This window comes from Streptomyces sp. NPDC048257, assembly GCF_043201855.1.
GTDB lineage: Bacteria > Actinomycetota > Actinomycetes > Streptomycetales > Streptomycetaceae > Streptomyces.
In genome coordinates this window covers 185,385-267,496 of the sequence record NZ_JBICZI010000008.1, presented here as the reverse complement: position 1 = coordinate 267,496, position 82,112 = coordinate 185,385, and the positions used below count along the sequence as shown (strand labels likewise).

74 protein-coding genes, 1 other RNA gene and 1 pseudogene (1 of these 76 only partly in view) are annotated in these 82,112 nt (G+C 72.1%); 40 read left to right on the top strand and 36 right to left on the bottom strand.

Annotation, left to right across the window (positions count from 1 at the left end; translation table 11 throughout):
• Window positions 1-382: 382 nt before the first annotated feature.
• Genes ACGFZK_RS19330 through ACGFZK_RS19310 form a run of 5 tightly spaced genes read right to left on the bottom strand, consistent with a single transcriptional unit; the run spans window position 383 to window position 6,300 of the window.
• A complete protein-coding gene (locus tag ACGFZK_RS19330; RefSeq protein ID WP_393850071.1) occupies window positions 383-1,393 on the bottom strand; it encodes a LacI family DNA-binding transcriptional regulator in 1,011 nt (336 codons plus the stop codon).
• Window positions 1,381-2,970 carry a glycoside hydrolase family 13 protein gene (locus ACGFZK_RS19325; RefSeq protein ID WP_393850070.1) on the bottom strand — a complete coding sequence of 530 codons (1,590 nt, stop codon included), beginning with the start codon at window positions 2,968-2,970 and terminating at the stop codon, window positions 1,381-1,383. Before ACGFZK_RS19325 ends, ACGFZK_RS19330 begins: the two co-directional genes overlap by 13 nt.
• A 51-nt stretch (window positions 2,971-3,021) precedes the next feature.
• The gene (locus ACGFZK_RS19320; protein WP_393850069.1) at window positions 3,022-3,954 is read right to left on the bottom strand and encodes a sugar ABC transporter permease; all 933 of its coding nucleotides are present in this window, start codon (window positions 3,952-3,954) and stop codon (window positions 3,022-3,024) included.
• A gap of 2 nt (window positions 3,955-3,956) precedes the next feature.
• Window positions 3,957-5,018 (bottom strand): carbohydrate ABC transporter permease, encoded by a 1,062-nt coding sequence (locus ACGFZK_RS19315; protein ID WP_393850068.1) that lies wholly within the window; start codon window positions 5,016-5,018, stop codon window positions 3,957-3,959.
• Window positions 5,019-5,025: 7 nt separating this feature from the next.
• Window positions 5,026-6,300 carry an extracellular solute-binding protein gene (locus ACGFZK_RS19310; protein ID WP_393850067.1) on the bottom strand — a complete coding sequence of 425 codons (1,275 nt, stop codon included), beginning with the start codon at window positions 6,298-6,300 and terminating at the stop codon, window positions 5,026-5,028.
• A 222-nt stretch (window positions 6,301-6,522) separates the two neighbouring features.
• Here ACGFZK_RS19310 and ACGFZK_RS19305 point away from each other — a divergent pair, with 222 nt between their 5' ends.
• From ACGFZK_RS19305 to ACGFZK_RS19290, 4 genes are all read left to right on the top strand, one after another.
• A complete protein-coding gene (locus tag ACGFZK_RS19305; protein ID WP_393850066.1) occupies window positions 6,523-8,181 on the top strand; it encodes a glycoside hydrolase family 13 protein in 1,659 nt (552 codons plus the stop codon).
• Between the two features lie 26 nt (window positions 8,182-8,207).
• Window positions 8,208-9,242 (top strand): LacI family DNA-binding transcriptional regulator, encoded by a 1,035-nt coding sequence (locus tag ACGFZK_RS19300; RefSeq protein ID WP_393850065.1) that lies wholly within the window; start codon window positions 8,208-8,210, stop codon window positions 9,240-9,242.
• Between the two features lie 79 nt (window positions 9,243-9,321).
• The gene (locus tag ACGFZK_RS19295) at window positions 9,322-10,332 is read left to right on the top strand and encodes a DUF389 domain-containing protein (protein ID WP_393850064.1); all 1,011 of its coding nucleotides are present in this window, start codon (window positions 9,322-9,324) and stop codon (window positions 10,330-10,332) included.
• A 102-nt stretch (window positions 10,333-10,434) separates the two neighbouring features.
• Window positions 10,435-11,325 carry a phosphatase PAP2 family protein gene (locus tag ACGFZK_RS19290; protein ID WP_393850063.1) on the top strand — a complete coding sequence of 297 codons (891 nt, stop codon included), beginning with the start codon at window positions 10,435-10,437 and terminating at the stop codon, window positions 11,323-11,325.
• A gap of 22 nt (window positions 11,326-11,347) precedes the next feature.
• Here ACGFZK_RS19290 and ACGFZK_RS19285 read toward each other — a convergent pair whose 3' ends face one another.
• From ACGFZK_RS19285 to ACGFZK_RS19275, 3 genes are all read right to left on the bottom strand, one after another.
• The gene (locus ACGFZK_RS19285; protein WP_393850062.1) at window positions 11,348-11,779 is read right to left on the bottom strand and encodes a GNAT family N-acetyltransferase; all 432 of its coding nucleotides are present in this window, start codon (window positions 11,777-11,779) and stop codon (window positions 11,348-11,350) included.
• A 43-nt stretch (window positions 11,780-11,822) separates the two neighbouring features.
• Window positions 11,823-13,892 (bottom strand): phosphocholine-specific phospholipase C, encoded by a 2,070-nt coding sequence (locus ACGFZK_RS19280; protein ID WP_393850061.1) that lies wholly within the window; start codon window positions 13,890-13,892, stop codon window positions 11,823-11,825.
• 118 nt (window positions 13,893-14,010) lie between these two features.
• Complete coding sequence (locus ACGFZK_RS19275; RefSeq protein ID WP_393850060.1) at window positions 14,011-14,526, bottom strand: GNAT family N-acetyltransferase; 516 nt, start codon at window positions 14,524-14,526, stop codon at window positions 14,011-14,013.
• Between the two features lie 296 nt (window positions 14,527-14,822).
• On the opposite strand from ACGFZK_RS19275, the gene ACGFZK_RS19270 reads away from it, so the two are divergent.
• Both ACGFZK_RS19270 and ACGFZK_RS19265 read left to right on the top strand, forming a co-directional pair.
• Window positions 14,823-15,110 carry a hypothetical protein gene (locus tag ACGFZK_RS19270; protein ID WP_393850059.1) on the top strand — a complete coding sequence of 96 codons (288 nt, stop codon included), beginning with the start codon at window positions 14,823-14,825 and terminating at the stop codon, window positions 15,108-15,110.
• A gap of 461 nt (window positions 15,111-15,571) precedes the next feature.
• Complete coding sequence (locus ACGFZK_RS19265) at window positions 15,572-16,342, top strand: CAP domain-containing protein (RefSeq protein WP_393850058.1); 771 nt, start codon at window positions 15,572-15,574, stop codon at window positions 16,340-16,342.
• Window positions 16,343-16,367: 25 nt separating this feature from the next.
• On the opposite strand, the gene ACGFZK_RS19260 is transcribed toward ACGFZK_RS19265, so the two are convergent.
• The gene (locus ACGFZK_RS19260; protein WP_393850057.1) at window positions 16,368-19,355 is read right to left on the bottom strand and encodes a bifunctional [glutamine synthetase] adenylyltransferase/[glutamine synthetase]-adenylyl-L-tyrosine phosphorylase; all 2,988 of its coding nucleotides are present in this window, start codon (window positions 19,353-19,355) and stop codon (window positions 16,368-16,370) included.
• 236 nt (window positions 19,356-19,591) lie between these two features.
• Here ACGFZK_RS19260 and ACGFZK_RS19255 point away from each other — a divergent pair, with 236 nt between their 5' ends.
• From ACGFZK_RS19255 to ACGFZK_RS19245, 3 genes are all read left to right on the top strand, one after another.
• Window positions 19,592-22,219 carry a PIG-L family deacetylase gene (locus tag ACGFZK_RS19255; protein WP_393850056.1) on the top strand — a complete coding sequence of 876 codons (2,628 nt, stop codon included), beginning with the start codon at window positions 19,592-19,594 and terminating at the stop codon, window positions 22,217-22,219.
• 147 nt (window positions 22,220-22,366) lie between these two features.
• A complete protein-coding gene (locus ACGFZK_RS19250; protein WP_393850055.1) occupies window positions 22,367-24,433 on the top strand; it encodes a PIG-L family deacetylase in 2,067 nt (688 codons plus the stop codon).
• Between the two features lie 75 nt (window positions 24,434-24,508).
• On the top strand, window positions 24,509-24,718 hold the full coding sequence (locus tag ACGFZK_RS19245) for a hypothetical protein (protein ID WP_393850054.1): 210 nt from the start codon (window positions 24,509-24,511) through the stop codon (window positions 24,716-24,718).
• Window positions 24,719-24,780: 62 nt separating this feature from the next.
• On the opposite strand, the pseudogene ACGFZK_RS19240 reads toward ACGFZK_RS19245, so the two are convergent.
• Together ACGFZK_RS19240 and ACGFZK_RS19235 are read right to left on the bottom strand one after the other, a co-directional pair.
• Window positions 24,781-24,867 (bottom strand): annotated as a pseudogene (locus tag ACGFZK_RS19240) (glutamine synthetase); the annotation flags it as partial.
• A 427-nt stretch (window positions 24,868-25,294) separates the two neighbouring features.
• On the bottom strand, window positions 25,295-25,657 hold the full coding sequence (locus ACGFZK_RS19235) for a hypothetical protein (RefSeq protein WP_393850053.1): 363 nt from the start codon (window positions 25,655-25,657) through the stop codon (window positions 25,295-25,297).
• Window positions 25,658-26,648: 991 nt separating this feature from the next.
• On the opposite strand from ACGFZK_RS19235, the gene ACGFZK_RS19230 reads away from it, so the two are divergent.
• The 3 genes from ACGFZK_RS19230 to ACGFZK_RS19220 all read left to right on the top strand — a co-directional run bounded on the left by ACGFZK_RS19230 (window position 26,649) and on the right by ACGFZK_RS19220 (window position 29,184).
• A complete protein-coding gene (locus ACGFZK_RS19230) occupies window positions 26,649-27,335 on the top strand; it encodes a pentapeptide repeat-containing protein (protein WP_393850052.1) in 687 nt (228 codons plus the stop codon).
• A gap of 719 nt (window positions 27,336-28,054) precedes the next feature.
• On the top strand, window positions 28,055-28,612 hold the full coding sequence (locus ACGFZK_RS19225) for a GntR family transcriptional regulator (RefSeq protein ID WP_393850083.1): 558 nt from the start codon (window positions 28,055-28,057) through the stop codon (window positions 28,610-28,612).
• Window positions 28,510-29,184 carry a tyrosine-type recombinase/integrase gene (locus tag ACGFZK_RS19220; protein ID WP_393850051.1) on the top strand — a complete coding sequence of 225 codons (675 nt, stop codon included), beginning with the start codon at window positions 28,510-28,512 and terminating at the stop codon, window positions 29,182-29,184. Before ACGFZK_RS19225 ends, ACGFZK_RS19220 begins: the two co-directional genes overlap by 103 nt.
• Before the next feature lie 75 nt (window positions 29,185-29,259).
• Here ACGFZK_RS19220 and ACGFZK_RS19215 read toward each other — a convergent pair whose 3' ends face one another.
• Window positions 29,260-30,621 (bottom strand): glutamine synthetase family protein, encoded by a 1,362-nt coding sequence (locus ACGFZK_RS19215; protein ID WP_030012459.1) that lies wholly within the window; start codon window positions 30,619-30,621, stop codon window positions 29,260-29,262.
• Between the two features lie 232 nt (window positions 30,622-30,853).
• Between ACGFZK_RS19215 and ACGFZK_RS19210 the strand changes: the two genes are divergently transcribed.
• From ACGFZK_RS19210 to ACGFZK_RS19195, 4 genes are all read left to right on the top strand, one after another.
• Window positions 30,854-31,207 (top strand): hypothetical protein, encoded by a 354-nt coding sequence (locus ACGFZK_RS19210; RefSeq protein ID WP_393850050.1) that lies wholly within the window; start codon window positions 30,854-30,856, stop codon window positions 31,205-31,207.
• 57 nt (window positions 31,208-31,264) lie between these two features.
• Entirely contained in the window at window positions 31,265-31,966 is a 702-nt protein-coding gene (locus tag ACGFZK_RS19205; RefSeq protein ID WP_393850049.1) for a DUF3105 domain-containing protein, read from the top strand.
• Window positions 31,963-32,739, top strand: a complete 777-nt coding sequence (locus ACGFZK_RS19200; RefSeq protein WP_393850048.1) for a DUF305 domain-containing protein — start codon at window positions 31,963-31,965, stop codon at window positions 32,737-32,739. The genes ACGFZK_RS19205 and ACGFZK_RS19200 overlap by 4 nt, the downstream gene beginning before the upstream one ends.
• A 136-nt stretch (window positions 32,740-32,875) precedes the next feature.
• Window positions 32,876-33,295 (top strand): CBS domain-containing protein, encoded by a 420-nt coding sequence (locus tag ACGFZK_RS19195; RefSeq protein ID WP_393850047.1) that lies wholly within the window; start codon window positions 32,876-32,878, stop codon window positions 33,293-33,295.
• Here ACGFZK_RS19195 and ACGFZK_RS19190 read toward each other — a convergent pair.
• Together ACGFZK_RS19190 and ACGFZK_RS19185 are read right to left on the bottom strand one after the other, a co-directional pair.
• Window positions 33,280-34,188 (bottom strand): alpha/beta fold hydrolase, encoded by a 909-nt coding sequence (locus ACGFZK_RS19190; protein ID WP_393850046.1) that lies wholly within the window; start codon window positions 34,186-34,188, stop codon window positions 33,280-33,282. The two genes, ACGFZK_RS19195 and ACGFZK_RS19190, sit on opposite strands and share 16 nt — an antisense overlap.
• Complete coding sequence (locus ACGFZK_RS19185) at window positions 34,185-34,895, bottom strand: DUF998 domain-containing protein (protein ID WP_393850045.1); 711 nt, start codon at window positions 34,893-34,895, stop codon at window positions 34,185-34,187. Before ACGFZK_RS19185 ends, ACGFZK_RS19190 begins: the two co-directional genes overlap by 4 nt.
• Before the next feature lie 72 nt (window positions 34,896-34,967).
• Between ACGFZK_RS19185 and ACGFZK_RS19180 the strand changes: the two genes are divergently transcribed.
• From ACGFZK_RS19180 to ACGFZK_RS19165, 4 genes are all read left to right on the top strand, one after another.
• Window positions 34,968-35,429 carry a hypothetical protein gene (locus ACGFZK_RS19180; protein WP_393850044.1) on the top strand — a complete coding sequence of 154 codons (462 nt, stop codon included), beginning with the start codon at window positions 34,968-34,970 and terminating at the stop codon, window positions 35,427-35,429.
• A 99-nt stretch (window positions 35,430-35,528) separates the two neighbouring features.
• Window positions 35,529-37,151: a multicopper oxidase family protein gene (locus ACGFZK_RS19175; protein ID WP_393850043.1), complete on the top strand. Its 1,623-nt coding sequence runs from the start codon at window positions 35,529-35,531 to the stop codon at window positions 37,149-37,151.
• Between the two features lie 125 nt (window positions 37,152-37,276).
• The gene (locus tag ACGFZK_RS19170; protein WP_393850042.1) at window positions 37,277-38,404 is read left to right on the top strand and encodes a DUF4352 domain-containing protein; all 1,128 of its coding nucleotides are present in this window, start codon (window positions 37,277-37,279) and stop codon (window positions 38,402-38,404) included.
• A 231-nt stretch (window positions 38,405-38,635) separates the two neighbouring features.
• On the top strand, window positions 38,636-40,390 hold the full coding sequence (locus tag ACGFZK_RS19165) for an NAD+ synthase (protein WP_393850041.1): 1,755 nt from the start codon (window positions 38,636-38,638) through the stop codon (window positions 40,388-40,390).
• Window positions 40,391-40,439: 49 nt separating this feature from the next.
• On the opposite strand, the gene ACGFZK_RS19160 is transcribed toward ACGFZK_RS19165, so the two are convergent.
• Window positions 40,440-41,468 (bottom strand): endonuclease/exonuclease/phosphatase family protein, encoded by a 1,029-nt coding sequence (locus tag ACGFZK_RS19160; RefSeq protein ID WP_393850040.1) that lies wholly within the window; start codon window positions 41,466-41,468, stop codon window positions 40,440-40,442.
• 288 nt (window positions 41,469-41,756) lie between these two features.
• Between ACGFZK_RS19160 and panB the strand changes: the two genes are divergently transcribed.
• From panB to ACGFZK_RS19145, 3 genes are all read left to right on the top strand, one after another.
• Complete coding sequence (gene panB, locus ACGFZK_RS19155; RefSeq protein WP_393850039.1) at window positions 41,757-42,626, top strand: 3-methyl-2-oxobutanoate hydroxymethyltransferase; 870 nt, start codon at window positions 41,757-41,759, stop codon at window positions 42,624-42,626.
• 121 nt (window positions 42,627-42,747) lie between these two features.
• Window positions 42,748-43,761, top strand: a complete 1,014-nt coding sequence (locus ACGFZK_RS19150) for an ATP-binding cassette domain-containing protein (protein WP_393850038.1) — start codon at window positions 42,748-42,750, stop codon at window positions 43,759-43,761.
• Window positions 43,758-44,609: an ABC transporter permease gene (locus ACGFZK_RS19145; RefSeq protein WP_393850037.1), complete on the top strand. Its 852-nt coding sequence runs from the start codon at window positions 43,758-43,760 to the stop codon at window positions 44,607-44,609. Before ACGFZK_RS19150 ends, ACGFZK_RS19145 begins: the two co-directional genes overlap by 4 nt.
• Before the next feature lie 56 nt (window positions 44,610-44,665).
• Here the strand turns inward: ACGFZK_RS19145 and ACGFZK_RS19140 are convergent, their stop codons facing one another.
• On the bottom strand, window positions 44,666-47,968 hold the full coding sequence (locus ACGFZK_RS19140; protein WP_393850036.1) for a BTAD domain-containing putative transcriptional regulator: 3,303 nt from the start codon (window positions 47,966-47,968) through the stop codon (window positions 44,666-44,668).
• 72 nt (window positions 47,969-48,040) lie between these two features.
• On the opposite strand from ACGFZK_RS19140, the gene ACGFZK_RS19135 reads away from it, so the two are divergent.
• On the top strand, window positions 48,041-48,841 hold the full coding sequence (locus ACGFZK_RS19135; protein ID WP_393850035.1) for a site-2 protease family protein: 801 nt from the start codon (window positions 48,041-48,043) through the stop codon (window positions 48,839-48,841).
• A gap of 29 nt (window positions 48,842-48,870) precedes the next feature.
• Here the strand turns inward: ACGFZK_RS19135 and ACGFZK_RS19130 are convergent, their stop codons facing one another.
• Complete coding sequence (locus ACGFZK_RS19130) at window positions 48,871-49,065, bottom strand: hypothetical protein (protein WP_393850034.1); 195 nt, start codon at window positions 49,063-49,065, stop codon at window positions 48,871-48,873.
• 179 nt (window positions 49,066-49,244) lie between these two features.
• The gene (gene npdG / locus ACGFZK_RS19125; protein ID WP_393850033.1) at window positions 49,245-49,949 is read right to left on the bottom strand and encodes an NADPH-dependent F420 reductase; all 705 of its coding nucleotides are present in this window, start codon (window positions 49,947-49,949) and stop codon (window positions 49,245-49,247) included.
• Between the two features lie 84 nt (window positions 49,950-50,033).
• Between npdG and ACGFZK_RS19120 the strand changes: the two genes are divergently transcribed.
• Window positions 50,034-50,684 (top strand): hypothetical protein, encoded by a 651-nt coding sequence (locus ACGFZK_RS19120; protein WP_393850032.1) that lies wholly within the window; start codon window positions 50,034-50,036, stop codon window positions 50,682-50,684.
• Window positions 50,685-50,707: 23 nt separating this feature from the next.
• Here the strand turns inward: ACGFZK_RS19120 and ACGFZK_RS19115 are convergent, their stop codons facing one another.
• Complete coding sequence (locus ACGFZK_RS19115; RefSeq protein ID WP_393850031.1) at window positions 50,708-50,947, bottom strand: hypothetical protein; 240 nt, start codon at window positions 50,945-50,947, stop codon at window positions 50,708-50,710.
• 71 nt (window positions 50,948-51,018) lie between these two features.
• Between ACGFZK_RS19115 and map the strand changes: the two genes are divergently transcribed.
• The gene (gene map, locus ACGFZK_RS19110; RefSeq protein ID WP_393850030.1) at window positions 51,019-51,876 is read left to right on the top strand and encodes a type I methionyl aminopeptidase; all 858 of its coding nucleotides are present in this window, start codon (window positions 51,019-51,021) and stop codon (window positions 51,874-51,876) included.
• 255 nt (window positions 51,877-52,131) lie between these two features.
• On the opposite strand, the gene ACGFZK_RS19105 is transcribed toward map, so the two are convergent.
• The 5 genes from ACGFZK_RS19105 to ACGFZK_RS19085 all read right to left on the bottom strand — a co-directional run bounded on the left by ACGFZK_RS19105 (window position 52,132) and on the right by ACGFZK_RS19085 (window position 56,924).
• Window positions 52,132-52,809 carry a heme oxygenase (biliverdin-producing) gene (locus ACGFZK_RS19105; protein ID WP_393850029.1) on the bottom strand — a complete coding sequence of 226 codons (678 nt, stop codon included), beginning with the start codon at window positions 52,807-52,809 and terminating at the stop codon, window positions 52,132-52,134.
• A 99-nt stretch (window positions 52,810-52,908) separates the two neighbouring features.
• Window positions 52,909-53,226, bottom strand: a complete 318-nt coding sequence (locus ACGFZK_RS19100) for a hypothetical protein (RefSeq protein WP_393850028.1) — start codon at window positions 53,224-53,226, stop codon at window positions 52,909-52,911.
• A 71-nt stretch (window positions 53,227-53,297) separates the two neighbouring features.
• Entirely contained in the window at window positions 53,298-53,990 is a 693-nt protein-coding gene (locus ACGFZK_RS19095; protein ID WP_393850027.1) for a PhzF family phenazine biosynthesis protein, read from the bottom strand.
• Window positions 53,991-54,009: 19 nt separating this feature from the next.
• Window positions 54,010-55,434: an HtaA domain-containing protein gene (locus ACGFZK_RS19090; RefSeq protein ID WP_393850026.1), complete on the bottom strand. Its 1,425-nt coding sequence runs from the start codon at window positions 55,432-55,434 to the stop codon at window positions 54,010-54,012.
• Between the two features lie 50 nt (window positions 55,435-55,484).
• Entirely contained in the window at window positions 55,485-56,924 is a 1,440-nt protein-coding gene (locus ACGFZK_RS19085; protein WP_393850025.1) for an HtaA domain-containing protein, read from the bottom strand.
• Window positions 56,925-57,087: 163 nt separating this feature from the next.
• On the opposite strand from ACGFZK_RS19085, the gene ACGFZK_RS19080 reads away from it, so the two are divergent.
• The 6 genes from ACGFZK_RS19080 (at window position 57,088) to efeU (ending at window position 63,720) form a co-directional block, all read left to right on the top strand.
• Complete coding sequence (locus ACGFZK_RS19080) at window positions 57,088-58,056, top strand: hemin ABC transporter substrate-binding protein (protein WP_393850024.1); 969 nt, start codon at window positions 57,088-57,090, stop codon at window positions 58,054-58,056.
• 82 nt (window positions 58,057-58,138) lie between these two features.
• Window positions 58,139-59,332 (top strand): FecCD family ABC transporter permease, encoded by a 1,194-nt coding sequence (locus ACGFZK_RS19075; RefSeq protein WP_393850023.1) that lies wholly within the window; start codon window positions 58,139-58,141, stop codon window positions 59,330-59,332.
• Between the two features lie 17 nt (window positions 59,333-59,349).
• Window positions 59,350-60,180: a heme ABC transporter ATP-binding protein gene (locus tag ACGFZK_RS19070; protein WP_393850082.1), complete on the top strand. Its 831-nt coding sequence runs from the start codon at window positions 59,350-59,352 to the stop codon at window positions 60,178-60,180.
• Window positions 60,181-60,369: 189 nt separating this feature from the next.
• Window positions 60,370-61,521: an iron uptake system protein EfeO gene (gene efeO, locus ACGFZK_RS19065; RefSeq protein ID WP_393850022.1), complete on the top strand. Its 1,152-nt coding sequence runs from the start codon at window positions 60,370-60,372 to the stop codon at window positions 61,519-61,521.
• A gap of 35 nt (window positions 61,522-61,556) precedes the next feature.
• The gene (gene efeB / locus ACGFZK_RS19060) at window positions 61,557-62,837 is read left to right on the top strand and encodes an iron uptake transporter deferrochelatase/peroxidase subunit (protein ID WP_393850021.1); all 1,281 of its coding nucleotides are present in this window, start codon (window positions 61,557-61,559) and stop codon (window positions 62,835-62,837) included.
• Window positions 62,838-62,862: 25 nt separating this feature from the next.
• The gene (efeU, locus tag ACGFZK_RS19055; RefSeq protein ID WP_393850020.1) at window positions 62,863-63,720 is read left to right on the top strand and encodes an iron uptake transporter permease EfeU; all 858 of its coding nucleotides are present in this window, start codon (window positions 62,863-62,865) and stop codon (window positions 63,718-63,720) included.
• Window positions 63,721-63,769: 49 nt separating this feature from the next.
• On the opposite strand, the gene ACGFZK_RS19050 is transcribed toward efeU, so the two are convergent.
• Genes ACGFZK_RS19050 through ACGFZK_RS19040 form a run of 3 tightly spaced genes read right to left on the bottom strand, consistent with a single transcriptional unit; the run spans window position 63,770 to window position 66,006 of the window.
• Window positions 63,770-64,333, bottom strand: coding sequence for a GNAT family N-acetyltransferase (locus tag ACGFZK_RS19050; protein WP_393850019.1), 564 nt, complete (start codon window positions 64,331-64,333; stop codon window positions 63,770-63,772).
• A complete protein-coding gene (locus tag ACGFZK_RS19045; RefSeq protein WP_393850018.1) occupies window positions 64,330-65,190 on the bottom strand; it encodes a PhzF family phenazine biosynthesis protein in 861 nt (286 codons plus the stop codon). Before ACGFZK_RS19045 ends, ACGFZK_RS19050 begins: the two co-directional genes overlap by 4 nt.
• Window positions 65,191-65,244: 54 nt before the next feature.
• The gene (locus ACGFZK_RS19040; protein WP_393850017.1) at window positions 65,245-66,006 is read right to left on the bottom strand and encodes an SDR family oxidoreductase; all 762 of its coding nucleotides are present in this window, start codon (window positions 66,004-66,006) and stop codon (window positions 65,245-65,247) included.
• 108 nt (window positions 66,007-66,114) lie between these two features.
• Between ACGFZK_RS19040 and ACGFZK_RS19035 the strand changes: the two genes are divergently transcribed.
• Together ACGFZK_RS19035 and ACGFZK_RS19030 are read left to right on the top strand one after the other, a co-directional pair.
• Complete coding sequence (locus ACGFZK_RS19035) at window positions 66,115-67,434, top strand: Bcr/CflA family multidrug efflux MFS transporter (RefSeq protein WP_393850016.1); 1,320 nt, start codon at window positions 66,115-66,117, stop codon at window positions 67,432-67,434.
• 180 nt (window positions 67,435-67,614) lie between these two features.
• Window positions 67,615-68,610, top strand: a complete 996-nt coding sequence (locus tag ACGFZK_RS19030) for a small ribosomal subunit Rsm22 family protein (RefSeq protein ID WP_393850015.1) — start codon at window positions 67,615-67,617, stop codon at window positions 68,608-68,610.
• Here the strand turns inward: ACGFZK_RS19030 and ddaH are convergent.
• Window positions 68,607-69,434 (bottom strand): dimethylargininase, encoded by an 828-nt coding sequence (gene ddaH / locus ACGFZK_RS19025; RefSeq protein WP_393850014.1) that lies wholly within the window; start codon window positions 69,432-69,434, stop codon window positions 68,607-68,609. The two genes, ACGFZK_RS19030 and ddaH, sit on opposite strands and share 4 nt — an antisense overlap.
• 144 nt (window positions 69,435-69,578) lie before the next feature.
• Between ddaH and ACGFZK_RS19020 the strand changes: the two genes are divergently transcribed.
• Together ACGFZK_RS19020 and ACGFZK_RS19015 are read left to right on the top strand one after the other, a co-directional pair.
• Window positions 69,579-70,190, top strand: a complete 612-nt coding sequence (locus ACGFZK_RS19020) for a TetR/AcrR family transcriptional regulator (protein WP_393850013.1) — start codon at window positions 69,579-69,581, stop codon at window positions 70,188-70,190.
• Between the two features lie 170 nt (window positions 70,191-70,360).
• A complete protein-coding gene (locus ACGFZK_RS19015) occupies window positions 70,361-71,113 on the top strand; it encodes a bifunctional DNA primase/polymerase (RefSeq protein ID WP_393850012.1) in 753 nt (250 codons plus the stop codon).
• Between the two features lie 172 nt (window positions 71,114-71,285).
• Here the strand turns inward: ACGFZK_RS19015 and yaaA are convergent, their stop codons facing one another.
• A complete protein-coding gene (yaaA, locus tag ACGFZK_RS19010; RefSeq protein WP_393850011.1) occupies window positions 71,286-72,089 on the bottom strand; it encodes a peroxide stress protein YaaA in 804 nt (267 codons plus the stop codon).
• Window positions 72,090-72,237: 148 nt separating this feature from the next.
• Between yaaA and ACGFZK_RS19005 the strand changes: the two genes are divergently transcribed.
• Window positions 72,238-73,683: an RNB domain-containing ribonuclease gene (locus ACGFZK_RS19005; RefSeq protein WP_393850010.1), complete on the top strand. Its 1,446-nt coding sequence runs from the start codon at window positions 72,238-72,240 to the stop codon at window positions 73,681-73,683.
• On the opposite strand, the gene ACGFZK_RS19000 is transcribed toward ACGFZK_RS19005, so the two are convergent.
• Window positions 73,680-74,438 (bottom strand): hypothetical protein, encoded by a 759-nt coding sequence (locus ACGFZK_RS19000; protein WP_393850009.1) that lies wholly within the window; start codon window positions 74,436-74,438, stop codon window positions 73,680-73,682. The genes ACGFZK_RS19005 and ACGFZK_RS19000 overlap by 4 nt on opposite strands.
• A gap of 40 nt (window positions 74,439-74,478) precedes the next feature.
• Here ACGFZK_RS19000 and rnpB point away from each other — a divergent pair.
• Together rnpB and ACGFZK_RS18990 are read left to right on the top strand one after the other, a co-directional pair.
• Window positions 74,479-74,879, top strand: an RNA gene (rnpB, locus tag ACGFZK_RS18995) — RNase P RNA component class A.
• Window positions 74,880-74,990: 111 nt separating this feature from the next.
• Complete coding sequence (locus ACGFZK_RS18990) at window positions 74,991-75,347, top strand: hypothetical protein (protein ID WP_393850008.1); 357 nt, start codon at window positions 74,991-74,993, stop codon at window positions 75,345-75,347.
• An 11-nt stretch (window positions 75,348-75,358) separates the two neighbouring features.
• Here ACGFZK_RS18990 and ACGFZK_RS18985 read toward each other — a convergent pair whose 3' ends face one another.
• Genes ACGFZK_RS18985 through ACGFZK_RS18975 form a run of 3 tightly spaced genes read right to left on the bottom strand, consistent with a single transcriptional unit; the run spans window position 75,359 to window position 78,269 of the window.
• On the bottom strand, window positions 75,359-76,669 hold the full coding sequence (locus tag ACGFZK_RS18985) for a bifunctional RNase H/acid phosphatase (RefSeq protein ID WP_393850007.1): 1,311 nt from the start codon (window positions 76,667-76,669) through the stop codon (window positions 75,359-75,361).
• Window positions 76,669-77,412: a zinc ribbon domain-containing protein gene (locus ACGFZK_RS18980; protein ID WP_393850081.1), complete on the bottom strand. Its 744-nt coding sequence runs from the start codon at window positions 77,410-77,412 to the stop codon at window positions 76,669-76,671. The genes ACGFZK_RS18985 and ACGFZK_RS18980 overlap by 1 nt, the downstream gene beginning before the upstream one ends.
• A complete protein-coding gene (locus tag ACGFZK_RS18975) occupies window positions 77,409-78,269 on the bottom strand; it encodes a Nif3-like dinuclear metal center hexameric protein (RefSeq protein WP_393850006.1) in 861 nt (286 codons plus the stop codon). Before ACGFZK_RS18975 ends, ACGFZK_RS18980 begins: the two co-directional genes overlap by 4 nt.
• Before the next feature lie 228 nt (window positions 78,270-78,497).
• Between ACGFZK_RS18975 and ACGFZK_RS18970 the strand changes: the two genes are divergently transcribed.
• Window positions 78,498-79,574, top strand: coding sequence for a hypothetical protein (locus ACGFZK_RS18970; RefSeq protein ID WP_393850005.1), 1,077 nt, complete (start codon window positions 78,498-78,500; stop codon window positions 79,572-79,574).
• A gap of 15 nt (window positions 79,575-79,589) precedes the next feature.
• Here ACGFZK_RS18970 and ACGFZK_RS18965 read toward each other — a convergent pair whose 3' ends face one another.
• From ACGFZK_RS18965 to ACGFZK_RS18955, 3 genes are all read right to left on the bottom strand, one after another.
• On the bottom strand, window positions 79,590-80,531 hold the full coding sequence (locus ACGFZK_RS18965) for a 3-oxoacyl-ACP reductase (protein WP_393850004.1): 942 nt from the start codon (window positions 80,529-80,531) through the stop codon (window positions 79,590-79,592).
• Between the two features lie 38 nt (window positions 80,532-80,569).
• The gene (locus tag ACGFZK_RS18960; protein WP_393850003.1) at window positions 80,570-81,646 is read right to left on the bottom strand and encodes a Zn-dependent alcohol dehydrogenase; all 1,077 of its coding nucleotides are present in this window, start codon (window positions 81,644-81,646) and stop codon (window positions 80,570-80,572) included.
• Between the two features lie 63 nt (window positions 81,647-81,709).
• On the bottom strand, window positions 81,710-82,112 hold the 3' end of the coding sequence (locus tag ACGFZK_RS18955; RefSeq protein ID WP_393850002.1) for a MaoC/PaaZ C-terminal domain-containing protein. It continues 452 nt past the right edge of the window; the window shows 403 of its 855 coding nt (coding positions 453-855); the start codon falls outside the window, past its right edge; its stop codon occupies window positions 81,710-81,712.

Below are 82,112 nucleotides of genomic sequence, written 5' to 3'. Positions count from 1 at the left end.
GCCGAAGGCCATCGCGAAGCGACGCGACGAAGGAGCGCCCTTGAGGGACCGGCCCGAACCGGAGAGACGATGAGACTGACGGGAAACCCCCATACCCATCCCTGATGCCGATCAAGTGGCTCCCGCCCACCCGAAGCCCCCGCCCAGCATCACGCTCCCGGCCGCCCGGCTCCCGCCGCCCCGGACCCCGCCGCGCCGCCCGCCCCCGCCCCCGCAACTCCCGCCCACCCGAAGCCCCCGCCCAAGGCCCGGGCGGGTCAGGGCTCCAGCTCCGGACAAGGCTCTCGCCCAGCAGCCTCCCGGAACGCCACCGCCCAGGGCACGGGAAAGGCCCGCGCCCCACGGGGCGCGGGCCTCATCCACCGAACACCGCCCGGGAGGGCTACGGCACCTGGCCCGTCGAGCCGCGTACCACCAGTTCCGGCTGGAAGACGTACTCCGTGCGCTGGACCGGGGTGCCCGACACCGCCTCCAGGAGGGCGCCCACCGCCGCCGTCGCCATCGCGCGTACGGGCTGGCGCACCGTCGTCAGCGGCGGGTCCGTGAACGCGATCAGCGGGGAGTCGTCGAAGCCGACCACCGACACGTCCTGCGGCACCCGCAGCCCGCGCTCACGCGCCGCCCGGATGACGCCGAGCGCCATCGGGTCGCTGCCGCACACGATGCCCGTGCAGCCGCGGTCCAGCAGGGCCATGCCCGCCGCGTGTCCGCCCTCCACCGTGAAGAGCGTGCGCTGGATCAGCCCCTCCGCCTCCGCCGACGGCAGCGCCGCGAGGAACCCCTGCTCCTTGCGGGCCGACGGCACGTACCGCGTCGGCCCGATCGCGAGGCCGATCCGCCGGTGCCCCAGGTCCTGCAGGTGCCGTACGGCGATATCGGCCGCCGAGCGGTCGTCCGGGGAGATGAACGGGGCGTTCACCTGCTCGTTGAAGCCGTTGATCATCACGAACGGCAGGCCCCGGGCCGCCAGCCGCTGGTAGCGCGCCGGGTCCGCGTGGGAGTCCGCGTGCAGGCCCGACAGGAAGACGATCCCGGTGACCCCGCGCTCCTCCAGCTGTTCCACCAGCTCGTCCTCGGTGGCTCCGCCCGGCGTCTGCGTGCACAGCACCGGCGTGTACCCGTGCCCGGCCAGCGCCTGCTCTATGACCTGTGCGAACGCCGGGAAGATCGGGTTCGTCAGCTCCGGGATGAGCAGCCCGACCAGGCCGTTGCTACGCCGTTTCAGCCGTACGGGCCGCTCGTAGCCCAGCAGGTCGAGCGCGGCCAGCACCTTGTGCCGGGTGCCGGCCGCCACGCCCGGTTTGCCGTTGAGCACGCGGCTGACGGTCGCCTCGCTGACCTCGGCCTGCGCGGCGATGTCCGTCAGCCTCAGCGGGGAAGTCACCCCTGCCACCACACCGTGCAGTCCGCCGGAAGGACGTCGGGCTCACCGAGGTCGCCGCTCGCCAGCAGCGCCGTACCGGGCGCGGGCAGCCGTACCGGCTCGTCGGTGGTGTTCACGGTGCAGACGAAGTCTCCGCGCCGGAAGGCCAGTACGCCGGCCGGGGCGGGCAGCCACTCGACGGCGTCGCCCGCGCCCAGCGCCGGGTGCGCGCGCCGCACCCGCAGGGCGGAGCGGTACAGCTCCAGCGTGGACGCCGGGTCCCCGGTCTGCGCCTCCACGCTCAGCCCGGCCCATTCCGCGGGCTGCGGGAGCCAGCTGCCGCCCGTGCCGAAGCCGTACGGGGCCTGGTCGCCGCTCCACGGGATCGGTACGCGGCAGCCGTCACGGAGCCCGTCCTGGCCGTTCGCCTTGAAGAAGGAGGGGTCCTGGCGCACCTCGTCCGGGAGGTCCACCACCTCCGGGAGGCCGAGCTCCTCGCCCTGGTAGACGTACGCCGACCCGGGCAGCGCCAGCATCAGCAGCGCGGCGGCGCGCGCCCGCTCCAGGCTGCCGAAGCGGGTGCGGTGGCGGACCACGTCGTGGTTGGACAGCACCCAGGTGGTGGGGGCGCCGACGGGCCGCATCGAGTCGAGCGACTCGTCGATGGTGGCGCGCAGCGCCTCGGCGTCCCACCCGGTGCTCAGGTAGTGGAAGTTGAAGGCCTGGTGCAGCTCGTCGGGGCGCAGGTACAGGGCGGTGCGGTCGGCGCTGGGGGTCCAGGCCTCGGCGACGCCGATGCGGTCGCCCGCGTACTCGTCGAGGACCAGGCGCCAGGAGCGGTAGATCTCGTGGACGCCGTCCTGGTCGAAGAAGGGCAGGACCTGGTTGCCGAGCAGCTTGAGCTGTTCGTCGCGGCCGAGGTCGGGCAGGCCGGGGGCCTTGACGAGGCCGTGGGCGACGTCGATGCGGAAGCCGTCGGCGCCGAGGTCGAGCCAGAACCGCAGGATGGAGCGGAACTCGTCCTGTACGGCGGGGTGTTCCCAGTTGAAGTCCGGCTGCTCGGGGGCGAAGAGGTGCAGGTACCACTCGCCGTCGGCGACGCGGGTCCAGGCGGGGCCGCCGAAGATGGACTCCCAGTCGTTGGGCGGGAGCTCTCCGGACGCGCCCTGTCCCGGGCGGAAGTGGAAGCGGTCGCGCAGCGGGGTCCCGGGGCCTTCGCGCAGGGCCTGCTTGAACCATTCGTGCTGGTCGGAGCAGTGGTTCGGGACGAGGTCCACGATGATGCGCAGGCCCAGTTCGTGGGCTTCGCGGATCACGGCGTCGGCGTCGTGCAGGCTGCCGAACATCGGGTCGATGGCCCGGTAGTCGGCGACGTCGTAGCCGGCGTCGGCCTGCGGGGAGGCGTAGAAGGGGCTGAGCCAGACGGCGTCGACGCCCAGCTCCTTGAGGTAGGGCAGGCGGCTGCGGACGCCTTCGAGGTCCCCCATGCCGTCCCCGTTGGAGTCGGCGAAGCTGCGCGGATAGACCTGGTAGATCACCGCTTCTCTCCACCAGCCGGGCTGGGTGCCGGTGGAGGTGGGGAGTGCGTCGGCGAGGTGCTGGGTCATGGTGTCCTTGGAGAGATCGGGCCGGGGGTGAGAGGGGGCAGGCTCGGGTGGTCAGCCCTTGGTGGCGCCTGCCGTCATCCCGGCGACGAGGTGACGCTGGGCGAAGACGAAGAAGATCGCCGCGGGGATGGCGATGAGGACCGAAGCGGCGCTCATGGCTCCCCAGTTGGAGGTGTACTGCGTGACGAAGGTCTGCAGTCCGCCGGCCAGGGTGAGGTTCTCCTCGCCGACCATGAAGGCGGAGGCGTACGCGACCTCGCCCCAGGCGGTGATGAAGGCGTAGAAGCCGGTGACGGCCAGGCCGGGCTTGGCGAGCGGCAGGATGAGGCGCCAGAAGGTGCCGAAGGGGTTGAGCCCGTCGACGCGGCCGGATTCGTCGATCTCCACCGGGATGGTGTCGAAGAAGCCCTTCATCATCCAGGCGCAGAACGGCACGGCGATGGTGAGGTAGGTGATGATCAGGCCGAGGGGCTGGTTGAGCAGGCCCAGGTCGCCCATCAGGTTGTAGAGCGGGACGATGAGGATCGCCATCGGGAACATCTGCGTGATGAGCAGGGTCCACATCAGCGGCCGCATGCCGGGGAACTTGAAACGGCTGACCGCGTATCCGGTGGTGGCGGCGATGAAGACGCCGAGGACGGTGGTGACGCCGGCGACCAGGACGGAGTTGGCGAACCAGCTGAGGAAGTGGCTCTGCTCCAGCAGGTACGTGTAGTTGCTGAGGGTCGGTTCCTTGACGAAGTCGGTGGTGATCGCGTGCTTGGCCGGCTTGAGCGAGGTCAGCAGGATCCACAGCACCGGGAAGACGGCGATCACGGACGCCACGACGAGGGTGGCGTGCAGGCCGACGGAGGCGATCGGGGACCGGCTGCCCCGGGTCCGCACGGTCTTCGTGCCGGTGGTCTTCGTGCCGGCGGTGCTGGTGCGGGCGGTCTTCGTGTCGGCGGCGGTCGTGTCGGCGGTGGTCGTACGAGCGGTGGTCATGGTCACCACACCTCTCCCTGCTTGCGCAGCGAGCGCCGGTAGACCAGCGCGAAGATCATGAGCAGGGCGAGGATCAGGACGCCCCACGTGGCCGAGCCGGCGAAGTCGCGCGGGCTCGACACGAACGCCTCGCGGAAGGCCTGGGTCACCAGGATCTCGGTGGAGTCGCCGGGTCCGCCCCGGGTGAGCAGGAAGATCACCGGGAACATGTTGAAGGTCCAGATGGTGGAGAGCAGGATCACCGTCATGCTCACCGCGCGCAGCCCGGGCAGGGTGATGTGCCGGAACCGCTGCCAGGCGCTGGCGCCGTCCATCTCGGCGGCTTCGTAGAGCTCGCCGGGGATCGACTGCAGGCCGCCGAGCAGGGCGACCATCATGAAGGGGACGCCGAGCCAGACGTTGACGGCGACGACCGAGAACTTGGCCCAGGTCGGGTCGTCGAGCCACGGGATCGCGGCGATGCCGCCCCCGTCGAGGATCTTGTTGAGGATGCCGTTGTCGCGGTTGAAGAGGAACCGCCAGGCGAAGACGGAGACGAAGCCGGGAACGGCCCAGGGCAGGATGAGCGCCATCCGGTAGGCGGCGCGGCCCTTGAAGTCCCGGTTGAGCATGTTGGCCAGGGCCAGGCCGAGCGTGAAGGTGATGGACACGCACGCGACGGTCCACACCACCGTCCACACCAGCCGCTGCAGGAACACCGGGTCGCCGAGCACGGCCACGTAGTTGTCGAGTCCGACGAACTCGTACGTGGCCTCGATGTGCCGGACGCCGATGGTGCGCGAGACGTTGCGCTCGTTGGCGTCGGTCAGCGACAGGTAGACGCCCCGGACCAGCGGCCAGCCGATGATCACTCCGAGGACGAGCACCACCGGGGCGACCATGGCCCAGGCGTACCAGTGCGTGCCGAGGGCGCGCCGGAGGCCGGACGCGCCTTTTCCGCCGCGGTTACCACCACGGTTACCGCTGTCGCTGTCAGTCCTGCGGCTCCGGCCGCGGGCGGCGGCGTCGTTCTCGACGTCGTCGCCCGCGGCCTTCGCCACCGACTGGCTGGTGTGAGCAGCCATGGTTTCGTTACTTCCAGCCCTTGAGGATCTTGCGGAACTCGACGCCGGCCGCCTTGGCCGCGTCCTCCGGGCTCGATGCCCCGGTGATCGCCTTGGTGTATTCGACCTTCAGCGGCTCGAAGAGGGAGCCGTTCTCCGGGATCCAGGCGCGCTCGACGGCCTTGTCCACGGCCGGCTTGAAGAACTGGACCATCTCGCTGCTCTTGACGTCCGGCTGGTCGTAGGCGGCGGTACGGGTCGGGAGCAGGCTGAGCTCCTTGGCCGACTGCACCTGGACGTCCTGCGAGGTCATGTACTCGACGAAGGCGTGCGCCGCGGCGGTGTTCTTGGATCCGGCGTAGACGGCGAGGTCGTGGCCGCCCTGCGGGGCGCCCGCCTTGACGGAGCCGGCCGGGACCGCGGCGATGCCGAGGTTGGCCTTGTCCTTGAACTGGTCGCCGGCGAAGCTGTCGGCCACCGCCCAAGGACCGTTGATCATCATGGCCGCCTGGCCGGTCTTGAAGGCGGTCTGCATGTTGTTCCAGCCGTCGGTGGCGTTGGTGATCGCCGCGCCGGAGGTGACGAGGTCACGAGCGGTCTTGAAGGCCTTGACGCCCGCCTCGTTGTCGACGGTGACCGTCTTGTTCTTGGCGTCGACCAGGTCGCCGCCCTCGCCGTAGATGAGGGGGAGGAACCAGTAGGAGTCGTCGCCGCGGAGGTAGAGGCCGGCCTTGCCGGTCTTGTCCTTGATGGCGGCGGCGGCGGTCTTCAGCTCCTCCAGCGTCTTGGGGGGCTGGACGCCGGCGTCGGCGAGCATCTTCTTGTTGTAGAAGAGGCCGAGGGTGTCGATGACCTGCGGGACGGCGTAGGTCTTGCCCTCGTACTTACCGCTGGCCGCGGCCTGCGAGAGGAACTCGGCGTCGACCTTCTTCGCCGTCTCGGCCGGGACCTCGTCGAGGTAGCCGAGGGAGGCGAAGTCCGCGACCCAGCCGACGTCGGCGCGGATCACGTCAGGCGCGTCGGAGCCGCTGCTGAAGGCGTTCTTGACCTTGTTCTGCGCGTCGCCGTACGGGACGTTGACGTACTTGACGGTCACCTTCGGGTGCTTCGCGGTGAACGCCTCGGCGATCTTCTGGAAGCTGGCCTTCTCGGCGTCGTTCGAGGTGTCCCACCACGTGACCGTGCCGGAAAGCTCGCCGCCCGCCTGGGACCCGCCGGCTGCGTCCTTGTCGTCCCCACCGCAAGCCGTCGCCGCGAGCGCCAGGGTCGCGACCAGCGCGGTGGCCGCTATGCCACGCCGCATATGAACTCCTTCGATGATCCCGGCCGCGCCCTCGCGGTCCCGAGTTGCCAGGAACGTAACAAGACTGAAAGAGGACCGAAAGGCCTTGCGGCAATTTTCTGCAAGAGACGCTGATCGTTACATCCGTGTGTCCCTACGGTTGCCGCAGCTTGCTGTTAGTTCGAGTCACCTTCGACTGTCCGGGCCCGCAACCAGGGGGCGTGTAGCCGCGTTGACCCCGATATGACCCACGACTCGACGGCCGTCCAGCTTGCAAGCTCTTCCAGCAACGCGACCGCGAGCGATGGCGGCTGGTGGCGTGATGCCGTCATCTATCAGGTGTACGTACGTTCCTTCGCCGACAGCGACGGGGACGGTATCGGCGACCTCCGCGGGGTCCGCTCCCGCCTCCCCCACCTGGCCCGCCTCGGGGTCGACGCCGTGTGGCTCACCCCCTTCTACGTCTCCCCGCAGGCGGACGGCGGCTACGACGTCGCCGACTACCGGGCGGTCGACCCGCTCTTCGGGGACCTCTCCGACGCCGACGAGCTCGTGCGGGCCGCGCACGCGCTGGGGCTGCGGGTCATCGTGGACGTGGTGCCGAACCACACCTCCGAGCAGCACCCGTGGTTCCGCGCCGCCGTCGCCGGGGAGCCGGGCCCCCGCGAGCGCTACCACTTCCGCCCGGGGCGGGGTGCCTCCGGGGAGCTTCCGCCCAACGACTGGGAGTCGATCTTCGGCGGCCCGGCCTGGACCCGGGTCCCGGACGGGGCGTGGTACCTGCACCTCTTCGCCCCCGAGCAGCCGGACCTCGACTGGGACCACCCGGAGGTCGCCGCCGAATTCGCCTCCGTCCTGCGCTTCTGGCTCGACCTCGGCATCGACGGCTTCCGCATCGACGTCGCCCACGGCATGGTCAAGGCGACGGGTCTCCCGGACATCGGCCGCGGCGCGCAGGCCACCCTCATCGGCACCGAGCCGCTCCCCTTCTTCGACCAGGACGGGGTCCACGAGATCCACCGCTCCTGGCGCCGCCTCCTCGACTCCTACGGGGGCGGGCGCATCGGTGTCGCCGAGGCCTGGGCGCCGACCTCGGAGCGGCTCGCCCTGTACGTGCGCCCCGACGAGCTGCACCAGGCCTTCAACTTCCGCTTCCTGAACTGTCCCTGGGACCCGGCCGCGATGCGCACCGTCATCGACGAGTCCCTGGCCGCCACCACCGCCGTCGGCGCCCCGACCACCTGGGTGCTGTCCAACCACGACGTCGTGCGCCATGTGACCCGGTACGGGGGCGGGGCCCGCGGGCTGGCCCGGGCCCGGGCGGCCGCCCTGCTGATGCTGGCCCTGCCCGGCTCGGCGTACCTCTACCAGGGCGAGGAGCTCGGCCTCCCGGAGGTGGCGGACCTCCCGGACCGCGTCCGCCAGGACCCCGCCTTCCTGCGCACCGCCGGCCAGGACGGGCTGCGCGACGGGTGCCGTGTGCCGCTGCCCTGGTCGGGCGCGGAGCCCCCGTACGGCTTCGGGCCGGCCGGCAGCTGGCTGCCGCAGCCCGCCGGCTGGGGCGGCCTCAGCGTCGCCGCCCAGACCGGCGACCCGCACTCCACGCTGGAGCTCTACCGGGCCGCGCTGGAGCTGCGCCGGGCGATGCCCGGTCTGGGGGCGCCCGAGGCGGGGACCGGGGCCGGGGCCGACGACGCGTACCCCTGCGGGATGCACTGGGAGGCGGCCCCCGAGGGAGTGCTCCTCTTCACCCGCCCCGGCTTCGCCTGCACCCTCAACAGCCGCTCCGGCCCGGTCGAACTTCCCGCGCCCGGACGTCCCGTACTCTCCAGCGCCCCGGTGGATACGGACGGGCGGACCGTCCGGCTTCCCCCGGATTCGTGCACCTGGTGGTCATCGTGAACGTCCGACCGGTACAGTCCAATCCCGTGACCGCACGGCTAGCCGACATCGCAGCCCAGGCGGGGGTCAGCGAAGCCACAGTCAGCCGCGTGCTCAACGGCAAGCCCGGTGTGGCCGCAGGCACCCGTGAATCCGTACTGGCCGCCCTCGACGTACTCGGCTACGAGCGGCCCGTGAAGCTGCGCCAGCGCAGTGCGGGGCTCGTCGGTCTGATAACTCCGGAACTGGACAACCCGATCTTCCCGGCGCTCGCCCAGGTCATCGGCCAGGCCCTGACCCGGCAGGGGTACACGCCGGTGCTGGCCACGCAGACGCCCGGCGGGTCCACCGAGGACGAGCTGACCGAGATGCTGGTCGACCGCGGGGTCTCCGGGATCATCTTCGTCTCCGGCCTGCACGCCGACACCACGGCCGACATGGGCCGCTACGACCAACTCCGCGGGCAGGGCGTCCCGTACGTCCTCATCAACGGGTTCTCCGACAAGGTGCAGGCCCCCTTCGTCTCCCCCGACGACCGGGCCGCGATGCAGCTCGCCGTCACCCACCTGGCCGCGCTCGGGCACACCCGGATCGGGCTCGCGGTCGGGCCGAAGCGGTTCGTGCCGGTCCTGCGCAAGATCGAGGGCTTCCGGCTCGGCATGAAGGAGCGGCTCGGGCTCGGCGAGGCCGAGACCGAGGAGCTGATCCAGCACTCCCTCTACTCGCTGGAGGGCGGCCAGGCCGCCGCGGCCGCGCTGATCTCGCGGGGCTGCACGGCTGTGGTGTGCGCGAGCGACATGATGGCGCTCGGCGCGATCCGGGCGGCCCGGCAGCAGGGGCTGAAGGTGCCGCAGGACGTGTCGGTGGTCGGCTTCGACGACTCCCCCCTCATAGCGTTCACCGACCCGCCGCTGACCACCATCCGCCAGCCCGTGCAGGCGATGGGGCAGGCGGCCGTCCGCACCCTGCTGGAGGAGATCGGCGGTACGCCGGCCCCGCACAGCGAGTTCGTCTTCCTGCCCGAACTGGTGGTGCGCGGCTCGACGGCCTCGGGCCCCGGCCAGCGCCGCCGGGACCAGTAGCGCCGGAGCACGTGTCCCTTGGCGCCGGGAGAACGTGTCCCTGCGGCGGTGAGGCGACACCGGTCCCGATACTGGGCAGATGCCCATGCCCGGCCGCCTTCGCGACAGGATCCTGCCCGACCACAAGCGACGCTCCCTGGAGGACCTCCAGGAGGATCTCGATCTGTCGTCGGGGGACAGCCGGGCGAAGCAGTCGGCCTTCTGGACCATGCTCACGCTGTCCTCCGTGATCGCCGCGTGCGGGATCCTGACGGACTCCACCGCCACCGTCATCGGCGCGATGATCATCGCGCCGCTCTCCACGCCGATCATGGGCATCGCCCTCGGCGCCGTGCAGCGCCGCCGCTCCACGGCCCTCGCCTTCGTGGCGCTCGGCGGCCTGCTGGTGCTCCTGATCGGCGCGGTGGCCTCCCTGGTGGTGCCCGGCTCGTACGACCTGCTGACGGACAGCCAGATCTCCAGCCGGACCTCCCCCGGGCTCCTCGACCTGATCGCCGCTCTGGCCACGGGCTTCGCCGGCGCCGTGGCGCTGTCCCGCAAGGACGTCGCCGCGGTCCTGCCGGGGGTCGCGATCGCGATCTCCCTGGTACCGCCGCTCGTGGTGACGGGCGTGTGCGCCGGCCAGACGTCGTGGTGGCTCGCACTGGGCGCGCTGGTGCTCTTCGTGTCCAACCTCCTCGCCATGGTCTTCGCGGGCATGGTGGTCTTCGCCGCCCTCGGGTACACCCGGGCCGCCGGACACCCCGACCGGGCAGGGGCTTCCCGCCGGGCCTACGTGATGCTCGGGCTGCTGTTCACCGCGATCGTGCTCCCGCTGGGCGCCAACACGGTGACCACGGTCCTGCTGAACGCGTGGACCGCACGGACCTGGAGCGCCGCGGAGAGCTGGCTCTCGAAGAGTCCCGGCGCCGCCGTCACCGGCGTCGACGCACAGTCCAGGACCTTCTACGTCCACGTCCGCAGCCCCGGCGACCTCCCGCCGATCGAGGACCTGCTCGGTGACCTCGAAGGGCAGGTCCCCGACGGCGTCCCCATCGTCGTCGACGCCACCCGGGGTCAGCAGATCGTCGCCGGGAAGGTCGGGGACTGACCCGGCGCCCGGTCCGTGTCGTACTCAGGGGGGACGGGAGGCGGCGAAGACCGTCCCGAGGGATGATCGGAGGCGAGAACGCATCTGGCAGACTCTCTCCCCATGGGTGAATCGAGCGTGAAGACACTGGAAACCCGGACGGATGTCTCATCACCCACCGTGGCTGAGACCGAGACCCGGCCGGGGTCCGAGCGCACCCTGCTCTCCCGGTTGCGTGCCCCTCGCCGGCCGCGGATCTGGTTCGAGGTCCTGCTCATCGCGATCAGCTACTGGACGTACTCGCTGATCCGCAACGCGGTGCCCGAGCAGAAGGCGGCGGCCCTCGCCAACGCCGACTGGATCTGGGGCGTGGAGCGGACCCTCGGCATCGCCGTCGAGCAGTCGGTCAACCACACGGTCAACTCCGTGACGTGGCTGATCGTGGGCATGAACTACTACTACGCCACGCTCCACTTCGTCGTGACGATCGGCGTGCTGGTCTGGATCTATCGTTTCCATCCGGGGCGGTACGCCGCCACCCGCATGGTCCTCTTCGCCACGACGGGCGTGGCCCTCGTCGGCTACTACTGCTACCCGCTCGCCCCGCCCCGGCTGATGAACGGGCAGGACTTCATCGACACCGTGCTGGTGCACCACACGTGGGGCTCGATGGCCTCCGGCAACCTCAAGCAGATGTCGAACCAGTACGCAGCGATGCCGTCCATGCACATAGGGTGGTCGCTCTGGTGCGGCCTGACGATCTTCGCGGTCGCCTCGGCCCCCTGGGCCCGGATCCTGGGCCTGCTCTATCCGACGGCGACCCTCGTCGTCATCGTGGCCACCGCCAACCACTTCTGGCTCGACGCCGTGGGCGGCATGCTCTGCCTGGCCTTCGGCTACACGGTCTCGCGCTCCTGGTACGGCTCGTTCGCCCACCACCTGCCCCGCCACCCCGAGCACGCGGGCCCGCACCCGGCATCGGAACTGCTGAACCGCATCCGCACCCGCGCCTGAGGGCGGGCGCGGCGCCGGCCGGCTACTGCTCCCCGAGGGCCATCCACTTCTCCGGGGTGGCGAGGGGCTCGAAGCCGGCCCGGGCGTAGACGGCGTGCGCATCGGCGGTGGCGAGCATGACCCGGCGCAGTCCGTACGGCTCCAGCTGCTCGCACACCGCATCGACGAGCGCCCCGCCGAGCCCCTTGCCGCGGGCGCCCGGATCGACGTAGACGTCGCAGAGCCAGGCGAAGGTGGCCCGGTCGGTGACGACCCGGGCGTACGCGAGCTGGGCCCCGGAGGCCTGGTCGTAGAGGCCGAAGTTCAAGGAGCCCGCGATGGCGTCCTCCTGCTTCTGCCGACTGCGCCCGAGGGCCCAGTACGCATCCTCGGACAGCCACCGGTGGACCCGAGCGACGTCCAGTCGGGTGGCGTCGGTGGACATCTCGTATCCGTCGGGGAGGTCGTTGCTCATCCCGGCATCCAAGCAGCACCCGCTCGTCCCGTGCCAGCGGATATCAGGAGGACTGGTCCGTCAGGATCGCCGGGTCCGACAGGCCGGCCGCGCCGGTTTCCACCTTCCCGGCGAAGCGGCGGCCGAAGTCGGCGACCTCGGACGCGGTGACCTTCACGTCGTACCAGCGCCGCGTGTTCTTCAGCGAGACGCTGTACGTGACGGTGGCGCCCTTGGCGACGGTGAGGCGCTTCGGTCCGCCGCCGTAGGCGTTGGTGACCGTGAGGGTCACGGTCGACGCCCCGGCGTTGGTGAGGGTGAGGTCCAGATTGCCCGTGGTGGCGTTGTGGCGGGCGGTGACCTCGGGGCCGAGGGTGGTGCCGGGGTTGCGGAAGCCGCGCAGGAAGCCGTTGGGGCCGTGGACGGTCAGGTCGGTGACGCCCGCCGAGTAGCGGGTGTTCCAGGTGTCCGAGATCGACTTGCCGGCCTCGGTGGTGTACGTCCAGGGGGCGTCGGTCCGGTTGCCCGCGGTGACGTGGAACTGCGCGCCGAGGTCCGGGCCGCCGCTGAACGTCAGCCGGAACTTTGCCTCGGCGGTGAGCGCCGCGCCGTCCACGTACGGGGCGTACCGCAGCGGACGGGTGCGGCACAGGCCCTTCTCCTGGCGGGGCATGCTCGCGACGGCCGGCGGGGTGGCCCGGAAGTCGGGGTGGCGCTCGCGGTCCTGCGGCTCCCACGGGCCCGTGTCGGGCAGTGACACCGTGGCGGTGTCCTTGCGCGCGAAGTCGAAGGCCGAGGTCAGGTCACCGCAGACGGCCCGGCGCCAGGGAGAGATGTTGGGCTCGTGGACACCGAAGCGCTGCTCCATGAAGCGGATGACGGAGGTGTGGTCGAAGGTCTCGGAGCAGGAGTAGCCGCCGGTGCTCCAGGGCGAGACGACGAGCATCGGAACGCGCGGGCCCAGCCCGTACGGTCCGGCGACGTAGCCGGCCTTGCCGGGGAAGACGTCGAGTGCGGTGGGCGTGGTCGACAGGCCCTGGCCCGCGTTCGCGGGGGCGTACGGCGGGACGACGTGGTCGAAGAAGCCGTCGTTCTCGTCGTAGGTGATGAAGAGCGCGGTACGGGCCCACACGTCGGGGTTGGAGGTGAGCGCGTCCAGCACCTGCGCGATGTACCAGGCGCCGTAGTTCGAGGGCCAGTTGGAGTGTTCGCTGAATGCCTCGGGGGCGGCGATCCAGGAGACCTGGGGCAGGGTTGCGGCGGCGACGTCGGCGCGCAGCCGGTCGAAGTAGCCTTCGCCGGCCTTCGCGTCGGTGCCGGTGCGGGCCTTGTCGTGGAGCGGGCTGCCGGGCTGGGCGCTCCGGTAGTTGTTGAAGTAGAGGAGCGAGTTGTCCCCGTAGTTGCCGCGGTAGGCGTCGTCGATCCAGCCCCAGGATCCGGCGGCGTCGAGGCCGTTGCCGATGTCCTGGTAGACCTTCCAGGAGATGCCGGCCGCCTCCAGGCGCTCGGGGTAGGTGGTCCAGCCGTAACCGGCCTCGGCGTTGTTGAGGACCGGGCCGCCGCCCTGGCCGTCGTTGCCGGTGTGGCCCGACCAGAGGTAGTAGCGGTTGGGGTCGGTCGAGCCGATGAAGGAGCAGTGGTAGGCGTCGCAGAGGGTGAAGGCGTCGGCGAGGGCGTAGTGGAACGGGATGTCGTCGCGCGTCAGGTACGCCATGGTGGCCGGAGTCTTGGCGGGCACCCAGTTGTCGTACTTGCCCTTGTTGAAGGCGCTCTGGCCGCCCGCCCAGTCGTGGTTGAGGCCCTGGAGGAACTCCATGCCGAGGTCGTCGGAGGGCGGGCGGAAGGGCAGCGTCTCCTTGCCCGCGTTGTCGGCCTGGTGCCAGACGGACTTGCCGCTGGGCAGGGTCACGGGGCGCGGGTCGCCGAAGCCGCGGACGCCGCGCAGCGCACCGTAGTAGTGGTCGAAGGAACGGTTCTCCTGCATCAGGACCACGATGTGCTCGACGTCGGCGATGGTTCCGGTCGTCCCCTGCGCGGGGATGGCGGCGGCGCGCGCGATGCTCTCGTTGAGCAGGCTCAGGGCGGCGGCGCCGCCGGTGAGCTGGAGGAAACGGCGGCGGTTGAGTTCTGCCATGGCGGGAGAGACCTCTGCTTCGTTCGGGGGTGCGTGACCGCTCCCAAGAACAGCGTGCCCGGAGTACCGGAGAGGGAGCCGGATGTGACGGCGGCGGGTACGCCGGGCGAACGGCAGGCTATGGGGGTGTCAACGCGCGCTCGTACGCGACCTGGACGAGGGGCTTCCCGTCGCCGAAGTCGTAGGTGCGTGCGGCGGCGCACTCGGTGAAGCCGCACTTGGCGTAGAAGCGACGGGACTGCGGGGTGTCGCGCAGTGTCCACAGGTGTGCCCGGGCGAACCCGTCGTCGCGCAGGTGCTGCAGCGTCTCCGTCATCAGCGCGGCGGCGATACCGCTGCCCCAGCTGTCGGGGTGACTGTAGAAGGAGAGGATCTCGGCGAGACCCGGGCCGTCCTCGGCCGAGGACGGCCCGAAGGCCGACAGTGCCAGGGGACGACCGTCGTGTTCGGCCAGCAGGATCGTGGCGGCGGCTCCCTGCCCGACCCTTTCGTGCCATCGCGTTCGCCTGCTCCGGACGCCGTCCGCGGCGAACTCCGGATCGAAGAAGGGGGCGTAGGCCGCCTCCCAGGCTGCGGCGTGGATCTCGCCGAGGACGTCCCCGTCGTGCCGGCCGGCGCGGCGAACTGTGAACATCCGGTCACCCTAAGGCCTGTCCCGGGGCGCCGCCCCTACGCAAAGCGTACGGCCGCTCTGTCAGGACTTCCTTACAGCCGCGCACGCCCTCCCGCGATGTCGGACGCGGAGACGCCCGGTCGTGGGGAGGTGCGCCCGGTCGTACGGTGGAAGAAGGCGCGCGCCCCCGCAGCAGCCTGCGGCGGTGCCCGCTCCTCCCCAGGCCGCGCAGCACCCCGTGGCCGCCGCAGGGCGGCCGCCGTCGGAAGCCGGGTGGTGTGGGCGGCTCCCCCAGCCCTCACGAGGGAAAAATTCTGATGCGTACCAAGAAGAGCCGGATTCGCCGCGTGTGCGTCACTGCCTGTACCGTCCCGCTGCTCGTTCTCGGCGGCGCGGCCACCGCGATCGCCGCCCCCGCGGACATCCCTGCCTGCACGAACATGGCCGCGCAGGCAGGTACCGAGGTCACCGACGCCGTCACGGCGTCCTGTCGGCTTGGCGTGGTCGGCGATCTCCAGGGCTGCGTGAACGGCCTGACCGAGGCCGGAGTGCCGGGTGGCGCCGCGAACGGCGCCTGCCGGGTGGCGGCCCAGGAACCGCGGTAGATCGATCGCAGCGCCCGTTTCCCTCCGTACGTCGCCGGCGCAGAGCGAAGGCGACCCGAGCGAAACGGGCGCACCCGTGCGGGAAACAGTGACATGCGTCACGGTCGGCACGTCGGCGATGGGCTTTCTTGATGGAGCGTTAACCCGCCGACATTTCGATATTTGTCCCTTTTGGAATTGACATTCCCCTCTCCGCCGGAAACGGAATACCCGATACCGGCGAGCTCGCCCCCGACCGGCCAGGTCACAGCCAGTTCTGATCACTCATCAGATGGTTGCGGGAGTGACCAAATCGTGATGATGCACGATCACAGTCCCGTTTCAAGCCGCCTGCCGACCGCCCCGGGCTCGTGATCAGCGGAAACTTGCCAGGCCATTCAGAGGCTTTTAAGAATGGCGGCCTCTTCGGCGCCCTGCGATTCCGGCGCCGGAAGCTTCGCGATCACTGAATGAGGTCAGGCATGCAGAAGCATCGGAAGAAGTCGTCCTACAAGAAAATAGTCATCGGCGTCGGCGCGCTCGCCATCGTGGGTGTTCCCACCGCCGCCATGGCCTGCTTCGACACGCAGGACGACGGCAACAGCCGGACGCGGACCGTGAGCCACCAGCAGCAGCGTCCGTGGCAGTACGCGCCCTCGGCCACTCCGAGCACCTCGGCACCCGTGGACGTCCCGCTCCCGGCCACGTCGCCGAGCAGCCCCGCCGAGGCCTCCCCCAGCAGCCCCGCCGAGCCCTCGCAGCCCGTCGTGGAGACGACGCCGCCCACGCAGCAGCGGCCGGAGCCGGCGAAGCCGCCGGTCGCCACCAAGAAGCCGCAGGCGCCCCAGCCGTCGAAGCCGGCCGCCCCGCCGGCCTCCGGCGACGTCGCCGCGGTCCTCGCGCTCGTCAACCAGGAGCGCGCCGCCGCCGGATGCTCGGCCGTCTCCCTCAACGCGAAGCTCACGAAGGCCGCGCAGGACCACAGCGCGGACATGGCCTCCCACAGCAACATGTCCCACACCGGCTCCGACGGTTCGGACCCGGGCGCGCGCATCACCCGCGCCGGGTACACGTGGCGCACGTACGGCGAGAACGTCGCCTACGGCTACAGCTCTCCCGAGAAGGTCATGGAGGGCTGGATGAACAGCCAGGGCCACCGGGAGAACATCCTGAACTGCTCCTTCAAGGAGATCGGCATCGGCCTGGCGCAGCCCGGCAACTACTGGACGCAGGACTTCGGCACGGCGCGCTGACGCACCGGAGCCCCGGCCCGAGCGGTCAGCCTCCGTAGAACAGTTCCTCCACCACCGCCCGGGCACGGCGGGTGATGCGGCGGTAGTCGTCCAGCATCTCCCCGACCGTGCCCTCGGCGTATCCGAGGTAGCGGCCCACGGCAGCCAGTTCCCGGGCGTCGGTCGGGAAGGTGTCCCCGGCGCGGCCGCGCACCAGCATCACGGCGTTGCGGACCCGGGTCGCCAGCACCCAGGCCTCGTCCAGGATCTGCGCCTCTTCGGTCGGGATCAGCCCGGCCGCGTGGGCGGCCCCGAGGGCCTCCCGGGTACGGGTGGTGCGCAGGCCCGGTTCGGCCCAGGCGTGCCGCATCTGGATCAGCTGGACGGTCCACTCGACGTCGCTGAGGCCGCCGCGGCCGAGCTTGGTGTGCAGGGTGGGGTCGGCGCCGCGGGGCAGCCGCTCCGACTCCATCCGGGCCTTCAGGCGGCGGATTTCGCGGACCGCGTCCTCGCCGAGGCCCTCCATCGGGTAGCGCAGCGGATCGATCAGCTCGATGAAGCGGGCCCCGAGCTCGGCGTCGCCCGCCACCGGTTGGGCGCGCAGCAGGGCCTGGCTCTCCCAGGTCAGGGACCAGCGCCGGTAGTAGGCGGCGTAGGAGGAGATCGTGCGCACCAGCGGGCCGGAGCGGCCCTCGGGGCGCAGGTCGGCGTCGATGAGCAGCGGCGGGTCGGTGGTGGGCAGCTGGAGCAGCCTGCGCATTTCGGCGATGACGGTCTGGGCGGCCTTCGCGGCCTCCTGTTCGTCGACGCCCTCGCGGGGTTCGTGGACGAACAGGACGTCGGCGTCGGAGCCGTAACCCAGTTCGTGTCCGCCGAAGCGGCCGACGCCGATGACGGCGAAGCGGGTGGGCAGCGTGTCGCCGTAGTGACTGTGGACGGCGGCGCGCAGGGCCCCGGCGATCGTGGCGGCGGTGAGGTCGGAGACGGCCCCGCCGACCCGGTCGACGAGTGCCCCGTGGTCCTCCTCGGCCGGGCTGTCCTCCGTACCGTACGAGCCGATGATGTCGGCCGCGGTGGTGCGGAAGAGCTCGCGGCGGCGGACGCCGCGGGCGACGGCGACGGCGGCTTCGGGGTTCTCGGCGCGGCCGACGGCGGCGAGGACCTCCTGCTGGAGGGCCTCGTGGGTACGGGGCTGCAGGCCTTCGGGGTCGCCGAGCAGGGCCACGGCCTCGGGGGCGCGCAGCAGCAGGTCGGGAGCGAGGCGCCCGGCGGACAGGACGCGGGCGAGGTTCTCGGCGGCGGCGCCCTCGTCACGCAGCAGGCGCAGGTACCAGGGGGTCTTGCCGAGGGCGTCGGAGACCTTGCGGAAGTTCAGCAGGCCGGCGTCCGGGTCGGCGGAGTCGGCGAACCAGCCGAGCATCACCGGCAGCAGCGTGCGCTGGATGGCGGCCTTGCGGGTGACGCCGGAGGCGAGGGCTTCGAGGTGGCGCAGGGCCGCGGCCGGGTCGGCGTAGCCGAGGGCTTCGAGGCGCTGGCCGGCGGCGCGCGGCGACAGCCGGGTCTCGCCGGGGGTCAGCTGGGCGACGGCGTCGAGCAGCGGCCGGTAGAAGAGCTTCTCGTGCAGCCGCCGGACCACGGAGGCGTGCCGGCGCCAGGCCTTGTTGAGCTCGGCGACCGGTTCGGTGCGCAGTCCCATGGAGCGGCCGAGGCGCCGCAGGTCGTTCTCGTCCTCGGGGACGAGGTGGGTGCGGCGCAGCCGGTAGAGCTGGATGCGGTGCTCCATGGCGCGCAGGAAGCGGTACGCGTCGTGCAGTTGGGCGGCGTCGGCGCGGCCGACGTAGCCGCCGGCGGCGAGGGCGTGCAGGGCGTCGAGGGTGCTGCCGGAGTGCAGGGTGGCGTCGCTGCGGCCGTGCACGAGCTGGAGCAGCTGGACGGCGAACTCGACGTCGCGCAGGCCGCCGGGGCCGAGTTTGAGCTCGCGGTCGACCTGGGCGGCGGGGATGTTGTCGACGACGCGGCGGCGCATCTTCTGGACGTCGGCGACGAAGTTCTCGCGTTCGGCGGCCTGCCAGACCAGCGGGCTTATGGCGGCGATGTACTCGGCGCCCAGGGCCTCGTCACCGGCCACGGCGCGGGCCTTGAGGAGGGCCTGGAACTCCCAGGTCTTGGCCCAGCGCTGGTAGTAGGCGAGGTGGGAGGCGAGGGTGCGGACGAGGGGTCCGTTGCGGCCCTCGGGGCGGAGGTTGGCGTCGACGGGCCAGATGGTGCCCTCGACGGTGGTCTCCGAGCAGATCCGCATCAGGTGGGAGGCGAGGCGGGTGGCGGCCTGGAGGGCCTTGCCCTCGTCGGCGCCGGGGGCGGCGTCGCCGACGAAGATGACGTCGACGTCGGAGACGTAGTTCAGCTCGTTGCCGCCGCACTTGCCCATCGCGATGACGGCCAGGCGGCACAGGGCCACGTCCTCGGGGGCGGCGGCGGAGGCGATCCGCAGGGCCGCGCGGAGGGTGGCGGTGGCCAGGTCGGCGAGCTCTGCGGCGGTCTGGGCGACGTCGATGGTGCCGCAGACGTCGCGGGCGGCGATGGAGATCAGGCAGCGGCGGTAGGCGACGCGCAGGGCGACGGGATCGTGCGCGTCGGCGAGCCCGCGCTCGAACTCGGGAAGCCCGGGGTGCAGGTCGGCGGCCTCGTACGTGACGAGGCTCAGCCAGTCGCGGGGGTGGCGGGCGAGGTGGTCGCCGAGGGCCTCGGAGGCACCGAGCACGCCGAGCAGCCGGTCGCGCAGCGGCTTGGCGCTGACGAGGGTGTCGAGGAGCCCGGGCAGCTCGCCGTCCGGCTGCGCCTCGGCGAGCCGGACGAGGCCGATGAGGGCGAGGTCGGGGTCGGCGGTCGCCCCGAGGGCGTCGAGGAGCACGGGATCGGTGCGTACGGCCGCCAGCTCGTCGGTGTCGAGCAGCCGGGCGGCGGCGGAGGGGTCGGTGAAACCGCTGCGGAGCAGCCGGATGAAGGTGCTGCTCCTGCGTCCCGGGACCGTCATCCCGCCGCCTCCCGCGGTTGTCGCTGCCACTGCCTGCTGCTGCTCTGGCGTGCTCTGTTCTCCGAGCCTAGGCCCTGGGACCTGTCGGCGGAGCCCCGCCCGGGCCGCGCCTTTTCCCAGGGCGTGTCCGGATCAGGTGTTCGACTCAAGGCACGTACCATGCCAAGGGTTATCGGATTATCGGAACTTATCGCGTGATGGGGGCAGCTCCTCGCCGACCGGCCGGGAGGAGCCTCATGTCCGACGCCTGGCGGGGCCCCGGAGCGTGGGACCCGCAGGTTCCGCCGGCGGAAGCCGCCTGGGGGCAGCCCGGCTGGGGGGAGCCCGGCTGGGGGGAGCCCGGCTGGCAGTCCGGACCTGCGTACCAGGAGTACCAGGCACAGCAGGTGCAACCGGGCCACCCGGGCCACCCGAGCCACCCGAGCCACCCGAGCCACCCGCAGCAGCATGCGTATCCGTCCCAGCCGGTCTACCGGGCTCCGCAGCCACAGACGCAGCCGCAGCCGCAGCCGCAGCCACAGCCGCAGCCGACCCACCAGGCCATGTCACAGGCCGACTTGGCAGACCTCGCCGACTCCGCCGACCGCGTCGACGTGGCCCGCGCCCCCGCCCCGGAGGTCCCGGCCGGCGGGCGCAAGGCCGCCCGGCCGGCCCGCGTGGCGGAGGGCGCCGACGGGGCCGAGAGGGCCGGCGAGGCCAGCGAGGCCGGAGCCGGCGAGGGCCGGCGCGGCCGCCGCCGGGCCGCGGCCGCCCGTGCCGCCCGTCGCGAGCCGAACCCCCGCCACCGCCGGTCCGGCCTCGTCAAGTTCGTCGCCTTCTGCGCGGCCGCCGCCGCCGGCAGCATGCTCCTGCTCCGGGGCAACGAAGCCCTCGACCGCCTCGCCTCCCCCACCGTCCCCGACAGCGCGGCCAGTGCGCCGGCCGCCGTCGCCGACGCGCCCGACCCCGGCCGGGTGCTCCAGGTCATCGCGCACCCCGACGACGACCTCTACTTCATGAACCCGGACCTGCGGTACTCCATATCCGCCGGCCACCCCGTCACCTCGGTCTACCTGACCTCCGGCGAGGCCGACGGCATCAACGCCGTCGCCGCCAAGGAGGCCACCACCCGCCCCGACAAGCCCGCCTACGCAGAGGCCCGCCAGAACGGCATCCGCGCCGCCTACGCCAAGATGGCCACCGGCGACCGCAGCAGCCCCTGGAAGCGCAGCGTCGTCCCGACCAAGGGCGGCGGCCACGCCGAGGTCGACGTCCTCGTCGCCAAACCCCAGGTCACCCTCGTCTGGTTGCAGCTCCGGGAGGCGGGCACCGTCTACGACGACGCCCCGAACAGCCTGCACGGCCTGTGGGACGGCCGGATTCCCCGCCTGGAGTCGATGCTCGCCTCCGGCACCCCGGTCAAGCAGAAGTTCTCGTACACGAAGGACCAGGTCGTCCAGACCCTCGTCGGCATCCTGGAGGAGTACCGGCCGACCACCGTCCGCTCCCAGGACCCGACCCCGGGCCGGTACCCCGACACCAAGCGGTACACCGACCACCAGGACCACTTCTACGGCTCCCGGTTCGTGCAGCTGGCCACCACCGCCTACGCCAAGGACGTCAAGGACCGCCCGCACTTCGCGGTGCAGAACTACGTCGGCTACTTCAACGGCTCGCTCCCCAGCGCCCTGGACCCGGACGAGGCCAAGGAGAAGCTGGACATCCTCGGCACGTACGCCTGGCTCGACAAGCAGAACCACTGCAACAGCAACGCCGGCTGCGGCGACCTCAAGGTCGCCGACCAGCCCGGGGGCAACCGGTGGTCGGACTCCATCAACTACGCCCGCGGCACCAGCACCACCTGGCTGACCTCCGACGCGGAGCTCGGGCTGTGGGCCTTCAAGGTGCTCGACGGGCAGGTCGCCGTCTGGCACCGGCCCGGTCTCGTCGGCCGCTGGAAGGGCCCGGACCTGCTGCCCGGTACCGGCATGGACCCGGGGGTGAGCACGGTGACCCTCAAGGACGGCCGAATAGCCGCCTTCGGTACCCGTACCTCCTTCGGCACGAAGCCCGCCGACTACCGGCGCGAGGTCGTCTACGTCGTCCAGAAGCGCCCGGGGGCCGAGGAGTTCACGGAGTGGCAGTCGCTCGGCACCCCCGAGACGGCGGACGAGACCTGGACCTCCGACATCAGCGCCCCGGCCGTCTCGGTCGACGGCGCCGGGCAGTTGGCGGCGTACGTCCGCGACGGCGCGTGCACCCTGCGCGGCCGGGTGCAGCAGCCGGACGGCACCTGGGGCCCGTGGGAGAAGTACGGGGGCGCCGATCTGCACGGCAGCCCGGTCACCGCGACCGACGGAGCCGGGCGGCGCATGGTCTTCGCGGCCACCTCCAAGTCGGTGGTGGGCTGGGGGCAGCCGAAGCCGGGCACCCCGCTGGGCCACGCCACGGCCACCGGGCTGCCGGACACCACGCTCCCGCTGACCGCGCAGGGCCGCGAGGGCGGCGTACGGCTGTGGTTCCGCAAGCCCGGCTCGGGCAACGTCCGTACCGCCCTGATCACGGGCGACGGCGGGCTGAAGGTCAGCCAGATGACCGACCTCGGCGGCCTCCAGGGCTTCGGCTCGGTGACGGCGAGCGGGCACGTGCTGGCGGGCCGTACGGCGGGCGGGCAGCTGGGCTCGGAGGCCGGGTCGGGGCGGCCGTGGGAGCGGTCCCCGCTGATGTTCGTCGGCGCGCCGTCCTCCACGATGACGGGCCGGACCCTGGTCAGCCTGGCGGTGGTGGGGCTCGACGCGCGCCTGTACGTGACGTCGTCGGCCGACGACCCGCAGGCACATCTGGCGCCGTGGCAGCCCGTGGGCCCGCGCAACACGGGCCCCTAGGACGGGACCCAGCGGACGAAGTGCGTCCACATTTCGTTCCGGAAAGTCGGGAGTCATGGGCCGAACCGGTGAACCAAGTCCGCCGATTTCGCCTCTCTCTGACTGCTCAGCGGTTTCTCCGCCCGGAACGAACCCAAGGCGTGACCGATGCCCGTGCCCGTGACCCGTCGCCGCTTCGCGGCCCTGCTCACCGTGCTGACAGCCGGCGCCACCGGCGTGCTCTCCGTGGCCACCGGCCAGCAGACCGCTGCCGAGACCACCCAGGAGAAGAACCCGGCCGCCGCCCGCCCCGCGAGCGTGACCGCCGGATCGGTCGTCCAGGTCGTCGCCCACCCCGACGACGACCTGTTCTTCATGAACCCGGACCTCAGCCGTTCCCTGCTGTCCGGCACCCAGGTCACCACCGCGTACCTCACCTCCGGCGAGGCCGACGGCCGCAACGAGGCCCACGGCGGGGCCGCCACGGACCCCGAACAGCCCGCCGACCGCGCCCACTACGCGGAGGCCCGGCAGAACGGCATCCGCTCCGCGTACGCCCAGATGGCCACCGGCGACCGCACCAGCGCGTGGCGGCGTACGGTCATCACCACCGCCGGGGGCGGCCGGGCCGAGCTCGACGTCCTCATAGCGAAGCCGCAGGTCAACCTGGTGTGGCTGATGCTGCGGGAGGCGCGCAGCACCGGCGGGGACACCCCCGAGAGCCTGCGCGGCCTGTGGAACGGCCGAATACCCGCGCTGGATGCCCAGCTGACCTCCGGCACCCCGGTCAAGCAGCCGTTCACGTACACGAAGGACCAGCTCGTCCAGGCGATAGCCGGGGTCCTGGAGCGGTACCGGCCGACGACGATACGGATGCAGGACCCGACGCCGAACCGGTACGGCGAGAACGGCCGTTACACCGACCACCAGGACCACATGTACGGCGCCCGCTTCGTGCAGGCCGCCACCGCCGCGTACGCCTCCCGCGTGGGCAACCGCCCGCACTTCTCGGTCCAGAGCTACCTCGGCTACCACAACAGCACCCTGCCGCACTCGCTGGACCCGCAGACGGCCGAGACCAAGACCGGCTTCCTGAGGACCTACGCCTGGCAGGACCGCCAGGACTACTGCGGCAGCCCGTCGGGGTGCGGCGACCGCAAGGTCGCGGGCAACCCGACCGGGCGCAACTGGGCCCAGTCGCTGCGCTACGCCCGCGCCGACAACACCTCCTGGCTGACGGAGGGAACGCCCGGCCGGCTGTGGGCCTTCGCCACGCTGGACGGCCAGAGCGCGTACTGGACGCGCAGCCCCGGCGGCGACTGGGCGGGCCCCACCTTCCTCCCGGGCACGGGCATCGATCCGGGGGCCACGGCCGCCCGCCTCCCCGGCGGCCGCATCGCCGTCCTCGCCACCCGCACCACCCTCGGCACCGCGCCCGCGGAGTACCGGCGCGAGGTCGTGTACGCCGTGCAGTCCGCGCCCGACGGCCCGTTCGGCCCGTGGCAGTCGCTCGGCACCCCGGAGCGGACCGACGACGAGGGCACCTCGGCGATCAGCTCCCCCGCGGTGGCCGTGGACGCACGGGGCCGCCTCACCGTCTACCTCCGCGACTCGCGCCGCACCCTGCGCGCGAGCACGCAGCAGCCGGACGGCGGCTTCTCCCCGTGGGAGCGGCTGGGCGGGGAGGACCTGCAGAGCGACCCGGTGACGGCGACCGACGCGGCCGGGCGGCGCCACGTGTACGCCAGCACCACGACGTCCGTCCTGGCCTGGACCCAGCACACCCCGGACTCCCCGCTGGCCGGCCCGGCGCCGACGGGCCTGCCCGCCACCACGGTCCCCCTCTCGGCCGCCCCGGACGGCGCGGGCGTCCGCCTCTACTTCCGCCGCCCCGACTCGGGGGTCGTCCGCACGGCCCTGGTCACGGCGGGCCCCGCGGGCCGGCCCCAGGTCTCCAGCGTCACGGAGGCGGGCGGCCGAGCGGGCTACGGCGCGGTGGGCGCCGCGGGCCGCCTCATGGTGGGCCGCGCGGACAGCGGCACGATCAGCACCACGGGCCTCGGCGGCCCCCCGGCCTGGGCGGAATCCCGCATGCTCTTCGCCGGCGCCCCCTCGGCCGTCCTCGAACCCTCGGGCACCACCACGACGGCGGTCCTCGGCCTGGACGCCGAACTCCACACGACGACCACTCCCACCACCCCCACCCGCCCCACCTGGCACCGCGCGGTCCCCTGACATCCGCGCGAAGGCTCTTGGTCGATCGACCCGTTCGGCGGCGAGGCAGTGCGCCGCTCCGGTTGGATATCCGCCATGGAACTCCGGAAGAAGCACCCGTGGGCGGCGGACCACCACCGGATCGGCACGGCCTCCGCACGGGGCGAGTGCACCTGGGCGGCCCCCTGCGCCCGGCCTGCGGCGTGGAGCGTGCTGGTCGGCAGCGCCGGCGGCGACAGCTGGTGGGCGGCTTGCGCAGCTCACGCGACCGCCTCCGCAGTGCTCTCACCCGACGCCGCGAACTGAGCACCACACGCCTCCGGGCCGGCGGTCGGTGACCGGCGGCCCGGAGACGGCCCAGCCTGCGGCTACAGGACCGGGAGGTTCTTGCGGAGTTCGAAGGCGGTGACCTCCGAGCGGTATTCCTCCCACTCCTGCTTCTTGTTGCGAAGGAAGTCATGCCTCCACCTTCCGACCAGGGAAGCCACCTTCAAACCCTGCCCCCAACTGGCATCCGGCTGGTTGTCATTGGTCGTTGCTGGTCGACCCAGGCTGCCCCCCCCCGACGGCCCCGGGACGGCCCAGACGAGCTCTGGATTCGACCCCCTGAACACGGCTCCGGAGGCCCCGCGCGTCTCACGCGTTACCCTGGCCAGGGGCCTGATTGGGCAGTGCTCTGCCGCTGCCGTCCACGTATGGGCCGCGGGGCGCAGCAGGGGATACTCCAGCAGGATCTCTTCAATGCGCCGGTTCGTAACCGCGGTCTCTCACCCGGTCAGTACGTGGTCGATGGCAGGCTTCAAGGTCTCCGCCGTGATCGTCCCGCGCCATGCTCCTGACGCTGCTGGATCAGCTGGCCCCGTCGAGCCCGTGGCTTCAATTTCAAAGGTACTTCTTCTTCAGTGCCTTCATGCTCATGAGCTGATAGTCGGCGTCATACAAATTACACTCAGCCACTAGGGCGACAGCAAAGGCCAAGAGATCCCGTTCGCCCTTTGACGTGCATTCAAGTGCAAAAGTGTAGCTGACAGCGTCGACGACCAGGACCGTATCGCCCTCATGATGAAGTGCCCCGATACTAGATACGGGCACCTTTTCGTGCATCGCCCCGGGGATGGTGAGTTCGTATTGCGTGAGTTCAATAATGGCCCCCACGGATTGTTTGATGTGCTTGCCTGGAGGGGCGGACCGGTAAGCTATAATCTGCGCTTCGTAATTCTCTCCCACCCTCAACACCGCCCTCACTCATTCAACATCACCAATAAACTCGGGTGCACATTTGGCGATTGTTGAGTGGCCTCGCAGAGACTCCGGACTTATCCGGGAAGCGTAGCTGAAAAGGCGTCAACCCTTAACTATGATTGGAGCAGGCATGCCCGGGCGCACAGGAGCATGCTGGTAACCGGCATTCTTGGCACATTTGGCGCAGCAGAAAAGAGGTAGATCCTCAATCTCTTCATGTGAGAATACATCGCCAGGATTGCATTCAAGGAGTTTACTGATCATGAGAATTGCCTGCTCGGGCTCGATGCCTAGGGACATCAGACCGGCCACCAGCCACTCGCCATCACCCTTAAAATAGAGGACCGTGTCGGTCGAATCGGCGCAGACGGTGCATGTAGGTCCCATGACTTTCCTGTCATCGATCGGCAAAATACTAAGGGAGGGGCAAGGGTGGCGGCGGCAATCTTGCCGCTCGACCATGCAGGTGATGACTTCGCCGGTAAGGGGTCTCAAGTCGGGAAAGAAGATCCCGCGACTTAACGAAGGGCGTTCCGTTCCTCTGCTTAGCGCCCCGCCCCCTTCCTAACATGATACGCAGGGCTGGGTTCGCCGGCGACTTTTAGCCTTCGTGGACGTGGGCAGCGCCTTTGAATATCTAACCAGAGCCTAAATCTCGCGGAGTGACGAGGCGTTGCGGTCGACTTCCCTCCCGCCTTGCCGTCCCGCATGATGCTGAGATCGTCGGCGAGGCCGATGGCGCCTCCGCCGAAGAGGACGTGACAGGTCGGCAGAGGCAGAGCATGTTGTCGGTCGGGTCAGCCCGATGTGCGGGCTGACCAGCGCCTGGATACGCGCACCCTCGCGGTACCTGCCAGCAAGCAGCTCGACCGTCAGGCCACAGACCCACGGGGCGTGGTTATGCCAGATCTTCCTGACGCGGCGTTTGCGATCACATGAGGCTAGGCGTAGAGAGGAAGTGAGGCAATCTCTGCTCCAGTCAAATGTATTGGGGATGACCCCCACGCCTTACAGAGGGTGGATTCTGCTCGGGGTGTTGATTTTGCTCGGCATTCTCGGAGCTATGGGTGCAGTTTTCGCATGGCGGATGGCCATCAAAGAGCCAGAGCGTGAACCGAAGATTGAAGTGCTGGCCGGAATCGGGGGCGGGTTGATTACTGGCATCGCCATAGGAGTGTCGGCTCTATTTCTGGAACAGGCACTCGCGGAGTCCCACAAATATGCGACGTGGCGCGCGAATGTTGAAATCGCCGACAGTATACCGGGGTTCTCACCCGGCGATCGCGACATCGAGGGGATTAATTTCAGCGCTAAGTCCCTCCACGATGCGGACCTCAGTGGAGCCGATCTGCGGGGGGCTCAACTTCGGGATACCGACCTGACGGGGGCGAACCTTACGGAGGCCAAGCTGCAGGGTGCGAACCTGATAGGAGCCAACTTCTACGATGCAGATTTGAGTGGCGCAAAACTCGACGAGGCCCAGCTGCAGAGCGCGAACCTCACACACGCGCGGGTCAACACTGAAGGCACCACATTCCATGGAGCGAGGGTTGACTCGCATACTTGCTGGCCGGAAGGCATTCACCCGGAGAAAGTTGACTCGACCGTCCCCAACGAAAGCGGGCGCGGGGAGAAGGCTCCCAAGTGCACGCTATGGAAGGACGGGGAGCGAACCAGGTGAATTGACGTAGCCGACCTACTTGTTTAATCAGAATCGGTTGGGGTTCCGGGTCGTTGCGGCTTGTCCCGGGTCGGTGGCGGACGGGATGGGAGTTCCCGGCTCAGCCTTCTACGGCCGGAACCACGTTCGACTCCCCCGCTATCCCGGAGCCTGAGCGCCCCGCCGGAGGCAGGTCGATTCTAGCCGCAGTTGGTCGCAGAGATTGATCACTCGCCGGTGCCTCGTTGCCAAAAGGCCACGGCGGCATCGTCGCCGGCCTTGTACCGGGGCCACTGATGCCCGTGGGGATCAGTCCCCTCAAATCGCGTAATGGGCCAAGTGAACGAGGCGTAAGTGATGGCACCGCCGGCCCGTAGGGCTCGACTCATGCCTTGGGCCTACCCGCCTTGCAGGGGCGGGCGTCGGCGCAGCGGGGGCGGAGCGGGCCGGAAGCAGGAGCGTCGCCCCGAGCGGAGCCGCGAAGCCCGCCCGGCGGAGCGGAGCGCAGCCGGGTGCTTGATGAAGTAGGGAAACCTTTGCCGCGGCACAGGTAGAGCCACTGCCGACTGCCAACGGCCAGCCGGAACAACATCTATTTCCGGCCGATCTGCACGGGCCAGACCCTGCTGATGGACTCCTGGCGCGGCCGCATGTGGCTCGACACCTAGGCGTAGCAGCAGATTCAGGGGGCGCCCCGCGGTTTTGCACAGACCCTCCTTGGTCGCTATTGGTGGTTGAAAGTGATCGTGGGCCGCCTCTGGACGGCCCCACGGTCGGCCCTCTTTCGCCAGGCGGCAACGTGCGAAGCTGGAGCGCGCGGACGCCGACAGGCACCACCGCGCACGCGGCGGAACAAGGAGGAATGCGTGACGAACCCCAGCCCTCGTGGGACGTACTTGACGATCTCTGAGGCTCTGCGGGCAAGGATCGCCGAGGGGGACGCCGCCCGCGGCGGCGCGCTGCGCCACTACCCCGATGGCCTTCCGTCCGAAGCGGAGATCGGGCGGGAGTTCGGCGTGGCCCGTACTACCGTCCGCCGCGCGCTCCGCGCCCTGGAGGAAGCCGGTGACGTAACCACCGTCGCCGGGGTCGGCCGCCAGGTCGAGGGCGGGTCACAGGTGGCGCCGTACCGCTCCGCGCTCCGCTGGCCGCGACACCCCGCGTACGTCCGTGGACCGCGGAGCGCGTCTTCGCCGTGCGGTCCGCGCTCCCCGCGCGGTACCGGGCGATGGCCGATGTCGGCGGCGGCTGCGGACTGCGGCAGGGCGAGATCTTCGGGCTCGCCGTGGGCGCGGTGAACGGCGAGACAGGGTGGGTCCACGTGGACTGCCAAGTGAAGGTGGTCAATGGGCACCTCGTGTTCTCACCGCCCAAGCGCGGCAAGGAGCGGGACGTACCGCTTCCCGACAGCGTGGCCCATGTGCTCAAGCAGTACAGCGAGGAGTTCCCGCCCGTGGACGTGACGCTCCCCTGGCTCCGGCCGGACGGGCCGCTCGTCACGAAGCGGCTCCTGTTCTCGCTCGCCGGCGGCGGGGCCGTGCGGCGAACGGACTTCAACACCCGCGTGTGGAAGCCCGCCCTCGTCGCGGCTGGGGTGCTGGAGGAGCCGAAGCCCGGTGAGCGTCACCAGGCCGCTCGGGAGCACGGGATGCACGCGCTGAGGCACTTCTACGCCTCGGTGCTCTTGGACGCCGACGAGAACGTCAAGGCGCTCAGCACGTACCTGGGGCACGGTGACCCCGGCTTCACGCTCCGGACCTACACGCATCTCATGCCGAGCAGCGAGGGGTGGACCTGGAAGGCCGTGGACGGGGTCTACAAGGCCTCGGATTCCGCGCCGGACGGCCCACAGGCGGCCCAGGGCCAGTGAGACGACTTCGGGCCGGTGGTCATCGACCACCGGCCCGAAGTGTCGTGCATGGCCCGCAAGGGCGCTGACCTGCTCTTACAGGACCGGGAGGTTCTTGCGGAGTTCGAAGGCCGTGACCTCGCTCCGGTACTCCTCCCACTCCTGCTTCTTGTTGCGGAGGAAGAAGTCGAAGACGTGTTCGCCGAGGGTTTCGGCGACCAGTTCGCTGCGTTCCATGAGGGCGATGGCCTCGCCGAGGTTCTGCGGGAGGGGTTCGATGCCCATCGCGCGGCGTTCGGCGTCGGAGAGGGCCCAGACGTCGTCGTCGGCGCCCGCCGGGAGTTCGTAGCCCTCCTCGATGCCCTTGAGGCCGGCCGCGAGGAGGACGGCGTACGTGAGGTACGGGTTGGCGCCGGAGTCGATCGAGCGGACCTCCACGCGGGAGGAGCCCGTCTTGCCCGGCTTGTACATCGGGACGCGGATCAGGGCCGACCGGTTGTTGTGGCCCCAGCAGATGTACGAGGGGGCCTCGCCGCCCGCGCCCGCGCTGCGGGAGGAGCCGCCCCAGATGCGCTTGTAGGAGTTGACCCACTGGTTGGTGACCGCAGCCGTCTCCGCCGCGTGGCGCAGCAGGCCCGCGATGAAGGAGCGGCCGACCTTGGAGAGCTGGTATTCGGCGCCCGACTCGTAGAAGGCGTTGCGGTCGCCCTCGAAGAGGGAGAGGTGGGTGTGCATGCCCGAGCCGGGGTACTCCGAGAACGGCTTCGGCATGAAGGTGGCCTGGACGCCCTGCTCCAGCGCGACCTGCTTCATGACCAGGCGGAACGTCATGATGTTGTCGGCCGTCGAGAGCGCGTCGGCGTAGCGGAGGTCGATCTCCTGCTGGCCGGGGGCGCCCTCGTGGTGGCTGAACTCCACCGAGATGCCCATCGATTCGAGCATGGTGATCGCCTGGCGGCGGAAGTCCATGCCCACGTTCTGCGGAGTGTGGTCGAAGTAGCCGGAGTTGTCCGCCGGGACCGGGCGGGTGCCGTCCAGCGGCTTGTCCTTCAGCAGGAAGAACTCGATCTCCGGGTGGGTGTAGAAGGTGAAGCCCAGGTCGGAGGTCTTGGCCAGGATGCGCTTGAGGACGTAGCGCGGGTCCGCGAAGGACGGGGAGCCGTCCGGCATCAGGATGTCGCAGAACATCCGGGCGGTCCCGGGGGCCTCCGCGCGCCACGGCAGTATCTGGAACGTGCTGGGGTCCGGCTTGGCGATCATGTCGGACTCGTAGACCCGCGCGAAGCCCTCGATCGCGGAGCCGTCGAACCCGATGCCCTCGTCGAAGGCCTGCTCCAGCTCCGCGGGGGCGACCGCGACGGACTTCAGGAAGCCCAGTACGTCGGTGAACCACAGGCGCACGAAGCGGATGTCGCGCTCCTCAAGCGTCCGGAGGACGAATTCCTGCTGCTTGTCCATGCCTTCATCCTCGCAGTTCAGACGGCCTGTGCACCACCGCCTCGACAGTCGGGGCACAGTCGGGCCGACCCAGTATTGCCAGCGCTGGTTTCCGCCACATTACGCACCCGGGAAAGCTCACGGCACCCCCACACTGACCTGGGACCGGTCATGAGCATTACCATCTGCGCCCATGGGGGGCCGGCAGCACACGCAGCCGGGGCGTCGCGGACGTCCCGGACTTCGGCGTGCCGTGCTGCTGACGGTCTTCGGCGTGCTGGCCGGCGCGCTGCTGCTGTGTGCGCGTTCGGGCGAGTCGCACGTCCCGCCACCGGGCGGGCAGGCGCAAGCGCAGGCGCACGGTGCGGCACCCGAGTCGGCGCACGGTTCGGAGCACGCCGTCTGCGTGTCCCCGTACGACCTGCCCGGCTGCTCGCCCCGCGCGCGTGTCACCCCGGGCGTGCTGCCCGTTCCGCCGCCCGCCGTGACCGTCGTCGGCGGCGAGCTGCCGCCCGTGCCGCCGGCCCACGGGGCGTCCCGGATCCGGCCGTACGGGGCGACGCCGCGCGCCCCCGGCCCGTATGCCCTCCAGGTGCTGCGGACCTGACAGGTCCGGTTCGGTTTCGCGTTCATCCACCCCCCTCAGCAGAAGGAACCAGGGCACATGGCCAGCAAGTCCGGCAGGACCAACCAGCACACCGACCCGAACTCGCGCCAGGCGCGCATAGCCGAGATGCGCCGCGCCGACAAGATCCGGGAGCGGCGCAACAAGGCCATCGCGATCACGGCCGCGTCGGCGATCGTCGTCGGCCTCGTCGGCTTCGGCACGTGGGTGATGATCGACCAGAAGCAGGCCGAGGAGCGCAAGCAGGCGGCCGCGGAGCAGATCCGCAAGGAGGCCGAGGAGGTCCGCAAGAAGCCGGTCGAGGGCGAGCAGCTCTGGGAAGCGAAGAAGCTGGGCCGCAATCACGTCGAGACCCCGGTGAAGTACGAGATGAACCCCCCGGTCGGCGGGGACCACCACCCCCGCTGGATGAACTGCAACGGTGACGTCTACACGAACCCGCTGCCGGAGGTGAACGCCGTGCACTCGCTGGAGCACGGCGCGGTCTGGGTGACGTACAACGACAAGGCCCCCAAGGCCGACGTGGACAAGCTCGCCGCGACCGTCGGCAAGACCCCCTACACGCTGATGAGCCCGGTCAAGGAGCAGACGGGCGCGATCATGCTCAGCGCGTGGGGCAAGCAGCTGACCGTGGACAGCGCGGACGACCCCCGGGTGAAGCAGTTCTTCACCAAGTACGTGCAGGGGGAGCAGACCCCGGAGCCGGGCGCGGCCTGCACGAGCGGGCTGGCCGGCAAGTGAGCCGCCCGGTCCGCCCCGTCCCCCGTACGTACTGGGTTGCGGGCACGGCCGTCCTGCTCGCCCTGCTGTTCGCCGCGGCGGCCACGGTCGCCGCGGCGAACGGCAGCGGTTCCGGCGCTTCCGGCGGCTTCGGCGAGCCGTCCCGTACGGCGCCCCGGACGCCGGGGCTGCACTCGCCGGACGCGGGCTTCGCGCGGGACATGGCGGTGCACCACCAGCAGGCGGTGGAGATGTCCTTCATCGTGCGCGACCGCACCCAGGACGAGTCCGTACGCACCCTCGCCTACGACATCGCCAACACCCAGGCCAACCAGCGGGGCATGCTGCTCGGCTGGCTGGACCTGTGGGGGCTGCCGAAGGTGGTGGCCGACGAGCCGCCGATGTCGTGGATGGCCGCATCCGGCGGCCACGGCGGGAACGGCGGGAACGGCGGGAACGGCGGGAACGGTGGCCACGGCGGGCACACGGGGAACGGCGGCGGCGCGGGCACCGGCGCGGCCGGTGCCAAGCCCGGCGCACTGATGCCGGGCATGGCCACCAAGGAGGAGCTGGCGCAGTTGGGCTCCGTCTCGGGCCGGGACGCGGAGGTGCTCTTCCTCCAGCTGATGACCGACCACCACCAGGGCGGCGTCGCGATGGCCGAGGGCTGTGCGCAGCAGTGCGAGACCCCGGTGGAGCGGGCGCTGGCACAGGGCATGGTCGACGCGCAGCGCTCGGAGCTCACCCTGATGGCGAACATGCTGGGGCAGCGCGGGGCCGCGCCGCGCGGGTGACGGGACACGCCCGTACGGTGGGGGGAGGCGCCCTCTCACCCGTACGGGCGTGTGCTCCACGGTGTGGGGCGTGGGGGGACGCCGCGCCGGACGCGTCCGCGCCCGGCGTCGAACGGCGTGCTCAGGAGGTTCAGCGATGACCACCGCCGCAGACATCATGCACCCCGGGGCCCAGTGGATTCCCGCCACCGAGACCCTCGACCGGGCCGCACAGCTGATGGCCCGGCTCAATGTGGGCGCCCTGCCCATCAGCGACTCCGAGGAGCGGCTGTGCGGCATCATCACCGACCGCGACATCGTCGTGAACTGTGTGGCCAAGGGCCACGACCCGGAGAAGGTCACGTGCGGTGAGATGGCCCAGGGCACTCCGCGCTGGATCGACGCGGGCGCGGACGTCACCGACGTGCTGGAGGAGATGCAGAGCCACCAGATCCGCCGGCTGCCCGTGATCCGGAACAAGAAGCTGGTCGGCATGATCAGCGAGGCCGACCTCGCCCAGCACCTCTCCGACGACCAGATGGCCACCTTCGTCGAGAAGGTCTACGCGCGGGTCTGACCCCCCTCGGCCGCTGCCAGGACCGCCCGGGCCACCTGGTCCGGGCGGTCCAGCATGACCAGGTGCCCGGCGGGTTCGGCGACCTCGAAGCGGGCGCCGAGCAGGTCGGCGAGCTCCGCCTGGCGGGACAGCCAGTGCAGGGCCGAGCGGCCGGCCGAGCCGTCGTGACCGGCGAGGACGGTGGTGGGGGCGGTCAGCGGGTGGGTCGCGCGCAGGGCCTGCAGTTCGGCGGCCATGTCCGGGTAGCGGGAGTTCTCCAGCAGGGCGCCGCGCCAGACCCGGCCGGTGCGGTAGCAGCGGCGTACGAGGTCCCGTGCGGCCGGGTCGGAGCCGCCGGTGCGCGAAGCCCGTACGGTGGCCCGCCGGACCAGTGACCCCAGCGCGGCCGGCAGTCCGGCGGCGGTGACGGCCCGGCCGAGGGCCCGGGCGGCGCCGGTGCGCAGCGCGGCGGGCACGGCCGTACGGGGTGCCTCCTCCACGCTGCCGTCGACCAGGACGACGGCGGCGGTGCGCTCCGGGTACAGGCGGGCGAAGGCCTCGGCGTGGAACCCTGCGAGGGAGTGCCCGACGACGGTGACGGGGGCGGCGGGCCCGGGCAGCCCGAGCGCGTCCAGCAGGCCGGCGATCCGGTGGGCCTCCCCGGCGGTGGTCGGCGGCGCGGTGGCCGGGCCGCTGAGGCCGTGTCCGGGGCGGTCGAAGCGGACGACGGTGCGGCCCGCGGCGACGAGCGGTGCGACGACCGGGTCCCAGTCGAACCAGGCCATGGCGAGCCCGGCGCTGAGGACGCACACGGGGCCGCGGCCCTCGACGACGACGTGCAGCGGGACCCCGGCCCCGCCCACGCGGACGAACCGGCCGGGGACGGTCCCGTACGCCCTCTCGGACGGGCTCACGTACGGCCTTCCCTGTGGACGGAGTAGGCGAGGAGGCCCAGCCAGAGGGCCACGAGCAGCACCTGGAGCCGCTGCCCGGCGCCGAGGGCCCAGGTCCCGCGCCCGGCGGTGAACAGGGCGATCGCGGTCAGGGTCCAAACGGTGGCGAGCAGTTCGAGGACGACCAGCGCGGGGCCGTAGCGGGCGAGCGGGGCGAACCAGCCGTAGCGGCGGGCGGCGACCGTCAGGGCCACCAGGCCGACCAGGGCGCCGGTCATGGCGAGGCTGCTGCTGGCGGCGTGGGCCTGGTGGGTGGCGGGGACCAGCCCGGCGGTCTCCCGGGCGGCGCACACGGGGTCCGCGGTGGGGGTGCAGCTCAGCGGCAGCCAGGCGTCGGCGGCGGTGGCCGCGCCGAAGAGGGTGACCCCGGCCCAGCCGGTGACCGCCCAGGGGCGGCGGGACTCCGCGAACCGCTGCAGCCGGATGAGCGCCAGCAGCCCGCCGGCGAAGGCGAGCAGCCCGGCGGTGAAGTCGGTGGCCCGGAAGAGGCCACCGAGGGGCTGGTCCTGGGCGGCGAGCTCGCTGACGTACGTCTCGATGGGGTTGAGTCCGGTGGAGAGGACGACTTCGAGCACCCACGCGGTGTAGGCGGCGGCGGCGAGGCCGATCAGCGTGGCGACCGGCCAGGCGGTCCGCGGAGAGAGCCCGTGGAGGGCACGTGGGGACATAGTGTGACTAATCCTAGGCAGACCCGGGGTCGGTCCGACGGCCGGATACCCACCCCGGGTAGGGTTCCCGTCATGACGCGCAGTGCTCAGCGAGCCGCCCCCGGGGCCCGGTTGCTGCTGCTCGCCGCGCTGTTGCTGGGCATCGTCACGATGCACACCTTGGGCCACCCGGCTGAGTCCCACGCCCTGGAGGACGTGTCCCCGGCCCACTCCGTTGCCTCGGCGGGGGTGTCCGCCCCGGCCGCACACGGTGGCACCCGCCACACTCCGGCCCCGGCCCCGGCCGTCGACGTGGCCATGGCTCCGGCCACCGCGTGGGCATACCCGATGCCCGCGACCGGCATGGACCCCATGTCGGTCTGCCTCGCCGTGCTCGCGGGGCTCGTCGTGCTGCTCATCGGCACCGGCCGGGCAGGATCCCGCGGCGCCGCGCCGCTCGGGGGCGCGGCCCGCATAGTGGGCCGGTCCGGCGGCGGCCCGGACCCGCCGTCCCCCCGCGAGCTCCTCACCCGGCTGGCGGTCCTGCGGATATAGGCCCGGTTCCGGCCGTCGCCCCTGCATGCCCCCGCATGCCCGTGGGACGGCGCCGAACCGTGCCCATGCTCCGTAACACCACACCCACGAGGTGCTTCCATGCGCTCTCTTCCCACCCGCCGCTCGGTGCTCGGCGCGTCCGCGGCCGTCGTCGGCTCCGGGCTGCTCGCCGCCTGCTCCGGTTCTGCCGGTTCCTCCGGAGGAACCGGCACCGGCACCGGAACCGGCCACGGCTCGATGAACCACGGCGGCTCCGCCGCCGACGTGCCCGGGGGGTACGTGGACCCGGCCGGCCCCGAGGTGCGGGCCGCCGAGGCCGCCCGCAAGGCCACCAGCCCCCTCACCGAGGTCAAGGTGACCGCCACCGCCACCCCCCTCGACCTCGGCGGCGGCATCACCGTCCGCTCCTGGGCCTACGGGGACAGGCTGCCGGGCCAGGAGGTCCGGGCCACCGCCGGCGGCACCCTCTCCCTCACCCTGGCCAACAACCTTCCCGAGGCCACCTCCATGCACTGGCACGGCCTCGCGCTGCGCAACGACATGGACGGCGTCCCGGGGCTGACCCAGCGGGACATCGCCCCGGGCGCGTCGTTCCCGTACAAGTTCGCCGTGCCCGACCCGGGGACGTACTGGATCCACCCGCACACCGGCGTCCAGCAGGACCGCGGCCTGTACGCCCCGCTGATCATCGAGGACCCGAAGGAGCCCCTCTCCTACGACAAGGAGTGGGTGGTGGTCCTGGACGACTGGATCGACGGAGTGGACGGGGCCACCCCGGACGCCGTCCTCGCCGAGCTCCGCAAGGGCATGAACGGCAACGAGGGAGCGCATGCGGCCCACGGCAAGACGCCTTCCTCCCCCGCCCCTTCCCCCAGCAGCAGCGGCAAGCGCTCCTACGTCGCCATGGGCGGCCACAGCGACTACCTCGGCGGGGACGCGGGCGACGTGGTCTACGCCCACTACCTGATCAACGGGCGGGTCGCGGACGACCCGTCGGTCCTCACCGCCCGCCCCGGGGACCGGATCCGGCTGCGCATCATCAACGCGGGCGGGGACACCGCCTTCCGCATCGCCCTCGGGGACCACGAACTGACGGTCACCCACACCGACGGCTACCCCGTGGAGCAGACGAAGACGGGCTCGCTGCTGCTGGGCATGGGCGAGCGGTACGACGTCCTGGTCACCGCCAAGGACGGGGTGTTCCCGCTCACCGCACTGGCCGAAGGCAAGGAGGGCTCGGCACTCGCCGTGCTGCGCACCGGCTCGGGGACGGCGCCCACGGCCGCGACCCGGCCCGCCGAGCTGGACGCGCCGCCGCTGACGGCGGGCGGGCTCAGGGCCGCCGAATCGGCCGCAATCGCCCCGCGCGATCCGGACCGTACGGTGCAGATCCGGCTGACCGGCTCCATGCGGACGTACAACTGGGCCTTCGACGGCAAGCCGTACACGCCCGACCAGCGCCATCCGGTGAAGGCGGGCGAGCGGGTCCGGCTCGTGTTCGCCAACGCGACGCCCATGTGGCACCCGATCCACCTGCACGGGCACACCTTCGCGCTGGGCGAGCAGGAGCGCGGCGTGCGCAAGGACACCGCGATCCTGCTGCCGGGCCGCAGGCTGACGGTGGACTTCGACGCGGACAACCCCGGGCTGTGGATGACGCACTGTCACAACGTCTACCACTCGGAGTCCGGGATGATGACGGTCCTCGGCTACCAGCTGTAGGTCGTGCGCCCTTCCCGCCCGGCCCCCGCTCCGGGGCCGGGCGGGAATTCGGACGGGCCGGGGGCGTGGGCATGGCACCCTTGCCGTGATCACGACTGTCGCGACAAAAGGACGACCCCGCCGGTATGAGCTCCCCGCCGAACCCGCCCAGCAATCCCGTACCCGAGACGGACTCCATACCGGCGCCCGCGCAGCCGCTCTCGCTGGAGAAGACCCCGGCCGCCCCCGCGACGCCCGAGGCGCCCGCGACGCCGGAGGCCCCCGAAACCTCTGCGGCACCCGAGACCTCCGAGACCCCGGAGCCGGCCCCCGCTCCCGCTCCCGCCCCGGAGCCGTTCGCCCCGGTCATGCCCGCCCCCGCTCCCGCGGCCCCGGGCTTCGGCACACCCGGCGCCCCCGGTGCCCCCGGTGCCCCCGGCAACGTCTGGGGCGAGTCCGCCCCCCGCTTCCCCGGAGCCCCGTACCCCGGGTACCCGCAGGCCACCCCGACCTCCAACGGCCTGGCCGTCGCCGCCCTCATCACCGGCGGCTTCGGCATCCTCCTCGGCATCATCCCGTTCGTCTTCTGGGCCGGCACCGTGATCGCCGCCGTCGGCGTGGGCCTCGGCATCGGCGGCATCGTCCGCGCCAACAGGGGCGCCCCGAACAAGTCGATGGCCGTCGTAGGCACCGTGCTCGGCGTGGTCGGCATGCTCGCCTCGGTCGGCGGCCTCTTCCTCACCGTCCTGGTCGTCGACCGGGCCGCCGACCGCGTCGACCAGCGGATCGAGGACGAGGACTGGGGTCACGATCTGGACGGGCCCGAACCCAGCGGTGAGCCCTGGCCGTCCAAGTCCCCGTCGCCCACCCAGGTCCCCGGCGTGACCAGCGCGTTGCCCTTCGGGGAGACCTTCACCTACCCGAACGGCGTCAAGGTGAGCCTCTCGGCTCCGACGAAGTACAAGCCGAAGGACGAGTACTCCCGCGAGAGGATCGAGAACGCGATCCAGGTCACCATCACCATCACCAACGGCTCGACCACGCCGTTCGAGGTGGGGTACCCCCTGCCCACCCTCCGCGACGACAAGGGCATGACCGCCGAGATGGTCTTCGACCTGGGCATGCCGAAGGTGATCAAGGGTGCCATCATGCCGGGCGAATCGGCCAGCGGGGTCGTGGCCTTCGAGGTCCCCGAGGGCACCAAGAACGTCACCGCGCAGATCTCCCCCGGGGTCCTGCCTGACGACGTGAAGTTCGCCGGTCCGATCGGCTGACCCCGGGGGCGCCTTGCCGATCGGGCCGGGCTCGCGGCACCTGGTGCGCACGCTCGCCGCGTTCTCGTCGGTCACCGACGCTCCGCGTCGACTCCCTCCTCGGCGTTGCGACCGCACGCACCAGGCACCACTCCCTGACCCGGCCCGACCGACAAGACACCCCAGCCTCACAACGCCGGAAACGGGCGGGGTCCAGGACATCGCGTCAGAAAGACGATTACACTGGGCCCCGTGCCTCAACTTCGACTCGCTCTGAATCAGATCGACTCGCACGTCGGCGACATCGCCGCCAACGCCGACTCGGTCGTCCACTGGACCCGGCACTCCGCCGAGCAGGGCGCCCACCTGGTGGCGTTCCCGGAGATGGTGCTGACCGGGTACCCCGTCGAGGACCTCGCCCTGCGCGGTTCCTTCGTGGAGGCCTCCCGTACCGCGCTGCGCGGGCTCGCGCAGCGGCTGGCCACCGAGGGCCTCGGGGAGCTGCCGGTCATCGTCGGCTACCTCGACCGCACCGAGCGGGCCGTGCCCCGGCTGGGCCGCCCGGCCGGCTCCCCGGAGAACGCGGCCGCCGTGCTGCACCGCGGCGAGGTCGTCCTGCGCTTCGCCAAGCACCACCTCCCCAACTACGGCGTCTTCGACGAGTTCCGGTACTTCGTGCCGGGCAACACGCAGCCGGTGATCCGGGTGGGCGGGGTCGACGTGGCCCTGGCCATCTGCGAGGACCTCTGGCAGGAGGGCGGCCGGGTCCCGGCCACCCGCTCCGCCGGGGCCGGGCTCCTGATCTCCGTGAACGCCTCCCCGTACGAGCGCAACAAGGACGACCTGCGCCTCGAGCTGGTCCGCAAGCGGGCCCAGGAGGCCGGCTGCACCCTCGCCTACCTGGCGATGATCGGCGGCCAGGACGAGCTGGTCTTCGACGGCGACTCGATCGTCGTCGACGCCGATGGGCAGGTCATCGCCCGCGCCCCGCAGTTCTCCGAGGGCTGCGTCCTGGTCGACCTCGACCTGCCCGCCGCGCGCGCCGACGCGCCCGAGGGCGTGGTGGAAGACGGTCTGCGGATCGAGCGCGTGATCCTCTCCGAGGAGCCGGTGGAGCCGTACGATCCGGTCGTCACCGGCGGCTACGCCGACCGGCTCGACGACGACGAGGAGATCTACGACGCGCTGGTCGTGGGACTGCGCGCCTACGTCAGGAAGAACGGCTTCCGCTCCGTCCTGATCGGGCTCTCCGGCGGGATCGACTCCGCGCTCGTCGCCGCCATCGCCTGCGACGCGATCGGCGGGCAGAACGTGTACGGCGTCTCGATGCCCTCGAAGTACTCCTCGCACCACTCCCGGAGCGACGCGGCCGACCTGGCCGAACGCACCGGGCTGAACTTCCGTACCGTCTCCATCGAGCCGATGTTCGACGCCTACATGGGCTCGCTGGGCCTGACCGGCCTGGCCGAGGAGAACCTGCAGTCCCGGCTGCGCGGCACCACGCTGATGGCGCTCTCCAACCAGGAGGGCCACATCGTGCTGGCCCCGGGCAACAAGTCGGAGCTGGCCGTCGGCTACTCCACCCTGTACGGCGACTCGGTGGGTGCGTACGGCCCCATCAAGGACGTCTACAAGTCGGACGTCTTCCGGCTCGCGGAGTACCGCAACCGGGCCGCCGTCGAGCGCGGCGAGGTCCCGCCCATCCCGGAGAACTCGATCGTGAAGCCGCCGAGCGCCGAGCTGCGCCCGGGCCAGGTGGACACGGACTCGCTGCCGGACTATCCGGTGCTCGACGCGATCCTGGCCATGTACGTGGACCGGGACCAGGGCATGGACGCCATCGTGGCGGCCGGCTTCGACGCGGAGCTGGTGGCCAGGACCCTGCGCATGGTGGACACCGCGGAGTACAAGCGCCGCCAGTACCCGCCGGGCACGAAGATCTCGGCCAAGGGCTTCGGCAAGGACCGCCGGCTGCCCATCACGAACGGCTGGCGCGAGCGGGCCTGATCGGCAAGACGGGCCCGGGAGGCGCGCACGCCTCGCCGGCCGCGGGCGGTCAGGGCTTCACGGTGACCCGGGCCGCCACGGGGAGGTGGTCGCTGCCCGTGCGGGGCAGGGTCCAGGAGGCCTCCGGCCGGATCCCGCGGACCATGATCTGGTCGATCCGGGCCATGGGGAACTGCGCCGGCCAGCTGAAGCCGAAGCCGTCGCCCGCCGCGCCCTGGGTGGAGCGCATCTGCGAGGTGACCTCGGACAGGGCGCGGTCGTTCATGGTGCCGTTGAGGTCGCCGAGCAGGATGACCTTCTTCAGCGGTTCGGCGGCGAGGGCCGCGCCCAGCGCGTCGGCGCTGTCGTCGCGCTGGTTGGCGGTGAAGCCGGCGTTCAGCTTGACCCGGACCGAGGGCAGGTGGGCGACGAAGGCGGCGACCTCCCCGTACGGGGTGGCGACGGTGGCGCGCATGGCGCGGGTCCAGCCCATCCGGATGTCGACGGGCGCGCTGCGGCTGAGCGGGTACCGGCTCCACAGGCCGACGGTGCCCTCGACGGAGTGGTACTTGTACGTGGCCGCGAGGGCCTTCTCGTAGACGGGGACGGCGTCGCCCTTGAGCTCGGTCAGGGCCAGGACGTCGGCGCCGGAGCGGGCGACCGACTCGGCGGTGCCGCGCGGGTCGGGGTTGTCGGCGTCGACGTTGTGGGTGGCCACCACCAGGTTGCCGCCGGAGCCGGACTTGTCGCTGACCAGGCCGGCGAAGAGGTTCGCCCAGACCGCGGCCGTCAGCACGATCGCGATGAGCGCGGTCGCGGACCGGCGGTAGACGGCTCCGGCCAGCAGCAGCGGGACGGCCAGGCCCAGCCAGGGCAGGAAGGTCTCGGTGAGGCTGCCGAGGTTGCCCACGTCGTTGGGCAGCTCCGCGTGGAAGATCATGACCAGCGAGATCAGCGTGGCGATCCCGGCGAGGACCAGTCCGCGCCGCCAGATCCCCGGGTCCTTGCGCAGTGCGGTCAGCCGGCGCCGGAGGCGGGTTCCGGAGGGCTCGGGGTCCGAGCCGCCGTTCCCCGACTCCGTCATGTACGCCTGTGCCATACCACTGCCCTCACTGCCGTGCTCGCGCTCCGTCCCCGCCCCTTGACCCTAGGCGATGAACCGGAGCCTTCCGTGCCGTACGTCGCGACCGCCGTTCACGGTCGTACGTCCGGGAGGACGAACGGCCGTACGCAGGGGGTTCCGCTTGTCACGAAACGCGCACATTGGAGCGCGTGGCCGGGCTCGCACTGCGGACCACTTCCGCCTTTGCCCGCGCGGATGCCACCATGGGGGGTGAGTCCGGGGACGCCGTGAGGGCGCCTCGAGATGACACAAGGAGCAGTTGCAATGACGCATGCCGTTTCGCCTGCCCGCGAATCCGCATCCGCGGCCTCCCCCACCCTGTACGGAGGCACGGGTACCCGGCGCATCACCGTCCGCGACCTGACCCTCGCCAAGGAACGCGGCGAGAAGTGGCCCATGCTCACCGCCTACGACGCGATGACCGCGTCCGTCTTCGACGAGGCCGGTATCCCGGTCATCCTCGTCGGCGACTCCATGGGCAACTGCCACCTCGGCTACGACTCCACCGTCCCGGTGACGATGGACCAGATGACCATGCTCTCGGCGGCCGTCGTGCGCGGTACGAGCCGTGCGCTCGTCATCGGCGACATGCCCTTCGGTTCGTACCAGGAAGGCGCCGTGCAGGCGCTGCGCAGCGCCACCCGTCTCGTCAAGGAGGCCGGGGTCGGAGCGGTGAAGCTGGAGGGCGGCGAGCGCTCGCTGGCCCAGACCGAGCTGATCGTGCAGTCCGGTATCCCCGTCATGTCCCACCTGGGCCTGACCCCGCAGTCGGTCAACGCCATGGGCTACCGGGTGCAGGGGCGCGGCGACGAGGCCGCGCACCAGCTGCTGCGCGACGCGAAGGCGGCGCAGGACGCGGGTGCGTTCGCGGTGGTGCTGGAGCTCGTTCCGGCCGAGCTGGCGGCCGAGGTCACCCGGTCCCTGCACATTCCGACGGTCGGCATCGGCGCGGGCGCGGACTGCGACGCGCAGGTGCTGGTGTGGACGGACATGATGGGCCTGACCGGCGGAAAGATGCCGAAGTTCGTCAAGCAGTACGCGAAGCTCCGCGAGACCATGACCGGCGCGGCGAGGGCCTTCGCCGAGGACGTGGTCGGCGGAACGTTCCCGCAGGCGGAGCACGCCTTCCACTGATGCGGTGAACCCTCGCTCCGACAGCCCGCCGACCGAATGTCGGCGGGCTGTCGTACGTTTGTCGTACCGCTGTCGGTCGGCTGTCGGTGCTTTGTCAGTGGCGGCTGCTCCCATAGGGGGCATGACGCGAAACGACAACAAGCCCAACGCCGTGGAGGTACGGGGGCTGGTCAAGCACTACGGCGAGACCAAGGCCCTCGACGGTGTCGACCTGGACGTACGGGAGGGGACGGTCCTCGGGGTCCTCGGTCCCAACGGCGCCGGCAAGACGACGCTGGTCCGCTGCCTGTCCACCCTGGTCGTCCCCGACGCCGGCACCGCGACCGTCGCGGGCTACGACGTGGTCCGCCAGCCGCGGCAGCTGCGCCGCACCATCGGCCTCACCGGCCAGTACGCCTCGGTCGACGAGAAGCTTTCCGGCTGGGAGAACCTCTACATGATCGGGCGGCTGCTCGACCTCTCCCGCAAGGACGCCCGCCGCCGCGCGGACGAGATGCTGGAGCGGTTCTCCCTGACCGACGCGGCCAAGAAGGCCGCCATGAACTACTCCGGCGGTATGCGCCGCCGGCTCGACCTCGCCGCCTCCCTGATCGGCAACCCGGCCGTGCTCTACCTGGACGAGCCGACCACCGGTCTCGACCCGCGCACCCGCAACGAGGTGTGGGACGAGGTCCAGCGCCTCGTCGCGGAGGGCGCCACCGTACTGCTCACCACCCAGTACATGGAGGAGGCCGAGCAGCTCGCGAGCGAGCTGACGGTCATCGACCGCGGCAAGGTCATCGCCAACGGCAAGGTCGACGAGCTGAAGGCACGCGTCGGCGGCCGCACCCTGAAGATCCGCCCGGTGGCCGCGTCGGACCTGCCCGGCATGGCCCGCTCGCTGGCCGAGGCCGGACTGGACGGCGTGGCCGGCAGCCAGGCCGTACCGGACGAGGGCGTGCTGCTGGTCCCGATCCTGAGCGACGAACAGCTGACGGCCGTCGTCGGCCTGCTGGCCGCCCGCGGGTACGCGATCGCCGACCTCGGCACCTACCTGCCCAGCCTCGACGAGGTGTTCCTGGCCATCACCGGCCAGAAGCCCGCCTCCGTCGAGGACTCCGTTCCCACCGAGCAGACCGAGGAGGTCGCGGCATGAGCACCGTAACCACGACGAAACCCGCCCCGACCGCGCCCGGTCCGGCCGCGGTGGACGGCCGGACCGGCGAGGGCCGGATCGGCCTGCGCGCCAACCTGCGGCACATCGGCGCGCTGGTGCGCCGCAACGCCCTGCAGATCAAGCAGGACCCCGAGTCGATGTTCGACGTCCTGTTCATGCCGGTCATCTTCACGCTGCTGTTCGTGTTCGTCTTCGGCGGCGCCGTCTCCGGCAAGGGCAACCAGAGCGAGTACGTCAGCTACCTGGTCCCGGGTCTCATGGCCATGATGGGCATGAACATCGCGATGGCGGTGGGCACCGGGGTCAACGACGACTTCAAGAAGGGTGTGATGGACCGCTTCCGGTCCATGCCGATCGCCCGGTCGTCCGTACTCCTCGCCAAGATCGTCGTCGAGATCGGCCGGATGCTCGTGGCCATCACGATCCTGCTGGGCATGGGCTTCATCCTGGGCCTGTCGATCAAGGGCTCGATCGTGGACCTCTTCCTGTCCATCGGCCTGTCGGTCGTCTTCGGCGCCTCGCTCATGTGGATCTTCATCCTGCTGGGTCTCACCCTGAGCTCCGCGCAGGCCGTCCAGGGCATGGCCATGATGGTGCTCATGCCGCTCCAGTTCGGCAGCTCCATCTTCGCCATGCCGTCCACGATGCCGGGCTGGCTGCAGACCTTCACGGACTACAACCCGCTGTCCAACCTGGCCGACGCGGCCCGGGCCCTGATCAACGGGACGCCGGTGGGCGACTCGGTGTGGATGACCCTGGCCTGGTCGGTCGCCATCACCGCGGTCACCATGCCGCTCGCGGTACGCAAGTTCCGCCAGAAGACCTGACCTGCGGACCGATCCGTTCGGATCGCGTCCCGGACGGACACCGGCCGGGGGCCGGGTCAGATGAGGGCGGTGGCCTCCTCCAGGGTGAGGCCGCCGCCTTCGGCGTACGCCTTCTCGTAGGCGGCGTCACCCAGCGCCGCCCGTGCCAGCTCCTGCGCGCGGGCGAGGTCCTCGCGTTCCGTCGTCACCGGGAAGTGCGCGGGCGGCAGCAGCGCCCGGTAGGCGCCCAGCAGCCGTGCGGCGTCGTACTCCCGGCGCGGACCGCCGAGCGAGACCAGGGAGAGGGCCGCGGTCATCAGGTAGACCGCGGGCATCTGCGGGGCCACCATCCGCGCCATCGGGTCCAGGGCGGTGCCCATGGCCTCGCGCAGCCGGTCGAGGGCCTCCTCGTACAGCCCCTGCCGGTTGTCCAGCCAGGCCATCGTGCCGAGCAGGAAGCCGTCGAAGATGGCGAACGCGCCGAAGGCGAACTCGTCCCGCAGGAGTTGCAGCTGGCGGCGCGCCTCGGGGATCCGTCCCGTGCGGCCGAGGATGCCCGCGAGGAACATCCGGGCGGCGGGCATGGCCTCGTTGCCGTACCGCTGCACCGTGGCCGTGATCTCGGTGAGGATCCGCTCGGCCTCCTCGATCTGCCCGGCCTCGGTCAGCGTCCCGGCCATCCGTACGCGCAGCACCGTCACCTGGGCCAGGGCGCCGAGGCGCTCGGCGTAGGCGATGGCCTCGCGGTAGTCGCGGGCGGCCGGTGCGTACTCGCCGCGCTTCTCACGGGCCTCGGCGCGGGCGGACAGCGCCTCGGCACAGCCCCAGGCGTCGCCGAGTTCGCGGAACAGGGCCAGGCTCTCGTCGGCGTCGCGGGAGGCGTCCCCGGCCCAGTCGGCCCGGTTGGCGAGGATGTTGGCGCGCAGCTGGAGGGCGGAGGCCAGCTCCCAGCGGTAGCCGAGCTCGCGGGCGGTCGTGACGGTCGCGTCGACGACCGTCTTGAGCAGTCCGGGGTCCCCGGCGATCATGACGGCGTAGATCCACAGGGAGGCGGGGGTCCGGCAGGTCTGCGGGAGTCCGGGCCGGTAGGTGGCGAGCACCCCGTCGATCAGGGCGCGGACCGCGGGGGTGTTCCAGGTCTCGTTGGTCTGGTCACGGGAGGCCAGCAGGACCAGGTTGAGGGCGCGCCAGCCCTCGGTGCGCGTTTCGCCGGAGTAGGGCGGGGGCGTGTCGACGAGCCGTTCGTAGACGGGCTCGGCGGGGGCGAAGGGCGCCTCGAAGGGGTTGGGGCCGAGCGCGGCGCCGGCCTCGGCCCAGTGCCGGGACTCGGAGCGCAGGTCGTGCATGTGCCAGTACCAGCCCAGGGAGTGGATGAGGCACAGGACTTCGTCGGCGTCGCGGACGGTGACGGCCCGGCGCAGGGCGGTACGCAGGTTCTCGTACTCGGTGGCGAGCCGGTCGGCGGCCGCCCGCTGGCCGTGGCCGCGCAGCAGCGGCTCGGTGGTGCGGGCGAGTTCGCGGTAGTGGACGAGGTGGCGGTGCTCGGTGGCCTCGCGGTCGCCGTGGGCCTCGGCGAGGCGTTCGGCGGCGTACTCGCCGACCGTCTCCAGCAGGCGGTAGCGCATGCCGGAGCCGTCGGGTCCGGGCGCGGCCACGACGAGGGACTTGTCGACGAGGGAGCCGACGATCTCGGCGGCGTCGTACGAGGCCGGGTCGCAGGGGTCGGCGCAGACGGCCTCGGCCGCGGCGAGGTCGCAGCCGCCGGCGAAGACGGACAGCCGGCGCAGGACGGTGCGTTCGGCCTCGTCGAGGAGGTCCCAGGACCAGTCGACGACGGCGCGCAGGGTCTGCTGGCGGGGCAGGACGGTACGGGCGCCACTGGTCAGGAGCCGGAACCGGTCGTCGAGGCGGTCGGCGATCTGGCGCGGGGTGAGCAACCGCAGCCGGGCGGCGGCCAGCTCGATGGCCAGCGGCAGACCGTCGAGGCGGCGGCAGATCTCGGCGGCCGCGGCCGGGTCCTGCGCCACGGTGAACCCGGCGCGGGCGGCGGCCCCGCGGTCGCCGAGCAGCCGCAGCGCGACGGGGTCGGGCAGCGGCTCCACCGGGCGCAGGGACTCCCCCGGGACACCGAGGGGTTCGCGGCTGGTGGCCAGGATCCGTACGCCGGGGCAGTGCGTGAGCAGCCGTTCGGCGAGCTCGGCGGCGGCGCCGATGACGTGCTCGCAGTTATCGAGCAGCAGCAGGAGCCGACGGCGTGCACAGTGCTCGGCGAGCCGGTCGAGCGGGTCGTCCCCGGCGCGTTCGGTGAAGGCCCGCAGCTCCTCGGCGGCGGCGCCGCGCAGCTTGGTCTCCCGGGCCCCGAGCGCGGCGAGGGTGGCTTCGGCGACGTCCTCCGGGTCGTCGACCGGGGCCAGTTCGACGAGCCACACCCCGTCGGGCCAGGCGCTCTCGTCCTGGGCCTCGGCGGCCTCCTGGGACAGCCGTGTCTTGCCGGCGCCGCCGGGCCCGAGGAGCGTGACGAGGCGGGCCCGCGCGAGGTCCTCCCCGATGACGCGGATGTCGTCCTCGCGCCCGACGAAGGTGGTCAGGCGGGCCCGCAGATTGCCCGCGGACACCGGAGCCGGGACGGGGGCGGGCGCCGGAACGGCGAGTGGGGGTCGCGGGCCGGCGTCCGAGGCCAGCAGTTCGGCGTGCAGGGCGCGCAGGTCCGGCCCCGGGTCCGCGCCCAGGCGGTCGGCCAGTTCGCGGCGGACGGCGTCGTAGGCGGCCAGCGCCTCCGCCGGGCGGCCCGCGTCGCGCAGGGCCCTGATGCGCAGGGTGTGCAACGGCTCGTCCAGCGGATGCTGCGCGCACAGCGCGGTCAGCTCCGGCAGACACCCCTGGGCCTCGCCCAGCGCCAGGGCCGCCGCGAGCCGCCCCCGGCGCGCGTCCATCCGTACGGCCTCCCAGCGGGCGGCCTCCGCGGCCGGATCGGGCAGGTCGGCCAGGGCCGGTCCGCGCCACAGGGCGAGGGCCTCCTCGTACAGGGCGGCCGCCTCGGCCGGGTCGGGCGCCGCGCCCCCGGCCCGGACCAGCCGCTCGAAGCGGTACAGGTCGACGTCCTCCCGCTCGGCGGCCAGCTCGTAGCCGCCCTCCGCGGAACGCACGGCCGCGTGCCCGAGCGCCCGCCGCAGCCGGGCGACCAGCGCCTGCAGGGCCGCCACCGCGTCGGCCGGCGGGTCCCCGTCCCACACCTCGTCGACGAGCAGCCGGGCCGGCACCACCCGCCCCGGCCGCAGCGCGAGCGCGGTCAGGAGCGCCCGAAGGCGCGCTCCGCCGACGGCCACGGGGGTCCCGTCGTCGTGGATGGCCTGGGCAGATCCGAGAATCGCGTAACGCACCGGCCCATTGTCCCCGTCCCCGGACCCGGCCCCCCACCGTTTTCCGCCGGGCGTCCGGGATAGGTTTCCCGCATGGGGCATCAGGGGCACCGCGGAGAGCGGCAGATCAGTTCGGTATTCCTCGGCATCGCCGCCGTCATGGCCGTGACGGGCTGGGCGGTGTGGACGGGGTACTCGGCGAGCGCCGGACTCGCCGTGTTCCTCTTCGTGACCTCGGCGTGGATCGTCTCCCTGTGCCTGCACGAGTACGCGCACGCCCGCACCGCCCTGCACGGCGGCGACCTCACGGTGGGCGCCAAGGGCTACCTGACGCTGAACCCGCTCAAGTACACGCACGCGCTGCTCAGCATCGTGCTGCCGGTGGTCTTCGTGATCCTGGGCGGCATCGGCCTGCCCGGCGGCGCGGTCTTCATCGAGCGCGACCGGATCCAGGGCCGCTGGAAGCACAGCCTCATCTCGGCGGCGGGCCCGCTGACCAACGTGCTCTTCGCGCTGGTGTGCACGGCCCCGTTCTGGCTGGACGGCCTGGACGGGGTGCCGTTGGCCTTCCGCTACGCGCTCGCCTTCCTCGCACTGCTCCAGGTCTCGGCGGCGATCCTGAACTTCCTGCCGGTGCCGGGCCTCGACGGCTACGGGGTCATCGAGCCCTGGCTGTCGTACCGGGTGCGCCGCGAGGTGGAACCGCTGGCGCCGTTCGGTCTGCTCGCGGTGTTCGCGCTGCTGTGGATCCCGGGGGTCAACGCGTTCTTCTTCGACGTGGTGGACGGGCTGCTGTCCGGCCTCGGCGTGTCGGACCTGGAGACCTACTGCGGCCGCGACCTCTACACCTTCTGGCGCGACACGGACGGCCTGTGCACCGTGCCGCAGGACTAGGCCGTCCCTTCCGGATCTTGCCGGGCGGCCTAGGCCGCGTTGCTGCGCGCGGCCGCGGTCTTCTCGGCCTTCGCCTTGCGCAGGTAGTACCAGGCCATGTTGGACGTGAGGCCGGCCAGCAGCACCCACACGATCCCGAGGAAGCTGCCCTCGACGAAGGCGACGACGGCCGCGGCCACCGCACAGAGGCAGACGACAACGGCGAAGACGGCAAGGCGGGGCATGGGGAGAGCTCCTCGAAAACACTGAACGGGGCCGAGCCCCTCCAGTGTCCCCCATGCCCCGCAGTGCTGTCGTAAGGACTCCGGCGGATCGCATCCTGCTCGTTTTCGGCGGGCTGACCGGCCTCCCGGTGGTCGGGGTCCCCGCGGGGCCCGGCCACCGGGGCAGGGACACGGCCGGATCAGACGTCCGTGATGCGCAGGCCCGCGTGGGCCTTGTAGCGGCGGTTGGTGGAGATCAGGTTGGCCACCAGGGACTCGACCTGGTGGGCGTTGCGCAGGCGGCCCGCGAAGACGCCGCGCATGCCGGGGATCCGGGCGGCCAGGGCCTGGACGATGTCCGTGTCGGCGCGGGCCTCGCCGAGGACCATCACGTCGGTGTCGATCTCGTCGATGGACTCGTCCTGGAGCAGGACGGCCGAGAGGTGGTGGAAGGCCGCCGTGACGCGGGAGTCCGGGAGCAGGGCGGCGGCCTGCTGGGCGGCGCTGCCCTCTTCGACCTGGAGGGCGTACGCGCCCTGCTTGTCAAAGCCCAGCGGGTTGACGCAGTCCACCACGAGCTTGCCGGCGAGGTCCTCGCGCAGGGCTTCGAGGGTCTTGGCGTGGCCCTCCCACGGCACCGCGATGATGACGATGTCGCTGCGGCGCGCGCACTCGGCGTTGTCCGCGCCCTCCACACCGAGGCCCAGTTCGCCGGCCGCGGTCTGCGCGCGGTCGGCGGCGCGGGAGCCGATGATCACCTTCTGGCCGGCCCGGGCCAGCCGGTAGGCCAGGCCCCGGCCCTGGTCACCGGTGCCGCCGAGGACGCCGACGACGAGGCCGGACACGTCCGGCAGCTCCCACGGGTCCTTGACCGGCGGCTTCTGCGTGTTGTCTGAGGAAGTCATGGGGGCGAGGGTACTGCCGGGTAGCCCACAGTCGAAGGGGAGGGAACCGCTCCCCGTGTCGCTTCGATGGTGCAGGATGCCGGTATGGACGCCGTGAGGGTCGCGCTGCTGCGCGAGGTGCTCGCCGGTACGCAGTGGCCGGGCGCCGCGCGCCGCTTCGCCGGGTCGCTGCGCCGGTCCGTCGTACCGGCCCGCGGGCACCTGCTGCTGGTGGGGACCGAGGGCTACGAGCCCTGGCACCTGGCGGCGCACCTGGTGGACGAGGCCGCCTGGTCGGGCCTGCCGGAGCTGGCGCCCACGCTCGTACGCCACCACGTGCGGCCCGGGGAGCCGCCGCACCTGTCGGTGGGGCTGGGCAGGCTGGCCGCGGCCCGGCGCGGGCACACGCTGCTGGTGGTGTCGCCCGGGGCGCCGGGCGAGGGGCTGCTGGAGCGCGTCCACGACGCCCGGCGCGCGGGGGCGACCGTACTGTCCCTGGACGGCGGGGACCCGGACCTGGGGACACTTGCCCACGAGGCTCTGTCGGTGCCGGGGGCGGTCTCGGTGCCGGTGTCGGGGCCGGCCGGTGAGGGCGCCGAGCCGGAGGGCGAGATGGACCTGGACACCGTGCAGCACCTGGTCAGCGCGGCGGCCGGGGAGAACAGCACGCCGGTGCAGCGCGGACCGCGCCGCTTCCGGGACCGGCTGGCGCGGCTGGCCGACCAGCTGACCGCGCCGCCGCCCAGCCGCTGGTAGGCCTCGCCCCTACGCCCGACGCCCTACGCCGTGCCCGTGCCCTCTTCGTCCTCGCGGGTCTTGTCGTTCCACTTGGGGTCGTTCTGCCATTCGAGGTTGCGTTCCTGCGCCGTCTCCATGGCGTGGTTCGCCTCCTCCGGGGTTCCGTACGGCCCGAACCGGTCCTTGGCCGGGCAGTCGGGGCCTTCCTCGACCTTCTTGTGGACCAGGCAGTAGTACCACTCGCCGGGTTTGCCCACCTGACGCTTCTTGAACAGGGCCATCGTCGTCGGGCTCCTCTCATACCTCTCTATCCCGCCATGCTGCCCCATCCCCGCTGGATACACTCGCTTGCATGTCTGGCCAGTCGCTGCTCGTACCCGGCGAGCTCTCCCCCGTCCGTTCCGTTCCCGGCAACATCCGCCGGCCCGAGTACGTGGGCAAGCCCGCGCCCACTCCGTACACCGGACCGGAGGTGCAGTCGGCCGAGACCATCGAGGCCATGCGCATCGCCGGCCGCATCGCCGCCCGGGCGATGGAAGAGGCCGCCAAGCTGATCGCGCCGGGGGTGACCACCGACGAGCTCGACCGGGTCGCCCACGCGTACATGTGCGACCACGGGGCCTACCCCTCGACGCTCGGATACCGGGGCTTCCCCAAATCGCTGTGCTCCTCCGTGAACGAGGTCATCTGCCACGGCATCCCCGATTCCACCGTCCTGCGCGACGGCGACATCGTGAACCTCGACGTGACCGCGTACATCGGCGGCGTACACGGCGACAACAACGCGACCTACCTGTGCGGGGAGGTGGACGAGGAGTCGCGGCTGCTGGTGGAGCGCACCCGGGAGGCGCTGAACCGGGCCATCAAGGCCGTCAAGCCGGGCCGCCAGATCAACATCATCGGCCGGGTCATCGAGTCGTACGCGAAGCGCTTCGGCTACGGCGTGGTCCGGGACTTCACCGGCCACGGCATCAACTCGTCCTTCCACTCCGGCCTGATCGTCCCGCATTACGACAGCCCGCACGCCACCACCGTCATCGAGCCCGGCATGACCTTCACCATCGAGCCGATGCTGACCCTGGGCACCCACGAGTACGACATGTGGGAGGACGGCTGGACGGTCGTCACGAAGGACCGCAAGCGCACGGCACAGTTCGAGCACACGCTGGTGGTGACGGACTCGGGCGCGGAGATCCTGACCCTTCCGTAGCCGCCCCAGCCGCTCCCACCGCTCCCACCGCTCCCACCGGTACGGGGCCGGGGGGGGGGGGGCCGGGGCCCCCCCCCCCCCCCCCGGCCCCCCCCCCCCCCCCGCGCGGGGCCGGGGGGTCGCGCACCCCATCCCCCCCCCCCCCCCCCCCCCCCCCCCCCCCCCCCCCCCCCCCCCCCGCCGGCGGGGGGGGGGCGGGGGGCCCCCCCCCCCCCCCCCCCCCCGGCCCCGTTTCCGCAGACCTCCCCGGAGGGGCTACGCGCTGAGCGGGAACTGCTCGCCCAGCTCGCGGAAGACCGCGCCGTTGAAGTCGAAGGCGCGCTTGCACTCGTCGATGATGCGCTGCTTCTCCAGGTCGTCCGCGGCGATCGCGTCCAGCAGCTCGCGGTAGGTCCGCTTGAAGGCCGCCGGGTTGGAGATGTCCGCGAAGACGTAGAAGCGGACGCCGTCGCCCTTGCGCTCGAAGCCCCAGGTGCGCTCGGCCTTGTCGCGGATGATCTGCCCGCCGGAGAGGTCGCCCAGGTAGCGGGTGTAGTGGTGGGCCACGTACCCGCCCGGCCATTCGGCGGCGCACTGGGCGACCCGGTCGGCGTACGCGCGCGTCGAGGGCAGCGCCACGACGTTCTCGCGCCAGTCCGGGCCCAGCAGGTGCTCGAGGTCGCGCTCGATCTCGGCGACGCGCATGAGCTCGGGCTGGATGAAGGGGCCGGCCACCGCGTCGTCCTTGAGGGACTCGGCCGCGTCCTCCAGGGCCCGGTACACGAACCACAGCTGCTCGGTGTAGCGCGTGTACGCGTCCACGCCGAGCCGGCCACCCAGCAGGTCGCTCATGAAGGTCGACGTCTCGGCCTCGGTGTGCTGCTCGTGCGAGGCAACGCGGATGACCGTAGAGAAGGCGTCCAAGGCGGACCTCCAGGAAGAGGAAACGGGCATGGCGGCAATGCCGACACGCCTGATCCTCCTACTTAGGTTTGCCTAAGTCAATGAGTTCCCGACGTCATGTCGGTAAAAAAATCCCGGCCCTGCGCCCGCTCAGCCGGCGGTGAGCGCCCAGATCGTCAACAGCGCGACGAGGAGCGCGTGGGGGTAGAGGAAGGCCAGGAGGCAGCCGATGCTGCCCAGCGCGAAGCGCCTCCTGCGCTGCACGTGGGTCCGGGGCGGGATCCAGGTGAAGGCCACCATCGCCAGCGGGAGCACGTAGAACACGGCGAACCGGGGCGGGACCTGGGGCGAGTAGGAGCTCGCCTGGCCGCACCACGCGGCCACCGGGGCCAGTGCGGTGAAGAGCGCCGCCACCGGCAGCCACGGCCGCCGCTCGTCGAGGGGCCGGGGCGTCGAGGTCTTCGTCATGCCGCCATTGCACCGCGGTGGGGGCCGGCCGCGTCAGCGCCCGCCTACTCACTTCCCCCTGGACGGAATACCTAGGGGGTGTCTTGTCGATCAGGCCGGATCAGGGAAGCCGGGTGCGGGGCGAAGCGGACGCGGCCGCCGATCTCCACCGTGCCGTCCGGGCCGGGGGCGGTGAGGATCTGGGAGCCGGCGCCCTGCGTGATGTTCAGGGCGCGGTTCAGCTGGGTCGTCAGCAGCAGCGCGGCCGAACCGGTGGCCTCGTCCTCGGCGATGACCCCGTCGGGGCGCCGCGGAAAGCCGCGGGCCCGTACACGGCCCGCGGCCTCGTCCTCCCAGGCCCAGGCGTACAGCCAGCCCTCGCCGGGCGGCGGCGCCGGCAGCGCCTCGACCTCGGCGACAGATCCGTACTGCTCGGTGCGCTTGCCCTCGACCCACTCGGGGCGGGCCGTGATCCACGTGAACTCCCCGTCGTCGCGGGCCCATACGGATCCGGCGGGCGGCTGGAGCTCCCCGATGTCCAGCAACCACGCGACCCCGACCAGCGGATGCCCCGCGAAGGACATGCGCGTGCCGGGGGTGCGGATGTCGACGACCCCGCGCTCGGGGTCGTCGACGAACACCGTCTCGCTGTAGCCGAGTTCGGCGGCCAGGGCCTGCCGCGACGCGTCGTCGGGGCAGGTCCGGCCGTCGCGTACGACACCGAGCAGGTTCCCGAACCGGCCGTCACCCGCGCAGAACACCTTCAACACGTCGAGATCGTTCACGCGGGAATTCAAGCACGGCTCAGACCTGGGACGTACGGCGCCTGCGCGCGAGGTACACCACGCCCGCACCGGCCGCGATCACCACGCCGGAGGTGGTGAGCAGGGCCCCGGCCGGGATCCCGGCGCCGGTGTTCGCGAGGTTGCCGCCGACGGTGGAGGAGCCGCCGCCCACGGTGCCGCCCGTACCGCCGGTGGCGCCGCCGGTCGTACCGCCCGTGGTGCCGCCGGTTCCTCCGGTGGTGCCGCCCGTCGAGCCGCCGGTCGTGCCACCCGTCGGCGGCAGGGTGGCGTCCTTGTCGACCGCCACGGCGAAGGTGAGCGGGTCGATCGCGTCGCCCGCCTTGTACATGGAGCCGGTGGTGTCGTTGGCGAAGGCGCCCGCGCCCTCGGAGGTGAAGGCCGCCGGGACCGCGTTCAGCGCCAGGACGCCGTTCTTGGTCTTGTAGTCGGTCTTCGACAGGTCGAGCGTCGCGAAGCGCAGGCCCGTCTTGGTGCCGGAGCCGTTCTTGACGTCCACGTAGAGGGTGCCGGTCTTGCCGGTGGCCTCGACGCGGGGGCTGCCGAAGGTCATGTCGATGCCGTGGGCGGCGTACTGGAAGCGGAGGTTGCCCTCGAAGGAGGCGTTCAGCTCCTGCTTCTTGACGTCGAGGTAGCCCTTGCCGAAGGCGAAGTCGTAAGTGTCGCCGTTCTTGGCGGCGCCGCCGGCCGGGGTGATCGAGCCCGCGCTCAGCACGTACGTGCGGAAGGACTCCTTCACGCCCCACGTCAGCTTGCCGCTGAGCACCTTCTGCGTGTCGTCGGCCGGGGGCGTCGGGTTCTTGGTGGTGTCGGACGGGGTCGGCTCCGGGGCCGGCTTCTCGAACTCCAGCTTCGCGTTGAGCGGGTCGCCCGGCTTGTCCTTGTAGCCCGGGGAACCGAGCACGTCCGCGGCCTCCGGGGTGAGCGTGGTCGCCAGGTTGGTCATCGACTGGCCGGCGAAGGCCACGGTGGCCATGGGCACGTCCTGGGTGGTCGTACCGCCCTTGGTGACGTCCGCGGTCAGCTTCTTGGTGCCGGTGTCCATGCGGATGTCCGAGAGCTTGACCTCGAAGCCGTGGCCGGTCGGCGGGGCGGGCGAGGAGAAGGTGACGCTGCCCTTGAAGGCCGCCTTCACCACGTGCCCGTTGGCCGGCTCGTACGCACCGGTCGGCTCGACGAAGTGCAGGGTGCCGTCCTCGTTCTGCTGGGCGCCGTCCGCGACGGTGATGGCGCCCTTGGCCATGCCGGTCACGTAGGCGCGGTAGCTCGCGAGCACGCCCCAGTCGAGGGAACCGCCGATGATCTTCATCGGTTCGGTGGGCGGGCCGCCCGCGGCGGTGGCGGGCAGGGCGAAGGCGGTGGCGCCGAGCGCTGCGGCGGTCAGGACTGCGGCCGCGAGGGAGATCGGACGTCGGATGGACGACATGGCTGGGAACTCCTGGAGGAACAGAGGAGGGGGAGGGACGGGGAGGGTGCCTACTGCGGTGCGTCGGTGGGCGCGTCCGCGGGGCCGGTGCCTGCGGGGCCGGAGCCGGCGGCCGAGGTGCGGTCCGTACGCCGCTTGCGTACGGCCAGGAAGGCGCCGCCGCCGGCCAGGATCAGGACGGCCACGGCGAGGGCGACGTAGAGCCCGGTGTTCGAGGACTCGGCGGCCTTCGCGGCGGAAGCGGGCTCGGCGGAGGGCGACGCGGCCGCGGGGGCGGGCGAGGCCGTCGAGCCCAGGTCGGGCAGGGCGGGAAGCTGTGCGGTGGAGTCCAGGGCGACGGCGAGCGAGACGGGGTCCATCTCGGTGCCGGCCTTGTACATGGAGTTGAAGGCCTGGGAGCCGCCCTCGGTCAGGGTGGCCGGGGCTTCGGTCAGGGTGGCCAGCTTGCCCTCGGTCTTCAGGCCCTTGGCGTCGAACTCGACCAGCGGGACGGCGTTCTTCGTCGCGCCGCCGGTCGTGACGTCCGCGGACAGGACGCCCTTGCCGTTCTCCACCTTGACGCTCATCTTGCCGAGCGTGAGGTCCAGGTGGGCACCGGTGAACTGGACGGTACCGGCGAAGGCCGCGTCAAGAGTGCCCTTCGCGCCGTCGAACGAGCCCCTGCCCCGGGGGAACCGGAAGAGCGCGCCGCCGTCCTGGGCGCCCTCGGCGAGGGTCCACTTGCCCTGGCCGATCGAGCCGGTGACGTACTCGCGGAAGGTGCGGCGCACGCCCCAGTCGACGGCGGCGTCGGCGAAGGCGCCCTGCGCCTGCGGGGTCTCGGCGGTGGCGCTCGGCTGCGCCGTCGCCGACTGCGAGGGCTCGGCGGCCGGGGCGGCCTTGACGTCGGCGGAGAGCGAGACGGGGTCGAGCCGGGTGCCGGCGCCGTAGTAGCCGGCGAAGGCCTCGGCGCCCTCGCCGGTGAGGGTGGCCGGGATGTTGGCGAGGGTCAGCGGGCCGGCGCCGCCCTTCATGTTGACACCGCCGACGCCGAGGGAGGCGAAGGGGACCTGCGACTGGCTGGTGACCGCGCCGCTGTCCTTGGCCTTGCTGGAGACGTCCACGTACAGGGTGCCCTTGCCGCCGCTGATCTTGACGGTCGGGCGGCTGATGGTCATGTCCAGCTCGTGGACACCGTCGGGCTTCTGGTGCCCCTGGAAGGTCACCCCGCCCGAGTAGGAGGCCTCGAAGGCTCCGGAGTCCGGGTTGTAGGAGCCGCTCGCGGAGTGGAAGCGAAAGAGGCTGCCGCCCACCGTGGCGGCGCCGCTCTTCAGCTTGAAACCGCCTTTCGCGACAGGACCCGTGACATAACTCTGGAAGGACGATTTGATGCCCCAGTCGAGCCGACCCCCCTGTACGGTGCCCGCCTGGGCGGCGGTCGCCGGGAGCAGGGCCCCCAGCAGGGCCGCCAACAGGACGACGGCGAACGTACGGACGGGTCTCGTGGGCATGAATGCCCCCTCCAAAGGTCTAGCAAGCAAGGTTAGGCTAACCTAAGCTAACCACGGCCGGATGAACACCCCCCGGTCTCCAGAACCTCAGTCGGACGACCAGGACGGTGCCTTCGTGCCTACGCCCGCCGCGTCACACCGCTTTCCCCGTCTCGCCGTTGCCATGGCAGCACTGGCACTCGCGTTGACGGCCTGCGGAGGTACGGCCACCACCCCGGGCTCATCGGCCCCCAGCGCAGCCGCGGTCCCGGACCGGGTGGAACCAATCGCTCCGGCGCCACAGCCCGCCCTGCCGGTCACCGTGCCCTCGGTCGACGGCGCCCAGGTCACGATCACCTCCGCGGACCGCGTCGTCCCGCTGAGCGGCAGCCTCAACGAGATCGTCCACACGCTGGGCCTCGGCAAGCAGGTCGTCGCCCGGGACATCACGGCCACCTTCGAACAGGCCGCCCAGCTGCCGGTGGTGACACGTGGACACGACGTCTCCGCCGAGAGCGTGCTCTCGCTGCGCCCGACGCTGGTGCTCGCCGAGACCGCCAGCGGTCCCGGAGAAGCGATTCAGCAGATCCGCGACGCCGGCATCCCGGTCCTGGTCATCGCCCCCGCCAAGGGGCTGGACGACGTCCCGAAGCGGATCGACGCGGTGGCCGCCGCGCTCGGCGTCAAGGACGCCGGCATGCAGCTGAACCAGCGCACCGCCGACCGGATCGACACCGTCCGCAAGGACATCCCGGCCGCCTCCGGCAAGAAGCCCCGGGTGGCCTTCCTCTACCTGCGCGGCACCGCCTCCGTCTACCTGCTGGGCGGTTCGGACTCCGGCGCCGCCTCACTGCTGGAGGCGGCCGGCGCGGTGGACACCGGCAAGGAGTCCGGACTGGGCAAGGACTTCACCCCGATCACCAGCGAGGCCCTCGCGGCCGCCGCCCCCGACGCGATCCTCGTCATGTCCAAGGGCCTCGAATCGGTCGGCGGCGTCGACGGCCTGGTGAAGATCCCGGGCGTCGCCCAGACCCCGGCCGGCATGGACCGCCGGGTGGTCACGGTCGACGACGGCGTCCTCCTCAACTACGGCCCGCGCACCGACCAGGTCCTCAGCTCCCTGGTCACCCAGCTGTACGGCAAGGGCGCCTGAGATGACCCTGTACGACCCGGAAGCCAAAGACCTGGCCGGTAACGCGGCAGGGCCATCGACCGGTTCCGACGGGGCCGGGTGCGTGTCGGGGCGATCCCCGCAGGGCGCCGAACGCACCGCCGCCGCACCCTCCGACCCCTCGTCAGATTCGGCGTCCGAGGAGACGCCCCGGCGCGCGCCCGGCCCCGGCGGAACCACCCCCGGCCCCGCCGAGCCCGCCCCGGCCGCCCCGGCGAAGCCAAGGCCCCGCAGCCGCAAGCCCGCACTGCTCACCGTCGCCCTCGTCGCGGCCCTGGCCGTCCTCGCCCTCGTCTCCGCCGGAACCGGCGCCTACCGCATCCCCCTCGGCGACGTCCTCGCCTCCGTCCAGCACCACCTCGGCCTCGGCGGCGCCCCCCTCGACCGCGTCGGCGAGAGCGTGCTCTGGAACGTCCGCCTGCCCCGCGTCGTGCTCGCCCTGCTCGTCGGCGCCGGCCTCGGCTGCGCCGGCGCGCTCATGCAGGGCGTCTTCGGCAACCCCCTCGCCGAGCCCGGCGTCATCGGCATCTCGGCCGGCGCCGCCGTCGGCGCGGTCGCCGCCATCGGCCTCGGCCTCAGCTTCTTCGGCAACTGGACGATCACCGTCTGCGCGTTCGTCGCGGGCCTGATCACCGTCAGCTCGGTCTACCTCCTCTCCCGCAACGGCGGGAAGACGGAGGTCGTCACCCTCATACTCACCGGCATCGCCGTCAACGCCTTCGCCGGCGCCCTCATCGGCCTGTTCGTCTTCTTCGCGGACAGCGGCCAGGTCAACCAGATCACCTTCTGGCAGCTCGGCTCACTCGCCCAGGCCACCTGGCCCAAGGTCCTCGCCGTCCTGCCCTGCGCCCTCGCCGGCCTGCTCGTCGCCCCGTTCTACGCCCGCCGCCTCGACCTGCTCGCACTCGGCGAACGCCCCGCCCGCCACCTGGGCATCGACGTCGAACGGCTGCGCCTCGCCCTCATCCTGGTCGTCGCACTGCTCACCGCCGCCGCCGTCGCCGTGGCCGGCGTCATCACCTTCATCGGCCTGCTCGTCCCGCACCTGCTGCGCATGGCCAACGGCCCCGGCCACCGGTTCCTGGTCCCCGGCAGCGCCCTCGCCGGCGCCGTGGTCCTGATCGCGGGCGACCTGGCCGCCCGGACCCTCGCCCAGCCCGCCGAGCTGCCGCTCGGCGTACTGACCGCCCTGCTCGGCAGCCCGTTCTTCTTCTGGCTGCTGCGCCGCACCCGCCGCAAGCAAGGAGGCTGGGCGTGACCAGCAGGCTGACGGGGCTGCTCACCCGCACACGAAGGACCGTCCCGGCCCGCCCCGCCCGCGGCGACGCCGTCGCCGAGGCCGTGGGCCTGCACGTCCGGCTCGGACAGCGTGAGGTCCTCGCCGGTATCGACATGACCGCCCGGGCCGGCGAGGTGCTGGCACTGGTCGGCCCCAACGGAGCGGGCAAGTCCACCCTGCTGGGCGCGCTCGCCGCCGATCTGCCCGCCGCCTCCGGGGTGATCCGGATCGACGGCCGCCCGCTGGGCGACTGGAGCGCCCCGGACCTGGCGCTGCGCCGCTCCGTACTCCCCCAGTCGGCCGCGCTGTCCTTCCCCTTCCCGGTGGAGGACGTCGTACGGATGGGCCGCGCGCCCTGGGCCGGCACCCCCCTCGCCGAGGCCGACGACGAGGCGGTGGCCGTGGCCATGGCCGCCACCGAGGTCACCGACTTCGCCGCGCGCCCCTTCTCCGCCCTGTCCGGCGGCGAGCGGGCCCGGGTCGCGCTGGCCCGCGTACTGGCCCAGCGAGCCCCGCTGCTGCTGCTCGACGAGCCCACCGCCGCCCTCGACCTGCGCCACCAGGAGCTCGTGCTGCGCATCTGCCGGGAGCGGGCCGCGGCCGGAGACGCGGTCGTCGTCGTCCTGCACGACCTGGGACTGGCCGCCGCCTATGCGGACCGCGCCGCAGTCCTGCACGACGGGCGGATCGCCGTGGCCGGTCCGCCGGCCGAGGTGTTCGACGGCGAGCTGCTGAGCCGGGTCTACCGGCAGCCGGTGGAGGTCCTCCCGCACCCGCGCACCGGGGCTCCGCTGGTAATCCCCGTACGGCCCGGCCATCCGGCTTGACCTCCGCTTGACCATGCCATGGGCCTCTCGTGGAGGGCCCGTGACAGGGCCGTGTCCGGAGCGAACAGCTATGAGCTGAATCACGGTACGCGGGCGTATGGGTGAGGTAAGCCTCGGTTAAGTTAGGTCCGCCTCGTCGGCCTCTCCCTCCTCGGGACGGCCCCTTCGCCCGACGCCAGGAGCCTCCATATGCGCCCCGCTCGCCTCACCGTCATCGCCGCAGCCTCCGTGGCGGCCGCTCTGACCGCTGTCACCGGCTGCTCCCAGAAGAGCGACGCGGGCAGCGACGACGTGATCAAGGTGGCGGCGTCCGACAGCGCCTGCGAGGTGTCGAAGACGGAGTTCCCCTCCGGCAAGGTGCAGATCGACGTCGAGAACAAGGGCTCCAAGGTCACCGAGGTCTACGTCCTGTTCCCGGACGCCCGCATCGTGACGGAGCGCGAGAACATCGGCCCCGGCACCAAGGCCTCGATCACCGCCGAGATCAAGGCGGGCGACTACGAGATCGTCTGCAAGCCCGGCATGAAGGGCGACGGCATCGCCCAGAAGGTCAAGGCCACCGGCCAGGGCGGCGGGGAGAAGCGCAGCCCGGAGATGGACGCCGCGGTCGCCGCCTACCGCGCGTACGTGGTCGCGCAGGCCGAGGAGACCCTCCCCAAGGCGCAGGCCTTCGCGGACGCGGTCAAGGCGGGCGACGTCGAGGGTGCGAAGAAGCTCTACGCGGGCTCGCGCATCGGCTGGGAGCGCACCGAGCCGGTCGCGGAGTCCTTCGGTGACATCGACCCGAAGGTCGACGTCCGTGAGGACGGCCTGGAGGCCGGCCAGGACCTGGAGAAGGACTGGACGGGCTGGCACCGACTGGAGAAGGCCCTGTGGGTGGACGCCAAGATCGGTGACCGGGAGAAGGAACTCGCGGACACCCTGATCGCGGACCTGACCGACTGGCAGAAGAAGGTCGGTCAGGCGGAGATCACCCCGACCTCGATCGCCAACGGCGCCAAGGAGCTCCTGGACGAGGTCGCCACCGGCAAGGTCACCGGCGAGGAGGAGCGCTACTCGCACACCGACCTGGTCGACTTCAAGGCCAACGTCGAGGGTGCGCAGAAGGCGTACGAGCTGCTCAAGCCGATCGCCGCGAAGAACGACCCGGAGCTGACCAAGCAGCTGGACACCCAGTTCGCGGCTCTGACCGTGCTGCTGGACAAGTACCGCGCGGACAAGGCGACCTACGAGTTCACCTCGTACGACAAGGTTGCCGAGCCGGAGCGCAAGGAGCTCTCGGACGGCGTGAACGCGCTGGCCGAGCCGCTCTCGAAGCTCGCCGCCGCGGTCACCAAGTAGAGAACGACGAGGGCAGGCGGAGGCGGGAGAAGGCGATGACGGAGTCGGAGTCGGCTGCGCAACAGCCCCAGCAGGCGGATGGCGCCGGAATTGCACCTTCGCGGCGTGCGGTGCTGGGCTGGGGCGGGGCCGGGTTCGCGCTCGGTGCCGCCGCGGCCGGCGGCGCGGTCGCGGCGTTCGGCAGCGACCCGGACATGGTGTCGGCGGCGTCCACCGGCGCGGCGGTGCCCTTCCACGGGGAGCACCAGGCCGGCATCGCCACCGCCGTGCAGGACCGCCTGCACTTCGCGGCCTTCGACGTGAAGACGAAGGACCGCGCGGAGCTGGTCAAGCTCCTCAAGGAGTGGACCGCGGCGGCCCGGCTGATGACGGCCGGTCTGCCGGTCGGCGAGGGCGGCTTCGGGGGCCTGCCCGAGGCCCCGCCGGACGACACGGGCGAGGCCCTGGGCCTCAAGGCCTCCCGGCTGACCCTGACCATCGGCTTCGGACCGGGCCTGTTCGCCAAGGACCGGTTCGGGCTGGAGGGCAAGCGGCCCGACGCCCTGGTGGACCTGGAGCTGTTCCCCGGCGACAACCTCGACCCGGCCCGCTCCGGCGGTGACCTGTGCGTCCAGGCCTGCGCGGACGACCCGCAGGTCGCCGTCCACGCGATCCGCCAGCTGGCCCGGATCGGCTTCGGCCGGACCGCCATGCGCTGGTCGCAGCTGGGCTTCGGCAAGACCTCGTCCACCACCCCGGACCAGCAGACCCCGCGCAACATGATGGGCTTCAAGGACGGCACCCGGAACATCGCCGGGACCGACAAGGCCGCCCTCGACAAGCACGTGTGGGTCGGCGCGGGCGACGGCAGCGACTGGCTGACGGGTGGCTCCTACCTGGTGGCCCGCCGCATCCGGATGAACATCGAGACCTGGGACCGCACCCCGCTCCAGGAGCAGGAGGACATCTTCGGCCGCGACAAGGGCGAAGGCGCCCCGGTCGGCAAGTCCAAGGAGCGCGACGAGCCGTTCCTGAAGGCGATGAAGCCCGAGGCCCACGTCCGCCTCGCGCACCCGGACACCAACAACGGTGCGACGATCCTGCGCCGCGGATACTCCTTCACCGACGGCACGGACGGTCTGGGCCGCCTGGACGCGGGGCTGTTCTTCCTCGCCTACCAGCGCGACGTACGCAAGGGCTTCGTCCCGATCCAGCGCAACCTGGCCAAGTCCGACGTCCTCAACGAATACATCCAGCACGTGGGTTCGGCCGTCTTCGCCGTCCCGCCGGGCGTCCGCGACAAGGACGACTGGTGGGGCCGGACGCTGTTCGCGTAGTCCCCGCCGGAGAGGAACAACCGCCGTGTTCGGCAACTATCTGATCGGCCTGCGCGAAGGGCTGGAAGCCAGCCTGGTCGTCTGCATCCTCGTCGCCTACCTGGTGAAGACCGAGCGGCGGGACGCCCTGCGCCCCGTGTGGCTGGGCATCGCGATCGCCTGCGCGCTCTCCCTCGCCTTCGGCGCGATGCTCGAATTCGGCACCCAAGAGCTCACCTTCGAGGCGCAGGAGCTGCTCGGCGGCACCCTGTCGATCATCTCGGTGGGTCTGGTGACGTGGATGGTCTTCTGGATGAAGCGCACCGCCCGCCACCTCAAGAGCGAGCTGCAGGGCAGGCTCGACACGGCGCTGGCCATGGGCACCGGGGCGCTGGTCGCCACCGCGTTCCTGGCCGTCGGCCGGGAGGGCCTGGAGACGGCGCTGTTCGTGTGGGCGTCGGTACGGGCCAGTGGCGAGGGTTCCTCGGCGCCGCTGATCGGTGTGCTGCTGGGCATCGCCACGGCGGTCGTGCTCGGGTACCTCTTCTACCGGGGCGCCCTGAAGATCAACCTGGCGAAGTTCTTCCGGTGGACCGGCGCGATGCTGGTGGTCGTCGCCGCCGGCGTGCTCGCGTACGGGGTCCACGACCTCCAGGAGGCCCGCTTCCTGGGCGGCCTGGGCAACAAGGCCTTCGACATCAGCGAGACGGTCCCGCCGGACAGCTGGTACGGGACCCTGCTCAAGGGCGTCTTCAACTTCCAGGCGGACCCCACCGTCCTCCAGCTCACCGTGTGGCTGCTGTACCTGGTCCCCGTGCTGACGCTGTTCCTCGTCGACCGCGGCCGCCCCGCGGGCGCGCAGAAGGCGCACACCGCGGACTCGGGCTCCACGCCCGCCCACTGACGACGGCGGCAGGCGACTCACAGGCTGTGGTGAAGGGCTCGCGGGCCCCTCACCACAGCCTGTCGGTGTTTCCGGGGTGGAGCGGGACGCGGACGCCCGTGAAGGCGGCGCGGTCCCGGCCCGGGGCGTCCGTGAAGAACGCCGCCGCCACCACCTTGTCGAAGCCCGGGGCGTCGGTGGCCAGTGGATCCTCCGGGGTCCCGCCCACCAGCACCGTGCCGGGCAGCACCGCGAAGCCGGCCGCCTCGTAGAACGGCGCCAGGGGCCGGTCGCAGCTGAACAGCGCCAGGTCGACGGCCGGGTCCGCCGCCAGCTCGGCGCGGGCCGCCGCGACCAGCCGGCCGCCGAGTCCGCGGCCGCGCAGCTCCGTCCGGGTGACCACGGAGCTGAGTCCGGCGGCCCGGTACGTGCGGCCCGCGAGCGGGATCGGCTTGTGCAGCAGCGACAGCGCGGCGGCCACCGTCCCGTTCCCGTCCACGAGCAGCATCGTCCGCGGGTGGAGCGCCGGGTCGTGGCCCGGCGTGACCCCCGGCCAGGCGGCCGCCTCCAGGGCGGCGACCTGGCGGGCGGACGCCGCCGGCACCTCGGCCTCGCGGCAGGTCAGGACCTTCACGGGATCCGGACCCCCGCGCCGCCGACCCGCACCCGCGGGTCGCCCTCGCGCAGTTCCACGGTGAGCACGCCGGGGCGGCCCATGTCCGCGCCCTGGTGGAGGGTGAGCACGGCGTCCGCCGGGACCAGGCCGAACTCACGGGCGTACGCGCCGAAGGCGGCCGCCGCGGCTCCCGTGGCGGGGTCCTCGACCACGCCGCCCACCGGGAAGGGGTCCCGTACGTTGAACTCCGCCGGGCCCGCCCGGTGCACCAGCTGGACCGTGGTGAGGTCCAGGCGCCGCATCAGGGCCTCCAGCCGGGCGAAGTCGTAGGCGAGGTCCGCGAGCCGGGCCCGGGTGCGGGCGCCGAGCACCAGGTGCCGGGCTCCGGCGTAGGCGAGGGCGGGCGGGAGGGCCGGGTCGAGGTCGGCCTCGGGCCAGTCCAGCGCGGCCAGCGCTTCGGCGAGGTCCTCCGCACCGATCTCCTCGGTGTGCGGCTCGACGCTGGTGAGCGTGGCCCGCAGCTGCCCGTCCTCGGAGGTGACGGACACCGGTACGGTCCCCGCACGGGTGGCGAACAGGAGCTCCCCGGGCCCGATCCGCTCGGCCAGCGCGACGGCGGTGGCGACGGTCGCGTGCCCGCAGAAGGGGACCTCCGCCTTCGGGCTGAAGTAGCGCACGGTGAAGGACCGGCCCTCCGCACCGCCGAACCCCTCGGGGGGTGCGGTCAGGAAGGCCGTCTCGCTGTAGCCGAGCCCGGCGGCGATCTCCAGCATGGCGTGCTCGTCCAGTGCGGCGGCGTCGAGCACGACCCCGGCGGGATTGCCGCCCTCCGGGTCGTGGGAGAAGGCGGTGTAGCGCAGAACTTCGGTCGTCATGACCGGCTCAACCGCGGCCGCCCGAAGGCCATTCCCGCGCCCGGTCCCCCGCCGTCAGCCGCGGCCGACGTACGGCATGGCCGTCGCCATCACCGTCGCGAACTGCACGTTCGCCTCCAGCGGCAGCTCGGCCATGTGCAGGACCGTGCGGGCCACGTCGGCGGCGTCCATCACCGGCTCGACGGCCAGCTGCCCGTTGGCCTGGAGGATGCCGGTCTGCATCCGCTCGGTCATCTCGGTCGCCGCGTTGCCGATGTCGATCTGGCCGCAGGCGATCCGGTACGGCCGCCCGTCCAGCGACAGGGACTTGGTCAGGCCCGTCATCGCGTGCTTGGTCGCGGTGTAGGCGATGGAGTGGGGGCGCGGCACGTGCGCGGAGATGGAGCCGTTGTTGATGATGCGGCCGCCCTGCGGGTCCTGCTGCTTCATCTGCCGGAAGGCGGCCTGCGCGCACAGGAAGGCGCCGGTCAGGTTGACGTCGACGACCGAGCGCCAGGCCTCGTAGCCGATGTCCTCCAGCGGGACGCCGCCCGGCCCGAAGGTGCCCGCGTTGTTGAAGAGCAGATCGAGGCGCCCGTACCGCGCGCGGACCGACTCGAACAGCCGATTCACGTCGTCCGGGTCGCTCACGTCGGCCCGTACGCACAGCACGTCGGCGCCGTCGCCGGCCGCCTTGGCGGTCTCCTCGAGCGGCTCGGTCCGGCGGCCGGCCACCGCCACGCCCCAGCCGGCCGCGGCCAGGGTCAGGGCCACCGAGCGGCCGATTCCGGATCCTGCCCCGGTCACCACCGCGATCTTCTTCGTACGTTCGTCCATGGGGCCGCAGGGTACGTCACACGGCGCCCCGGTCCCCGGACGTTCCGATTGCTGAGAGCATGGGTCGCTCAGGGGTGCGTAGATCAGATGAGAAGACTGGAGTTCCGCATGTCGGAGAGAGGCCCCGCGACGGCCGCCTCGCACGACTCGTCGCCCGATTCGCCCTCTGCCCCCACCACCACGGTGTCCCTGACGGCCGCACGCCGCACAAGCCTTCTGGTCACCTTCATACTCGGCGGGCTGACCGCCCTCCCCCCGCTGTCCATGGACATGTACCTGCCGGCCCTGCCGCAGGTCACCGATGCCCTGAACAGCCCTGCCGCGACCATCCAGCTCACCCTCACCGCCTGCCTCGCCGGCATGGCCCTGGGTCAGCTCGTCATCGGCCCGATGAGCGACAAGTGGGGCCGCCGCCGGCCCCTGCTCATCGGCATGGTCGTCTACGTCCTGGCGACCGCGATCTGCGCCCTCGCCCCGACCGCCGAGCTGCTGATCTCCTTCCGGTTGCTGCAGGGCCTGGCCGGCGCGTCCGCGATCGTCATCGCACGGGCCGTCGTACGCGACCTGTACGACGGCGACGAGATGGCCCGCTTCTTCTCCACCCTGATGCTCATATCCGGGGCCGCCCCGATCATCGCCCCGCTGATCGGCGGCCAGGTGCTCCGCTTCGCCGACTGGCGCGGGGTCTTCGTCGTCCTCACCGTCGTCGGCGCGGTGCTCACCCTGATGGTCTGGCGCGGCCTCGGGGAGACCCTGCCGCCCGAACGGCGGCACACCGGCGGCGTCGGCTCGGCCCTGCGGACCATGCGCGAGCTGCTGGGCGACCGCGTCTTCGCCGGCTACACCCTGACCGGCGGCTTCGCCTTCGCCGCGCTCTTCTCCTACATCTCCGCCTCGCCCTTCGTGATCCAGGAGATCTACGGGGCCTCGCCCCAGGCCTTCTCCCTGCTCTTCGGGCTCAACTCGGTCGGCCTGATCATCGTCGGCCAGGTCAACGGCAAGCTGCTGGTGGGCCGGGTCAGTCTCGACAAGTGCCTGGCCGTCGGGCTCGCGGTCGTCACGGCCGCCTCGGTGGCCCTGCTGCTGATGTCGACCGGGGTGTTCGGGAAGGTCGGGCTGACCCCGATCGCCGCCGCCCTGTTCGTGCTGATGTCGGCGATGGGCGTGGTCCTGCCGAACACCAACGCGCAGGCCCTGATGCGCACCCCGCACGCGGCCGGATCGGCCTCCGCGCTGCTGGGCACCACCTCGTTCCTGGTCGGCGCGATCGCCTCACCGCTGGTCGGCATCGCGGGCGAGGACACGGCGGTTCCGATGGCCCTGGTCCAACTGGCCTGCGCCCTCCTCGCCCTCACCGCCTTCCTCGCCCTGTGCCGCCCGTGGCAGAACCACACCAGCCCCGCCTCTTCCAGCCCCGCCGGCGCTTGAGGCACGCTCTTCCAGCCCCGCCGGCGCTTGAGGCGCGCTCTTCCAGCCCCGCCGGCGTTTGAGGCGCGGGGTCTGGGGCGGAGCCCCAGGTCGGGGCGCAGCCCGGCTGCTCGGCTCTGCCCCCGCCCCCGCCCCCGGGCAGGGGCCGGGGCCGACCCCGCGGCGGCATAAACTTCGCAGGTGAACGCCTCCGCCCCCACCACCGCCGAAACCCTCCGCAGCACGCTCGGCAGACTCCTCGACGGCCTCCCCCCGAAGCAGGCCTCCGCCGCCGTCGAGCGGCTCATCGCCAGCTACCGGGGGCAGACCCCGACCGACGCGCCCGTGCTCCGCGACCGCTCCGACGTGGCGGCGTACGCGGCGTACCGGATGCCGGCCACCTTCGAGGCCGTCCGGGGCGCCCTCGACGGCCTGGCCGAGGCCGCGCCCGACTGGGCTCCGGGCTCGCACGTGGACGTGGGCGGCGGCACGGGCGCCGCGACCTGGGCGGTGGACGCCACCTGGGACGGCCCGCGGGAGACCACGGTGCTGGACTGGGCGGAGCCCGCGCTGGCCCTCGGCCGGGAGCTGGCGGCGGCCTCCACCTCGGAGGTGCTCCGCGCCGCGGCCTGGCGGCGGGCGGTCATCGGCTCGGCGCTGAGCCTCCCCGAGGCCGACCTGGTGACCGTGTCCTACGTACTCGGCGAGCTGACCGCGCAGGCCCGCCAGGCCGTCGTCGCCGAGGCGGCACGCGCCGGCCAGGCGGTGGTGCTGATCGAGCCGGGCACGCCGGAGGGGTACCTGCGCATCCGCGAGGCCCGTGACCAGCTGATCGAGGCGGGGCTGCGGATCGCCGCCCCGTGCCCGCACGACGGGACCTGCCCGATCGAGGTCGGCCAGGACTGGTGCCACTTCTCGGCGCGGGTCAGCCGGTCCTCCCTGCACCGCCAGGTGAAGGGAGGCTCGCTCCCGTACGAGGACGAGAAGTTCAGCTACGTCGCCGCGACCCGCTTCCCGACGGAGCCGGCCGCCTCCCGGATCACGCGGAGGCCGCAGATCCGGAAGGGGCTCGTCCTGCTGGAGCTGTGCGGCCCCGAGGAAGAGGGCCTGACCCGGGTCAATGTGACCAAGCGCCAGGGTGACCTCTACAAGGCCGCACGGGACGCCGACTGGGGCCAGGCCTGGCCCCCCGCCTAGGCCGGGCCGCCTAGGCCGGGCCGCAGCTCCTGCGTGCAGCACTTCACGCTGCCGCCGCCCTTGAGCAGCTCGCCCAGGTCCATCGGGACCGGTTCGAACCCCCGGTCCCGCAGCGGCGCCAGCAGTCCGGTCGCCGCCTGCGGGAGCAGGACGTGCAGGCCGTCGGAGACCGCGTTCAGGCCGAGGGCGGCCGCGTCCCGGCCGTCGGCGATCAGGGCGTCCGGGAAGAGCCGCCTGAGCACTCCCTGGCTGCCGGGCGAGAAGGCGTCCGGGTAGTACATGATCTCGTCGCCGTCGAGGACGCTGAGCGCCGTGTCCAGGTGGTAGTAGCGCGGGTCCACCAGGTCGAGGCCGATGACCGGGCGGCCGAAGAACTCCTGGGCCTCGTCGTGCGAGAGCGGGCTGGAGCGGAAGCCGCGGCCGGCCAGGATGTAGCCGGCGGTGACCGCGAAGTCCCCCTCGCCCTCGTTGACGTGGGACGGCTCGTGGATGTCGGAGTAGCCGTTGCCACGGAACCAGTCGAGGTGGATCTCGGCCTCGGCGGCCCGTTCCGGGTAGGCGAACCGGGCCCCGAGGACCCGGCCGTCGACGACGAGGGCGCCGTTCGCCGCGAAGACCATGTCCGGCAGCGCGGGATCGGGTTCGAGGGTTTCGACGGTGTGGCCGAGGGCGCGGTAGCGGTCCCTCAGGTCTTCCCACTGGGCCAGTGCGAGGGGCAGGTCCACCGGTTTCGTGGGATCCATCCACGGATTGATGGAGTACGTGACCTTGAAGTGTGCGGGTGGGCACATCAGGTAGCGCCGGGGTGTGGCGTCTCTGCGCAAAGAAGGCTCCTCACGACTTCCACGACTCGGGACGAGTGCTGGAGAGAATCGTCTCTCCTCCACCCGAACAGCACAGTGAACTGATCGGGTGGTTTAAGCAAACCTATGGAAAGACGAGACGTCTCGCTTTGATAGTTTCGGGCCATGCCCAAGACCCCTGACGCCACCCGCCGCAGCGACCGCTCCCGGCGGGCCATCCTCGACGCCGCGCTCGCCCTCGTCGGGGAGGTCGGCTACAACAAGCTGACCATCGAGGCCATCGCCGCCCGCGCGGGCGTCGGCAAGCAGACCATCTACCGCTGGTGGCCGTCGAAGGCCGCCGTCCTCCTCGACGCCTCGCTCGCCCTCGCCGGGGACGCGGAGACGGAGGCCGAGTGGACCGGCTTCCCCGACTCCGGGGATCTCGCGGCCGACCTGAAGCACGTACTGCGGGCGACCGTCGACGAGTTCAACGACGAGAAGTACGACGCCCCCGCGCGCGCCCTGACCGCGGCCGGGGCCACCGACCCCGAACTCGGCGCCCGTTTCACCGAGCAGCTGCTGGAGCCGCAGCTCGCCCTGTACGAGGCGCGGTTGCACGCCGCCCGGGAGGCCGGCCAGCTCGCACCGGACACGGACCTGCGGCTGACGGTGGAGATGCTGCTGGGGCCGCTGACCTACCGCTGGCTGCTGCGCACCGCTCCCCTGACGCACGCTTACACCGACGCGCTCGTGGACGGGGTACTGGGCGGGGTGGCCAACGTCACCGACCGCTAGCGGGGAGCCATCCGAAGACCGGCCGAGAACATTTGGCCTGATCGCGTGGTTATGTCGGGGTTTCCGGTCACGCATCTCCGACCCCCCGGTCGTCAAGAGCGGTCACCCAGGGCTCAGGATGGTGGGACGATGGGTTGGTCCGCCGGGGATACGGTGAGGTGAGGGGATAGATGGGGTCTGAGTCCGGCCGCGTCAAACGCGGCGAGCAGAGCAGGATTTCCCAGTGGCTGCGCCGGCGGCAGAAACCCATCGCCGAGGACCTCGGAGCCGAGCGCGAGGCGCTCCTCCTGGCCGTCGCCGCCGCGGGCCTGCCGCTCGCCCCCGCCGCCCATCCCGCCGGATACCGATGTTCGTGCGACCGGATCGGCTGTCCGACCCCCGCACGGCACCCCCTCTCCTTCGCCTGGCAGACCCAGTCGACCACCGACCGCGCACAGGTCGAACGCTGGGCGCGCAACCAGCCCCAGGCCAACTTCATCACCGCGACCGGCATGGTCCACGACGTGCTCGACGTCCCGCTGGAGGCCGGCACGGGCGCGCTGGCCCGCCTGCTCGAGGCCGGGATCGAGGTCGGCCCCGTCGCCGAATCGAGCGGCACCGGCGAACAGGCCCGGATGCTCTTCTTCACCGCCACCCGCGGCACCCCCGAGGACGAGGACGAGTGGTGGCCGTGCGAACTGGACTGCCACCCCGAGACGATGGACGAACACCCGGGCCTGCGCTGGCACTGCCGCGGCAGCTACGTCCTGGTCCCGCCGGCGGCCCTGTCCGGTGACCAGGCGGTGACCTGGCTCCGCGGCATGGAACATCCCCTCCCGGACCCGCTCACGCTCCTGGAGACCCTGACGGACGCCTGCGCCGCGTACGCGGACACCACGGACCGCACCCCGGCCACGGTCGCCTGGCCCCTGGGCCGCGGCTGAAGCCGTGCACCCCGCCGGCGCGGGATCTCCAGCCCCGCCGGCGCGGGATCTCCAGCCCCGCCGGCGTTTGACGCGCGAGGTCCGGCGCAGCGCCCCGGATCCTCCAGCCCCGCCGGCGTTTGAGGCGCAGGGGTCCGGGGGCAGCGCCCCCGGCAACGGCGCCGCGCCCGGCTCAGTGGTGGATCTGCGTCACGACCACGTCGAGCGACCAGGCCTTCGCCGCCTTGCCGGGGGCCTCGGCCTCGACCACGTACCCCAGGTCCCGCAGCGCCGTGACCAGCTCGGCGGGCGAAGCCGGGAAGGCGTCCGCCACCAGCAGGTCCCGCACCAGCCGCCCCTTCGTCGCCTTGTTGAAGTGGCTCACCACCGACCGCTTCTCCACCCCGTCCACCCTCTGCGAGTGCAGCACCCGGACGGTCGCGGTCCGCCCCGCCACCTCCCCCTTCGGCTTCCACGCGGTCCCGTACGCCGCCGACCGCAGGTCCAGCACCAGCCCGTCCCCGGCCGCCTCCGGCATGACCTCCGCCATCGGCCCCCGCCAGTACGCGCCGAGCGCGCCCAGCCCGGGCAGCTTCACCCCCATCGAGCAGCGGTACGAGGGGATCGCGTCGGTGATCCGCACCGCGCCCCACAGCCCCGAGAAGACGAGCAGCGCGTCCTCGGCCGACGCCCGCGCCGCCGCGGGCAGGTCGGCCAGGCCCAGCGCGTCGTAGAGCACGCCGGTGTAGATCTCGCCCGCCGGGCGGGCGCCCGCCGTGCGCAGCTCCACGTTCTTGGCGACCTCGCCGCGCAGGCCCTCGCTCAGGCCCAGCACCTCGCGCGCCTTCGGCTCGTCCGCCGCGCACAGCTCGACCAGTTCCTCCAGCACCGCCGCACGGGCCGGGGCCAGACCGGGCAGCGACAGCGCCTCCGGCTTCAGGGGTGCGCCGGAGCCGCCGGCGGCCTTTCCTTCGGACGGCGGCAGCAGCACGAGCACGGTGGATCTCCTTCAGTACGACGTCGCAGGGGGTGCGGCCCCCGAGCCAGGGTAGACGCCCGCCGCCCCCCGCTCGCCGTGCCGTCCGGGTGCCCGTCCGGGTGCCCGTCCGGGTGCCGTCCGGGCCCGTCACCCCTAGGCTCGACGCATGCCACGCCGTCAGATGCACATGACCGGCGCAGACGGGGCTGCTCTGCGGGCCGCTCTGCGCGAACTGCGGACGAAGCTGGAGGTGCCCGAGGCGTTCCCGGAGGCGGTCCTCGCGGAGGCCGAGCAGGCGGCGGCGCACCCCCGGCTCCCGGATGTCGACAGCACGGACATCCCCTTCTTCACCATCGACCCGCCCGCCTCCGTCGACCTCGACCAGGCCATGCACCTGGCGAAGCGTTCCGGCGGCGGTGGCTACCGGGTCCACTACGCCATCGCCGACGTCGCCGCCTTCGTCACCCCCGGCGGCCCGCTCGACGCCGAGGCCCACCGCCGGGTGACCACCCTCTACTTCCCCGACGGGAAGGTCCCGCTGCACCCCGCCGTCCTCTCGGAGGGCGCGGCCAGCCTGCTGCCGGACCAGATCCGCCCCGCGCTGGTGTGGCGGTTCGACCTGGACCCCGACGCCCGGGTCGAGACCGTGGACGTGCGCCGCGCGCTGATCCGCAGCCGGGCCAGACTCGACTACGACGGCGTCCAGAAGGCCATCGACACCGGCACGGCGGAGGAGCCGCTCGCCCTCCTGAAGGACGTCGGCCGGCTCCGTGAGGCCCTGGAGCAGGAGCGCGGCGGGATCTCCCTCAACGTGCCCGAGCAGGAGGTCGTCGAGCGCGGCGGCACGTACTCCCTGGCCTACCGCGCCCCGCTGCCCGCCGACGGCTGGAACGCGCAGCTCTCCCTGATGACCGGCATGGCCGCGGCCGATCTGATGCTGGCCACCGGCACGGGCATCCTGCGGACGCTGCCCAGCGCCCCCGACGGCGCGGTCGGCAGACTCCGGCGGTCGGCGAAGGCCCTGCGGATCGACTGGCCGCACCACGTCCCGTACGCCGAACTCGTGCGCTCGCTCGACCCGCACCGCCCCGCCCACGCCGCCTTCCTCCAGGAATGCACGGCCCTGCTGCGCGGCGCGGGCTACACCGCCTTCACCGACGGCGAGACCCCCGACCTGGCCATCCATTCCGCGGTGGCGGCCCCGTACACGCACTGCACGGCGCCGCTGCGCCGGCTCGTCGACCGGTACGGCGGGGAGCTGTGCGTGGCAGCGGCGGCCGGGACCGAGCCGCCGGAGTGGGCGGTGGCGGCGCTCCCCGCGCTCCCGGACGAGATGGCGCAGGGCATGCGGCTGGCGAACACGGTGGAACGGGAGTGCGTGGACCTCGTCGAGGCCGCCGTGCTGAGGGACCGCGTCGGGGAGACCTTCGAGGCGACGGTCATCGACGTCAAGGAACGGGAGCCGCGTGTCGGCACGGTGCACCTGGAGGACCCGGCGGTGGTCGGCCGGGTCGAGTCCGCCACCCTGGAGCTGCCCCTGGGCGACCGGATCCGGGTCCGGCTGGCGGCGGCCGACCCGGGCACCTCGAAGATCCTGTTCGCACCGGTCTAAGAGGGCGCGGGCCAAGAGGGGGCGGGCTGCCGGCGCAGGGCGGTGACCAGCGCGCGCGGGTCGTCCGCGTGGAAGCGGATGGTCCGCGCCTCGCCGGTGGCGCCGAGCGGCCGGGTGAAGGTCAGGGGCCGGTTCAGCTCGACGGTGACGGAGGTCTGGCTGCCGACGATGAGGTCGAGCACCCCGACCTCGGACAGCGTGACCAGCCGGCCCTCGGGGTAGCGGCGGTCCACGCGGGCCGAGGCCACCGCGTCCGGCGGCACGGCGAGGTCGAAGAGGACCCCGTAGCGGATCTGCAGGGGCCCGTCGGGACGGACGACGTGCGGCCGGGTCACGCATGCGGCGTGCAGCGCGAGGAAGAACAGGACCCCGTACACGTCCAGCACGAGCACCACCCGGTGCACCGCCGGCCACGGGATGAGCACGGCCAGGCCGACGGTCTCGATCACCGACACGAAGAGCATCCCGTACATCATGGCCGTCTGCGGTCCGGTGTACGCGGCGGCGAGGTCCCCGGGGCGCACCCCGTGCCTTCCGCGTACGGCCCACCGGCCGAGGGCGGCGGTGGCGCGCAGCTCGTGCAGCACCAGGCGCCTGAGCTGCACCGGGACCACGGCCCGGACAGCCGCCCGCCCGGCGGCCCGCCGCCCGGCGCCGCGGGCCCGCCCGGCGGCGTAGAGGCCGTACAGGACCCGGGCCTCCAGTCTCCGATCCGCATGCCCCCAGTAGAAACCCTGCCGTTGCGTCAAGGTCAAGCCGCTACGGGACAGCCGGTAACATGGTCGCCACGGCAGACGAGTCGGCCGGGCGGCCGCGTCGGGATCCTGGATCCCGCCGAGGAACGTCCGGGCTCCACAGGGCAGGGTGGTGGCTAACGGCCACCCGGGGTGACCCGCGGGACAGTGCCACAGAAAACAGACCGCCTGGGGCTTCGGCCCCCGGTAAGGGTGAAACGGTGGTGTAAGAGACCACCAGCGCCTGAGGCGACTCAGGCGGCTAGGTAAACCCCACCCGGAGCAAGGTCAAGAGGATCCGTCCCCGGACGGGTCTGCGCGAACGCTCGAGGGCTGCCCGCCCGAGTTCGCGGGTAGACCGCACGAGGCCGGTGGCAACACCGGTCCTAGATGGATGGCCGTCTCCCCGGCGACCGCGAGGTCCCCGGGCGACAGAACCCGGCGTACAGGCCGGCTCGTCTGCCGCTTCCACTCCCGTTCGGGGTGCCGCCGAAGATCCCGGCGGCCGCCCCGGTCGCGGCAGCCTGAGCGAACGCCCCTCGGAGGGCCACGTCATGGGGCACGCTCACCCTCATGACCGAAAACCCCACTGCCGCCGAAACCGCCGCGACCGCCGCCGCCCACATACGCAAGCTCGCCGAAGCGACCGCCGACCTGCGCGGCGGCTGCGCGAGCCCCGCGGAGACCGCCGCCGTGACGGGGAGCCTGCTCGCCCTCGCCCGTCACCTCGACGACGCGTTGCAGCATCTGGAGCGCCACGTGCGACGGATCGAGAACGGCGCCTGGGCCGCCCCGGACGGAGGACAGCCGCACTCTCACACGCGGCAGGCGGACCACGCCGTCCAGTCCGCCCGGGCCGAGGCGCGGAACATGGCCCGCGCCCTCGCCCGGGCGGTGGAAGCCCTCGGCCACCTCAAGCCCCCGCCCTGACGCGGCGCGGCCTAACGCAGGTGGGACGTGTCGTTCAGGAGACGGAGCGAGGCGTTGCCGTCCGCGTAGTAGGCCACCGCCGAGAGGGAGGCCGCGGAGAGTTCCATGCGGAACAGGGCTTCCGGCGGGGCGCCCAGGGCCAGGCGGACCAGGATCTTGACCGGGGTCACATGGGTGACCAGCAGGGCCGTGCGGCCGGCGTGGGCCGACAGCAGGCGGTCGCGGGTCGCCGAGATCCGGCGGGTGGCGGACATGAAGCTCTCGCCGCCGCCCGTGGGGGCCGCCTTCGGGGAGTCCAGCCAGGCCTGGAGGTCGTCCGGGAAGCGCTGCTGCACCTCGGCGAAGGTCAGGCCCTCCCACGCCCCGAAGTCCACCTCGCGCAGGCCTTCCTCGACCGTCACGGTGAGGCCGAGGCGGTCCGCGACCGCCTGGGCGGTCTCGCGGCAGCGGCGCAGCGGGGAGCTGATGACCGTCTGGATCGTGCCGCGGGCGGCCAGTGCCTCGGCCACGGCGGCGGCCTGGCGGCGGCCGGCCGCGGACAGTTCGGGGTCGCTGCCGCCGCTGCCGGAGAAGCGCTTCTGCGGGGTGAGGGCGGTCTCGCCGTGCCGCAGCAGCACGAAGGTCGCGGGGGCGCCCAGGTCCGGGCCCCAGCCGGTACCGGTCGCCACCGCCGGGGCGTCGGAGTCCAGGCAGGGCTCGATCGCGTCCGCCAGGGCCTCGGCGTCGGCGAACAGCGTGCCGGCGAGCTCCGGGGCCGCCGCGGCCGGGGCTCCGGAGGCCGCGGCCAGGGCCGCGCGGACGGCCGCGGCCCCCTTCGCCGCATCCCCGGGCGGGCCCGGCGGCGGGGTGGCCAGGGCGCGCGCCGCGCCGTGGTCGAGGGCCGCCGTGGAGGACGACGGCTCCCACTGCCTGCCGCGCTTGCCCGCGTCCATCGCCTCGTTCGCGAGCCGGTCCGCGTGCTTGTTCCGCTCGCGCGGGATCCACTCGTACGTCACCTGGGCGCGCGGCAGGATCCGCGCGGCCTCGGCCGCGAGCGGTTTCATGTCCGGGTGCTTGATCTTCCAGCGGCCCGACATCTGCTCGACGACCAGCTTCGAGTCCATCCGGACCAGGACCTGCGCGTCGGAGGCCAGTTCACGGGCCGCCGCGAGCCCGGCGATCAGGCCCTTGTACTCGGCCACGTTGTTCGTCGCGACGCCGATGTACTCGGCACGCTCGGCCAGCGTCTCGCCCGTCGCCGGGTCGAGCACCACCGCGCCGTAGCCGGCGGGCCCCGGGTTGCCCCGGGAACCTCCGTCCGCCTCCACGACAAACTGTGGCATCAGATGCCCGAGTCGGCCGTACGGACCAGGATGCGGCCGCAGTTCTCGTGACGTACGACCTGGTCGCGGGCCGCGGCCTTGATCTCGTTGACCTCGGCCATGTCGAGCTCCAGCCGGCAGCCCTCGCAGCGGCGCTGGTACAGGCGCGCGGCGCCGACCCCGCCCTGCTTGACGCGGATCTTCTCGTACAGCGCCATCAGGTCGCCCGGCATGGACGTGACGATGACCTCGCGGTCCTTGGTGATCTTCGCGGCCTCAGCGTCGATCTCGGCGGTGGCCGCGTCACGGCGCGCGGTGGCGTCCGTGACCTTGGCCTCCAGGGCGGAGACGCGCTCGGTGAGCTCGGTGACGCGCTCCTGCGCACCCTCCAGGCGCTCCATGACCTCCAGGACCACGTCCTCCAGGTCACCCTGGCGCTTGGCGAGGGAGACGACCTCGCTCTGCAGGTTCGCCAGGTCCCGGGCCGAGACGCCCACGCCCGAGTCGAGCCGCTGCTGGTCGCGGACGGCGCGCTGGCGCACCTGGTCCACGTCCTGCTCCGCCTTGGTCTGCTCGCGCGCGGTGTCGCTCGCCTGGGTCTGGGCGGCGACGAGCAGGTCGCGCTGCTGCGCCAGGTCCTTGGTGAGCGAGTCGAGCTCGGCGTGCTCGGGCAGCGACTTGCGCTTGTGGGCGAGCTGAGACAGCCGGACGTCCAGCGCCTGGACGTCGAGAAGTCGGATCTGGTCGGCGGGCTCGGCGTTCAGTTGGGGGCTCCAGAGATAGAAGGGGGTGTGACGGACGGCGCGTGGGCCGTCCACGGGTCGGTGACCGTGCGCGAGACGTGGGTGCGAAGACCCCAGCCGTGGCGCTCGGAGATCGCGTCGAGCTGCGCGGCGGCCTGTGCGCACCAGGGCCACTCGGTGGCCCAGTGGGCGGCGTCGACGAGGGCGAGCGGGCGGCTCTGCTCGCGGGCCTCGGACACCGGGTGGTGGCGCAGGTCCGCGGTCAGGAAGACGTCCACGCCGGCGGCGCGGACCTGCTCGAAGAGGCTGTCGCCGGAGCCGCCGCTGACGGCGACGCGGTGGACCGGCATGTCCGGGTCGCCGGCCACGCGGATGCCCTGGGCGGTCGGCGGCAGCCAGGCCGCGGCGCGCGCGGCGAACTCGCGCAGGGTCTCGGGGTGGTCCAGTTCGCAGATCCGGCCCAGGCCCCGGCGGCCTTCCGGGTCGCTCGGGTCGGGCACGAGCGGTCCGGTGATCCGCAGGTCCAGGGCGCCGGCGAGGGCGTCGGAGACGCCGGGGTCGGCGGTGTCGGCGTTGGTGTGGGCGACGTGCAGCGCGATGTCGTTCTTGATCAGCGTGTGCACGACGCGGCCCTTGAAGGTGCCGGCCTCGACGGTGGTGGTGCCCCGCAGGTAGAGGGGGTGGTGGGTGATGATCAGGTCGGCGCCCAGTTTGACCGCCTCGTCGGCGATCTCCTGGACGGGGTCCACGGCGAACAGGACCCGGGTGACCTCGGCGTCGGGGTCGCCGCAGACGGTCCCGACGGCGTCCCACTGCTCGGCCCGCGAGGGGGGCCAGAGAGCGTCCAGCGCGGCGATGACTTCAGAGAGACGGGGCACGGGCCAAGGCTACCGTCCGGGGCGAGCGTCCCGGTCAGCGCCGTCCGGCACCGCGGGTGAGGGGGCCCTCACTGCGTCTCACCCCATACGCCCCGATATCGCACAGCACAATCGCCCCGCCCACCACGCACGAATCGCCGTGCGGACACCCGTATGTGTGAAGCGGTGTTGGTGGTGTTGTTCGCCGCGATGCCCGAAAACTAGCTTCCACCCCGGAGGTGACCACGGATGACTGTCTGTGCCATCGAAATGACGACCGCGGCCGCGTTCACCATCGCCGCGGACGGCTCGTACGCCGCCCGGCTGGCCGGGGAGGGCGAGGCGCTCTACGCGGAGCGCTGGACCCTGGGCGGGCCCGAGCCCTATGCGGTACCGCTGCCGCTCGCGCAGCCCGAGGACGCCGGCAGCGAGGTGCTGCCCCTCACGGACGGGCGGGTGCTGATCCACCGGCGGGTGGCCGACCGCCACGCCTTCGCGCTGCTGTACCCGACGGGCGCCGAGGACGGGCCCAGCACCGGGGAGCTCCCCCTGGGCGGGGTCGACGCGCAGGAGGGCGTACGGGTACGCCTGCTCCCGCCGTCCCCGGACGGATCCGGGGCCTTCGCCCTGGCCGCGGAGGACACCGTGACCACGGTCTGGCAGGTGGCCGGGGCCCCCTTCGGACCGCAGCCCGTCGCCCGGATCCCGGGCCGGTGCTCCGGCGGCGTGTGGCTGGACCGGGCGGGCCGGCTGCTGGCCCTGGACCGCGAGCTGGACGGCATCACCAAGTCCGTCGCCGTGGACCTGGGCCGCGGTGACGTCTCCCCGCTGCTGCAGATCGCCGAGGGCAGCGACGACCGGCTGCTGCTGGCCGACCCGGACAGCGGGCTGCTGCTGATCCGCTCCGACGCGCCGGGCGCACCGCGCCTGGGCTGGGGGGTGTCGGGCAGCTCCCGGCCCGTCCGCTTCCCGGAGTGCCTGGCCCGGCTGGGGGACGCGTATCCGTTCGCGGTCCAGCCGGGGCAGTCCCTGATGCCGGAGACCTGCGGGGTGGCGCTGCGGCTGCCCGAGGGCGACATCGGCCTGTGGCGCCCGGCCGACCGGCACGTCTTCCGGCTCGGCGCCCCGGCGGGCTGGCTCGGCGGGAGCGGCCTGTGGAGCCCGCAGGGCCGCCTGCACCTCCCGTACGCGACCCCCGAGGTGCCCTGCGGGATCGTCGGCATGAACCTGCCGGTCTCCCCTCCCCCGCCGGTGGTCCTGGACCCGCCCGCGGCGACCACCCCCCGCCCGGTCCCCCTCCAGCAGGCTCCGCTGGCCGGGCGGTAGGGGGTGTCTTGTCGATCAGGCGTGCTTGAGGCCCAGTACCTCTGTCGCGGCGAAGGTCTCGTTCGCCGGGCGGGACGCGTAGTGCGCGGTGAGCAGCTCGTCGAGCTCCTCGTACGAGAAGGACTCCTTGGCCGTGTCGAACTTGGCTGCCACCTTCGGGCGTTCCATGACGACCACGATGCCGCCGTGCACGACGAACAGCTGGCCGTTGGCCTGGGCGGAGGCGGGCGAGGCCAGGTATCCGACGAGCGGTGAGACGTGCTCGGGGGCCAGGGCGTCCAGCTTGCCGTCCTCCGGGACCTCGAAGCCGGCGAAGACGTCCTCGGTCATCCGGGTACGGGCGCGCGGGCAGATGGCGTTGGCCGTCACCCCGTACTTCGCGAGCGCCAGGGCGGTCGAGGTGGTCAGGCCCACGATGCCGCCCTTGGCCGCCGCGTAGTTCGGCTGCCCGGCCGAGCCGCCGAGGAAGGCCTCGGAGGAGGTGTTGACGATCCGCCCGTAGACCGGGCCGCCCGCCGCCTTCGACCGCTCGCGCCAGTGCACGGACGCGAAATGGGTGGTGTTGAAGTGGCCCTTGAGGTGGACCCGGATCACCGAGTCCCACTCCTCCTCCGACATCGAGAAGACCATCCGGTCGCGCAGGATGCCCGCGTTGTTGACCAGGACGTCCAGCTTCCCGAAGCTCGACACCGCCAGCTCGACCAGCTCCCGCGCCTGCTCGAAGTCGGCCACGTCGCCCAGGTGCGCCACCGCCCGGCCGCCCGCCGCGCGGATCTCCGCGGCGACCTCCTCCGCCGGGGCGGCCGAGGCCTCCCCGGAGCCGTCCCGGCCCGGCTGGCCGAAGTCGTTGACGACCACGCTCGCGCCGAGCCGTGCGAGTTCGATGGCCTCGGCCCGGCCGAGCCCGCGGCCCGCGCCCGTGACGATGGCGGAGAGCCCCTCAAGTGGGAGTGACATCCGTAGCGTTCCTCTCGCAGTTCTCAGAGCGTCAGCGGTCAGAGTTCGATGCAGGTGCGCAGGGCCACGCCGGTACGCATCTGGTCGAGCGCGTCGTTGATCTCGGCGAGCTGTACCCGGTGCGTGATCAGGCTCGCCAGGTCCACCCGGCCGGCCCGCCACAGCGTGATGGTGCGCTCGTAGGAGCGGAGCACGTCCCCGCCGCCGTACATCGACGGCAGGATCTTCTTCTCGTCGAAGAAGAGCGAGAACATGTCGATCTGGAAGTTGTCGTCCAGTGCGCCGGCGCCGACGATGACCACGCTGCCGCCGCGGCGGGTCATCTTGTACGCGGTCTGCGCGGTGGCGGACTTGCCGACGACCTCGAAGACGTAGTCGAAGCCCTCGCCGCCGGTGATGCGGTTCTTGGCGTCGTCGAAGGCCTCCGGCCCGACCGCCTCGGTGGCCCCGAACTTCAGCGCAGCCTCGCGCCGCGACTCGACCGGGTCGACGGCGATGATCTGGGCCGCGCCCTGGACCTTGGCACCCTGGATGACGGATATGCCGACGCCGCCGCAGCCGATGACGGCGACCGAGGATCCGGCCTCCACCTCGGCGGTGTTGATGGCCGCGCCGAGGCCGGTGGTGACCCCGCAGCCGATGAGCGCGGCGATGTCGAAGGGCACGTCGTCGGGGATCGGGACGGCGCACGCGGCGTCGACCACGAGCTCCTCGGCGAAGGTGCCGGTCGCGGCGAAGCCGAAGATGTCCCCGCCCGCGCGGCGGAAGTTGGGGGTGCCCGCGTTGACCAGGCTCGCCAGGCACAGGTGACCCTGACCGCGCTTGCAGGACGGACAGTGGCCGCACGGCGGAAGCCAGCAGACGAGGACCCGGTCGCCCTGCTTGAGGGTGGTGACCCCGTCACCGACGTCTGCGATCACCCCGGAGCCCTCGTGGCCGGGGACGAAGGGGGCGGGCTGCGGCAGGACGCCGCTCATCGCGGAGAGGTCCGAGTGGCACAGACCGGTGGCCTTGATCCGGACCTTCACCTTGCCGGGGCCGAGGCCCACGGCCTCCATGTCGTCGACGACCTCGAGCTTGTCCTGGCCGATCTCGCTCTGCAGTGCTGCGCGCACGGTGCGGCTCCTTGGGTCTCGTACGGTCTGTGCTCGTGCTCGTGCTGGTGCTCGTTCTCGCGCCTACGCGTGCTCGACGACGGTGTCGGCGAGGACCGGCGCGTCGTCCCGGTCGGCGGCCGTCACCGACACCAGGACACGGCCGGGCTCCTCCCACATCCGGATGCGCAGGGTCTCGCCGGGGAAGACGATCCCGGCGAAGCGCGTGCGGTAGGCGCAGACCCGGGAGACGTCCCCGCCCAGGACCGTGTCGACGACGGCCTTGAGGGTCATTCCGTACGAACACAGGCCGTGCAGGATCGGCTGGTCGAAGCCGGCCGCCTTGGCGAACTCGGGGTCGGCGTGCAGCGGGTTCCAGTCGCCGGAGAGGCGGTAGAGGAGCGCCTGCTCCTCGCGGATGTGCCGCTCCTCGGTACGGTCGGGCGCACGCTCGGGAAGGTCCTCCTTGGCCGAGGGCCCCCGCTCA

Bases quoted from the DNA above. Each gene is read 5' to 3' on its own strand.
- ACGFZK_RS19135 (WP_393850035.1), top strand. From the start codon at position 48,041: ATGGGGCATCAGGGGCACCGCGGAGAGCGGCAGATCAGTTCGGTATTC.
- ACGFZK_RS19270 (WP_393850059.1), top strand. From the start codon at position 14,823: ATGCGTACCAAGAAGAGCCGGATTCGCCGCGTGTGCGTCACTGCCTGT.
- ACGFZK_RS19285 (WP_393850062.1), bottom strand. From the start codon at position 11,779: ATGAGCAACGACCTCCCCGACGGATACGAGATGTCCACCGACGCCACC.
- ACGFZK_RS19265 (WP_393850058.1), top strand. From the start codon at position 15,572: ATGCAGAAGCATCGGAAGAAGTCGTCCTACAAGAAAATAGTCATCGGC.
- ACGFZK_RS18990 (WP_393850008.1), top strand. From the start codon at position 74,991: ATGACCGAAAACCCCACTGCCGCCGAAACCGCCGCGACCGCCGCCGCC.
- map (WP_393850030.1), top strand. From the start codon at position 51,019: ATGTCTGGCCAGTCGCTGCTCGTACCCGGCGAGCTCTCCCCCGTCCGT.
- ACGFZK_RS19045 (WP_393850018.1), bottom strand. From the start codon at position 65,190: ATGACGACCGAAGTTCTGCGCTACACCGCCTTCTCCCACGACCCGGAG.
- ACGFZK_RS19305 (WP_393850066.1), top strand. From the start codon at position 6,523: ATGACCCACGACTCGACGGCCGTCCAGCTTGCAAGCTCTTCCAGCAAC.
- ACGFZK_RS19080 (WP_393850024.1), top strand. From the start codon at position 57,088: ATGGCAGCACTGGCACTCGCGTTGACGGCCTGCGGAGGTACGGCCACC.
- ACGFZK_RS19215 (WP_030012459.1), bottom strand. From the start codon at position 30,621: ATGGACAAGCAGCAGGAATTCGTCCTCCGGACGCTTGAGGAGCGCGAC.
- ACGFZK_RS19180 (WP_393850044.1), top strand. From the start codon at position 34,968: ATGACGCGCAGTGCTCAGCGAGCCGCCCCCGGGGCCCGGTTGCTGCTG.
- ACGFZK_RS19175 (WP_393850043.1), top strand. From the start codon at position 35,529: ATGCGCTCTCTTCCCACCCGCCGCTCGGTGCTCGGCGCGTCCGCGGCC.
- ACGFZK_RS19320 (WP_393850069.1), bottom strand. From the start codon at position 3,954: ATGACCACCGCTCGTACGACCACCGCCGACACGACCGCCGCCGACACG.
- ACGFZK_RS19145 (WP_393850037.1), top strand. From the start codon at position 43,758: ATGAGCACCGTAACCACGACGAAACCCGCCCCGACCGCGCCCGGTCCG.
- ACGFZK_RS18965 (WP_393850004.1), bottom strand. From the start codon at position 80,531: ATGTCACTCCCACTTGAGGGGCTCTCCGCCATCGTCACGGGCGCGGGC.
- ACGFZK_RS19085 (WP_393850025.1), bottom strand. From the start codon at position 56,924: ATGCCCACGAGACCCGTCCGTACGTTCGCCGTCGTCCTGTTGGCGGCC.
- ACGFZK_RS19020 (WP_393850013.1), top strand. From the start codon at position 69,579: ATGCCCAAGACCCCTGACGCCACCCGCCGCAGCGACCGCTCCCGGCGG.
- ACGFZK_RS19105 (WP_393850029.1), bottom strand. From the start codon at position 52,809: ATGCCCGTTTCCTCTTCCTGGAGGTCCGCCTTGGACGCCTTCTCTACG.
- ACGFZK_RS19090 (WP_393850026.1), bottom strand. From the start codon at position 55,434: ATGTCGTCCATCCGACGTCCGATCTCCCTCGCGGCCGCAGTCCTGACC.
- ACGFZK_RS19250 (WP_393850055.1), top strand. From the start codon at position 22,367: ATGCCCGTGCCCGTGACCCGTCGCCGCTTCGCGGCCCTGCTCACCGTG.
- ACGFZK_RS19245 (WP_393850054.1), top strand. From the start codon at position 24,509: ATGGAACTCCGGAAGAAGCACCCGTGGGCGGCGGACCACCACCGGATC.
- ACGFZK_RS19100 (WP_393850028.1), bottom strand. From the start codon at position 53,226: ATGACGAAGACCTCGACGCCCCGGCCCCTCGACGAGCGGCGGCCGTGG.
- ACGFZK_RS19275 (WP_393850060.1), bottom strand. From the start codon at position 14,526: ATGTTCACAGTTCGCCGCGCCGGCCGGCACGACGGGGACGTCCTCGGC.
- ACGFZK_RS19150 (WP_393850038.1), top strand. From the start codon at position 42,748: ATGACGCGAAACGACAACAAGCCCAACGCCGTGGAGGTACGGGGGCTG.
- ACGFZK_RS19280 (WP_393850061.1), bottom strand. From the start codon at position 13,892: ATGGCAGAACTCAACCGCCGCCGTTTCCTCCAGCTCACCGGCGGCGCC.
- ACGFZK_RS18970 (WP_393850005.1), top strand. From the start codon at position 78,498: ATGACTGTCTGTGCCATCGAAATGACGACCGCGGCCGCGTTCACCATC.
- ACGFZK_RS19310 (WP_393850067.1), bottom strand. From the start codon at position 6,300: ATGCGGCGTGGCATAGCGGCCACCGCGCTGGTCGCGACCCTGGCGCTC.
- ACGFZK_RS19295 (WP_393850064.1), top strand. From the start codon at position 9,322: ATGCCCATGCCCGGCCGCCTTCGCGACAGGATCCTGCCCGACCACAAG.
- panB (WP_393850039.1), top strand. From the start codon at position 41,757: ATGACGCATGCCGTTTCGCCTGCCCGCGAATCCGCATCCGCGGCCTCC.
- ACGFZK_RS19035 (WP_393850016.1), top strand. From the start codon at position 66,115: ATGTCGGAGAGAGGCCCCGCGACGGCCGCCTCGCACGACTCGTCGCCC.
- ACGFZK_RS19005 (WP_393850010.1), top strand. From the start codon at position 72,238: ATGCCACGCCGTCAGATGCACATGACCGGCGCAGACGGGGCTGCTCTG.
- ACGFZK_RS18985 (WP_393850007.1), bottom strand. From the start codon at position 76,669: ATGCCACAGTTTGTCGTGGAGGCGGACGGAGGTTCCCGGGGCAACCCG.
- ACGFZK_RS19255 (WP_393850056.1), top strand. From the start codon at position 19,592: ATGTCCGACGCCTGGCGGGGCCCCGGAGCGTGGGACCCGCAGGTTCCG.
- ACGFZK_RS19120 (WP_393850032.1), top strand. From the start codon at position 50,034: ATGGACGCCGTGAGGGTCGCGCTGCTGCGCGAGGTGCTCGCCGGTACG.
- ACGFZK_RS19290 (WP_393850063.1), top strand. From the start codon at position 10,435: ATGGGTGAATCGAGCGTGAAGACACTGGAAACCCGGACGGATGTCTCA.
- ACGFZK_RS19170 (WP_393850042.1), top strand. From the start codon at position 37,277: ATGAGCTCCCCGCCGAACCCGCCCAGCAATCCCGTACCCGAGACGGAC.
- ACGFZK_RS19325 (WP_393850070.1), bottom strand. From the start codon at position 2,970: ATGACCCAGCACCTCGCCGACGCACTCCCCACCTCCACCGGCACCCAG.
- ACGFZK_RS19160 (WP_393850040.1), bottom strand. From the start codon at position 41,468: ATGGCACAGGCGTACATGACGGAGTCGGGGAACGGCGGCTCGGACCCC.
- ACGFZK_RS19315 (WP_393850068.1), bottom strand. From the start codon at position 5,018: ATGGCTGCTCACACCAGCCAGTCGGTGGCGAAGGCCGCGGGCGACGAC.
- ACGFZK_RS19205 (WP_393850049.1), top strand. From the start codon at position 31,265: ATGGCCAGCAAGTCCGGCAGGACCAACCAGCACACCGACCCGAACTCG.
- npdG (WP_393850033.1), bottom strand. From the start codon at position 49,949: ATGACTTCCTCAGACAACACGCAGAAGCCGCCGGTCAAGGACCCGTGG.
- ACGFZK_RS19195 (WP_393850047.1), top strand. From the start codon at position 32,876: ATGACCACCGCCGCAGACATCATGCACCCCGGGGCCCAGTGGATTCCC.
- ACGFZK_RS19230 (WP_393850052.1), top strand. From the start codon at position 26,649: ATGACCCCCACGCCTTACAGAGGGTGGATTCTGCTCGGGGTGTTGATT.
- ACGFZK_RS19115 (WP_393850031.1), bottom strand. From the start codon at position 50,947: ATGGCCCTGTTCAAGAAGCGTCAGGTGGGCAAACCCGGCGAGTGGTAC.
- ACGFZK_RS19130 (WP_393850034.1), bottom strand. From the start codon at position 49,065: ATGCCCCGCCTTGCCGTCTTCGCCGTTGTCGTCTGCCTCTGTGCGGTG.
- ACGFZK_RS19040 (WP_393850017.1), bottom strand. From the start codon at position 66,006: ATGGACGAACGTACGAAGAAGATCGCGGTGGTGACCGGGGCAGGATCC.
- efeO (WP_393850022.1), top strand. From the start codon at position 60,370: ATGCGCCCCGCTCGCCTCACCGTCATCGCCGCAGCCTCCGTGGCGGCC.
- ACGFZK_RS19185 (WP_393850045.1), bottom strand. From the start codon at position 34,895: ATGTCCCCACGTGCCCTCCACGGGCTCTCTCCGCGGACCGCCTGGCCG.
- ACGFZK_RS19015 (WP_393850012.1), top strand. From the start codon at position 70,361: ATGGGGTCTGAGTCCGGCCGCGTCAAACGCGGCGAGCAGAGCAGGATT.
- efeB (WP_393850021.1), top strand. From the start codon at position 61,557: ATGACGGAGTCGGAGTCGGCTGCGCAACAGCCCCAGCAGGCGGATGGC.
- ACGFZK_RS19260 (WP_393850057.1), bottom strand. From the start codon at position 19,355: ATGACGGTCCCGGGACGCAGGAGCAGCACCTTCATCCGGCTGCTCCGC.